Genomic DNA, 111,826 nt, shown 5'->3' with positions numbered 1-111,826 from the left:
GCGGTGTGGCAGAAGGACTGCATCACCATGTCGGCGCTGAAGCCCAGGCAGGCCAGGTCCTTCAGTTCGTCGCGCGTCATCGGGCCGGTGGTGTCCTGCGAGCCGACGGTGGTCATCTTGGGTTCGCAGTAGGTGCCGGGGCGCACGCCGAAGCCTTCGGGCAGGCCGACCGCGCGGCCCACCATCTTCTGCGCCAGGGTGAAGCCGGCCTTGGTTTCGGCGGGTGCCTGCGGCAGGCGGAACACCGTGCTGGCGGGCAGACCCAGGAACTCACGCGCCTTGGCGGTGAGCGAGCGGCCGATGATCAGGTTGATGCGGCCGCCGGCGCGCACTTCGTCGAACAGCACGTCGCTGCGCAGCTGGAATTCGACCAACGTGGCGCCACCCTTGGTGATCTTGCCGTCGTAGGGGTGGATGTCGATCACGTCGCCCATTTCGAGCTTGCTCACGTCCACTTCGATCGGCAGCGCGCCCGAGTCTTCCTGGGTGTTGAAGAAGATGGGAGCGATCTTGCCGCCCAGCGTGACGCCACCGAAGCGCTTGTTGGGCACGAAGGGGATGTCCTGGCCGGTGGCCCAGATCACGCTGTTGGTGGCCGACTTGCGGCTGGAGCCGGTGCCCACCACATCGCCCACGTAGGCCACGAGGTGGCCCTTCTTCTTCAGGTCGTCGATGAACTGCATCGGGCCGCGCTTGCCGTCTTCCTCGGGCTTGAAGGCCGCGCCTTCGCGCGTGTTCTTCAGCATGGCGAGGTAGTGCAGCGGGATGTCCGGGCGGCTCCAGGCGTCGGGTGCGGGCGAGAGGTCGTCGGTGTTGGTTTCGCCGGGCACCTTGAACACGGTCACGGTGATGGTCTTGTCGACTTCGGGGCGGCTGGTGAACCACTCGGCGTCGGCCCAGCTCTGCATCACCTGGCGGGCCTTGAGGTTGCCGGCCTTGGCCTTCTCGGCCACGTCGTTGAAGAAGTCGAACATCAGCAGCGTCTTCTTCAGGCCCTCGGCCGCCACGCTGGCCACTTCCTCGTCGTCCAGCAGTTCGATCAGCGGGTGCACGTTGTAGCCGCCCACCATGGTGCCCAGCAGCTCGGTGGCCTTGGACTTGGAGATCAGGCTCACCTTCACGTCGCCATGCGCCACGGCGGCCAGGAAGCTGGCCTTGACCTTGGCCGCGTCGTCCACGCCGGGCGGCACGCGGTGCGTGATGAGGTCCAGCAGGAAGGCGTCCTCACCGGCCGGCGGTGCCTTGATCAGCTCGATCAGGTCGGCAACCTGCTTGGCGTCCAGCGGCAGCGGAGGAATGCCCAGCGCGGCGCGTTCGGCGGCGTGGGCGCGGTAGTCGGTGAGGAAGGTGGACATGGGGTTCTCCAGTGGGGATGTGAAATTCGTGGGGCAGAAAACAGGTGGGGACGGTTGCCAAGCAAGCTCAATGCCGCAGGGCGGCGGGTTCGGCGAAGTGGGCTTGCACCGTGTCGGGCAATGGCAGGCCGGTCTGGTGCGCGCGCTCCAGCACCTGCCAGAAGTAGCGGTAGCTCGCCCGGTCGTGCAGGCGGCCTTCGAACTGCACCGGCGCCCAGTCGGCGGCCAGGGCGCGCTCGATGAGGGCGGCGGCGGTGTCAACCTCGCTCGCCTGGGGCGCGAACGCGGCCAGGATGGGGCGGATCTGATCAGGGTGGATGCTCCACATGCGCGTGTAACCGAGCTCGCGGGCGGCCTGGCGGGCGGCCTGCTGCAGGGCATCCAGGTGCTTGAACTCGGTCACCACGCAGTGCGAGGGCACCTTGCCGTGCGCATGGCAGGCCGAGGCGATCTCCAGCTTGGCGCGCAGCACCAGCGGGTGCGAGAACTGGCCGGCGGCGCTCATGCCGTCGGCCGGGATGGCGCCGCCGTGCGCCGAGACGAAGTCCATCAGGCCGAAGCTGATGCTCTGCACCCGGGGGTGGGCGGCGATGTCGAACGCGCGGTGCACCGCCGCGGGGGACTCGACGAGCACGTGCAGGGGCAAGGCCCGGGCGCCAGCGGCGTCGAGCGCGTCCGCTGCGCGCTGCACGTCGGCGACCGATTCGACCTTGGGCACCATGAGGTGCGCGAGGCGATGGCCGGCGCGCGCCGCGATGGTGGCCACGTCGGCGTCGAACGCCGGGTGGTCCACCGGGTGCACGCGCACCGCCACGCGCGCCTCGGGCGCCGCGGCCAGGGCCAGTTCGGTCACCAGCGCGGCGTGCTCGGCCTCGCCGCCCACGGGCGCGCCGTCCTCGCAATCCAGCGTGACGTCGAAGACGCAGGTGCCGAACTCCTCGGCCATCTCGGCCTGCAGCGCCAGGCTCTTGCGCATCCGGGCTTCCACCCCGCTGTAGTGGTCGCAGACCGGCAGCGCGAACGCGCCGGCCTGGGCACCGAGCAGGATGTGGCGAGGATGGATCGGAGCCAAGGCGCGGTTACCAGCCGATTACAGGAGGTGCTTGACGCCGTCCTGCTCACCCTTGAGCTCGTCCAGCGTCTTGTTGATGCGCTCTTGCGAGAAGGCGTCGATCTCCAGGCCTTCGATGATCTTGTACTTGCCGCCTTCGGTGGTGACCGGGAAGCCGAAGATCACGTCCTTGGGGATGCCGTATTCGCCATTGGAGGGCACGCCCATGGTGACCCACTTGCCGTTGGAGCCGAGGGCCCAGTCGCGCATGTGGTCGATGGCGGCGTTGGCGGCCGAAGCGGCCGACGACAGGCCGCGCGCCTCGATGATGGCGGCGCCGCGCTTGCCCACGGTGGGCAGGAAGGTGTCGGCGTTCCAGACCTGGTCGTTGATCGCGTCCTTCACGCTCTTGCCGCCGATGGTGGCGAAGCGGTAGTCGGCGTACATGGTGGGCGAGTGGTTGCCCCAGACGGTGAGCTTCTCGATCTCGCCGACCTTGCCACCGGTCTTGGCGGCGATCTGGCTGGCGGCGCGGTTGTGGTCCAGGCGCAGCATGGCGGTGAAGTTCTCGCGCGGCAGGCTGGGCGCGCTTTTCATGGCGATGTAGGCGTTGGTGTTGGCGGGGTTGCCGACCACCAGCACCTTGACGTCGCGGCTGGCGACCTTGTCCAGCGCCTTGCCCTGGGCGGTGAAGATCTGGGCGTTGGCGGCCAGCAGGTCGGCGCGCTCCATGCCGGGGCCGCGCGGACGGGCACCCACCAGCAGGGCGTAGTCGGTGTCCTTGAAGGCGGTCATGGGGTCGCTGTGGGCTTCCATGCCGGCCAGCAGCGGGAACGCGCAGTCTTCCAGCTCCATCATCACGCCCTTGAGCGCCTTCTGGGCCTTCTCGTCCGGAATTTCCAGCAGCTGCAGGATCACGGGCTGGTCCTTGCCCAGCATCTCGCCGGAGGCGATGCGAAACAGCAGGGCGTAACCGATCTGGCCAGCGGCGCCGGTGACGGCAACGCGAACGGGCTTCTTGTTCATGGTGAAAACTCCGGAAAAGGACGTTGGGGAAGAGAGAAATGACGAGGCGGGCGAACCCCCTGGACAGCCCGTGAGTGTACCCTCGCAAACCCTGATACGTCAATTTGTCTTATGTCTTATATAAGATATGATTGAAGCCATGAGCGCCCTCCCGATGGCGCCCGCAAACGCATGGCCACCTCACCCCAGAATCCCACCGACGCGGCACCTGCAGAGGCCGGCGCCCCCGTGTTCGAGAACACCGCGCCGGCCTTCAGCCCGCTGTACCAGCAGATCAAGACCCTGATCCTGCGCAGCCTGCAGGCGGGCGAGTGGAAGCCGGGCGACATGATCCCGAGCGAATTCGACCTGGCCGCGCGCTTTCGCGTGAGCCAGGGCACCGTGCGCAAGGCGATCGACGAACTCGCCACCGACAACCTGCTGGTGCGCCGCCAAGGCAAAGGCACCTTCGTGGCCACCCACGCCGAGCAACACATCCAGTACCGCTTCCTGCGCCTGCTGCCCGACACCGGCACGCTGGAAGACCAGGGGCCGGCCGAGCGCCGCATCGTCGAATGCCGCCGCCTGCGCGCGCCGGCCGAGGTGGCGCGCCAGCTGGCCCTGCGCACGGGCGACGCTGTGCTGCAGGTCAAGCGCGTGCTGGCGTTCGCCGGCATCCCCGCCATCGTGGAAGAACTCTGGCTGCCGGGCGGCCCCTTCAAAGGCCTGACGATCGAGGCGCTGTCGGAAGACAAGGGCCCGATGTACGCCCTGTTCGAAACGCAGTTCGGCGTGCGCATGGTGCGCGCGGTGGAAAAGATCAAGGCGGTCAGCGCCGACGAAGACACCGCCACCCTGCTGGACGTCGCGCCCGGGCACCCGCTGCTGAGCGTGGAACGCCTGGCTTACACCTACAACGACGAACCCATGGAGTTGCGCCGCGGCTACTACCGCACCGACGCACGCCATTACCACAACGAGCTGAGCTGATGGCGCACCCAGCCGGAGCCCCGGATATCGGGGAGCGTCCGAGTGCCGGACTGCGGTTTGGTGCATTGCAATAGAATTTGACGCGCCTTGGCAATAGTTACCAACGAGTTACCAAGCCGCGACGACCCCTCCCTCCCCGGAAGAAAGCCCCACCATGACCGAGTTGACCAAGAAGCGGCCCGAGTTCCGCAACATCAACGCCTTCAAGGATCTCACCACCTACCGCCTGCCTCCGGCAGGCTGGGTGTCGATCCTGCACCGCGCCAGCGGCGGCCTGATGTTCATCCTGCTCCCCCTGATCGTCTGGCTGTTCGACACCTCCGTGTCGTCCGAGCTGTCCTTCGAACGTTTCAGCTCGGCGTTTTCCGCCGGCATCGGCTTCGTGCCGGGCTGGTTCTTCAAGCTCGTGGTGCTGTCCATCATCTGGGCCTACCTGCACCATCTGATCGCCGGCGTCCGCCACCTGTACATGGACGCCTGCCATGCGGTGAGCAAGGAATTCGGCCGCTCTTCCGCCATCGTCACGCTGGTGCTGAGCATCGGCCTCACGCTGGTGCTGGGCGCCAAGCTGTTCGGCCTGTACTGATAGCGACGAGGAAACTGAACATGTCCGTCAACTACGGTTCCAAGCGCGTCGTCACCGGCGCCCACTACGGCCTGCGCGACTGGCTCGCCCAGCGCATCACCGCCGCCCTCATGGCGATCTTCACGCTGATCGTGCTGCTGCAGGTGCTGTTCATCAGCGGCCCCATCGGCTACGAGAGCTGGGCCGGCATCTTCGCCCAACAGTGGATGAAGGCGCTGACCTTCGCCGTCTTCCTGGCCCTGGCCTACCACGTGTGGGTCGGCATGCGCGACATCTGGATGGACTACGTCAAGCCCGCCGGCATCCGCCTCGTGCTGCACGTCTTCACCATCGTCTGGCTCCTGTCCTGCCTGGGCTGGGCCGTTCAAGTTCTCTGGAGGCTCTGAAGCCATGACCGCATCCGCATCCCTTCCCAAGCGTCAGTTCGACGTGGTCATCGTCGGCGCCGGCGGCTCCGGCATGCGCGCCTCGCTGCAGCTCGCGCGCGCCGGCCTCAAGGTGGCCGTGCTCTCCAAGGTGTTCCCCACGCGCTCGCACACCGTGGCGGCCCAGGGCGGCATCGGCGCCTCGCTCGGTAACATGAACGAGGACAACTGGCACTACCACTTCTACGACACCATCAAGGGCTCCGACTGGCTGGGCGACCAGGACGCCATCGAGTTCATGTGCCGTGAAGCCCCCAAGGTCGTCTACGAGCTCGAACACTTCGGCATGCCGTTCGACCGCAACCCCGACGGCACGATCTACCAGCGCCCGTTCGGCGGCCACACCGCCAACTACGGTGAGAAGCCGGTGCAGCGCGCCTGCGCCGCGGCCGACCGCACCGGCCACGCCATGCTGCACACCCTGTACCAGCAGAACGTGCAGGCCCGCACCACCTTCTTCGTCGAATGGATGGCGCTGGACCTGATCCGCGACGCCAGCGGCGACGTGGTCGGCGTGACCGCGCTGGAAATGGAAACCGGCGAGACCTACATCCTCGAAGCCAAGACCACGCTGCTGGCCACCGGCGGCGCCGGTCGCATCTTCGCGGCTTCCACCAACGCGTTCATCAACACCGGTGACGGCCTGGGCATGGCGGCGCGCGCCGGCATCCCGCTGCAGGACATGGAGTTCTGGCAGTTCCACCCCACCGGCGTGGCCGGCGCGGGCGTGCTGCTGACCGAAGGCTGCCGCGGCGAAGGCGCCATCCTGCGCAACGTCAACGGCGATCGTTTCATGGAGCGTTACGCGCCCACGCTGAAGGACCTGGCACCGCGCGACTTCGTCTCGCGCTGCATGGACCAGGAAATCAAGGAAGGACGCGGCTGCGGTCCGAACAAGGACTACATCCACCTCGACATGACGCACATCGGCGTCAACGACATCATGAAGCGCCTGCCCTCGGTCTACGAGATCGGGCACAACTTCGCCAACGTCGACATCACCAAGGACCCCATCCCCGTGGTGCCCACCATCCACTACCAGATGGGCGGCATCCCGACCAACATCCACGGTCAGGTGGTGACTCCGGACGGCCAGGGCAACCAGAAGGTGGTCAACGGCCTCTACGCCGTGGGCGAATGCTCCTGCGTGAGCGTGCACGGCGCCAACCGCCTGGGCACCAACTCGCTGCTCGACCTGCTCGTGTTCGGCAAGGCGGCTGGTGACCACATCGTCCAGTACAACAACAAGAACAAGATCCACAAGCCCCTGCCTGCCGACGCGGCGGACAAGACGCTGGCCCGCCTGGCCCGCCTGGACAACGCCACCGATGGCGAGTATTCGCAGGACGTGGCCAACGACCTGCGCACCGCCATGCAGCAGCACGCCGGCGTGTTCCGCACACAGGCCAGCATGGACGAAGGCGTGGTCAAGATCAACGCGATGCGCGCTCGCGTCGCCGCCATCACGCTCAAGGACAAGTCCAAGGTGTTCAACACCGCGCGCATCGAAGCGCTGGAAGTGGAGAACCTGATCGAATGCGCCCAGGCCACCATGACCTCGGCCGCCGCGCGCCGCGAGTGCCGCGGTGCCCACACGGTGAACGACTACGAGCGCCCGGCCGACGACGCGCAGTTCCCCCTGGGCCGCAACGACGCGGAGTGGATGAAGCACACGCTGTGGCACAGCGCCGACAACAGCCTGACTTACAAGCCTGTCAACCTCAAGCCCCTGACCGTGGAGTCGGTGCCCCCGAAGGTCCGCACCTTCTGAGCCCCTTCACCCAGCACCCACGACGCACGGAGAACAAACCATGGCAAAACGCACCTTCAAGATCTACCGCTACGACCCGGACAAGGACGCCAAGCCCTACATGCAGAGCATCGAAGTCGAACTCGATGGCCATGAGCGCATGCTGCTCGACGCCCTGATGAAGCTCAAGGCGGTGGATCCCTCCATCTCGTTCCGCCGCTCGTGCCGTGAAGGCGTGTGCGGCTCGGACGCCATGAACATCAACGGCAAGAACGGTCTGGCCTGCCTGACCAACATGAACACGCTCAAGGGCGACATCGTGCTCAAGCCGCTGCCCGGCCTGCCGGTGGTGCGCGACCTGATCGTGGACATGACGCTGTTCTTCAAGCAGTACAACAGCATCAAGCCCTACCTGATCAACGAAACCGTGGCGCCCGAGAAGGAGCGCCTGCAGAGCCCCGAAGAGCGCGAAGAGCTCAACGGCCTGTACGAGTGCATCCTGTGCGCCAGCTGCTCCACCAGCTGCCCGAGCTTCTGGTGGAACCCGGACAAGTTCGTCGGCCCCGCAGGCCTGCTGCAGGCCTACCGCTTCATCGCCGACAGCCGCGACCAAGCCACCAGCGAGCGCCTGGACAACCTGGAAGACCCGTACCGCCTGTTCCGCTGCCACACCATCATGAACTGCGTGGACGTCTGCCCCAAGGGCCTGAACCCCACGAAGGCCATCGGCAAGATCAAGGAAATGATGGTGCTGCGCTCTGTCTGAGCGCCCACCCCCGAACCCCATGACCGACACCCCCCTGCAGGATGCCTTGCTGGACGAGCGCGCGCTGAGCAAGCTGCGCTGGCGGTGTCGTCGTGGCCTGCTCGAGAACGATCTGTTCATCGAGCGATTCTTCGCCAGGCACGAATCTGGCTTAACCGTGCGCCAAGCCGATGCACTCGGGCTCTTGATGGACTTGTCCGACAACGACCTGCTGGATCTGCTGCTCGGTCGAAAGCCCCTCCAAGGCGATCTCGAACGCGCGGACGTGACGCAAGTGCTTGCACTGCTGCGCGGCCTGCGACCTCTCTCATCATCCGAGGAACCTGCATGAAACTCGTAGACAACAAAGCCACCCTGTCGTTCTCCAACGGCAGCCCCAGCGTCGACCTGCCGGTCTACGCCGGCAACATCGGTCCGGACGTGATCGACATCCGAAAGCTCTACGCGCAGACCGGCATGTTCACCTACGACCCGGGCTTCCTGTCCACGGCCTCGTGCCAGTCGGCCATCACCTACATCGATGGCGACAAGGGCGAGCTGCTGTACCGCGGCTACCCCATCGAACAGCTGGCCACGCAGTGCGACTACCTCGACACCTGCTACCTGCTGCTCAACGGCGAGCTGCCGAACGAATCGCAGCGGGGCGACTTCCACAAGCTCGTGACCAACCACACCATGGTCAACGAGCAGATGCAGTTCTTCCTGCGCGGCTTCCGCCGTGACGCCCACCCCATGGCCGTGCTCACCGGCCTGGTCGGCGGCCTGTCGGCCTTCTATCACGACAGCACGGACATCAACAACCCGAAGCACCGTGAGATCGCCGCGATCCGCCTGATCGCCAAGATGCCCACGCTGGTGGCCATGGCCTACAAGTACGGCATCGGCCAGCCCTACATGTACCCGAAGAACGACCTGAGCTACTCGGGCAACTTCCTGCGCATGATGTTCGGCACGCCCTGCGAGGAGTACCAGGTCAACCCGGTGCTCGAGCGCGCGCTGGACCGCATCTTCATCCTGCACGCCGACCACGAGCAGAACGCCTCCACCTCCACCGTGCGCCTGTGCGGCTCGTCGGGCACCAACCCGTTCGCCGCCATCGCGGCCGGCGTGGCCTGCCTGTGGGGCCCGGCCCACGGCGGCGCCAACGAGGCCTGCCTGAACATGCTGGAAGACATCCAGCGCAACGGCGGCGTCTCCAAGGTTGGCGAGTTCATGGAGAAGGTCAAGGACAAGAACTCCGGCGTCAAGCTCATGGGCTTCGGTCACCGCGTGTACAAGAACTACGACCCGCGCGCCAAGCTGATGCAGGAAACCTGCAACGAAGTGCTGCAGGAACTGGGCCTGGAAAACGACCCCCTGTTCAAGCTGGCCAAGGAACTCGAGAAGATCGCGCTGGAAGACGAGTACTTCGTCTCGCGCAAGCTCTACCCGAACGTGGACTTCTACTCCGGCATCGTGCAGCGCGCCATCGGCATCCCGGTCAACCTGTTCACCGGCATCTTCGCGCTGGCGCGCACCGTCGGCTGGATCGCCCAGCTCAACGAGATGATCAGCGACCCCGAGTACAAGATCGGCCGTCCGCGCCAGCTGTTCACCGGCTCGGTGCGCCGCGACGTCAAGCCGCTGGCCAACCGCTGATCGGCGTCCGCCCCCCCTGAAAGCCCGCCGCCCGGCGGGCTTTTTTTCGCCTCCGGCCTGCGCAGAGCGGCAAGCCAGCCATCGTCCTTGACGATGTCATAGACTCACTATCTGAGGGAAAATCCTTTCTCGGCCTCTCCAAACGAGAAGCCAACCCCCCATGCTCTCCGAACGCAATTTCGCCCGCCAGATCGACCTCACCTCGCTGCAGCTCTTCGTGGCCGTGTGCGAGCTGGGCAGCATCGGCCGCGCGGCGGAGCGGGAGTTCATCGCCGCCTCGGCGATCAGCAAGCGCCTGTCGGACCTGGAAAGCGCGCTGGGCACCACGCTGCTGCACCGCCATGCGCGGGGCGTGCGGCTCACGCCCGCGGGCGAGGGCCTGCTGCACCACGCGCGCACCGTGCTGTTCGGTCTGGAGAAGATGCAGATCGAACTGGCCGAGTACGCCGATGGCGTGCGCGGGCATGTGCGCGTGCACGCCAGCATCTCGGCCATCGTGCAGTTCCTGCCCGAAGACCTGGGCGCCTTCGCGCGCCAACACCCCCAGATCAAGATCGATCTGGAGGAGCACCTCAGCCCCGAGGTGTTGCGCGCGGTGAAGGAAGGCGCCACCGACCTCGGCCTGTGCAACGGCGCCATGGGCACCGTTGGCCTGCAAAGCCTGCCCTACCGGCGCGACAGCCTGGCGCTGGTGGTGCCGCGCGGGCACCCGCTGGCCAGCGGCGGACCCGTGCCCTTCGAAGCCACCCTGCCCTTCGATCATGTGGGCCTGCACGCCAACAGCTCCATCCACCTGGCCACGCACCAGGCCGCCACCCAGGCCGGCACCACCGTGCGCGTGCGCATCCGCGTGACCGGGCTGGACGCCATGTGCCGCATGATCGCCAACGGCCTGGGCGTGGGCGTGATGCCCGAGCGCGCCTTCCAGTTGCTGAGCACCGGCGATGCGCTGCAGGCCGTGCCCTTGACCGATCCCTGGGCCCAGCGCCAGCTGGTGCTGGTGGCCCGCGATTTCTCCAGCCTGCCCGCCAGCGCACGCCTGCTGGTGGATCACCTCAGTGCCGCCGATGTCCGTCAGGCGGCCTAAAATCCTTCCTCCACGACAAGACCCACGCCATGCCACGCACGCTCTACGACAAGATCTGGGACGAACACGTTGTCCACACCGAAGAGGACGGCACGTCCGTGCTCTACATCGACCGGCACCTGGTGCACGAAGTCACCAGCCCCCAGGCCTATGAAGGCCTGCGCCAGGCTGGCCGCAAGGTCTGGCGCGTGAGTTCGGTGGTGGCCACCGCCGACCACAACACGCCCACCAACGGCTGGGAACTCGGCTACGACGGCATCACCGACCCGGTCAGCAAGGAACAGATCACCACGCTGAACAGCAACATTGCCGAATTCGGCGCGGCCGCGTTCTTCCCCTTCATGTCCAAGCGCCAGGGCATCGTGCACGTGATCGGCCCGGAAAACGGCGCCACCTTGCCGGGCATGACCGTGGTCTGCGGCGACAGCCACACCTCCACCCACGGGGCGTTCGGCGCCCTGGCCCACGGCATCGGGACCAGCGAGGTCGAGCACGTGCTGGCCACGCAGACCCTGCTGGCCAAGAAAGCCAAGAACATGCTGGTGCGCGTGGACGGCCAGCTCGCCAAGGGCTGCACCGCCAAGGACATCGTGCTGGCCATCATCGGCAAGATCGGCACGGCCGGCGGCACGGGCTACACCATCGAGTTCGGCGGTTCGGCGATTCGCGCGCTCAGCATGGAAGGCCGCATGACGGTGTGCAACATGGCCATCGAAGGCGGCGCGCGCGCCGGCCTCGTGGCGGTGGACGACAAGACCATCGAATACGTCAAGGGCCGCCCGCTCTCGCCCACCGGCGTGGAATGGGACCAGGCCGTGGCCTACTGGAAGACCCTGCAGTCCGACGCCGACGCGACGTTCGACGCCGTGGTCGAACTCGACGCCTCGCAGATCGTGCCGCAGGTCACCTGGGGCACCTCGCCCGAGATGGTGCTCGGCATCGACGGTTCGGTGCCCGACCCCGACCGCGAAAAGGACGCCAACAAGCGCGGCGCCATCGAACGCGCGCTGACCTACATGGACCTGTCGCCCGGCAAGCCGCTCAACGACATCTTCGTCGACAAGGTCTTCATCGGTTCCTGCACCAACAGCCGCATCGAAGACATGCGCGAAGCCGCCGCCGTGGTGAAGAAGCTCGGCCAGAAGGTGGCCAAGAACGTCAAGCTGGCGCTGGTCGTGCCGGGTTCCGGCCTGGTGAAGGCCCAGGCCGAGCGCGAAGGCCTGCACGAGATTTTCAAGGCGGCGGGCTTCGAGTGGCGCGAGCCCGGTTGCTCGATGTGCCTGGCCATGAACGCCGACCGGCTGGAGCCGGGCGAGCGCTGCGCCTCCACCAGCAACCGCAACTTCGAAGGCCGCCAGGGCGCTGGTGGCCGCACCCACCTGGTGTCCCCCGCCATGGCCGCCGCGGCCGCGGTGCACGGCCACTTCGTGGACGTGCGCACCTTCGCTTGACCCTTCCTCCTTCCCCCGCAACCACCCTCAGGAGATTCACATGAAACGCATTGCATGGATCGCAGCCGCCTTCGCCCTCTCGCTGACGCTGGCCGCGTGCAACACCTGGACCGGCGTCAAGCAGGACGCCAAGCAAGCCGGCCAGGCGGCCGGCAAGGGCATTGAAAAAGCCGGCGAGAAGGTCCAGGACATCGCCAAATAACAGGCACACATCACCATGCAGAAATTCACCCTCCACAAGGGCCTCGTGGCCCCGATGGACCGCGAGAACGTCGACACCGACGCCATCATCCCCAAGCAGTTCCTGAAGTCGATCCGCAAGACCGGCTTCGGCGAGAACCTGTTCGACGAGTGGCGCTACCTCGACAAGGGCGAACCGGGCCAGGACCCGGCCAGCCGCAAGCCCAACCCCGACTTCGTGCTCAACCAGCCGCGCTACGCCGGTGCGTCCGTGCTGCTGGCGCGCAAGAACTTCGGCTGCGGCTCCAGCCGCGAGCACGCGCCCTGGGCCATCGACCAGTACGGTTTTCGCGCCATCATCGCGCCCAGCTACGCCGACATCTTCTTCAACAACTGCTTCAAGAACGGCCTGCTGCCCATCCAGTTGCCCGAGGCGCAGGTGGCCCAGCTGTTCGATGAAGTCGCGGCCTTCCCCGGCTACCAGCTCACCATCGACCTGGAGCGCCAGGTGATCGTCAAGCCGCAGGGCGAGGAAATCCCCTTCGACGTGCAGGCGTTCCGCAAGTACTGCCTGCTCAACGGGCTGGACGACATCGGCCTCACGCTGCGCTACAAGGACAAGATCGCGGCCTTCGAAGCCGAGCGCCTGGCGACCAAGCCCTGGCTCGCGCACACGATGGCGGCCTGAGCATTTCTCTCGACTCCAACTTCACATCACATGAAAATCGCAGTTCTTCCGGGTGACGGCATCGGCACCGAAATCGTGGCCGAAGCGGTCAGGGTCCTTCAGGCACTCGAGCTGCCGATCGAAATGGAGTCCGCCCTGGTGGGTGGCGCGGCCTACGAGGCCCACGGCCACCCGCTGCCCGAGTCCACCCTGAAACTGGCGATGGACGCCGACGCGGTGCTCTTCGGTGCCGTGGGCGACTGGAAGTACGACAAGCTGGACCGCCCGCTGCGCCCGGAACAAGCCATCCTGGGCCTGCGCAAGCACCTTGGCCTGTTTGCCAACTTCCGCCCGGCCATCTGCTATCCCGAGCTGGTGGGCGCCTCCAGCCTCAAGCCCGAACTGATCTCCGGCCTGGACATCCTCATCATCCGCGAGCTGACCGGCGACATCTACTTCGGCCAGCCCCGTGGCCGGCGCACCGCCACCGACGGGCACTTCCCCGGCGCGGAGGAAGCCTTCGACACCATGCGCTACAGCAAGCCCGAGATCGAGCGCATCGCCCACGTGGCCTTCCAGGCCGCACGCAAGCGCAACAAGAAGGTGACCAGCGTCGACAAGGCCAACGTGCTCGAAACCTTTCAGTTCTGGAAGGACGTGGTGACCGAGGTGCACGCCCAGTACCCCGACGTGGAGCTGGAGCACATGTACGTGGACAACGCCGCCATGCAGCTGGTGCGCGCGCCCAAGAAGTTCGACGTGGTCGTCACCGGCAACATGTTCGGTGACATCCTGTCCGACGAGGCGTCCATGCTCACCGGATCCATCGGCATGCTGCCCTCGGCCTCGCTCAACACGAAGAACCAGGGCCTGTACGAACCCAGCCACGGCAGCGCGCCGGACATCGCCGGCAAGAACCTGGCCAATCCTCTGGCTACAATACTGTCCGCTGCCATGATGCTCAGATTCACGTTCAACCAGACCGAAGCCGCCGACCGCATTGAAACTGCGGTCAGCAGCGTGCTCGCGTCCGGCCTGCGCACCACGGACATCTGGTCGGAGGGCACGACCAAGGTGAGCACCCGCGGCATGGGCGATGCCGTCGTGGCCGCCATCACCAAAACCATTACCAAGGGCTGATACAGCTCCGGTTCGTCACGCCCCTCCCCGGCCAGACGAGCCGGGGCAAAACGGTTTTTTTAACTGAAGGGCGTTGACATGAAACTCGTAGGACTCGTTGGCTGGCGCGGCATGGTCGGTTCCGTGCTGATGGACCGCATGGTCGCGGAGAGCGACTTTGACCTGATCGAACCGCTGTTTTTCTCCACCTCCAACGCGGGCGGCAAAGCCCCTGCGATGGCGAAAAACGAAACCCAGCTGCAGGACGCGCACGACATCGCGGCCCTCAAGCGCTGCGACATCGTCATCACCGCCCAGGGCGGCGACTACACCAGCGAGGTCTACCCCAAGCTGCGCGCCGCCGGCTGGAACGGCCATTGGATCGACGCCGCGTCCACGCTGCGCATGGACAAGAACGCCGTCATCGTCCTGGACCCGGTCAACCTGCCCGTCATCCAGAACGCCCTGGCCCAGGGCGGCAAGGACTGGATCGGTGGCAACTGCACCGTGAGCTGCATGCTCATGGGTGTGGGCGCGCTCTACAAGGCGGGCCTGGTGGAGTGGATGAGCACGCAAACCTACCAGGCGGCTTCCGGCGGTGGTGCCCAGCACATGCGCGAGTTGCTCACGCAGTACGGCACGCTCAACGCCGAGGTCAAGGCCCTGTTGGACGACCCCAAGAGCGCCATCCTGGAGATCGATCGCAAGGTGATCGCCAAGCAGCGCTCGCTCTCGGGCGCCGAGACCGCCAACTTCGGCGTGCCACTGGGCGGCTCGCTCATCCCCTGGATCGACAAGGACCTGGGCAATGGCATGTCCAAGGAAGAGTGGAAGGGCATGGCCGAGACCAACAAGATCCTCGGCATGGGGGAAGGCTTCAATATCCCGGCCATCCCGGTGGACGGCTTCTGCGTGCGCGTGGGCGCCATGCGCTGCCACAGCCAGGCCCTCACCTTCAAGCTCAAGAAGGACGTGCCCGTGGCCGATATCGAAGCCATGATCGCGGCCGACAACGCCTGGGTGAAAGTGGTGCCGAACACGCGCGAAGCGACGATCCAGGACCTGACCCCGGTGGCCGTGACGGGCACCATGACGATCCCGGTGGGCCGTGTTCGCAAGCTGGCCATGGGCCCGGAGTACGTGGGCGCCTTCACCATCGGCGATCAACTGCTCTGGGGCGCGGCAGAACCCCTGCGCCGCATGCTGCGCATCCTGCTCGAGGCCTGACCCATCCGGGGATGGCATCGATGGATGAAGGGTGTGGTTGTTCACGTTGCGCCACTGCAACGCAACAACCCGCCCCGCGACGACAGAGGGTCGACGAAGAAACTCAAGCGGATTCTCAGCTTGTCACTGTAATCCGTTGATGTTAAGGTCAATTCTCGGTTTTTTACGTCGAGGTCAAAGTGCCATCCATCTCCCGCCACACCCCATCCCAACAGACCCGCCCAGTGCCTCCCGGCACGGGTTTACGAGGTCTCGCGCGGTTGCATGCGGTCGCTGCGGCGGCGGTGCTGTGTGCGGGCCTCGTGCACCACAGCGATGCCGAGGCCTTGGCACTCGGTCGTGTGGTGGTGCAGTCAGCCCTGGGCGAACCGCTGCGGGCCGAGATCGACGTGCCGGACATCAATGCGGAAGAAGCCGCCAGCCTGCGGGTGGGCCTGGCTTCCGGCGATACCTTCCGGGCGGCGGGCGTGGACGTCAACGCCGCGCTGGCGACCCTGCAGATCAGCCTGCAACGGCGCGCCGATGGCCGTGCCTACCTGCGCCTGACCAGTTCGCGCCCGGTCACTGAGCCCTTTGTGGACCTCATCGTCGAGGCCAACTGGTCGTCCGGCCGCATGGTTCGCGACTACACCCTGCTCTTCGACCCACCGAATCTGCGCGCGGCCGCGCCTCAGCCGGTGCCCGTGGCGCCGGGCGTGTCTGCCGCCCCGGCCGCCTCAGCGCCACGCCCTGCGGCACCCGCGCCCAGCGTCGCCCAGCCTCAGGTGCAGCCACCCCGAGCCGCGACCCCGGCGCCGGCCGCTGCGGCACCCACACCTGCCCCGGCACCCGCACCGGTGGCGCGGCCCACGCCTGCGCCGGCCGCTCCCAGCAGCGCGGGTGGAGGCCAGGTCCGCGTCAAAGCCGGTGACACCGCCGGCGGCATCGCGGCCGCCAACAAGCCAGCGGACGTGTCCCTGGACCAGATGCTCGTGGCCATGCTGCGACAGAACCCCAACGCCTTCATCTCGGGCAACGTCAACCGCATGAAGGCCGGCGTTGTGCTTGACCTGCCCAGCGCAACGGAAGCCAGCGCCATCGCGCCGAGTGATGCACGCCAGACCATCACGGCCCAGAGCCGCGATTTCAATGAATTCCGCCGCCGCCTCGCGGGCAGCGCGCCCGAGGCGGGTGTCGCCGCCGCCGATCGGCAGGCCGCCGGCCAGGTGCAGACCGAAGTCAAGGAAGCCAAGCCCGCCGCACCGGCCGCCGACAAGCTGACGCTGTCCAAGGAAGCCGCACCAGGCCAGGCCGCCAACGAAGACAAGATCGCCAAGGAACGCCAGGCCAAGGAAGCTTCCTCGCGCGTGGCTGAGCTCTCGCGCAACATCGAGGAATTGTCCAAGCTGGGTGGCGGCAGCGCCCCTGCGCCCGCACCGGCGGCTCCTGCTGCCGCGCCGGCACCGGCAGCGCCTGCAGCGGCGGCCCCTGCGCCCGCTCCGGCACCGGCCCCCACGGTGACCGTGCCCACCGCACCCGCGCCGACCGAGGCAACTCCCGCACCCGCCGCGCCTGCGGCAGAAGCCCCGGCGCCGGCCGCACCGCCGGCCGAGGCCCCAGCGGCCGCCGCGCCTTCCACCACCCCAGCTCCGGTGAAGCCTCCGCTGCCGGTGCCCACGCCGCTGCCCGACGAACCTTCGTTCTTCGACCAGTTGCGCGACAACCCGCTGGCCCTGCCTGTGGCGGGCGGCCTGCTGGCCTTGCTGGCCGGCCTGGGCCTCTATCGCATCCGCCAGCGCAAGCACGGTTCGAGCGTCGACAGCTCCTTCCTGGAAAGCCGCCTGCAACCCGATTCGTTCTTCGGCTCCAGCGGTGGTCAGCGCATCGACACCGCGGAATCCGTGGCCTCCGGCTCGTCCATGGTGTACTCGCCCAGCCAGCTGGATGCGGCAGGTGATGTGGATCCGGTCGCCGAAGCCGACGTGTATCTCGCCTACGGTCGCGACCTGCAGGCCGAGGAAATCCTCAAGGAAGCGATGCGCAGCACGCCCACGCGCGTGGCCATCCACAACAAGCTGCTGGAAATCTACGCCAAGCGCCGCGATGCGCGCGCGTTCGAGGTGGTGGCTACGGAGGCCTACAACCTCACGCAAGGCCAGGGCCCGGAATGGGAACACGCCTGCGAACTTGGCAAGGAACTGGATCCCTCCAACCCCCTGTACCAACCCGGCGGCAGCCCGGCCGTGAAGGTCGCGGCCACGGCGGGCATCGCGGGTGCCGGCCTGAACACCATGCCCTTTGGCGCCAGCACGCTGAACGAGCCCGGCAAGCAAGCCCCGCCGTCCGGCCTGGGCGATCTCGACCTGGATCTGGACTTTTCGCTCGACGAACCCTCGGACGCCGCTCCGCTGGCCGCCCGGGAAGCGGGCATGTCCAGCATGGACGACCTCAAGATGACCGAGGCGCTGACCAATGCCCCTGCGGACGCGAAGGATGGCCCGCCGTCGTCCATGTCGATGGACTTCGACTTGGACTTCCCGTCCGGCCCCGCCCCGCTGCAGGAGCATGCGCCCGAGCCGGTGCAAGCCATGGACCGCACCCCGGCACCCGACATCGACTCGCTGTCGTTCGACGACGGCCCAATCCTCGACCTGGACACCTCGCATGCGGCGGACCACCGCCCCCAGACCCCGCCCCCGGCGGCGGCCGACATGCTGTCGTTCGACCTGAACCACCTCAACCTCGACCTGAGCGCGCCGCCCGTGGAAGACGACGCCACCTCGGCCGGCCGCCTGACGGAAGAAAATCCGCTGGAGACCAAGCTGTCGCTGGCGGAGGAATTCCGCGCCATTGGCGACTTCGAGGGTGCGCGTTCGCTGGCGGAGGAAGTGCTGGCCGAAGCCTCGGGTTCGCTCAAGGCCAAGGCAGGGACTTTCCTGGCCGATCTGGCCTGACGCGCCCTCGGTTTTCGCTTTTGCTCCCACCGCCCCAGGAGCCCAGCCGCACCCGCGTCGCACTGGGCGTGAGCTACAACGGTCGCGCCTACGACGGCTGGCAAAGCCAGCCGGGCGGACGCACCGTGCAAGACCATCTCGAGCAGGCGCTGACGCGCTTCAGCGCCCAGGACGACACGGTGAAAACGCTCTGCGCGGGCCGCACTGATGCGGGCGTGCACGGCCTGATGCAGGTGGTGCATTTCGACACCGCGCTCGACCGCCCCGAGAACGCCTGGGTCCGTGGCACCAACAGCTTTCTGCCCGACAACATCGCCGTGCAGTGGGCACGGCACGTGCCCCAGAGCTTCCACGCCCGGGCCAGCGCCCGCTCGCGCCGCTATGCCTATGTGTTGCTCGAATCGCCGGTGCGCCCGAGCGTGGACGCTGGCCAGGTCGGCTGGGTGTTTCGCCCGCTTGCGCTGGATCCCATGGTGCAGGCGGCGCAAGCCCTGCTGGGCGAGCACGATTTCACCTCGTTCCGAGCGGCACAGTGCCAGGCCCACTCGCCCGTCAAGGACCTGATGCGGGTGGACATCGCGCGCCGCGCAAGCTACTGGCGCTTCGAGTTCGAGGCCTCGGCCTTCCTGCACCACATGATCCGCAACATCATGGGTTGCCTGATCGCGATTGGCAGCGGCAACCGCCCTCCCTCCTGGATGGCCGAGGTGCTGCAGGCCCGCAGCCGCGACGCCGCCGCCCCGACCTTTTCCCCTGACGGCCTGTACTTTCTCGGACCGGTCTACGATGCCGGGCTGGGTCTGCCCGAGCGCACACCCGCTTTCGACTGGCTGCCATGACACCCCACCACCGCACGCGCATCAAGATTTGCGGCCTCACCCGCGAGGCGGACGTGGACACGGCCGTGCGCGCTGGCGCCGATGCCATTGGCTTCGTGCTGTACGCCCAGAGCCCTCGCCATGTGACGGCGCAGCGCGCCGGCGAACTCGCTCGCCGCCTGCCACCCTTCGTCACACCGGTGCTGCTGTTCGTCAACGCCACCCCGGACCAGATCCGCCAGGGCTGCGACGCCGTGCCCCAGGCCCTGCTGCAGTTTCACGGCGATGAGACGCCCGCCGAGTGCCACGCCGCCGGCCGGCCCTACCTGCGCGCGGCGCGCATTCCCACCGGCCCCGCCGGGGCGGGCTTCGATCTTCTAAAATACGCCTCGGACCACTCGGCCGCCCAGGCCATCCTGCTCGACGCGCTCGTCGAGGGCTATGGCGGCGGTGGTCAATCCTTCGACTGGACAGCCTTCCCTTGGTCACATCCACTTCTAAACGCCAGCTCTCGCCTCGTTTTGTCTGGTGGACTCACGCCTGCAAACGTGACCGATGGCATCACGCGCGTGCGGCCCTGGGCCGTTGACGTGAGCTCCGGGGTCGAAGCCGCCAAAGGCATCAAGGACCCCGACAAGATGCTCGCCTTCGTGGCCGCCGTGCGTGCGGCCGATGCGCAGACCCCCTGCCCGACCTGACCCCTTTCATGGGGTCAGGCTGGCAGTCCCACCGAGACACCCCATGCAGACGACCTACCAACAACCCGACGCCCGCGGCCATTTCGGCATCTACGGCGGCAGCTTCGTGAGCGAGACGCTCACCCACGCGATCAACGAACTCAAGGCCGCGTACGCGAAATACCAGCACGACCCCGAGTTCCTGGCCGAGTTCGAGAGCGAGCTGGCCCATTTCGTGGGCCGCCCCAGCCCGGTCTACCACGCCGCGCGCATGAGCCGCGAGGCCGGCGGCGCGCAGATCTTCCTCAAGCGCGAAGACCTCAACCACACCGGCGCGCACAAGGTGAACAACACCATCGGCCAGGCCATGCTGGCGCGCCGCATGGGCAAGCCGCGCGTCATCGCCGAAACCGGCGCCGGCCAGCACGGCGTGGCCACCGCGACCATCTGCGCGCGCTACGGCCTGGAGTGCGTGGTCTACATGGGCAGCGAAGACGTGAAGCGCCAGAGCCCCAACGTCTACCGCATGAAACTGCTGGGCGCCACCGTGGTGCCGGTGGAGTCGGGCAGCAAGACGCTCAAGGACGCGTTGAACGAAGCCATGCGCGACTGGGTCGCCAACGTCGACAACACCTTCTACATCATCGGCACCGTGGCCGGCCCGCACCCCTACCCGATGATGGTGCGCGACTTCCAGAGCGTGATCGGCAAGGAGTGTCTGGTGCAGGTGCCCGAGATGCTGGCCGCCGCCGGCTGCCGCGGCGAACAGCCCGACGCGGTGATCGCCTGCGTGGGCGGCGGCAGCAATGCCATGGGCATCTTCCACCCCTACATCCCCTACGAAGGCACCCGCCTGATCGGCGTGGAAGCCGCTGGCGAAGGCCTGGAGAGTGGCAAACATTCGGCCTCGCTGCAGAAAGGCAGCCCAGGTGTGCTGCACGGCAACCGCACCTACGTGCTGCAGGACGACAACGGCCAGGTGACCGAGACCCACAGCATCAGCGCGGGCCTGGACTACCCCGGCGTGGGGCCGGAGCACGCCTTCCTGAAGGACATCGGCCGCGCCGAGTACGTGGGCATCACCGACACCGAGGCGCTCGAAGCCTTCCACCACCTGTGCCGCACCGAGGGCATCATCCCCGCGCTAGAGTCCAGCCATGCCGTGGCCTACGCCCTCAAGCTGGCCAAGACCATGAAGCCCGACCAGTCCATCCTGGTCAACCTCTCGGGCCGGGGCGACAAGGACATCGGCACCGTGGCCGACCTCTCGGGCGTCGATTTTTACGACAGACCGTCCATGCGCGGGCTCACCGTGAAGGGGGGCAACGCCAAATGAGCCGCATCGAAAACACCCTCTCCCAGCTCAAATCCCAGGGCCGCAAGGCCTTGATTCCCTACGTCACGGCCGGTTTTCCGTTCGCCGACATCACGCCGGACCTGATGCACGGCATGGCCGAGGCCGGTGCCGACATCATCGAGCTCGGCGTGCCGTTCTCCGACCCGTCGGCCGACGGCCCCGTGATCCAGAAGGCGGGCGACCGCGCGCTGGCGCTGGGCATCGGCATGACCCAGGTGCTGGCCATGGTGCGCAGCTTCCGCGAGCGCAACAACACCACGCCGGTGGTGCTCATGGGCTACGCCAACCCGGTGGAGCGCTACGACCAGAAGCATGGCGCGGGCGCCTTCGTGCGCGATGCCAGCCAGGCGGGCGTGGACGGCGTGCTGATCGTCGACTACCCGCCCGAGGAATGCGAGGAATTCGCCGCCTCGCTGCGCGAGCACGGCATGGACTTGATCTTCCTGCTGGCCCCCACCTCCACCGACGAGCGCATGGCGCAGGTGGCGCGCGTGGCCAGCGGCTATGTGTACTACGTGTCGCTCAAGGGCGTCACCGGCGCCGGCACGCTGGACATCGGCCAGGTCGAGGCCATGCTGCCCCGCATCCGCGCGCACGTGAGCGTGCCGGTGGGCGTGGGCTTCGGCATCCGCGATGCCGAAACGGCGCGCGCCATCGGCCAGACGGCCGACGCAGTGGTCATCGGCAGCAAGATCATCCAGTTGCTGGAGAACGAACCCCACGAAAAGGTGGTGGCGGTGGCCATCCAGTTCCTTCGCACCATCCGGAAAGCGCTCGACGCATAACCAGGCCCCCACGCTCCACCGCCGCGCGGGTCGCTGCCCCCCAAGGGGGTTGGGCCTGCCTTGGGGGCGGCCCGGCGGCTGGCCCGCTCCCAGCCTCTCCCATGGTTTAATTCCCTTTGTCCCCCGCAAGGAGAGAAACATGTCCTGGCTCGAAAAACTGCTCCCCCCCAAGATCACCCCTACCGACCCGACCGAGCGCCGCAGCGTGCCCGAGGGCCTGTGGATCAAGTGCCCGAGCTGCGAAGCCGTGCTCTACAAGAACGATCTGGAAAAGAACCAGAACGTCTGCCCGCATTGCAGCCACCACCACCGCATCGGTGCGCGCGCGCGCCTCAATGCGTTCCTGGACGCTGAAGGCCGCTACGAAATCGCCCAGGAAGTGCTGCCGGTGGACGCGCTCAAGTTCAAGGACAGCCGCAAGTACCCGGAGCGCCTGAAAGACGCGCTGGAAACCACCGGCGAGACCGATGCGCTGGTGGTCATGGGCGGCGCGGTGCACGGTGTCAGCCTGGTGGTCGCGTGTTTCGAATTCGACTTCATGGGCGGCTCCATGGGCTCGGTGGTCGGCGAGCGCTTCGTGCGCGGCGTCGAAGAAGCCATCGCGCAGAAGGTGCCTTTCATCTGCTTCACCGCCACGGGCGGCGCGCGCATGCAGGAAGGCCTGCTCTCGCTCATGCAGATGGCCAAGACCAACGCGGCCCTGACGCGCCTGGCCAAGAAGGGCCTGCCCTACATCAGCGTGCTGACCGACCCGACCATGGGCGGGGTGAGCGCGGGCTTCGCCTTCGTGGGCGACGTGGTGATCGCCGAGCCCCGGGCGCTGATCGGCTTTGCCGGCCCGCGCGTGATCGAGAACACCGTGCGGGTGAAGCTGCCCGAAGGTTTCCAGCGCGCCGAGTTCCTGCAGACCAAGGGCGCGGTGGACTTCATCTGCGACCGGCGCGAACTGCGCGCCACCATCGCCAACACCCTGGCCATGCTGCAGCGCCAGAGCGCCGACGCGGTGGTCGACGATTGAGTCCCACCTCCGGGGTTGCCGAGGCGCTCACGCTGTCGCAGCTCCCGCTGTTCCCGTTGCAGACGGTTCTGTACCCCGGTGGCTGGCTTCCTCTGCGCATCTTCGAGGTGCGTTACCTCGACATGATCGGCCGCTGCCACAAGGCCGGCGCGCCCTTTGGCGTGGTCTGCCTGAGCGAGGGCAGCGAGGTGCGGCGCCTTGACCCCGAGGCGCCCCCCGGGGGCGACGGTTTTGCGAAAGAGGTGTTCCACCCCGTGGGCACGCTGGCGCAGATCGAAAGCCTGGAACGGCCACAACCCGGCCTGATGATGATCCGCTGCCGTGGCCTGCAGCGGTTCCACGTGCAGCGCCGCAGCCAGCTGCCCCATGGCCTGTGGGTGGCGGATGTGCGACTCGACGAGCCGGAGGTTGCGGTGCCCGTGCCGGAACACCTGGCCCACACCCGGGACGGCCTGCAGCACCTGCTGCAGAACCTGCAGGAGCGCGACCCGGACAGCCTGGAGCAGTTGCCGCTGCAGCCGCCCTACCAGTGGGATGACAGTGGCTGGGTGGCCAACCGCTGGGCCGAACTGCTGCCCGCGCCGGCCGAGCTCAAACAGCGCCTGATGGCGCTGGACAACCCTTTGTTGCGCCTGGAGCTGGTGTCGGACCTGCTGGACAAGCTGGGCCTGAACCGCTGATCAGCCCGGCAGCAGCGACAGCGCCTGCATGTAGCGCTCGCTGACCATCAGCGTGTCCCAATCGGGGGCGGCCATGCGGGGCAGCAACGCGAGCCGACGTTCTTCGCTCGCCGCGCTGGGCTGCCAGCGACTTTCCAGCACCGCCTGAGAGAGCGCGTCGATCGCCTCGTCGATCGGGGCGCCACCGTCCACCACCGACTGGTTGCAGAGCAGCACCATGTCCCCCCCGGCCGTGAGCGCGGCCAGCGCGGCTTCGGTGAAGCTCACTTCACGGCCACCGATCTGCCGCGCCGCGGCCATGCTGAGGTCGTCGCTGAAGATCGCACCGGTAAAGCCGAGGCGGCGCCGCAGGATGTCCTGCAGCCAGCGCGACGAGAAGCCGGCAGGGCGGTTGTCGACCTTGGGGTAGATCACGTGCGCGGGCATCACGGCCTGCAGGCTGGCCGAGAGCCAGCCGTAGGGCGCGGCGTCCTCGGCCAGGATGGCCTTGAGGCTGCGCCGGTCCACCGGGATCGCGAGGTGCGAGTCGGCCTTGACGAAACCATGGCCGGGGAAGTGTTTGCCGCAATGGCCCATGCCGCTCTGCAGCAGGCCGAGCATCAGGCCTTGCGCCAGCACCGTGACCAGGCGTGGATCGCGACCGAAGGCGCGGTCGCCAATCACCGAGCTCTCACCGTAATCCAGATCGAGCACCGGCGCAAAAGTAAGGTCCACGCCGCAGGCGCGCAGCTCGGCACCCAGCACAAAGCCGGCCGCGGTCGCGGCATTGCTCGCCTGCAGGGCCGCCGCGCCAGCGGGTTCGCCGGCCTTGGGGCCGCGCAGCCACATCTGGCCCAAGGTGGCCATGGCGGGCAGGTGGGTGAAACCGTCGGTGCAGAAGCGCTGCACACGGCCACCTTCATGGTCCACGGCGATCAGCAGGTCGTGCCGCACAGCCTTGATCTGGCGGCACAGCGCGGTGAGCTGGGCCCGATCCTGCCAGTTGCGGCCGAACAGGATGACGCCGCCGACCAGGGGATGGGCCAGGCGCTGGCGGTCCACCGTGGTCAGGCTGTGGCCGGCCACGTCGATGATGAGGGGAGCGTGAGGGTTCATGGAAACAGTTTCGGAAAAGTCAGTCCCGCTCCACCACCACGAAGCTGGCGGCGTAGTCGGTTTCGTCGGTCACGGTCACGTGCGCGCGCAGGCCTTGTGCCTCGAACCAGGTCTTCAGATCCCCGTGCAGGACGATGACGGGCTGGCCGCTGGGCAGGTTGTTGATCTCGCAGCGCCGCCAGGTCATGGGCAGGCGCATGCCCATGCCCACTGCCTTGGAAAACGCCTCCTTGGCGGAGAAGCGGGTGGCCAGGTAACGCAGACCGCGTTGCGGCCAACGCGCGCTGCGCTTTTGCCAGACGGTGAATTCGGCGTCGGTCAGCACCTTGCGCACGAAGCGCTCGCCCTGGCGCTGCAACACGGCCTCGATGCGCCGGATGTCGCAGATGTCAGTGCCGATGCCGTAGATCATGGCGCGAAGGCGTCGGCGATGCAGCGGTGGTAGTCGGCGATGGTGGCGCTGTAGCCCAGTTCCAGCGCGTCCGCGATAAGGGCATGGCCAATGGACACCTCGCTCACCCCCGGCACCGTGCGCAGGAAGGCCGTGAGGTTTTCGCGGTTCAGATCGTGCCCGGCGTTCACCCCCAAACCGGCGTCCAGCGCAGCCTGGGCGGCCGCCTGGAAACGCTGCAATTGCGCCTCGCGCTGCGGCGTGTGCCAGGCGGCCGCATAGGGCTCCGTGTAAAGCTCCACACGGTCGGCGCCCACCGCCTTGGCACCGACCATCTGGTCAGGCTCGGCGTCCATGAACAGGCTCACGCGCACCCCCAGCGCCCGGGCTTCGTCGATCAACGGGCGCAGGCGTTCGGCATCGGCCGGGAAGCCCCAGCCATGGTCGCTGGTGAACTGGCCTTCGCTGTCGGGCACGAAGGTGACCTGCTGCGGCCGCAGTTCGCGCACGAAGCCCATGAGGTTGTGGAACGGGTTGCCCTCGATGTTGAATTCGCGGTCGGGCCAGGCCTTGAGCAGCTCGGCGAGCTCGTGCACGTCGTGCGTGCGGATGTGGCGCTCGTCGGGCCGCGGGTGCACGGTGATGCCGTGCGCGCCGGCCTGCAGGCACAGCGTGGCCGCGCGCGTGACCGAGGGAATGCCCAGGTGGCGGGTGTTGCGCACCAGGGCCACCTTGTTGAGGTTCACCGACAAGGCGGTGGTCGGATGCGGGGATCGGGAGGCCACGGTCATGGTGAGGTCGCTGTGGGGAAGTTCTCTGGGGAGGCGCCCGAATCCAACGGCGTTCGTGGCCGGGTCATGGCTTGCACGTCGAGCATCAGCTGGCGGGTCTTGAACACGCGCACACCGCAATGGTAGTGCAGCAGGTTGCGCAGGGGCACGCGCACCGCCTGCAGGCAGGCCGCGCAGGCGCGCAAGGTGGGAATGAATGGCGCGGGTTCGTCCATGGCGGCCTGCAGGTCCAGCCACTGCTCGCCGGTGAGGGCCTGGCCATCATCGTCCTGCGCGGGCACCAACCCACTCTCGGGCACCAGCACATAGCGGCGCAAGGGGTCCAGGTCGGTCAGCGTGCTGCTCTCCTGGGCCAGGTCGGGCAACAGACCCACATCGCGCAACAACAGCAGTTCAAATGCCCGCAGGATCAGCGGTTGCGCATCGCTTTTCTCCGCCAGCAGTTGCACCGCAGTGGTGAAGTGGTCGAACAAGCGCTCGTGCGGGTCGTCGCGTGCGAGCAGGCGCATGAGCAGCTCGTTCAGATAGCTGCCCGAAATCAGCGCCTCGCCCGTGGGCATGACGTGCCCGCCCTGCCAGTGCGCTGCCTTGAGCGTGCGCACCTCGGCGTCGCCGCTCCAGGACACATGCAGGGGCTGCAACGGCAGCAGCACGGGGCGGAACTGGGAGGTGGGCCGCTTCACGCCCTTGGCCACCAGGGCGATGCGGCCATGGTGGCGCGTGAAGACCTCGAGCACCAGGCTGGTCTCGCTCCAGTCGTAGCGGTGCAGCACGAAAGCGGGTTCGTCGGAGAAGCGTTTCAGGGCCATGCCGTGTGGCCTCGTGTGCCGGTCGGGTGTCCAGCAGCCGCTGGCTTACTCGTAGCCGAACGAGCGCACGCGAGCGTCGTCGTCCGCCCAACCCGAGCGCACCTTCACCCAGAGCTCCAGGAACACCTTGCAGTCCCAGAGCTTCTCCAGTTCCTGCCGGGCCTCGGTGCCGATGCGCTTGAGCTTTTCGCCCTTCTCGCCGATCACCATGCCCTTGTGCCCCTCACGCTCGACCACGATGGTGGCGGCGATGCGCTTGAGCGTGCCCTCCTCCTCGAACTTGTCGATGATGACCGTGGAGGTGTAAGGCAACTCGTCGCCGGTCAGGCGGAACAGTTTTTCGCGCACCATCTCGCTCGCCATGAAGCGCTCGCTGCGGTCCGTCAAGTCGTCCGGATCGTGCATCCAGGGTTGCTGCGGCAGGTATTTTTCGCAGATCGAGAACAGGCGCTGGATGTCCTTGGGCGCCTTGGCCGACATGGGCACGAACTCGGCGAACGGATGGCGCTCCTGCATGGAGCGCAGCCAGGGCGCCAGATCACCGCGGCGGTGCACAAGGTCAAACTTGTTCGCCACCAGCATCACCGGCACGTTGGCGGGCAACAGCGAGAGCACCTTGGCATCGGCCAGGTTGAAATGCCCGGCTTCGACGACAAAGAGGATCAGGTCGACATCGTTCACCGCGCCCAGCACGGTCTTGTTCAAAGCGCGGTTGAGCGCGTTGCCGTGGCGGGTCTGGAAACCGGGTGTGTCCACGAACACGAACTGCGTGGGGCCGACGGTGCGCATGCCGGTGATGCGGTGGCGCGTGGTCTGCGCCTTGCGCGAAGTGATGCTCACCTTCTGGCCGACCAGCGCGTTGAGCAAGGTGGACTTGCCCACATTGGGCTTGCCGACGATGGCGACATAACCACAGCGTTGCTCCGCCGGGTCCACGGGTTCCGCCGCTGGTGGTTCATCCGCCGCCGGATCACCGGTTGGAGCGGCGGCGTCGGCCGTGTCTTTGCCCAGGACCCTGGCCAGCATGGCGTCCAGATCGGGGTTGGAGGAAGGGGGGGTGGCAGGGGCGGACATGGATCAGGAAGGCTGGGTGGTGCGGCTCACCACGGGGGACTCGGTGGACGCGGCGGCGGCGCCCGGGCTGGCGGTCAGGTGCTGCAACATGGCCGCGGCGGCGGCCTGCTCGCCCGCACGGCGGGAAGCGCCAATGCCGCGCTCGCTGCGACCAGTTTCCGTCACGGTGCACTCCACATCAAAGGTCTGCTTGTGCGCTTCGCCGAGCGTGGCCACGACGCGGTAGACCGGGAGTTTCATTTTGCGCGCCTGCAGCCACTCCTGCAATTCGGTTTTGGGGTCCTTGCCCATCGCACTCATCTGGGCGCTGAGCTCAACCCCGCTGTAGAGCCGGTGCACCAGCGCCGCGGCGACTTCGAAGCCCGCGTCGAGGTAGACGGCACCGATCACGGCCTCCAGGGCATCGGCCAGGATCGAGGGTCGCTTGTGCCCACCTGAGCGTTTTTCGCCATCGCCCAGGCGCAGGCAGGCCGAAAGCCCCAGGCTGGAAGCGATCTGGAACAGGGTGTCCTGCTTGACCAGGTTGGCGCGCACCCGGGACAGGTCGCCTTCGGGCAGCTGGTTGAGCTTCTCGAACAGCAGGCCGGAAATCGCCAGGCTCAGCACCGAGTCCCCCAGAAACTCCAGGCGTTCGTTGTGATCGGCGGTGAAGCTGCGGTGGGTCAGCGCGCGCTCGAGCAGGCGCGGGTTGGCAAACGGGTGTTGAAGGCGCTTCTGCAGCGCCAGCAGTTCGGGGCTCAATGGGACCAGCGCCCGCCGGGACGCTGCCGGTCCGTCATGTTCTTCACTTCGAGCGACCTTCGTATTTCATCACCAGGTGCGCCGGCCCCACCAGGGGGATTTCGCGCGCGTAAGCGAAGGAGACCACGACGCGATCCCCCTCCTTGCCCACCGTGAGGTCCTTGCCGGCCACGGCGCGGATGTCGTCGATCTGCGCCGCCTTGTCGAAGATGCTGCGCACCTCGGCCACCGTGCTGCCAGCGGCAGCCTTGTCCACCGCCTTCTTCACGGCGAGGTACTCGATGTAGGTGGGGGCCACCTGCGCGAGGATGACACCCGTGTACGCCAGCAAGACACCGACGATGAGCAGGCCGAAAAAGGTCAAACCCTGTTGTTGTCGCTTCAGCTTCATGTGTTCATCCCCTTGAAACCAACCAGCAGGCTCACTCGAACGACCCGATGCGGCCGAGGTCCCCGAAGTTCATCCAGACAAAAAAGGCCTTGCCCACGATGTTCGCGTCCGGCACGAAGCCCCAGTAGCGCGAGTCCAGGGAGTTGTCGCGATTGTCACCCATCATGAAATAGTGGCCCTGGGGCACCTTGCAGGTAACGCCCTCGACGGTGTACCTGCAGGCGTTGCTGAAGGGAAACTCCGTGGTGCCCTGGATGAAGGCCGGACGGTCGTCGTCGTTGAGGGTGTTGTAGCTGCGCGCGTCCAGGGTCTCGCGGAACTGGCGCGCATAGCGCATGGTCTCGCTGTCGAAGAACTCGGGCTGCGCCACGCGCGGCACCGGCTTGCCATTCACCGTGAGCTGCTTGTTCAGGTAGGCCACCTCGTCGCCCGGCACCCCGATCACCCGCTTGATGTAGTCCAGGCTGGGTTGCGGCGGATAACGGAACACCATCACATCGCCCCGTTGGGGGGTGTGGTTCTCCATGATCTTGGTGTTGAAGACCGGCAAGCGCACTCCGTAGTGGAATTTGTTCACCAGTATGAGATCGCCCACGCGCAAGGTGGGGATCATGGAGCCAGACGGTATCTTGAAGGGCTCGAACAGAAAGGAACGTAGGACGAAGACTGCCAGGATCACGGGGAACAGGCCGGCCGTCCAGTCCAGCCACCAGGGCTGGGCCAGCAGCTTCTGCCGCGCGTTGTCCACGTCGCCTTCGATGTGCGTGAAGCCTTGCTTGAGCAGCGCCTCCTTGCGCGTGTTGTGCTCGAGCAGCAATTGCTGCGCCGCACGGCGGCGGCGGGGCAGGAAAATCAGCTTTTCGGCGATCCAGTAGACCCCTGTCACCGCCGTTGCCAGCATCAGCAGCACGGCGAAGTTGCCCTCCACCACACCGGTGTACCAGGCGACCGCGTAAGCGGCGAACGCCGCCAGGATCACCGCGGTGATCGATGCCATGGCCGCCGGCATCAGTCCTGCACCTGCAAAATGGCGAGAAAGGCCTCTTGGGGCACTTCGACCGAGCCGATCTGTTTCATGCGCTTCTTGCCTGCTTTCTGTTTTTCGAGGAGTTTGCGTTTGCGGGTGATGTCACCGCCGTAGCATTTTGCCAGCACGTTCTTGCGCAGCGCCTTGATGGTTTCGCGGGCGATCACGTTGCCTCCGATGGCCGCCTGGATGGCCACGTCGAACATCTGGCGGCTGATGATCTCACGCATCTTCGCGGCCACCGCACGGCCCCGGTACTGGGCCTGGGTGCGGTGCACGATGATGGACAGCGCGTCGACCTTCTCGCCGTTGAGCAGGATGTCGACCTTCACCACGTCGGAGGCGCGGTACTCCTTGAATTCGTAGTCCATGGAGGCATAGCCCCGGCTGACCGACTTCAGCTTGTCGAAGAAGTCCAGCACGATCTCGCCCAAGGGCATGTCGTAGGTCAGCATGACCTGCTTGCCGTGGTAGGCCATGTTGATCTGCAAACCGCGCTTCTGGTTGGCCAGTGTCATGACCGCGCCCACGTACTCCTGGGGCATATAAAGATGCACCGTGACGATAGGCTCGCGGATTTCCTCGATCCGGCCCTGATCGGGCATCTTGGACGGGTTCTCCACCATCAGAACTTCGCCGTCGGGCTTGACCACCTGGTAGACCACGCTGGGCGCGGTGGTGATCAGGTCCTGGTCGAACTCGCGCTCCAGGCGCTCCTGCACGATCTCCATGTGCAGCAGGCCCAGGAAACCGCAGCGGAAGCCGAAGCCCAGCGCCTGCGACACTTCCGGCTCGTAGTGCAGCGACGCGTCGTTGAGCTTGAGCTTCTCCAACGCGTCGCGCAAGGCGTCGTACTGGTTGGCCTCGGTCGGGTACAGACCGGCGAACACCTGGGGCTGCACTTCCTTGAAGCCCGGCAAGGCTTCGGTGGCCGGGCCGGCGTTGTTGGGCAGCTTCTTCTCCAGCGTGATGGTGTCGCCCACCTTCGCCGCCTGCAGCTCCTTGATGCCGGCGATGATGTACCCCACCTCCCCCGCTTCCAGGGCCTCGCGCGGCTCGTTGGCCGGCGTGAACACACCGAGGTTGTCGGCGTTGTAGACGGTGTTGGTCGCCATCATCTTGAAGCGCTCGCCCTTCTGCAGGCGACCGTCGACCACGCGCACCAGCATCACCACGCCCACGTAGGCGTCGTACCAGCTGTCCACGATCATCGCGCGCAGCGGCGCATCGGGCCGCCCCTTGGGCGCCGGAATGCGCGCGACCACCGCTTCCAGAATGTCTTCCACGCCCATGCCGGTCTTGGCCGAACAGGGAATTGCATCGGTGGCATCGATGCCGATCACGTCCTCGATCTCGCTCTTGGCGTTCTCCGGGTCGGCGTTGGGCAGGTCCATCTTGTTGAGCACCGGCACCACCTCCACACCCAGGTCGAGCGCGGTGTAGCAATTGGCCACGGTCTGGGCCTCGACCCCCTGGCTGGCATCGACCACCAGCAACGCGCCTTCGCAAGCCGAGAGCGAACGAGACACCTCGTAGGAGAAGTCCACGTGGCCCGGGGTGTCGATCAAATTGAGGTTGTAGACCTGACCGTCGCGGGCCTTGTACTTGAGCGCGGCGGTCTGCGCCTTGATGGTGATGCCGCGCTCCTTCTCGATGTCCATCGAGTCGAGCACCTGCTCGCTCATCTCACGATCGGACAGCCCCCCGCACAGGGAAATGATGCGGTCAGCGAGCGTGGACTTGCCATGATCGATGTGCGCGATGATCGAAAAATTGCGGATGTGATTCATCAGGAAAGCGGCTCAGGCACGAGAAAAACCGCGGGTTCACACAGGAACGGGCGGCCATAAAAAAGGGCGCGTCAGCTGCTGACGCGCCCGTAACCAACAATCAATGGCAACTGCGATAGTTGGGGTTTCATTGTAGGCAAAAAGCCTGGAATGCACACCTCCGAACCACCGCCGTTACCCTGTTGCAGCGCAGCAACGTCAAAGTTATGCACAGCTCATTCACAGGAAAATGGGACAACGTGTGAGGCAGCTGTGGATGACTTGGGAACATCCTGCGGCACTTCCACATCGTGGATCGACGTGGCGCATGGGCACAGGAATCTGTTCAGAACAGGGGCTATTTTAGCGAATTCAGTCATGAGACCGACAAGTGTTGTAAGCGTTCACTAACAAAAAGATAATTTTGGGTGCTGCGTACTGTGGAAAACCCCGTGTGGCGAATCGGCCACCGAAAAAAATAACCCCCAATCCCAATCGGGACAGGGGGTTATTGGCCGGAGGACGCGGCTCAGCGTGCTGCGCGGATCACCGCATACTGGGCCCACTCCCCGCGGCGGAACAGCACGTTGATCGGCTTGCTCTTCTCGACCTTGCTCAGGGCAGCTTCGACTTCCTTGACGCTGGCGGTCTCGGTGTTGGCGATCGCCACGATCACGTCGCCTTCGCGCAGCCCCGCACGCGCAGCGGGGCCTTCGGCCGAGGCCACACGCACACCGCCCTTGAGAGTGAGTTCCTTCTTCTCGGCCGCAGTGAGTTCTGCCAGGCTCAGGCCCAGCGCCTGCAGGGCATTGCTGGACTGAGGCTTGGTCGGCTCCGGTGCTGCGGCCTTGGCCTCCGGGCGCTCCGGTTCGAGCTCGGCCACGATGATCGAGAGCTCGCGCTGGCTGCCCCGGCGAAACACCGTCATGCTGCTCTTGTTGCCCGGCTTGGTGTTGCCCACGAGGCGCGGCAAATCCACGGACTTGTCGATCTCCTTGCCGTCGAACTTGACGATGATGTCGCCCGGCTCCACGCCGGCCTTGGCCGCTGGCGAGTTCGGCTCCACCCCGCGCACCAGCGCCCCCTTGGGCTGGCCCAAGCCGATGGACTCGGCCACGTCCTTGCTCACCTGATCGATCTGCACGCCGATGCGGCCACGCGTCACGCGCCCGGTGGCCCGGAGCTGATCGGAGACGCGCACCGCCTCATCGATGGGGATCGCGAACGAGATGCCCTGGAAACCACCCGAGCGCGAGTAGATCTGGCTGTTGATGCCCACCACCTCGCCGCGCATGTTGATCAGCGGGCCGCCCGAGTTGCCCGGGTTGATGGCCACGTCGGTCTGGATGAACGGCAGGAAATCCCCCGTGTCGCGCTGCTTGGCACTCACGATGCCGGCGGTGACCGTGTTTTCCAGGCCGAAGGGGGAGCCGATGGCCATGACCCATTCACCGACGCGCAGGCGATTGATGTCGCCGATCTTGACGGCCGTCAACCCCGATGCCTCGATCTTCACCACGGCCACGTCGGTGCGTTTGTCCGCCCCCACGAGCTTGGCCTTGAACTCGCGCTTGTCGGGCAGGGTGACGATGAGTTCGTCGGCGCCATCGACCACGTGCGCGTTCGTCATGATGAGACCGTCCGCGCTCAGGATGAAACCCGAGCCCACGCCCCGGGGTTGCGCCTCTTCGGACGGTGGCCGCTCCTGGCGGGGGCCGCGCGGCGTCATGCCGGGAGGAATGGGAATGCCGAAGCGGCGGAAAAACTCCAGCATCTGCTCGTCCGGCGCCGAGCCGCCTGGGCCTTCCTTGCTGGCGCGCTCCAGGGTGCGGATGTTGACCACCGACGGCCCCACGAGGTCCACGAGGTCCGTGAAATCAGGCAGCCCACGCACGCTGGCCGCCGGTGGCACAGTGGGAACCTGGGCTGCCGCGGTGGACGAGGTCGCCAAGCCTGCAGCGCCGCTCACCACCAGCGCGGCCGTGGTCAGCATGCTCAGGAGCGGGATTCGCACGGTGTCGGAGCGCGTCATGGAAATCCTTTACAGGTACGCAAAAAAAGAGGATATGCCGAAAAACAAAAGGCCGCCGGGAACAAGGCCGGCCGCCGACGCGAAGCAGGCCATCTCCGGGCGGCCAGGCGACGCATCTACCGGGTTCGCTCCAAGGCGATGGCGAATCGGCGCAAGGTGGCCGCGGGCGCTTCCCCCATCACGGTCAACCAATGGTCGCCCACCCGGCGGTTGACCGAATTCGTGGCGCCCACCGTGGCGGAGGTCTCCTGCGTGTGGCGCTGCGCATCGAACGGCTCGACAAACAGGGACACCGACGCCAGGCCATCCGAGAACACCCATTGCATGGAGGCCTGGCCAGGACCTTGCGCCGCGGCTCCGGGCGTCTCGCGCGTGTGACAGCTCATGGCGGTGAAGCCAGGCACCGGCTCTTTCAGACGCCAGCCCTCCGCCTCCGCGGTGGTCTTTTTCAAGGTGGGCTTGTGGACCTCATAGCCTCGGGTGTCTTTCATGAGCTTTGAGAGCTTGTCCATGCTCACCGGGGCATCGAGCTGCAGCTCGGAGAAGGCCACCTGCTCCAGCACCGCGCCCTGCTCGCCCAGGGTCTGCAGCTTCACCACCAGCCCCGTCTGGCGCTCGGACCAGATGCGGTAGCCGAAGCGAAGGTCGTCGCGCGGCAGAATTTCCACCATGTCGGCCAGATGCCCGGCCACCCGCTGCACACCCACTTCCCGCGCGCTGTAGAACTGCGGGATCAGGTTGCTTGGCGTGCGCAGCAGCTCGGGGAACATGCCCAGCGAATCGCGTTTCTCGACGAACGCGGTTTTCGCCTCTGGCACAAAAGTGATGACCTCCTTGTTGCGGCGAATGGTCGTTCGCGGCGCGCCAGTCAGGGTATCGACCCGCTCCATCTGCTGCGCGCCATCGCACACATGCCAGATCTTCGAGGCCGACATGGCGCTTCCTGCGGACACCACCAGGGTACCGATGTAGGAGCGCTGGTTCGAGGCTTCGTGCATGCGCGTCAGCCATTCGTTGACGCTTCGCACATGGGCCGAGGCCGGTGCGTTCTGCGCATGCACCGGCGCCATGAAGCCCGAAACCAGGGCGACAAGCGCAGCCGCACCCCAGCGCCGGATGACGGGCCTTCCATGTTGAAACCGCATCACGCTCACATCACCACGAAAAGGCAGGGTCAGGACTAGCGCCATGGTGCCTCAGCGTCCTGCGGCGTCGTAAGTGGCATTGCGGATGAAGCCGGTGGGCATCTGTAGCGCCGACATGCCGCCATTCTGGCGGTGTTCGGCCAACAACTCTTCCAGACGCGCGTCGCGGATCAAGGGGCCTTGCCCGGTGTTCACCACCACCGCGTTGGACGGAGCAGCCGCCGCGCTGACCGCCACGGGAGCCGCGGCTTGTTGCGTTGGCACTGGAGCCGAGGCCAGTTGAGGGCCTGCTGCACCGCCCGGGCCCGAGGGCGCACCGCTCAACACCGTCCAGCTCACGGCCATGACGGCCGCCAGCGAGGCCAGCCCGGCCACCATCTTCCAGCGAAAAACCGCGTCATTGGCCGCAGGCACCTGCACCAGCGCTGCGGGCGGGTTTTGCACCAGCAACCGCCCCTCGCCCACGGGCGCCGACTCCGATCGCAGCCGTTCACGCACCCCGGCCAGAAAGTCGCCGGGTGCCTGGGCGGTGGCCACCACGCGGTTGCCACGCAACACATCGCCGATCACCTGGTAGGTGTGCCAACTCGCGAACACCTCCGCGCGGCCTTCATCGGCTGCGAGCAGCCCTTCGAGCAATGCGGCATCGAGCTCGCCATCCACCAGCGCGGACAAAGCCTGCTCCGGGGCAACGAGATCGATCTCTTTCTGAGGCCGAAGGTTCAAATTGACTTGTGCGGCATTCATGATGAATTTCCTGAAATTCCCTACTCGCGGGGCGATGGACAAGCTTTCAATGGCCTGCCCCGCCTCTTCTACCAGCGTTTGCCTGTCTGACGCTCCAGCATTGGCTTGATGCGCCCTGAAATGGCCTCGCGCGCCCGGAAAATCCGGGATCGCACTGTGCCGATGGGGCATTCCAGCGCTGCGGCAATCTCTTCATAGCTCATGCCCTCGATTTCCCGCAGGGTGATCGCCATGCGCAACTCTTCGGGCAGCGCGTCCATGGCGGCGTTGACCGCCTCGGCGATTTCCTTGCTGGCCAGCACTGCTTCGGGCGTTTCGGTGTCGGCCACTCCCGAATTTAGTTCGCGTTCCGGAGCGGAAGTTTCATCGTCTTCCCCGGATTTCATCTGAGACTGGAAGACCAGCGGATCGCGCTTGAGTTCCATGAGCTGTTTTTTGGCCGTATTGACCGCAATGCGGTACAGCCAGGTGTAGAACTGCGCGTCACCCCGAAACTGAGCGAGCGCGCGGTAAGCCCGGATGAAGGTCTCCTGGGCAATGTCCTGGACCAGGTCGGTGTCGCGGACCATGCGCCCGATCAGCCGCTCCACGCGGCGCTGGTACTTGATGACCAGCATCTCGAAGGCACGCTGCTCCCCCGCGAGCGTGCGCTGCACCAGCATGACGTCGCTGTCGGGTGGTGGTGGAGCGGTGTGGTCTTCGAGAGTCATGCGCGCGGAAATATAACCCAGGCCATTCGCCGGCTCATGCGCGGGCCGATATCAGCGCCCGGCGCAGGTCGTTCCAGAGCGCTGGATTGCGACCACGCTCCGCCCAGATCCAGCGCGCGGGCGCGTCTGCGGAACACAGGCGCAACAGCACAGCGCCCTGCCAGTCCATCACCCGCTCCACGCGCTGCAACGGCACGCCCTCGGGGCACGATTCGCTGTACCAGTGCCAGACACCTGCCGGCGTTTCGGGATCGCGCCTTTCCAGCGCACTCCATTTCAGCCGCCCCACGGGAGACCGTCGCCAGGTCCACAGGGCGCCCATCACCCATATGGACCACAGCGTGCCCCCCACCACGCCCGACCAGGAAGCACCGCGGGTCGGGTCGAGCCCATACCACAGGCCCAGGACAGCGGCACCCAGCACGGCCAGAAGCGCGAGCAGGACGCCATACAAACCACAACGCCCCACCGGAAACATCACCGATGGGGCGTTGTGCATGCGGATTCTTCGTGAAGATAGGCGCGATCAGAGCGTTCAGGCGCGCCGGAAAACCAGCGTTCCGTTGGTGCCGCCGAAACCGAAGTTGTTTTTCACGGCCACGTCGATCTTCACGTCCCGCGCCGTATTGGCGCAGTAGTCCAGGTCACACTCCGGGTCCTGGTTGAAGATGTTGATGGTCGGTGGCACCTTCTGGTGGTGCAGCGACAGCACGGTGAACACCGACTCGATGCCCCCGGCGCCCCCCAGCAGGTGGCCGGTCATGGACTTGGTCGAGCTGACCACCATGTTCTTGGCATGGTCACCCAGGGCCGCCTTGATGGCGTTCGTCTCGTTGATGTCACCCAGCGGCGTGGAGGTGCCGTGGGCATTCAGGTAATCCACCTGATCGGCGTTGACCCCCGCGTTGCGCAAGGCTCCCAGCATCGCACGGCGTGGGCCGTCCATGTTGGGCGCCGTCATGTGACCCGCATCGGCGCTCATGCCGAAACCGGCCAACTCGGCGTAGATCTTCGCGCCGCGTGCCTTGGCGTGCTCGTACTCTTCGAGCACCATCACGCCCGCGCCCTCGCCCAGCACAAAGCCATCGCGGTCCTTGTCCCAGGGACGGGACGCGGTCTTGGGATCGTCGTTGCGGGTCGACAGCGCGCGCATGGCGGCAAAACCGCCAATGCCCAGCGGCGACACGGTGGCTTCGGAACCACCGGCGATCATCACGTCGGCGTCGCCGTACTCGATCATGCGGCCGGCCTCACCGATGCAATGCAGGCCCGTGGTGCAGGCCGTGACGATGGCGATGTTCGGCCCCTTGAAGCCGAACTTCATCGACACGTGTCCCGAGATCATGTTGATGATCGAGGCCGGCACGAAGAAGGGAGTGATGCGCCGTGGACCGCGGTTGGTCAGCTCGGTGTGCGTGTCCTCGATCAGCGGCAAACCGCCGATGCCCGAGCCAATCACGCAACCGATGCGCGTGGCCTGCTCCTCACTGAGCTGGTCACCCGTCAGGAGGCCCGAATCCGCCACCGCCTGCATCGACGCAGCCACGCCGTAATGGATGAAGGTGTCCATCGTCCGCGCTTCCTTGGCGGTGATGTACTCATCCAGGTTGAACCCCTTGACCTCTCCTGCAAATTTGCAGGCGAAGTTCGACGCGTCGAACCTCGTGATGAAATCAATGCCGGATTGTCCGGCCAGGAGGTTGGCCCAGGAATCGGCCACCGTGTTGCCCACGGGGCTGATGCAACCCAGACCGGTCACGACGACGCGGCGACGGCTCATCTGTGCTTCAGGCCTTCTGGTTGGCCAACGCGTAGTCGATGGCTTTCTGAACCGTGGTGATCTTTTCGGCTTCTTCGTCGGGGATTTCGATACCGAACTCGTCTTCCAGCGCCATCACCAGTTCAACCGTGTCCAGAGAATCGGCGCCCAGGTCGGCCACGAAGGCCTTTTCGTTGGTGACCTGTCCCTCTTCCACACCGAGTTGTTCGGCAATGATTTTCTTAACACGTGCTTCGATATCGCTCATAGGTCCCTCTGAGGGTGGTTGAAATACAGTCCGCCATTTTAGCCGTGCCGGGAAAGTGATCCCGGGTGGCCCGCCGGGCGGCTGACGCGGCGAGGAAAAGGGGTGAATGCTCCGGACTCAGGACATGAACATGCCGCCGTTGACGTGCAATTCCTGTCCCGTGACATAGGCCGCCTGAGGGCTGCTCAGGTAAGCCACTGCGTGCGCGATGTCGGCGGGTTTGCCCAGATGCCCCAGAGGGATCTGGCCCAACAAGGCTTTTTGCTGTTCTTCGGGCAAGGACGCGGTCATGTCGGTCTCGATGAAACCCGGTGCCACACAGTTGACCGTGATGTTGCGGCTGCCCAGTTCGCGCGCCAGGGCGCGCGTCATGCCCGCCACGCCGGCCTTGGCAGCGGCGTAGTTGGCTTGGCCAGCGTTGCCCGACGCACCCACCACGCTGGTGATGCTGACGATACGGCCATAGCGCTGCTTCATCATCGGGCGGATGACGGCGCGGCTCATGCGGAAGACGGCCTTGAGGTTGGTGTCCAGCACCGCGTCCCAGTCGTCGTCCTTGAGGCGCATGGCCAGCATGTCGCGCGTGATGCCGGCGTTGTTCACCAGCACCTGCAGGCCGCCGTGGGCCTTGACGATCTCGTCGATCAAAGCCTCGGCCGCAGCCGCGTCATTCACATCCAGCTTCACGCCCCGGCAACCGGTGGCAGCGCCAGGCGCGGCCGACAGCGCCGCACCGATGCGCGCCGCGCCTTCGTCGCTGGTCGCGGTACCGATCACGATCAGGCCACGCGTCGCCAGTTCCTGCGCGATGGCCGCGCCAATGCCCCGCGAGGCGCCCGTGACCAGGGCCACCTGGCCCGCAAATTTGATTTCAGACATGGGGATTCTCCAGACTTCAGGCCAGCAAGGCCTTGACCTCGGCCAGCGTGGCGGGGTCGAACAGGGCCGCACCCGTCAAGGACGGATCCACGCGCTTGACCATCGCAGCCAGCACCTTGCGCGGCCCGCATTCGACCAGGGTGTCGATGCCGCGGGCCTTGATCGCACCCACGCACTCGACCCAGCGCACCGGCCCGAAAGCCTGCCGGTACAGGGCTTCGCGGATGCGATCGGGGTCGGACTCCACCGCAACATCGATGTTGTTGATCACGGGAATCTGCGGCGCCGCAAACGGCGTCGCGGCAAGCTTTTCCTTCAATTTCTCGGCGGCCGGCTTCATCAGGCTCGAGTGGAAAGGCGCGGACACCGGCAAGGGCAGCGTGCGCTTGGCACCATGTGCCTTGAGCACCTCACACGCCTTGTCGACGGCGGCCTTGCTGCCCGCGATGACGGTCTGCACCGGGTCGTTGTAGTTCACGGCCTCCACCACTTCGGCGCTGCCGGCACCAAAACTGGACTGTGCCTCCAGGCAACCCGCCACCACGGCCGCGGCGCTCAGGCCCAGCACGGCCGCCATGGCCCCCGTGCCCGGTGGCACCGCCTCCTGCATGGCCTGCGCACGAAAGCGCACCAGCGGAGCGGCCTGTGCGAGGGTCAAGGACCCCGCAGCCACCAGCGCGGAATACTCGCCCAGCGAATGCCCCGCGACCGCCATGGGCAAAGCGCCACCTTCGGCGCGCCAGACGCGCCAGGCCGCCACGCCCGCCACCAGCATCACAGGCTGGGTGTTCACGGTCATGGCCAGCACATCGGCCGGGCCTTCGTGGATCAGCTTGCCCAGGTCTTCACCCATGGCATCCGAAGCTTCCTTCAGCGTCTCCTGAACGGCGGGGTGATCGCCCCACGCATCGAGCATGCCCACGGCCTGAGAGCCCTGGCCCGGAAACACAAACGCAAAATTCTTCATGGAGATATTCAGTTCAGACGAAAGCAGAGAAGGCGGTGCTCAGAAATCGAGCAGCACCGAGCCCCAGGTGAATCCGCCGCCAACGCCTTCGAGCATCAGCGTGTCGCCTTTTTTGACTTGTCCCTGTCGCACCGCGTGGTCCAGCGCCAACGGGATGGAGGCCGCCGAGGTGTTGCCGTGCTGGTCGACGGTGACAACCACCTTGTCCAGCGGCAGTTTGAGCTTGCGCGCCGTGCTGTGCATGATGCGGATGTTCGCCTGGTGCGGAATCAGCCAGTCGATGTCCTCCGTGGTCTTGCCGGCCTTGGTCAGCGTGGCCCGCGCGGTGTCTTCCAGCACGCCCACCGCCAGCTTGAAGACCGCCTGGCCATCCATCTTGAGCAGCGGGTCACCAAGGATCTGCCCGCCGGAGACGTGGCCCGGCACACACAGAATGCCCGTGTGCTTGCCGTCTGCATGGATGTCGGTGGCCAGAATGCCCGGCGTGTCCGAGGCCTCCAGCACCACGGCACCGGCGCCATCGCCAAACAGCACGCAGGTGGTGCGGTCGCTGAAATCGAGCAGGCGGCTGAAGATCTCGGTACCGACCACCAGGGCCTTGCGCGAGGTGCCCGAGCGGATCAATGAATCCGCGACGGTCAGGGCGTAGATGAAACCCGTGCACACCGCCTGCACGTCGAAAGCCGGGCAACCGGCGATGCCCAGCTTGCGCTGCACGATGGTCGCGGTCGAAGGAAAGACCATGTCCGGCGTGGACGTGGCCACGATGATCAGGTCGATGTCGCCCGGCGCCACCTGGGCCGCGGCCAAGGCCTGTCGGCAGGCCTCGACGGCCAGATCACTGGCATAGACCCCGTCGGCCACGAAGTGACGCGCCCGGATGCCGGTGCGTTCGACGATCCAGTCGTCGCTCGTTTCCACGCCGCGCGGTGCCAGCAGCTCGACCATGTCGGCGTTGGTCAGGCGCTGGGGCGGCAGGCTGCTGCCAGTGCCGGTGATGCGGGCGTAGCGTGTCATGCGGGTGAGAGGCGAAATTTCAAAGGGTCGGAATGCTCTTGAGCTCGCTGGGCACGGACTCCGGAGCAATCAGCGGCTTGGCGTGGGCGATGCGCTCCCGCACGTTGTCCAGCAATTTGTTGTGGGCCGCATCATAAGCCCGGCTCAGCGCATGTTCGAACGCAAAGGCATCCGCCGATCCGTGGCTCTTGAACACCAGCCCTTTCAGGCCGAGCAGCGCCGCACCGTTGTACCGGCGGTGATCAACGCGATTTTTAAACGACTTTAAAACTGGATAGGCGACGATGGCCGCCATTTTTCGAAAAATGTTCTTCGAGAATTCTTCCCGGATGAAGCCACTGATCATCGAAGCCAGGCCCTCGCTGGCCTTGAGCGCCACGTTGCCGACGAAACCATCACAGACCACGATGTCCGTCGTGCCTTTGAAAACGTCGTCGCCCTCGATGTTTCCGAAGAAATTCAGATCGCCGGTGTTGGACGCATTTCGCAGCAGAACACCGGCTTGTTTGATGACTTCGCTGCCTTTGATGACTTCTTCACCCACGTTGAGCAGCCCCACCGTCGGCTCCTGCCGACCCGTGACCGCCGCCACCAGAGCCGAGCCCATCACGGCGAATTGCAGCAGGTGCTCGGCCGAACAATCGACGTTGGCGCCCAAGTCCAGCACCGTGGTCGCACCACCCCGGGCGTTGGGCATCTGGGTGGCGATGGCCGGGCGATCGATGCCATCCATGGTCTTCAACACATAGCGGGCGATGGCCATGAGCGCCCCGGTGTTGCCGGCCGAGACGGCCGCCTGCGCGGCACCGTCCTTGACCTGGTTGATGGCCACCCGCATCGAAGAGTCCTTCTTGCGGCGAAGCGCCACCTCCACCGGATCCTCCATGGTCACGACCTCGCTGGCCGGCACCACCTTGCAACGCACGTTGTTGAGCAGTTGGGGCCAGGCGCGAAACACCTCGGGCTTGCCCACGAGCAGAAGTTGCGCCTGGGGATGAGCAGCCAGAAAGGCCGTGCAGGCAGGCATGGTGACGGCCGGCCCGACATCCCCGCCCATGCAATCCACAGCGATGGTGATCATGACAACACCCCGGATCGAGCGCTTTGTGCACCCCAAGAACAAAAAAAGCCCGCATGCAGCATGCGGGCCTGTGCCTCACTGGCCAACCGGACCCCGTTCGCGACACCGCGGCGAGGCCCGTGGCGGCCCGCCATCAGGCTTCGGACTTGTTTTTCAGCACTTGGCGACCACGGTAGAAGCCGTTGGGGCTGATGTGGTGGCGCAGATGGGTTTCGCCGGTGGTGGGTTCCACGGCGATGCCGGGCACGTTCAGCGCATTGTGCGAACGGTGCATGCCGCGCTTGGAGGGGGACTTTTTGTTTTGCTGAACAGCCATGGTGGGCTCCTGAAATCGGTAGGGTCAAACGGAGTGGCACAAACGGAGACCTGAAATCGCTCCGTTCAACCGGTTGCGCGCCTGACCCGAGCACGTCAACGTGCGAATGGATACCAGCGCAAAGCCAAGCATTATAGCCCGAAGGCGGCAATGCCGCCAGCCCCGGGGCCATGGCGCGCCAGAGGCTCACTTTTTGAGCTTGGCCAGTTCGGCAAAGGGGTTCTTGCGGGGCGCCGCGGCCTCGGGAGCGTCCCCGGCCCCCGCCGTGCGCAGGGACACCGGCTCAGGGCAGGTGTCGTGCATGGGCACCAGGGGCAGTTCCATCAACAGCTCATCCTCCAGCACGTCGTGCAGATCGGGCCTGGGCTCCAGGGCCAGCAAGTCCTCTTCGCAGTCGTCATCCTGGGCTTCGGCCGTGGCCTCATCGGCCACGAAACGGAACCAGCGGTCCACGGTCAAGGGCGTGTCCACAGGCGCGAGGCAGCGCTGGCAAGTCAGCGGCACCCGGGCATCGGCCTGCAAATGCAGCCAGACATCGGGCGTGCCGCCGCTGGCCGCCGGCCGCATTTCGCCCTGCGCCCGCCAGCGCACGGGCGTGAGCGTCGCGCCATCGTCCAGGGCCGCTTCGGCCTGGACGCGGGGGAATGCCGAAAGCGGCTCTTCGTCCTGCAGGCTGGCGGCCGCCTGGGCGAAGGCACGCACGTCCAGGCGCCGAGGGTTCCAGGCCGTCTTGGGGGTGTCTTTCATCCGGGCAGTGTAAAAGAATGCGGGGAGAATACCGGGATGACCACCGCTTCCGATCCGTCATCCGACACCCCGTCCCGAGCCCTCATTCTGGGTTCCACATCGCGGTACCGCCATGAACTGCTGTCCCGGCTGGGCGTGCCCTTCGAAGCGATCGCCCCCAACGTGGACGAAACACCCCGGGCCGGGGAAAAGCCGGCGGATCTGGCACTTCGCCTGGCCATTGAAAAAGCCCGGAATGTCGCGCAACGACACCCCCAAGCCGTGGTGATCGGCAGCGACCAGGTCGCTGACCTGGCTGGCGAACCGCTTGGCAAGCCAGGCACCCATGAGCGGGCCGTGGCCCAGCTGAGGCGCATGCGCGGCCAGACCGTGGTGTTCCAGACCGCGCTGGCGGTGGTGTGCCAGGCCACGGGCTTCGAGCACAGCGACATCGCTGCGGTGCGGGTGGTGTTCCGTGACCTGAGCGACGGCGAAATCGAGCGTTACCTGCGCGCGGAGCAACCCTACGATTGCGCCGGCAGCGCCAAGAGCGAGGGCCTGGGCATCGCGCTGCTGGAGCGCATCGACAACGACGACCCGACGGCCCTGGTGGGTCTTCCGATGATCCGCACCTGCCGACTGATTCGCGCGGCGGGGGTGAAGTTGTTGTGAGCGCCCACTCCGAATCACGCGGCACGCTCTACCTCGTGCCCACCCCCCTGGATTTCGGCGTGGCGCAGGCCACGCCCGTGGCGCCCTCCGAGTGGCTCCCCGCCGAGACGCTGGGCACCGCCCGGCGCCTGACTCACTGGATCACCGAAAACGCCAAGAGCACCCGCGCCTTTCTCAAGCGGGTGGACGCCCTCGCCAGCCTGGCCGCCCCCTTGCAGGCGCAGCAGATCACTGAGCTGCCCAGAGCGGCCCACAAGAAGGGGGACCATGCCCCGCAGGCCGAAGGCGACGCACAGGCCCGTGAACTGCTGGCCCCCGCCCTGCTCGGGCACGACATCGGCCTCGTCAGCGAAGCCGGCATGCCCGCCATCGCGGATCCGGGAAGCTCCATCGTGCGCGCCGCGCACGCGATGGGCCTGCGCGTGGTGCCGCTCACCGGCCCCATCTCGCTCATGCTGGCGCTGGCCGCCAGTGGGCTGAATGGACAGAGCTTCGCGTTCGTCGGCTACGTGCCCCAGGACGCCACCGAGCGCGCCAAACGGTTGCGGGAACTGGAAGCCCTGGCCCTGAAGACCGGGCAGACGCAGATCCTCATCGAAACGCCCTACCGCAACACCGCCCTCTTGCAGGCGCTGCTGCAAACGCTGCATCCGCACACACGCCTGGCCGTGTGCGGGGCACTCACCTTGCCGCAGCAGGTCTGCCGCAGCGCGCTGGTGCAGGAGTGGAAGCGCAACCCCCAGACCCTGTCCGGCGAGTTGCCGCTGGACGCGCCCTGCGTCTTCCTGCTGGGCCGCTGAAGCCCGGGCTCAGACGCCCAGACGCTTCAGGTGCGCGCGCACCGAAGCGCTGAGTTCGGTGTTGGCCAAGGCCAGATCGATCGTGGCCTCCAGAAAGCCTTCCTTGCTGCCACAGTCGTAGCGCTTGCCGGCGTAGCGGAAGGCCTGCACCTTTTCCTTGCCGATCAGGGCCGCGATGCCGTCGGTGAGCTGGATTTCGCCCCCCGCGCCACGCGGTTGCTGACGGATGCTCTCGAACACCGCCGGCGTGAGGATGTAGCGACCGGCCACGGCCAGGGTCGAGGGGGCCACGTCGGGCGCCGGCTTCTCCACCATCGCGAACACCTCGGCCAGCGCCTGGTTGGCGCCGTGCACGTCGACGACGCCATAGCGGCGCGTCTCGGCGCGCGGCACGTCCTGCACCGCGAGCACCGTGCCCGGGCTGGACTCGTAGGCCTGCACCATCTGCTGCAGCACGGTGGCACCGCCCTGCGCCTGGTCCTGGCCCATCATCAGGTCGTCGGCCAGCAGCACCGCGAACGGCTCGTTGCCCACCAGGCGCTCGGCGCAGAGCACCGCATGGCCCAGACCCAGCGCGCGAGGCTGGCGCACATAGACGCAGTCCATGTCGTCGGGTTTGATGGAATGCACCAGCTGGAGCAGGGCGGACTTGCCCGCGGCCTCCAGCTCCATCTCCAGTTCGTAGGCGGTGTCGAAGTGGTCCTCGATGGCGCGCTTGTGGCGCCCGGTCACGAAGATCATTTCGCGGATGCCGGCGGCGTAGGCCTCCTCCACGGCGTACTGCATCAGCGGCTTGTCCACCACCGGCAGCATCTCCTTGGGGATCGCCTTGGTGGCCGGCAGGAAACGGGTGCCCAGGCCACCCACGGGAAATACGGCTTTGCGGATCGTCATCTTGGTTTGGCTCGCATGTTCGTGAAGAAAGGCTCACCATGTTAACGGCGCACACGCCGACGTCCATCGAAAGGCTACACTGCAGCGGATTGAAAGCGGGGTTCCCCCCACTGGTTCAACCCACTCCCATCCGGCATGAGCATCACCCCCGTCATCCTTTGCGGAGGCTCCGGCACCCGTCTGTGGCCTCTGAGCCGCCAGAGTTTTCCCAAGCAGTTCGTGCCTCTGGTGGGCGACAAGAGCCTGCTGCAGCTGACCCTGGACCGCTTGGCCTGGTGCGACAACCCGGTGATCTGCGTGGCCGCCGAAGACCACCGTTTCCTGGTGGCCGATGCGATCGAAGCGGAAAACGTGCCCGGGCAGGTGCTGCTCGAACCGGCGGCGCGCAACACCGCCGCGGCCATGGCGCTGGCCGCCCTGCTCGCCCGCTCGAAGGACAACGCCGATCCCCTGCTGCTGTTCTGCCCCTCCGACCACCACATTCCCGATGCTTCGGCCTTCGCCCAGACCATCCGCCAGGGTGTCCCGGCCGCCGAGGCCGGCGCCATCGTCACCTTCGGCGTGATGCCCAGCTTCCCGAGCAGCGCCTACGGCTACATCCAGCAGGGCGATGAGCGCGCCGATGGCAGCCGCAAGGTGGCCCGCTTCATCGAAAAACCCGCACCGGCCGCCGCCCAGGCCTTGCTGCTGCAAGGCAACGTGCTGTGGAACGCGGGCATCTTTCTCGCGCGCGCCAGCACGCTGCTGGCCGCGCTCGCCCAGCACGCCGCCGACATCCTGCAGGCCTGCGAAAAGGCCATGGCCAGGACGCGGCAGGACCGGGTGGGCCAGATCCAGTTCGTTCGCCCCGACGCCGAATCCTTCCTCGCCTGCCGCTCGCAGAGCATCGACTACGCGGTGATGGAGCCGCACGACGACGTGGCCGTCGTGCCCTTCCAGGGCCAGTGGAGCGATGTCGGCAGCTGGAACGCGGTGGCCGAACTGAGCGACGCCGATGGCGAAGGCAACCGCATCACCGGGCAGGGCCACGCGCTGAACGCGCGAAACACCTTCATCCACGCGCCGGGCCGCACCGTGGTGGCGCTGGGCACACAGGACCTGCTGATCATCGACACCCCCGACGCCTTGCTGGTGGCCCAGCGGGACCATGCCGAGCAGGTGAAGGACGTGGTGGCCCACCTCTCGCAGCGCAAGGTGCCGCAGGCCGCGATGCACCGCCGCGTGGCGCGCCCCTGGGGCTGGTACGACAGCGTCGACATGGGCGAGCGCTTCCAGGTCAAGCGCATCGGCGTGAAGCCGGGCGCCTCGCTCAGCCTGCAGAAACACCACCACCGCGCCGAACACTGGATCATCGTCAAGGGCACGGCCGAAGTCACGCGTGGGCAGGAGGTGTACCTGCTGTCGGAGAACCAGTCGACCTACATCCCCATTGGCGAAGTGCACCGGCTGCACAACCCCGGCAAGATGGTGCTGGAGATGATCGAGGTCCAGTCGGGCAGCTACCTCGGCGAGGACGACATCGTGCGGCTGGAAGACATCTACGGCCGCCAACCCGACCCCGCCACCAAGAAGTAAAAAAATGAAAGTTCTGCTCACCGGCGGCGCCGGCTACATCGGCAGCCACACCGCCGTGGCCCTCATCGAAGCCGGCTTTGAACCGGTGTTGCTGGACAACTTCGCCAACAGCCACCCCGTGGTGTTGGACCGCCTCGCGCGCATCACAGGGCAGACGATGCCGTTCGAAGAAGGCGATGTGCTGGACACGCCCTGGGTTGAAGAGGTGCTGCGCCGCCACCGTCCTGTGGGTGTGATCCATTTCGCGGGCGACAAGGCGGTGGGCGAAAGCGTGGCGCTGCCCCTGAAGTACTTCCACAACAACATCGGTGGTGCGGTCAGCCTGCTGCGCGCCATGGAGACCGTGCACGCGGAAGACCCTTCGATCGCGCCCACGCTGGTGTTCTCCAGCAGCGCGACGGTGTACGGCGATCCGGCCACCGTGCCGATCACCGAGGACTTCCCGCGCAGCCACACCAACCCCTATGGCCACAGCAAACTGGTCATCGAAGACATGCTCACCGCCCTGTGCGCGGCCCGTCCGGCCTGGCGCGTGGGCACGCTGCGCTATTTCAACCCGGTCGGTGCCCACCCCAGCGGCCTGATCGGCGAGGACCCGGCGGGCATTCCCAACAACCTGATGCCCTACGTGGCGCAGGTGGCCGTGGGCCAGCGCGAACACCTCAACGTGTATGGCAACGACTACCCCACGCCCGATGGCACGGGTGTGCGCGACTACATCCACGTGCAGGACCTGGCCGCCGGTCACGTCGCCGCCATCAAGGCCCTGCTGAGCCGGGGTGAGAGCTTCACGGTGAACCTGGGCACGGGCAGCGGCCACAGCGTGCTGGACGTGGTGCGCGCCTTCGAACAGGCCAGCGGCCGCCCGGTGCCCTACCAGATTGCCCCACGCCGCGTGGGTGACGTGGCCCAGTGCTGGGCCGACCCGGCGCTGGCCTTGCGCCTGCTGGGCTGGCAGGCGAAGCACACGCTGGACCAGATGTGCGCCGATGCCTGGCGCTGGCAGAGCGGCAACCCCAACGGCTACAAGGGCTGAACCCGCCCCGGGGCCCTCACTTCAGCTGCACGCCGGCCGCACGGGCCGCCAGGAACATCCCTTCGCCCATGCTGGCGCCAAAGCGCTTGGCCAGGCGCAGGCCCACGTTCTCGCGGCGCGTGTAGTCCACGATCTCCTCGGCCTTGACGATCTCGCGCGCCACGTAGTCGAGGTTGCCCAGGCCGTCGGCCAGGCCGAGCGCCACCGCCTGTTGGCCATTCCAGACCAGGCCGCTGAAGGTGTCGCCGTTCTCCTTCAGGCGATCGCCACGGCCCTTTTTCACCACCTCGATGAACTGGGCGTGGATCTGGCCCAGCATGGTCTGGATGTAGGCCTTCTGCGCCTCGTCCTGCGGGCTGAACGGGTCCAGCATGGCCTTGTTGGCCCCAGCGGTCATGAGACGGCGCTCGATGCCGAGCTTGTCCATCAGGCCGGTGAAACCGAAGCCGTCCATCAACACGCCGATGCTGCCGACCAGGCTGGCCTTGTCCACGTAGATGTCGTCCGCCGCCGCGGCGATGTAGTAGGCGGCCGAGGCACAGGTTTCTTCCACCACCGCATAGACCTTCTTGTCGTGCAGACCCTTGAGGCGGGTGATCTCGTCGTTGATGATGCCGGCCTGCACCGGGCTGCCGCCGGGTGAGTTGATCAGCAGCACCACGGCCTGCGCGCCCTCGTCCTCGAACGCGGAGCGCAGCGAGGCCACCACGTATTCGGCGCTGGCTTCGGCCCCGCTGGCGATCTCCCCCTTGATGTCCACCACCGCCGTGTGCGGGGTGCTCACCGTGGTGGTGGTGTTGCTGGTGTAGGCGAACCAGGCAATGGCGCCGAACACCGCCAGCCAGAGCAGCCGGCTGAACATCTTCCAGCGGCGCGCGGACTGCTGCTCGCGGATGGTCGCGAAAACCAGTTTTTCCAGGGTGGCGCGCTCCCAGGCCACGCCCGGCGTGCGGTCGCTGGAGGCGTTGGCGGACGGGCCGGGGAAATCGTCGTTCATGGTCGAAGGCTCTCAGAATTCAAGGGGTTTGAGGTGGTATTGTGACCGCCAGTGGACCACCCCGTCGTGCTCCACCAGTTCGATCTTGACCAGCCCGCCCCGGCATGGCCCACCCTGGCAGGCACCGGTGTCGGGCTCGTACACCGCGCCGTGCGTGGCGCAAAGCAACCAGCGGCCGCTGTCGTCGAAAAACCGATCGGGCTGCCAGTCCATTTCCATCGCCACGTGGGTGCAGCGGTTCAGGTAGGCGTGCGGCTGGCCGCGGTAGCGGATCGCGAACGCGCGGCAGGTCTGGCCCGCGTACACCACGTCGAACGACACGGCACGCCCCCCATCGACCAGATCCCGGCTGTTGCACAGCGCGTAGACCGGATCGTCGGAGGGGATGCTCATGGCCGGCTCAGGCGTGGGCGTTCAGCCAGTCGTGCAGTTCGCGCACCGAGTGCGCCACGTGCAAGGGGTTGAGCACCGCGAAGCTGGCCGGTTCGTGCGCGCCGTAGCTCACGCCCACGCTCGCGCAGCCGGCGTTGACGGCCATCTGCAGATCGTGCGTGGTGTCGCCGACCATCAGGGTGCGCTCGGGCGCCACGCCGAACTCGCGCATCAGCTCGTGCAGCATGCGGGGGTTGGGCTTGCCCGCGGTCTCGTCGGCGGTCCGTGAGCCATCGAACACGCCCTGCAGCTCCACCGTGTGCAGCACCTCGTTGAGACCCGCCCGGCTCTTGCCGGTGGCCACCGTCAGCCAGTGGTGGCGGCGCTTGAGCTCGGCCAGCAGCGGCAACACCCCTTCGAACAGGCTCAGCTCGTGCTGCGCCGCCATGTAGTGGTGGCGGTAGCGCTGCCCGAGCTCGGGGTAGCGGTCGGGTGGCACGTCGGGCGCGGCGTGGGCCAGGGCCTGCATGAGGCCCATGCCGATCACGTAGCTGGCCGCCTCGCGGGTGGGCGCCACACCCCCGACATCCACCACCGCCGACTGGATGCAACGGGTGATGAGCGCGGTGGAATCGAACAGGGTGCCGTCCCAGTCGAAGGCGATGAGATCGAATTGGCGCGGGCGCATGGGGTCAGGCACAAAGGGTTTGCGCATGGTGGCGCAAGTGGTCTTCGATGAAACTGGCGATGAAGTAATAACCGTGGTCATACCCCTCGTGCCGGCGCAGCGTGAGCGGCTGGCCGGCCTGCGCGCAGGCCGCCTCGAACAGGTGGGGGTGCAGCTGGGCGGCCAGGAAATTGTCCGCCAGCCCCTGGTCGATCAGCAAGGGCGGCGCCTTGCGCCCGGCCTTCACGAGTTCGGTGGCGTCGTGCGCGGCCCAGGTGGCGCGGTCGTCACCCAGGTAGCCACCGAAAGCCTTCTCGCCCCACGGGCACTGCGTGGGCGCGGCGATCGGCGCAAACGCCGACACGCTCTGGTACAGCCCGGGGTGGCGCAAGGCCAGCGTGAGCGCTCCGTGGCCACCCATGGAGTGGCCAAAGAGGCCGACGCGGTCGTCCCGCGCGGGAAACTGCGACAGCACGAGCCCGCGCAACTCTTTCGTGACCCAGCTTTCCATGCGGAAGTGCGTCGCCCAGGGCGCTTGCGTGGCATCGAGGTAGAAGCCCGCGCCGTGGCCGAAGTCCCAGGCCGCGCTCGCGCCCTCGATGCCGGTGTCGCGCGGGCTGGTGTCGGGCGAGACCAGCATCAGGCCCAGCTCGGCCGCCACGCGCTGCGCGCCGGCCTTGATGGCGAAAGTCTCCTCGGTGCAGGTCAGCCCCGCCAGGTAGAACAGCACCGGCACCGGGCCCTGCGCGGCCTGCGGCGGCACGAACACGCCGAACTTCATCGGCAGGCCGATCCCGGCCGAGGCGTGGCGGTAAAAGCCCTGCACGCCGCCGAAGCAGCGGTGCTCGCTCAAGGTCTCCAGCACCATCAGAACTCCACGACAGCGCGGATGGACTCGCCGCGCTTCATCAGCGCGAAGCCCTCGTTGATGTCGGCCAGCTTGAGCTTGTGGGTGATCAGGTCGTCGATGTTGATCTTGCCGTCCATGTACCAGTCCACGATCTTGGGCACATCGGTGCGGCCCCGCGCGCCGCCGAAGGCCGAGCCTTCCCATTTGCGGCCGGTGACGAGCTGGAACGGGCGCGTGCTGATCTCGGCACCGGCCTCGGCCACGCCGATGATGATGCTGCGGCCCCAGCCCTTGTGCGTGCACTCCAGCGCCTGTCGCATCACCTGCGTGTTGCCGATGCACTCGAAGCTGTAGTCGGCCCCACCGTCGGTCAGCTGCACGATGGCATCGACCACGTTCTCCACCTCCTTCGGGTTGATGAAGTGCGTCATGCCGAACTTGCGCGCCATCTCCTGGCGGGCGGGGTTGAGGTCCACACCGATGATCTTGTCCGCGCCCACCATCTTCGCGCCCTGGATCACGTTCAGGCCAATGCCACCCAGGCCGAACACCACCACGTTGGCGCCCGCCTCCACCTTGGCGGTGAAGATCACCGCGCCGATGCCGGTGGTCACGCCGCAGCCGATGTAGCAGACCTTGTCGAACGGGGCGTCCTCGCGGATCTTGGCCAGCGAGATCTCGGGCGCCACGGTGTAGTTGCTGAAGGTGCTGGTGCCCATGTAGTGGAAGATGGGCTTGCCGTCCAGGCTGAAGCGGCTGGTGGCATCGGGCATCAGGCCCTTGCCCTGCGTGCCGCGGATCAGCTGGCACAGGTTGGTCTTGCGGCTCAGGCAGAACTTGCACTGGCGGCATTCGGGCGTGTACAGCGGAATGACGTGGTCGCCCTTCTTGAGCGTGGTCACGCCCGGGCCCACGTCGACCACGATGCCCGCGCCTTCGTGGCCCAGGATGGCCGGGAAGATGCCTTCGGGGTCCGCGCCCGAGAGCGTGTAGTAGTCGGTGTGGCAGATGCCGGTGGCCTTGATCTCAACCAGCACCTCGCCGAATTTCGGCCCCTCCAGGTCCACGGTTTCAATGGTCAGGGGCTGGCCTGCTTTCCAGGCCACGGCGGCTTGCGTCTTCATGGTGTGCTCTGCTCGGAGGTTGTGAAATCGGTCACGAGGTTACCGCAGATCACACCCCCTCACCGGAGCGACATGACAAGACCCGAAACACCGCGGAACTGGCTTTGCCAGGCCGCAGGTGTTGCCCCCTGAGGGGGTAGCGCGAAGCGCTGCGGGGGTCACTCTGTCTTCGCGCCGCCCTTGAACCATTGGCCGATCAAGGCGCGCTCTTCCTCGGTGAGCCCGGTCGCGTTGTTCATCGGCATCAGCCGCGTGACCACCGCCTGCTGGTACACCGCCTGCGCGTGCTGCTTGAGCGCATCGGGCGTGTCCAGCCGCACGTTCTTGGACTGCAGCGCCTCGCCATGGCACATCACGCAGCGCTGGTCGATCACCGGCTTGACCTGCGCATAGCTCACGGTGGCGGGCACCGCCACCGCCTGCACCGGCGCCGGCTTGAGCCAGACGATCAGCGCAATCAGCGCCACCACGCCAGCTACCGCATACGGCCAGGGGTGCTTGTTGCGGCCCAGCTTGTAACCGTGGCGCATCACGAAGAACTGGCGGATCGCCGCGCCGGCGAACATCATGCCGATGAGGATCAGCCAGTTCTGCGGGTGCGTGTAGGTGAAGCTGTAGTGGTTGCTCAGCATCGCGAACACCACCGGCAGCGTGAAGTAGGTGTTGTGCACGCTGCGCTGCTTGCCGCGCTTGCCGTGGATGGGGTCGACCGGTCGGCCGGCCTTGAGGTCGGCCACCACCGTGCGCTGGCCCGGGATGATCCAGAAGAACACGTTGGCGCTCATGGCGGTGGCAATCATCGCGCCCACCAGCAGGAAGGCCGCGCGCCCGGCGAACAGCTGCGTGGCCAGCCAGGCCGCCACGCACACCAGCACCAGCACCAGCGCGCCCACCTTGGCGTCACCGTTCTCCTTCTGGCCCAGCGTGCGGCAGATCGCGTCGTACAGCAGCCAGAACACCACCAGGAAACCCAGTGCGGTGGCGATCGCCGCGGCCGGCGACCACTCGAACACCTTCGGGTCGATCAGGTAGACGCTCGGGCTCCAGAGGTAGGAGATGAGGAACAGCGCGAAGCCCGAGAGCCAGGTGGAGTAACTCTCCCAGTAGAACCAGTGCAGATGGTCGGGCAGCTTGGGCGGCGAGACCGCGAACTTCACCGGGTGGTAGAAGCCGCCGCCGTGCAGGGCCCAGAGTTCGCCACTGACACCGTCCTTCTTGAGCTGCTCGTCCTCCGGCGGGGTGAGGCTGCTGTCAAGAAAGACGAAATAGAAAGATGAGCCAATCCAGGCAATGGCCACGATGACGTGCAGCCAGCGAAGCAGCAGATTGGCCCAGTCGAGCAGGTAAGTTTCCATGGCACCTCAAGGCAAGGTCAGGGCTTGCGACTCACCACCGCGGGCGCTCTGAGTCGTCTGAGGGCCGCGTTTGAGTGTTGTGGGAACACCCGCTCCGCTGCGACCGGTCGGCCAAAGTGTATACACTTTTTGAGAACATTCAAGAGGTCATGCGCGCATCGGCCGTGGTTTCGCAGACAAGCAACAACTGCGCCACCACCGAGGCGGCGATCACGGCCGGCGCCTTGCCCTGGATGCCCGGCAGGCCGATGGGGCAGGCGATGCGCGCCAGCTCCGCCTCGCTGAAACCGCGCTGGCGCAGGCGGCGCTGGAAGGTCGCCCACTTGGTCTTGCTGCCGATCAGCCCCACGAAGCCCAGATCGTCATGTTGCCGTTGCCGTTGCAGGCAAGCCGCCACGATGTCGAGGTCTTCGGCGTGCGAGAAGCTCATGATCAGCACGCTGGAGCGCGGCGCCAGGTCGCGCACCGCGAGCTGCACCGGTTCGGAGTACTCGGTGCGCACCCCGATCGGCAGGTCGTGCGGAAACACCTCGTCCCGGCTGTCGATCCACGTCACATCGAACGGCAGCGGCGCCAGCGCCTGCACCAGGGCGCGGCCCACGTGGCCACCGCCGAACAGCGCCAGCGGCGCATGGCCAAAGGTCAGGCGCTGGCGCAGCGCCTCGCGGCAGGAGGCATCGACCAGTTCGAATTGCAGCACCAGGGCCCCGCCGCAGCACTGGCCCAGGCTGGGGCCCAGGGTGACCGCCTGCGACCAGGCGGCGGGCCGCTCGCTGGCCCCGCGCCCCAGCGCCTCGCGCGCATGCCGCATCGCGTCCCACTCCAGGTGCCCGCCACCGATGGTGCCGACCGCGCCACCCGCCGCGCCCGCGAACACCGCCATCCACGCACCGGTTTCGCGCGGCACGGATCCGCGCGTCGCGCCGACCGTCACCAGCACGGCGCGCTCCGTCGCCAGACGCAATAAAAAGGCTTCAAGGTCTGAGAGCATCTGTGGCGCCGCCGTCAAAAAAGAGGTATGGACACGCAATCGGAATCGAGGACACCCAGTATCCGCCCCTACTGTACCCACGCCCTACCGAAAACGCCCATACACTTCATCCGCCCCGCCATATGGTCCAGCCGAAGACCCCGCCCGACCCCCGATCCCTTTGCAGGTCAGCCACCATGAGAGACATCACCCCCGCTCCCCGTCCGGCCCCGCGCGCGGACGCCGCCGACCAGCCCCGCGCGCCCTGGGGCTGGCTCGGCCTGTGCACCGCCGCCCTGCTGGCCGCCTGTGCCGCGCCGCTGCCCCCACCGCCGCCACCGCCACCGCCCCCACCACCGGCTCCGGTGCCCGCACCGCCGCCGCCCGTGAGCGCCCTGCCCGCACCCGACTTCATTTCGCACGCCGCCTCGCCGCACGACTACCGCAAGGACGGCGCGCGCCACATCTACGAACGCAATGCCCACCGCATTTACAAGGGCCAGCTGCCGCCCCTGATGCATGCCGTGGGTGTGCTGCAGGTGCAGGTCGATGGCCGCGGCAATGTGCAGAACATCAACTGGATGCGCGCGCCCAGCCATGTGCCCGACGTGATGCGCGAGATCGAGCGCACCGTGCGCGCCGCCGCCCCCTTCCCCGCGCCCGTGCGCATGGGCAGCGTGACCTACACCGAGGTCTGGCTGTGGGACAAGAGCGGCAAATTCCAGCTCGACACGCTGACAGAAGGCCAGCGTGACAAGTAGGCCTCGATCCCTTCGAAAAAAAACCCGCCATCCGGCGGGTTTTTTTTATGCCCGCTCAGCTGCCCCGGTAGGTGGAGTAACTCCAGGGGCTCACCAGCAGCGGCACGTGGTAGTGCTGGTCGGTGTGCGCCACGCCGAAGTCCAGCGACACGCGGTTGAGGAAATTGGGCTCGGGCAGCTTCACGCCCTTGGCCGCGAAATACCCCGTCACGTCGAACACCAGCCGGTAGGTGCCCACCTTCAGGCTGGCGTTGTCGTACAGCGGCCCGTCCGGGTTGCGCCCGTCCGCGTTCAGCGTGAAGCGTTTGACGAGCGTGGCCTTGTCGCCCTCGGTGGTGTGCAGTTCCACCACCATGCCGGCGGCAGGGCAGCCGTGCATCGTGTCCAGAACGTGTGTGCTCAAGCCCATGGTGTGTTGTCCTTCCAGTGTTTGATGGTCGACCGAAAGTGTATACACTTTTTGTTTTTCTGGATATGATGCGCCGCATGGAAACCTCCAGCACCCTGCACATCGTCGAGTCGCTCACGCGGGCCATCGTGGAGCACCGGTTGCACCCGGGCACCAAGCTGGCCGAGCAGAAGCTGGCCGACCACTTCGGCGTCTCGCGCACCCTGGTGCGCCAGGCCTTGTTCCAGCTCTCGCAGAACCGGCTGATCCGGCTCGAACCGGCGCGCGGGGCCTTCGTGGCCACGCCCTCGGTGCAGGAGGCGCAGCAGGTGTTCGCCGTGCGCCGCATGCTCGAGGTGGAGATGACGCGCGCCTTCGTGAAGACCGTGACCAACGCCAAGATCAAGGCGCTGCGCGAACACGTGGCGCAGGAAAAGATGGCCGTCAACAACGAGGACGTGGCCGGTCGCACCGAGTTGCTGGGCGACTTCCACGTGCGCATGGCCGAGCTCATGGGCAACCAGGTGCTGGCCGAGCTGCTGCGCGAACTCATCTCGCGCTGCGCCCTGATCACCCTCATGTACCAGAGCAACCAGGCCGCCGAACACTCGAACGACGAACACGCCGACATCGTCAAGGCCCTGGCCGCGCGCGACGAGGAACTGGCGGTGCGCCTGATGAACGAACACCTGCTGCACGTGGAGGAAAACCTGACCTTCGACCGCAAGCTGCCGACCAACGACATCTCCATGGCCTTGTCATGACGCTTTACGACTCCACGCGCGATTACCCGCGCGATCTGGCCGGCCACGGCCGCGATGTGCCTCATGCCCGCTGGCCCAACGGCGCGCGCATCGCCGTGCAGTTCGTGCTGAACTACGAAGAAGGCGGCGAGAACAGCGTGCTGCATGGTGACGACGCGTCCGAGCAGTTCCTGTCCGAGATGTTCAATCCCGCGGCCTACACCGCGCGCCACATCAGCATGGAAGGCATCTACGAATACGGCTCGCGCGCCGGCGTCTGGCGCATCCTGCGCGAGTTCGAGCGGCGCGGCCTGCCGCTCACCGTGTTCGGCGTGGCCACCGCCCTGCAGCGCAGCCCGGACGTGACCGCCGCTTTCAAGGAGCTGGGTTACGACATCGCCTGCCACGGCCTCAAGTGGATCCACTACCAGAACGTGGACGAGGCTACCGAGCGCGCCCACATGGCGCAGGCCATGCAACTGATCGAACGCCTCACCGGCAGCCGGCCCCTGGGCTGGTACACCGGCCGCGACAGCCCCAACACGCGCCGCCTGGTGGCCGACTACGGCGGCTTCGAATACGACAGCGACTACTACGGCGACGACCTGCCGTTCTGGATGAAGGTGCGCAAGACCGACGGCAGCGACGCGCACCAGCTCATCGTGCCCTACACGCTGGACTGCAACGACATGCGCTTCGCGCTGCCCCAGGGCTACTCGCATGCCGACCCGTTCTTCCAGTACCTGAAGGACACCTTCGACGCGCTCTACGCCGAAGGCGACCCCGACGGCCTGGACCGGCCCAAGATGATGAGCATCGGCATGCACTGCCGCCTGCTCGGCCGGCCCGGCCGCATCACCGCGCTGCAGCGTTTCCTGGACCACATCCAGCAACACGACAAGGTCTGGGTCGCGCGGCGCCTGGACATCGCGCGCCACTGGACAGCCACCCACCCCTTGACGCCCCCTGAACATGCCGCCTGAGGCCGCCCCCATGCCCATCACCCTGGAACAACTCAACCGAGCGCCGCTGGCCGAAGCCACGCAGATGCTCGACGGCCTCTACGAACACTCGCCCTGGATCGCGGAACAGGCGCTGGCCCAACGCCCCTTCGCCTCGCTGGCCGCGCTCAAGCACGCCATGGTGACCGTGCTCAACCAGGCCGGCCGGGAGCCGCAGCTCGCGCTGATCCGCGCCCACCCGGAACTCGCGGGCAAGGCCATGGTGGCCAAGTCGCTCACCGCCGAGTCCACCAACGAGCAGACCAAGGCCGGCCTCACGAACTGCACGCCCGAGGAGTTCGCGCACATCCAGCAGCTCAACGCGCAATACAACGCGAAGTTCGGTTTCCCGTTCATCCTCGCGGTGCGCGGCCCGCGCGGCGTCGGCCTGAACAAGCGCGAGATCATCGCCACCTTCGAGCGCCGTCTGGGCCACCCGGTGGACTTCGAGCGCGCCGAGTGCCTGCGCAACATCCACCGCATCGCCGAGATCCGGCTGAACGACAAGTTCGGCTTCGAGCCCACCGTCGGCCACCGCGTGTGGGACTGGCACGAAGACCTCGCGCGCCACAGCGACCCCGGCTTCGCCGAACACGGCCAGCTCACCGTGACCTACCTGACCGACGCGCACCGCGCCTGCGCCGCCGACATCGCTGCCCGCATGCGCGACTGCGGTTTCGACGAGGTGCACATCGACGCCGTGGGCAACGTGGTCGGCCGCTACCACGGCAGCACGCCCGATGCCCCGGCCCTGCTCACGGGCAGCCACTACGACACCGTGCGCAACGGCGGCAAGTACGACGGCCGCCTGGGCATCTTCGTGCCCATGGCCTGCGTGCAGCAGCTGCACACTGCGGGCCGGCGCCTGCCGTTCGCCTTCGAGGTGATCGGCTTCGCCGAAGAGGAAGGCCAGCGCTACAAGGCCACCTTCCTGGGCTCGGGCGCGCTCACCGGCCACTTCAACCCCGCGTGGCTCGATCAGCTGGACGCCGATGGCGTGAGCATGCGCGACGCCATGCGGCACGCCGGCCTGCCCGCCACGCTGGAGGCCATCGGGGCGCTGGAGCGCGACCCCTCGAAGTACCTCGGCTTCGTGGAAGTGCACATCGAACAGGGCCCGGTGCTCAACGAGATGGATCTGCCGCTGGCCGTGGTCACCTCCATCAACGCCAGCGTGCGTTACCTGTGCGAAGCCGTCGGCATGGCCAGCCACGCCGGCACCACGCCCATGGACCGCCGGCGCGACGCCGCCAGCGCGGTGGCCGAACTCGCGCTCTACGCCGAGCAGCGTGCCGCCGCCGACGGCGACTCGGTCGCCACCATCGGCATGCTGCAGGTGCCCGGCGGATCGATCAACGTGGTGCCCGGCCGCTGCCTGTTCTCGCTCGATCTGCGCGCGCCCAGCAACGAACAGCGCGATGCGCTGGAGCGCGACATCCTCGCGCAGCTGCGCGGCATCTGCGAGCGCCGCGGCATCGGCCTGAAGACCGAAGAAACCATGCGCGCGGCGGCCGCGCCCAGCGCACCCGCCTGGCAGGCGCGCTGGGAAAAGGCCGTGGCCGCCCTGGGTGTGCCGCTGCACCGCATGCCCAGCGGTGCCGGCCACGACGCCATGAAACTGCACGAGGTCATGCCGCAGGCCATGCTCTTCGTGCGCGGCCTCAACAGCGGCATCAGCCACAACCCGCTGGAGTCCACCACCAGCGACGACATGGAACTGGGCGTGAACGCCTTCTCGCACCTGCTCGACCAACTCGCCACCGAACACCCGAACTGAACGCCATCATGACCACCGAACACCAACTGGATGCCTGGATCGACGCCCACTTCGACGAGGAGGTGCGCTTCCTGCAGGAACTCGTGCGCGTGCCCACCGACACGCCACCGGGCAACAACGCGCCGCACGCCGAGCGCACCGCCGAGCTGCTCGGCGCCATGGGCCTGAAGGCCGAACGGCACGCCGTGCCCGCCAACGAAGTGGAGGCCGCCGGCCTGCAGAGCATCACCAACCTGATCGTGCGCCGCCCCTACGGGCCGGGCAAGACCATCGCCCTCAACGCCCACGGCGACGTGGTGCCACCCGGCGAAGGCTGGACGCACGACCCCTACGGCGGCGAGGTGGTGGACGGCCGGATCTACGGCCGCGCCACGGCCGTGAGCAAGAGCGACATCGCCAGCTTCACCTTCGCGATCCGCGCGCTCGAATCGCTCAACGCGAAGCTGGCCGGCGGCGTGGAACTGCACGTGACCTACGACGAGGAATACGGCGGCGAGGTCGGCCCCGACTGGCTGCTGAACAAGGGCCTGACCAAGCCCGACCTGATGATCGCCGCCGGTTTCAGCTACCAGGTGGTGGTGGCCCACAACGGCTGCCTGCAGCTGGAGGTGACGGTGCATGGCGACATGGCGCACGCCGCCATTCCCGACAGCGGCACCGACGCGCTGCAAGGCGCCACCCACATCCTCAACGCGCTGTACGCGCTCAACGCCGACTACCTGAAGGTCACCTCCCAGGTCGAAGGCATCACCCACCCCTACCTCAACGTGGGCCAGATCAGCGGCGGCACCAACACCAACGTGATCCCCGGCAAGGTGGTGCTCAAGGTGGACCGCCGCATGATCCCCGAGGAAGACCCGGCCGAGGTGGAAGCATCGCTGCGCCGCACCATCGAACAGGCCGCGGCCAGCTTCCAGCCGCCGCGCGGCGGCCGTGAGCTCAAGGTGGACGTGCGCCGCATCCTGCTCGCGCGCGCCATGAAGCCGCTGCCCGGCAACCAGCCGCTGGTGCGGGCGATCCAGAAGCACGGCCAGGCCGTGTTCGGCGAAACCATCCCCGCCGTGGGCACGCCGCTCTACACCGACGTGCGCCTGTACGTGGAGCGCGGCATCCCCGGCGTGATCTACGGCGCGGGCCCGCGCACGGTGCGCGAATCGAACGCCAAGCGCGCCGACGAGCACCTGCAGCTCGACGACCTCAAGCGCGCCACCAAGGTGATCGCGCGCACCCTCTTCGAGCTGCTGCAACCCGCCTGAACCATCCATGAAACACCGCGCCCGGCGCGGTCTTGAGGGCTTGAACGCGTGACACAATGAACCCGCATTCAAGCTCTCTGGAGACAACATGACCCCTGCTGAACAAGCCCTGCGCGACGCCGCGTTCGAGTATCACCGCACGCCCTCGCGCGGCAAGATCGCCGTCACCCCCACCAAGCCCCTGTCCAACCAGCGCGACCTCTCGCTGGCCTACTCCCCCGGCGTGGCCTACCCCTGCCTGGCCATCGAGGCCGACCCCGCGATGGCGGCCGAGTACACCTCGCGCGGCAACCTCGTGGGCGTGGTCACCAACGGCACGGCCGTGCTCGGCCTGGGCGACATCGGCCCGCTGGCCGCCAAGCCCGTGATGGAAGGCAAGGGCTGCCTGTTCAAGAAGTTCGCCGGCATCGACGTGTTCGACATCGAGCTCGACGAGAAGGACCCGGACAAGCTGGTCGAGATCATCGCCTCGCTCGAACCCACGCTGGGCGGCATCAACCTCGAGGACATCAAGGCACCCGAGTGCTTCTACATCGAGAAGAAGCTGCGCGAGCGCATGGGCATCCCGGTGTTCCACGACGACCAGCACGGCACAGCCATCATCTCGGCCGCCGCCCTGATCAACGGCCTGGAGCTGGTGGGCAAGGACATCGGCTCGGTCAAGCTCGCCGTCAGCGGCGCGGGCGCCGCCGCCATCGCCTGCCTGGACGTGATGGTGGGCCTGGGCGTGGCGCGCGACAACATCTTCGTCTGCGACTCCAAGGGCGTGGTCTACGAAGGCCGGCCCGGTGGCTACGACGAGTCGAAAGCGCGCTACGCGCAGAAGACCGACAAGCGCACGCTGGCCGACGCGGTCGACGGCGCCGACGTCTTCCTGGGCTGCTCGGCTCCGGGGGTGCTCACGGCCGAGATGATGAAGACCATGGGCCCCAAGCCCATCGTGCTCGCCCTGGCCAACCCCGAGCCGGAGATCCGGCCCGAGCTGGCCAAGGCCGTGCGGCCGGACTGCATCATCGCCACCGGCCGCAGCGACTACCCGAACCAGGTCAACAACGTCTTGTGCTTCCCGTACATCTTCCGCGGCGCGCTCGACTGCGGCGCCACGCGCATCACCGAAGAAATGAAGCTGGCCTGCGTGCGCCAGATCGCCGAGCTCGTGAAGAGCGAGACCAGCGAAGAAGTGGCCAACGCCTACGCCGGCCAGGACCTGAGCTTCGGCCCGGACTACATCATCCCCAAGCCGTTCGATTCGCGCCTGATCCTGCGCATCGCGCCGGCCGTGGCGCAGGCCGCCGCCGATTCCGGCGTGGCCACGCGGCCCATCACCGACATGGACGCCTACCGCCAGCAGCTGGGCCGTTTCGTGTACCAGACCGGCATCCTGATGCAGCCGATCTTCAACGCGGCCAAGGCCTTGCCGAAGAAGCAGCGCGTGGCGTATGCCGACGGTGAGGACGAGCGCGCGCTGCGCGCGGCGCAGATGGCGATCGACGACCAGCTCGCGCTGCCGATCCTGATCGGGCGCCCGGCGGTGATCGAGGCGCGCATCGCCAAGGCCGGCCTGCGCATGAAGCTCGGGCAGGACGTGCAGAACGTCAACCCGGAAGACGATCCGCGCTTCCGCCAGTACTGGGAGCACTACCACCAGATCATGGGCCGCCACGGCGCGACACCCGAGGTGGCCAAGGCCGCCGTGCGCCGGTCCAACACCATCATCGGTTCGCTGATGCTGTCGCTGGGGGATGCGGATGCGCTCATCTGCGGCCTGGTCGGCGGCTTCATGACGCACCTGGAGCGCATCGACAACGTGCTGGGCCGCCGCCAGGGCGCGGGCCTGTACGCCTCGGTCAACGCGCTGATGACGAACCGGGGCCCGGTCTTCATCGCCGACACGTACGTCAACGAAACGCCGTCGGCCGAGGAGCTGGCCGAGATCGCGTGGATGGCGGCGCAGGAAGTGCAGCGTTTCGGGCTGCCGCCCAAGGTGGCTTTCCTGTCGCACTCCAGCTATGGGTCGAGCAAGCGCGCTTCCGCTCGCAAGATGGCCGATGCGCGCGACCTGTTCGTGGCGGCGCACCCCGAGATCGAGTGCGACGGCGAGCTGCACGGGGACGCCGCGCTGCAGCCCGAGATCCGCGCCGCCTACCTGGCCGAGACCACGCTGACGGGTTCGGCGAATCTGCTGATCTGCCCGAACCTGGATGCGGCCAACATCCTCTACAACGTGATGAAGACGACCACCAGCGGCGGCGTCACCGTCGGCCCCATCCTCATGGGCGCGGCCGGCACGGTGCACATCCTCACGCCGGCGGCCACGGTGCGGCGGGTGCTCAACATGACGGCGCTGGCGGCGGCCAGTGGTGTGGTGAAGAACTGAGTCTTCTCGCTTGTGTTTGGGAAGGGGCGCCTCGGGCGCCCCTTTTTTCGCCTGCACCTCGCGGGCCCAGGGACGCCCGGCACTCTGCTCCGCGGGTGTCCCCCGCCCCGGCTTCGCCGGGGCTCCTCCTTTACCCCGCTGCGCAGAGCGCCGGGCATCCCTGGGCCGAAGTGATGTAGGCACACCCACCCTCGGTCTTTCAATCGCGAGCGCCTGGAGGTCGTTGGTGACGAGGGGGTGTGGCGCAGCGACGTAAAGGAGGAGGAGGACCGGCGCAGCCGGTCCGGGGGACAGTCGCGGAGCCACGCCCCCTCGGCGCCGGCGACCGGTGCCACAGGAAAGCGAATCACCCGTGAAACAAGCCAGCCGCCGGTCCGAAACCGGGTTTCCCCTAGGCCGAGCCCAATTCGACAGTACACATAATCTGTATACAGTTTTGCATGCATTGAAGCCGAACCACGCCCCTCAAGGAGACCCCCATGTCCACCTCCGTCCACCCGGTTGATGAAGTCCTGCCCCCCGGCAAACTCACCGCGCTCGGCCTGCAACACGTGCTCGTGATGTACGCCGGTGCCGTCGCGGTCCCCCTCATCGTGGGCCGCGCGCTCAAGCTCAGCCCCGAGCAGGTGGCCATGCTCATCTCCGCCGACCTCTTCTGCTGCGGCCTCGTCACGCTGATCCAGGCCCTGGGCGCCACCCAATGGTTCGGCATCAAGCTGCCCGTGATGATGGGCGTCACCTTCGCCTCCGTCGCCCCCATGGTCGCCATGGCCAACACCAACCCCGGCATCCAGGGCGCGGGCCTCATCTTCGGCTCCATCATCGGCGCGGGCATCGTCTCCATCCTCATCGCGCCCATCGTCAGCCGCATGCTGCGCTTCTTCCCACCCGTGGTCACCGGCACCATCATCGCGGTCATCGGCATCAGCCTCATGCGCGTGGGCATCAACTGGATCTTCGGCAACCCCGTCGGCGCCACCAGCCCCTTCGTCCCCAACACCGAGCACATCACCTGGCTGCACACCGTGAACGAGGCCACCGCCAAAGGCCTGGTGCCCGACATGCCCAAAGGCCTGTCCATCGCCAGCAGCGTGCCCAACCCCGCCTACGCACAGCCCGCCCACATCGCCATCGCCGCCATCGTGCTGGCCGCCATCCTGCTCATCGCCAAATACGCGCGCGGCTTCATCGCCAACATCTCGGTGCTGCTGGGCATCGTCGTCGGCGCCGTGGTCGCCGCCGCCACCGGCCTCATGACCTTCGAGAAAGTCAAACACGCCAACTGGTTCGATGTGGTGCTGCCGTTCGAGATCGCCATGCCCATCTTCGACCCCATCCTCATCCTGACCATGAGCCTGGTCATGATCGTGGTGATGATCGAATCCACCGGCATGTTCCTCGCGCTGGGCGACATGACCGACCGCAAGATCGACCAGAAGGCCCTGACCGCGGGCCTGCGCACCGATGGCCTGGGCACGCTCATCGGCGGCATCTTCAACACCTTCCCCTACACCAGCTTCTCGCAGAACGTGGGCCTGGTCGGCGTCACCGGCGTCAAGAGCCGCTTCGTCTGCGTGGCCGGCGGCGTCATCCTCATCGTGCTGGGCCTGCTGCCCAAGATGGCGGCGCTGGTCGAGTCCCTGCCCACCTTCGTGCTGGGTGGCGCGGGCCTGGTGATGTTCGGCATGGTGGCCGCCACCGGCATCCGCATCCTGGCCGGCGTGGACTACAAGGGCAACCGCAACAACCTCTTCATCGTGGCGGTCTCGATCGGCTTCGGCATGATCCCGCTGGTCGCACCCAACTTCAAGATGTGGATGCCGCACGCCATCCACCCCCTGATCGAGTCCGGCATCCTGCTGGCCTCCATCAGCGCGGTCGCGCTCAACCTGTACTTCAATGGCAGCCGGGGCGACACCAGCGCCGCCATCGAAGCGGCCAAACACGCCGAGGCGCACTGAGCGCTTCGCCCGCGCCCTTTCGACAAGGCCCCTTCGGGGGCCTTTTTCATGCGCGCACCGCGCCCGGACATGGTGCAAGCCCCGATGTGGTGCGCACCATTCAGGGTTAGTCTCGATGACGCACCGAACGTCTCGAACAAGAATCTGTATACAAATTCTGTGCTCAAAAGGCGCCCCGGCGCCTTTTTGCCGCCCACGCTTTGCTGGCACCTTTATTGCTGATGACAAGGCATGCCCGGGTGACAGCTGAGCACCCCCCTGCAACCCCGCCCATCACAGGAGAACCCATGAACAAGCGCCACCTCATCAAGATCACCGCTGCCCTGGCCGCGGCCGCCGCCTTCGGCAGCAGCGCCCACGCGCAGACGCCGATCAAGTTCCAGCTCGACTGGCGTTTCGAGGGTCCTGCCGCGCTGTTCCTGCAACCCGCCGCCAAGGGCTACTTCAAGGCCGCCGGCCTGGACGTGACGATCGACTCCGGCAACGGCTCGGGCGGCACCGTCACCCGCGTGGCCTCGGGCAGCTACGACCTGGGCTTCGCCGACCTGGCCGCGCTGATGGAATTCCACGCCAACAACCCGGAAGCGCCGAACAAGCCGGTGGCCGTGATGATGGTCTACAACAACACGCCGGCCGCGGTGCTCGCGCTCAAGAAGAGCGGCATCACCAAGCCCGCCGACCTCAACGGCAAGAAACTTGGCGCCCCGGTGTTCGACGCCGGCCGCAAGGCCTACCCGATCTTCCAGAAGGCCAACAACCTCTCCAACGCGAACTGGACTTCGATGGACCCGCCGCTGCGCGAAACCATGCTGGTGCGCGGCGACATCGACGCCATCACGGGCTTCTCGTTCACCTCGCTGCTCAACCTCGAGGCGCGCGGCGTGAAGACCGAGGACGTGGTCATCATGCCCTTCGCCGATCACGGCGTGAAGCTGTACGGCAACGTGATCATTGCCTCGCCCAAGATCATCAAGGAGAACCCGGCTGCCGTGAAAGCCTTCCTGACCGCCTTCGCCAAGGGCGCCAAGGAAGTCATGGCCAACCCGGCCGCCAGCATCGATACCGTGAAGGCGCGCGACGGCATCATCAACGTGCCGCTGGAAACCCGCCGCCTGGTGCTGGCCATCGACTCCGTGGTCGCCAGCCCCGACGCGCGCAAGGAAGGCTTCGGCCAGGTCAACCCCGGCCGCCTCTCGCTGATGGCCTCCCAGGTGTCGGACGCCTACGGCACCAAGACCCGCATCGACCCGGCCACGATCTGGAACGGCTCCATGCTGCCCTCGGCCGCCGAACTCAACGTGCTGCCCCCCGCCAAGAAGTAAGAACGGCCACCGGCCGCCAGCCCGCGGCCCCGGCCAGCCACCCCACGGCGGCTGGCCTTTTTTTCAGGAAGACGACCCCATGCAAGACCCCTCCAGCGACCAGCCCTTCGTCGATTTCGACCAGGTCTGGCTGGCCTACAACGAAGACCTGCTGGCCCAGAACGTCTTCGCGGTGGAAGACATCAACCTCAAGGTCAAACGCGGCGAGTTCATCGCCATCGTCGGTCCCTCGGGTTGTGGCAAGTCCACCTTCATGAAGCTCACCACCGGGTTGAAGATGCCCAGCATGGGCAAGATCCGCATCGACGGCCAGCCCGTCACCGGCCCGCTGAAGATCTCGGGCATGGCCTTCCAGGCGCCCTCGCTGCTGCCCTGGCGCACCACGCTGGACAACGTGCTGCTGCCGCTCGAAATCGTCGAGCCCTACCGCAGCCAGTTCAAGGACCGGCGCAAGGAATACGAGGAACGCACGAAGAAGCTGCTGGCCAGCGTGGGCCTGGGCGGCATGGAGAAGAAGTTTCCCTGGGAGCTCTCGGGCGGCATGCAGCAGCGCGCCAGCATCTGCCGCGCGCTGATCCACGAGCCCAAGATGCTGCTGCTCGACGAGCCCTTCGGCGCGCTCGACGCCTTCACCCGCGAGGAACTCTGGTGCACGCTGCGCGACCTGTGGGAGGCGCAGCGTTTCAACGTGATCCTGGTCACGCACGACCTGCGCGAATCGGTCTTCCTGGCCGACACGGTGTACTGCATGAGCCGCAGCCCGGGCCGCTTCGTGGTGCAGCGTGAGATCCCGATCCCGCGCACGCGCGACCTGGAGGTGACCTACACCAAGGAGTTCTCCGACATCGTGCTCGAGCTGCGCGGCCACATTGGCGCCATGCGCAAGGCCGGCACCGTCATCAACCAATAAGGAAGCGGGAGTCAAAGAACATGCAACAAAAACACCTGGAACGATGGTCGCCGTTCCTGCTGCTGCTGGCCATCGTCATCCTCTGGGAAATCATCACCCGGGGTTTCGGCGTCTCGGAATTCATCTTTCCGAGCCCTTCACGCATCTGGGAGCAGACGCTGGAACACAAGGTCACCATCCTGGGCCACGCCTGGCGCACCTACTGGGTGACCATGGCCGGGTTCGGCATCGCCATCGTGGTCGGTGTGCTGCTGGGCTTCCTCATCGGCAGCTCGCGCCTGGCGTATGCGGCGGTCTATCCGCTGATGACGGCGTTCAACGCCCTGCCCAAGGCGGCCTTCGTGCCGATCCTGGTGGTGTGGTTCGGCATCGGCGTGGGCCCGGCGATTCTCACGGCCTTCCTGATCTCGTTCTTCCCCATCATGGTGAACATCGCCACCGGCCTGGCCACGCTGGAGCCTGAGCTGGAGGACGTGTTGCGCGTGCTGGGCGCCAAGCGCTGGGACGTGTTGACCAAGGTGGGCCTGCCGCGCTCGATGCCGTATTTCTTCGGTTCGCTGAAGGTGGCGATCACGCTGGCCTTCGTGGGCACGACGGTGTCGGAGATGACGGCGTCGAACGAGGGCATTGGTTATCTGCTGATCTCGGCGGGTTCGTCGATGCAGATGGGTCTGGCCTTCAGCGGTCTGCTGGTGGTGGGCGTGATGGCGATGGCCATGTACGAGCTGTTCAGTTTCATCGAGAAGCACACCACGGGTTGGGCGCACCGCGGCTCGCAGAGCGCATGAGTCCGGAACAGGTGGCGAAGCACCTGCGCCGCGCCAACGGGGTGGCACGGCGTGCGGCGGGCATGGGCCGGCATCCGTTCGGGGCCTTGCTGGTGGCGCCGGATGGGGAGACGGTGTTGGCCGAGCAGGGCAACATCGACACGGTGAACCACGCGGAGTCGACGCTGGCCCGCGTGGCGGCCGACAACTATCCCGGCGAGTACCTGGCGCGCTGCACGCTGGTGACGACGTTCGAGCCTTGTGCCATGTGCACGGGCACGCTGTATTGGGCCAACATCGGGCGCGTGGTCTATGGCGCGAGCGAGGAGGCCTTGTTGGCGTTGACGGGCAGCCACGAGGAGAACCCCACTCTGTCGCTGCCCTGCCGGGAGGTTCTTGCGCGGGGGCAGAAGGTCATCGAGGTCATCGGGCCTGTGCCCTCGCTGGAGGCCGAGATGCTGGAGCCCCATCTGGGGTTCTGGGCGTCTCGCTGAGTTTTTCTCCGGCCGACGGCGGCCATCGGCGAGAGGGGAATGGCTCCGCGGATGTCCCCCGGGTCGGCTGCGCCGCCCTCCTCCTTTACTCCGCTGCGCCATTCCCCCCTCGCCGATGGCCTAAGGGCGTTCGGTCTGTTTTCGCGCCAACGTCACGTCGGCCTCGTGAGCGGGTGGCGTTCTGCGCAGCGGGGTAAAGGAGGAGACCCGGCGAAGCCGGGTCGGGGGACACCCGCGGAGCAGAGCGCCGCCCGCTCACGAGGCCCGCGAGGCAGCAGCGAGAAAGACTACCGATGCACCTCCACCTCCCCAGCAGAGGAAAGCAGGGCCATCAACCGCCGGCGAATCAGAATCCCGGGCCGATCGGAGTCCATTGAAAACTCCACCCCACGCCGCCGCAGATCCACCACCGCGTCCGGGTCGGTGGACTCGAGAATGTCCTTGTCCTCCCGCGTGATCTCATCGTCGAAGTCGATCAGCATCTGCGCCGGACAATCCGCCTCCGTGTCGTTGCGAAACAGCCATTGGCACAACTGCATGCGCCCATCGTCGATCGGCGTGAACGCATTGATGATCACGTGGCGCACCCCACTCGGGTACTCGATGTCCAGCCGCCGCGAAAACGGCTGGTAGTAGGCGTTGCGCATGTGCCGCTGCGTGATCGCCTCCTTCACCCCGCTGATGCGCTGGAATTTCTCCGGGTTCACCGCGTCGATCACCGTCTCGGCATAAAACCCGGCCTCGTTCTCCACCAGCTCGTACTTGCTCGGCGCCGGCGACGCCGCCACACCGAAAGTCGCGCGGTGCACGAAACTGAAGTGCGAGTTGTCGAACGAATTCTCCAGCGCGCGCACCGGGCTCGTGTGCCAGGTCTCGTAGAACTGGAAGATCGTGCGCCAGCCCTCCGCCTCGAACTCCGGAATCGCGGGAATCTCCGCCACCGGATCCTCCAGCGCCACCCACGCATAGCCATGGCGCGCCGTGCAGTGGTAGGCCGTCGTGCCGTAGTCCTTGGGAATCTCGCGCTCCGGCGGGTACTGCGGAATGTTGATCACGCGGCCGTGCCGGTTGTAGACCCAGCCGTGGTAACCGCACTGGAGGTTGCCGTTCTTGCACCAGCCCTTGCTCAGCTTCGCGGTGCGGTGGCAGCAACGGTCCTTGAGCGCGGCCGGCTCGCCGTGTTCGTCGAGAAACAGAACGATGTGTTCGCCCAGCAGGGTAAAGGGCTTGGGGCCGTCGGCCAGCATCGACAGCGGCATGACGGCGTGCCAGTAACGGCGGAAGACGGGTTGTTGGGTGACCAGCATGGTGAAGGCGCTCCTGAAAGAAATGGCTTGAGGGTGGGGTCTCAAGAGCAATTTCCCGCCCCGCATTGCACGGGGTTGAACGCTTCTACTCTGGCCCTGCATGCTAGCAAAAGGCAGGCCACATCGGGTTGGCATGCCTCGTGCATACCCGCACCTCGCAGAGTAGAAGCGTTCAGCAGATGGTGCCCCCACACCGCCCGCCCGGAAATTGCTCTTGTACGTCTCCCGTGGCCACTCACATGGCCTGCGGGAGTGGAACAAGCCCACCGTCCGGAGCCTTGCCATGCAACGCCGTCACTTCCTCGCTTCCTCTTCCGCCGCCGCCGTCTCGGCCCTCGCCGCCCCCACCGTCTGGGGCCAGGCCTCACCCAAGCTCACGCCCGTCAAGTTCACGCTGGACTTCCGCATCACCGGCCAGACCTCGCCCTTCTTCCTCGCCCAGAGCAAGGGCTACTACAGGGACGAAGGCCTGGACGTGAGCATCGACGTGGGCTCCGGCTCGGTCGCCTCCATCACGCGCATCGCCAGTGGCGTCTACCAGATGGGCCTGGGCGACATCAGCTCGCTGATCGAGTTCCAGGCGACCCAGAGCGGCACGCCTTTGGTGCAGGCCGTGTACCAGTACTACAACCGCGCACCGTTCGCGATCATTGGCCGCAAGGACCGGGGCATCACCACCGACTTCCGCAGCCTCGAAGGCAAGAAGATCGCGGCCGCCGCCGTCGAGTCCACGCGCCGCGCCTGGCCCATGGTGGCGCGCAGGCTGCGCGTGAAGAACGACCTCTTCCAGTGGTCCACCACCGACTTCGCCTCGCGCGACAACGTCGTCGTGCGCGGCGACGTGGACGGCGCCACCTACTTCCACGACTCCGCCGTCTCGCTGTTCGCGCGCATGAAGCTCGACGAACTCTCCATCCTCGAATACACCAGCGCCGGCGTGAACCTGTACGGCAACGCCATCCTCGCGAGCAACGCCATGATCACGCAGAACCCCGCCGCCGTGGCCGGCTTCCTGCGCGCCACCAACCGCGCCATCCAGGAGAGCATGGCCGATCCGGTCGCCGCGATCGCCGCCACCAAGCTGCGCGAGCCCATCCTCAACGAAGCCGTCGAACTCGAGCGCTGGCGCATCACGCAGCGCTACATCGCCGCGGCCGACACGCGCAGCCACGGCCTGGGCGATGTCTTCAAGCGCACGCTGGAACAACAGGTGGACGAGGTCGTCGACGTGTTCGGCCTCAAGGCCCGCCCCAGCGTGGAAGGCGTGTTCAACCGCGCCATGCTGCCGGCCGCCGGCGACCGGGTGCTCAAGGCATGACGACGGCCACCCTGAACGAGCGCGACGGCGCCTACCTGCGCCAGGCCATCGGCTGGGCGCGCGTGGCGCGCGAGCGGGGCAACCGCCCTTTCGGCGCGGTGGTGATCGCCGGCGACGGCCGCGTGCTCGCCGAGGCCTGGTGCAACACCGGCGAGACCGGCGACTGCACCGGCCACGCCGAGACCAACGCGGTGCGCCAGCTCAGCCCGGTGGTGGACCGCGAGACGCTCTCGCGCGCCACGCTCTATTCCTCGGCCGAACCCTGCGTGATGTGCGCGGGCGCGATCTTCTGGAGCAACATCGGGCGCGTGGTGTTCGGCATCGACGCGGTGAGCCTGCGCGTGTTCCGCGGCGAGCGCGCCGAGCAGCGCGATGCCGAGCTGTCGTGCCGCGATGTGTTCGCGGCCTCGCCGCACCGCATCGAGTGCATCGGCCCCGCGCTGCTGGACGAGGCGAGCGAGCCGCACCAGGGCTTCTGGAAAACCTGAGCGCACCGGAGCGCCCCGTAAACTCCCCGCATGCCCTGGCACGCCCAACTCGACCTGAACTACCGCCGCGACGACGCCCAGCGCACCGTGCTGCAGCACGCCCACACCGGGCCGCTGCGCATCCTCAAGAGCCTGTACCCCGAAGGCGAGGGCATCTGCCACAACGTGGTGGTGCACCCGCCCGGCGGGCTGGTGGGCGGCGACGTGCTGGACCTGCGCGTGCGCGCGGGCGCCCAGGCGCACGGCCTGCTCTCCACACCGGGCGCCACGCGCTTCTACCGCTCGGACGGCCCGGCCGCCACGCAGCAGGTCACGCTCGCGCTGGAGGCCGGCGCGCGGCTCGAATGGCTGCCGCTCGAAGCCATCGCCTACCCGGGCTGCCTGGCGCACAACACCCTGCGCGCCACACTCGCCGAAGGCGCCGAGCTGATCGGCTGGGACGTGTGCGCCCTCGGCCTGCCCACCGCCGGCCAGCCCTTCGATCGCGGCCACCTCACCCAGCACCTGGAGATCCCGGGCCTGTGGCTGGAGCGTTCGCACATCGACGCGGCCGACACCCGCCTGCTCGAATCGCCCCTGGGCCTGGCCGGCCAGCGCTGCCTGGGCACGCTGTGGCTGGCCTGCGGCAGCCCGCTCGCGCGCGAGCGGCGCGAGCACCTGCTGGAGACCGTGCGCGCGCACCTGGACGGTGACCTCCAGGGCGTGCAGGCCGGCGCCACCTGCCCCAATCCGCAGATGCTGGTGCTGCGCGCGGTGGCGCCGCTGGTGGAGCCCTTGATGGCGCTGTTCCAGCGCGTCTGGGGCGGGCTGCGCACCGAGGCCTGGGGCCTGTCGGCGGTGCCGCCGCGCATCTGGCGCGTCTGACCCGCCCCAGGCTGGGGCGGCGACCGTTCGTCTGCTGCCCGAAAAGCACCGGAATCGCCACCCTCTTCTCCCCCTCATGGTGCGTGGCGCTGGGCAGAATCCTGACATTGCCCCTTTTGCGTCCGCTCATGCCTTCCGCACCCAACCAGCTCCACGACGCCCATGCGCTCGTGATCGAGGGCAACCTGCAATCGCGCTCCATCCTCGTCGCCCAGCTGCGCGACCTGGGCGTGGGCACGGTCGTGCAGTGCTCGCGCCTGACCGACGGGCGCCGCAAGCTCGAGATGGCGAGCTTCGACGTGGTCATCTGCGAACAGCGTTTCGAGCGCGAGTCCGGCTCCGGCCAGGACCTGCTGGACGACCTGCGGCGCAACCAGCTGCTGCCCTTTCACACCGTGTTCGTGATGCTCACGGCCGAGGCCTCCTACGCCAGCGTGGCCGAGGCCGCCGAGTCGGCGCTGGACGCCTACCTGCTCAAACCCCACACCGCCTCGCGCCTGGCCCACCGCATCGTGCAGGCGCGTGTGCGCAAGCAGTCGCTGCAGGACATCTTCAGCGCCATCGACGCGCAGGACTTCGAGCGCGCCGCCAACCTGTGCCAGACCCGGTTCGAAGCGCGCCAGTCCTACTGGCTGTACGCCGCGCGCATCGGCGCCGAGCTCATGCTGCGCGGCGGCCGCGTGGACGAGGCCCAGACCCTGTATCAGGCCGTGATCGAGGCCAAGACCCTGCCCTGGGCCCGCCTGGGCGTGGCGCGGGCCCAACTGGAAAACGGCCAGCCGGCCAAGGCCGTGACCACGCTGGAGAGCCTGATCCGCGACGACGACGCCTACGCGGACGCCTACGACGTGATGGGCCGCGCCCAGTTCGAGCTGGGCAACTTCCAGAGCGCGCTCACCACCTACGAGATGGCCACGCGCCTCACGCCCTCGTCCATCAGCCGCCTGCTCAAGCACGGCATGCTGGCCTACTACACCGGCGAGCGCAGCGAAGGCGTGGAGCTGCTCGACCGCGCCACGCGCCTGGGCCTGGACTCCAAGATGTACGACGCGCAGGCCCTGTTGCTGCTGGCCTTCGCCCGGCTCGACAACAACGACGCGCGCGGCCTGCAGCGCACGGTGGACCAGCTCACCCGGCTGCGCGACCGCAGCCACGCGCCCGCGCGGCCACACCGCCTGCTGGCCATGGCCGAGAGCCTGCTCGCGCTGCAGCAGCAGAACACCACGCGCGCCGTCGACGACGTGCGCCGCCTGACCGACAGCGTGCTCACGCCCGACTTCGATTTCGAATCCGCCTGCAACCTGCTCGCCCTGATGGGCCGGCTCGCGATGCGCTCCCTGCCCATGCAGGACGCCGAAGGCGCGGTGGACCGGCTCGCGCTGCGTTTCGGCACCAGCCGCGCCATGACCGAGCTGCTGGCCTGCGCGGCCGGCAGCGATGCGGGGCATGCCGAGCGCATCCGCGCCGCCCACGGCCAGGTGCTGCGCATCTCGCAGGACGCCATGGCCCTGAGCCTCAAGGGCGACCCGCAGGGCACGGTGCAACAGCTGCTCGAAGCCGGTGAACGCACCGGCAACGCCAAGCTGATCGAGTCCGCGCACCAGGTGCTGCAGCGCCACAGCGAGCGCATGGACAGCTACCCGGCGCTGCAGGAACGCGTGGAGGCGCTGCGCGCGCTCTACCGCACCACCGCGCCCATCACCCGCCTGGGCGAGCACACCAGCAGCGGCCAGACCCCGCCGGGCGGCGTCTCGCTGTCGGCCGGCTACAAGCCGCCCAGCCCCGAAAGCCTGACCGGCACCACCGCCCAGCCCGCCGCCTGAGCGCCTCAGAGCTCGCAGAACAGGCGCACCACCTGTTCGCGGAACCAGCGGTTGTCCGGGTCGCTCTCGAAGCGGTGGCTCCAGTGCAATGAGACGGTGAAGTTGCAGTCCACGAACGGCGGCTGCACCATCACGCAGCCACCCGAGGCGACAAAGCCGCGCGCGATGTTGCCCGGCATCACCACGCAGAGGTCGGTCGCGCTCACGATCGAGGGCAGCACCATGAAGTGCTCGGTGGTCAGGCGCAGGCGGTCCTGCAGGCCGGTCTGCTCCAGGATGCGCAGCGTGTCGCCGTGCGAACGCACACCCACGAACTCCAGCTTCTGCAAGGCCTTGAGCTGCGCCGCCCCCTTCAGGCGCTTCAAGGGTGCATGCATGGGATGGCCGGCGCGCATCAGCACCACATAGCGGTCGCGCAGCAGCTCGGTGCGCTGCGTGTCCTTCACCAGCGGCAGGAAACCGAAGGCGAAATCGATCACCCCGGTGTCCAGCGCATCGGCCAGCTGCGCGTGGGCCACCGGGCGGCTGGCCACGCGCACACCGGGCGCGAGCTGTTGCAGGCTGACCATGAGCTCGGGCAGGAAGCGGTTCTCGCCGATGTCGCTCATGTGCAGGCGGAACAGCCGGCGCGAACGCTGCGGGTCGAAGCCGGTGGACTCGTTGATCGCCTGCTCGACGATGGCCAGCGCGTTCTGCACCGCGCCCGCCAGGCGCTCGGCGCGCGGCGTCGGTTTCACGCCGCCGGGCGTGCGCACGAAGAGCGCGTCCTCCAGCAGCAGCCGCAGGCGGCCCAGTCCGTGGCTCGCGGCCGGCTGGGTCAGGCCCACCTGCTCGGCGGCGCGGCTCACGCTGCCGGCGCGGTAGATCGCCGCGAACAGGCGCAGCAGGTTCAGGTCGATGTCGTTGATATGCATGGCATTGATATTTGATATCCCCTTGATCTTATTGCCGAATATGTCACAGACCGTGAAACTCCGCGACTCAACAACAAAACCCACCGGAGACAAGATGAACAAGAGGACCACCCTGACCTGGCTGGCCGCGGCCGCCGGCCTGTGCGCCCTGGCCGCCCTGCCCGCCCACGCGGCAGACCCCACCGAGATCCGCATCGGTTACGCCATTTCCAAGACCGGTCCCTACGCGGGCGGCGCCAGCACCACCGTGCTGCCGAACTACCAGCTGTGGCAGCAGGACCTGGAAAAGTCGGGTGGCATGCTCATCAACGGCAAGCGCGTGCCGGTCAAGTTCGTCGAGTACGACGACCGCAGCAGCTCCGAAGAAGGCGTGCGCGCCGTCGAGCGCCTGGTCAACCAGGACAAGGTCGACTTCATCCTGCCGCCCTGGGGCACGGCGATGAACCTCGCGGTCGCGCCCATCCTGGACCGCCACGGCTACCCGCACCTGACCACCACCATGATCACGGACCGCATTCCGCAGCTGCGCGAACGCTGGCCCAACACCTTCTTCTTCACGCTCACCTCCACCGACTACGCCAACGGCGTCATCGACCTGCTCACGCGGCTGCGCAGCGAGGGCAAGATCAAGGGCGACGTGGCCATCGTCAACGTGGCCGACCAGTTCGGCGTGGAATTGTCCAAGGCGGCGCGCGACGGCCTGAAGAAGGGCAACTTCAACGTCGTCTACGACCAGAGCTACCCGCTGGGCTCGCAGGACCTGCAGTCCATCCTGAACGAAGTCAAGCGCCGCGACCCCGAGGTCTTCCTGGCCTTCAGCTACCCGCCCGACACGCTGGCGCTGACCGACCAGGCGCGCGCCGTGGGCTTCAACCCCAAGCTGTTCTACACCGCCATCGGCACCGTGTTCCCGGTCTTCAAGGACCGCTTCGGCGCCAACGCCGAAGGCGTGCTGGGCCTGGGCGGCGTGAGCCCCGAACTGCCGGTGACCAAGGCCTACCGCGCCCGCCACCTGGAAGTCTTCAAGAAGGAAGCCGACTACAACGGCAGCGCGGTGACCTACGCCACGCTGCAGGTGCTGCAGCAGGCGATCGAGCGCGCCAACAGCATCGAGCGCAAGGCCGTCTCGGCCGAAATCGGCAAAGGCGGCTTCAACACCGTGATCGGCCCGGTCACGCTGAAGAACCGCATCTGGAGCGAGGCCTCCTCGGTCGGCCAGTGGCAGAACGGCCAGTTCCAGCCGGTCTCGCCCGCCAATGCCATCGGCGTCAAGCCGGTCGCGCTGCCCAAGCCGGCCTGGAAACAGTAACGCGTCACACCGCCCGCACGGCACCGCCCGAACCACGCGCAGACGTGGCGGGCGGCTCGCCTTTTTTTCTTTCTCCCACGGTAACGCTCCATGGCATTGATCGACGCCCTGCTCAACGGGCTCACACTGGGCGGCGTGTACGCCCTGATCGCGATGGGCCTCACGCTGCAATACGGGGTGGCTCGTATCATGAACCTGGCCTACGGCCAGATGCTGATCGCCGCCGCCTTCGCCGCCTACGCCCTCTTCACCACCTTCGCGCTGAGCCCGCTGCTGGGCCTGCTGCTGATCGCGCCGGCCGCCTTCGCCCTGAACTGGCTGCTCTACCAGCTGCTGCTCACGCCGCTGGTGCGGCGCGCCAAGACCAGCGAAGCGCTGGAGGTGGACAGCATCCTGGCCACCTTCGGCCTGCTGTTCGTCATCGAAGGCATCGTGCTGGTGATCTTCGGCGGCAACTACTACAACTACGACTACCTGGGCCAGGTGATCACGCTGCTGGGCTCGCCGCTCAAGGCCAACCGGCTGCTGGCCCTGGGCTTCGCGGTGGTGATCGGCGTCGGCCTCTACCTCGTGCTGCACCACACACGCCGGGGCACGGCCCTGCGCGCGGTCGCGGTCTCGCCCACCTCGGCGCAGCTGGTCGCGATCGACGTGCGCAAGGCCGCCGCCTTCGCGTTCGCGCTGGGGGGTGGCCTGGTGGCCGCCAGCGGCACGCTGGTCAGCATGTTCTTCACCATCAACGCGTCCATGGGCGTGGTCTTCACCATGAAAGCCCTCATCGTCGTGATCATGGGCGGCGTGGGCAACCTCATGGGCTGCCTGGTGGCGGGCCTGCTGCTGGGCCTGACCGAAAGCCTGGTGGCCACCTTCGTGGCGCCCGGCCTCACGCTCGCGGTCACCTTCGGCCTGTTCCTGCTGGTCCTCATCATCCGCCCCACGGGCATGTTCGGAAAGGCCGGGGCATGAAGCGCGGCGACATCGTGTTCGTCACGCTCGGCGTGGCGGGGCTGGCGGCCTGCGCGCTGCTGCCCTTCTTTGGCAGCGGTTACGCCATGTCGATGGCGATCAACCTGCTGATCTTCACCGTGCTGGCCACGGCCTGGGCCCTGTTCTCGGGGCCCACGGGTTATGTCTCGCTGGCCACGGTGGCCTTCTTCGGCCTGGGCGTGTACGTGGCCGCGGTGTTCGGCGAGGCCTGGCCCTGGCCGGCGGTGCTGGCCACGGCCGCGCTCGCCGCGCTGGCGGTGGCGCTGCTGGTGGGCCTGGCCACGCTGCGGCTGCGCGGCGTGTACTTCGTGATCTTCACCTTCGGCCTGGCCGAGCTGATCCGCCAGGTCGTGACCTGGTACGAGGCCAACCACTCGGGCTCGGTCGGGCGCTACCTGTTCCTGGACATCGAGCAGAAGCACATCGTCTGGCAGCTCACCGCGCTGGCCGCGCTGGTCTACCTCGCGGGCTGGCTGGTGAAGCGCTCGCGCGTGGGCCTGGCGCTGCGCATGATCGGCGACGACGAGATGGTCGCGCGCCACTGCGGCGTGCACACCACCTTCGCCAAGCTGCTGGTGTTCGGCATCAGCGCCATGTTCATGGCCCTGGCCGGCGCCATCGTGGCGCCGCGCTGGACCTACATCGACCCGACGATCGCCTTCAACCCGGTGGTCTCGTTCCAGGTGCTGATCATGGCCCTGCTCGGTGGTGCCGCGCGCCTGCACGGCCCGGTGCTCGGCGTGATCCCGCTGGTGCTGCTGTTCGAGTTCCTCTCGGCCAACTTCCCGAACTACTTCAGCATCCTGCTGGGCTGCACCTTCCTCGTCATCGTGTACCTCGCGCCGCGCGGCATCGTGGGCCTGATGGACCGTCTGCAGGGAGGCAAGGCATGAGCACCCCCCTGTTGCAGGTGAACGGCCTGGTCAAGCGCTTCGGCGGCCTGGTCGCGGTCAATGGCGTGGACTTCTCGGTGGCCCAGGGCGAGATCGTCGGCCTGCTCGGGCCCAACGGCTCGGGCAAGACCACGGTGATCAACCTGATCTCGGGCGCGCTGCCGCCCACGGCGGGCTCGGTGACCCTGCACGGCCAGGAACTGACGGGATTGCCGGCCTTCCGCGTGGCGCGCGCCGGCGTGGCCCGCACCTTCCAGCTGGTGCGCGTGCTGGGCTCGATGGACTGCGTGGAGAACGTGCAGGCCGGCCTGGCCTTCGGCACGCAGAACCTGCCGCAGCGCGCCTCGCGCGCGCAGGCCCTGAAGCTGCTGGAGCGCGTGGGCATGGCGGACTTCGCCCACACCACCGCCAGCGAACTCACCTACATCAACCAGAAGCGGCTGGAGCTGGCGCGCGCGCTCGCGCTGCAACCGCGCCTGCTGCTGCTGGACGAATGGCTGTCCGGGCTGAACCCGTCCGAGCTGGTGGACGGCATCGCCCTGTTGCGCTCGCTGCGCGAGGAAGGCATCACCATGCTGATGGTCGAACACGTGATGGAGGCGATCCGCGCGCTGTGCGACCGCTGCGTGATCATGAACGCGGGCAGCCGCATCGCCGACGGCCCGCCGGCCGCCGCGCTGGCCGAACCGGCCGTGGTGCGCGCCTACCTGGGAGACGACGATGCTTGAAGTCAGCCAGGTCAGCGCGAGCTACGGCCACCACGTGGCGCTGCAGGGGGTGGACCTGCGCATCGGCGCGGGCGAGGTGGTGGTGATGCTGGGCGCCAACGGCGCCGGCAAGTCCACCCTGCTCAAGTGCATCGCGCGCCTCATTCCCTCCCTGCCGGGCAGCCGCATCGCGCTCGACGGCCAGGACCTGCTGGCCCTGCCCGCCCACGCGGTGGTGGAAGCCGGCATCGCCCTGGTGCCCGAGGGCCGGGGCATCTTCGGCGAGCTGAGCGTGCGCGAAAACCTGCAGCTCGGCGCCCACGCGAAGCGCGCGCGCGCCGGCGAGAAGGAGCAGCTGCAGCGCGTGCTGTCCATCTTCCCCAAACTGGAACAGCGCATGGGCCAGATGGCGCAGACCATGAGCGGTGGTGAACAGCAGATGGTGGCCATCGGCCGCGCGCTGATGTCGCAGCCGCGCGTGCTGCTGCTCGACGAGCCCTCGCTCGGGCTCTCGCCCATCATGACGGGCGAGCTGTTCCGTGCGCTGGCGCAGATCCGCACCCTGGGCGTGAGCGTGCTGCTGGTGGAGCAGAACGCCCGCCGCAGCCTGCGCATCGCCGACCGGGGCTACCTGCTGGAGAACGGCCGCATCGTCGGCCAGGGCTCGGCGCAGGACCTCGCGCAGGACCCGGCCGTGCAGCGCGCCTACCTGGGTGGCGCGGCCGCTGGAGCCACCGCATGAGCGCCACACCGCACCTGCGCTCGCGCCCCGAGACCGTGGTCTGGGGTTTCCTTGCCCCCGACGTGCCGCCGGTGCTGCGCATCGCCTCGGGCACCACGGTGGACATCGACACCGTCAACGCGCTGTGCGTGCCGCCCGACGCGCCCGAGGCCTTCTTCGAGCGGCACCGGCTCGAACTCACCGACGCCGCGCGGGACATCTGCGACATCGTGAAAACCGTGCCCAAGGGCGTGGGCCCGCACGTGCTCACCGGCCCCATCCACATCGAAGGCGCCGAACCGGGCGACGTGCTGGAGGTGCGCATCCACGAAGTCGAGCCGCGCGCACCGCACTACGGCGTCAACTTCACGCGACCCGGCGCCGGCAGCCTGCCCGATCTGCTGCCCGAACCACGCACCCAGGTGCTGCCGATCGACATGGCGCGCCGCACCGCCCGCTTCCGAGAGGGCCTGGACATCCCGCTGCGGCCCTTCATGGGCATCCTGGCGGTGGCGCCCACCTCGCGCGTGTCGTCGATCCCGCCGGGGCGCTTCGGCGGCAACATCGACCTCAAGCACCTGGTGCCCGGCGCGCGCCTGTACCTGCCGGTGCAGGTGCCGGGCGCGCTCTTCTTCACCGGCGACGGCCACGGCGCGCAGGGCAACGGCGAGGTCAACCTGACCGCGCTGGAAACCTCCATGACCACCCGGCTGGAGTTCGTGCTGCATCCCCGCCGCGCGCTCGCCTGGCCCATGGCCGAGACGCCCAGCCACTACATCGTGATGGGCCTCAACGAAGACCTCGACACCGCCGCCGCCGACGCGGTGCGGCGCGCGGTCGAGGTGCTGCAGGCCTTCGCGGGCGTGGACACGGGCGAGGCCTACGCGCTGGCCAGCCTGGTGGTGGACTTCGAGGTCACCCAGCTCGTGGACGGTGTCAAGGGCATCCACGGCTGCATCCCCAAATCGCTGCTCGCCCCCACGGCCGAGGCCTGGTGGGGACCCATGCCATGACAACCCCCGAACCCCGGACAGAAAGGACCCCCGTGTCGGACTTTGAAGGACAACATTGCGTGCTCACCGGCGGTGCCGGCAGCATCGGCCTGGCCGCCGCCCGCCAGCTGCTCGCGCGCGGCGCCTCGGTGCACCTGGTGGACCGCGACCCGGCCCTGCTGGAAGCCGCGCGCCAGGCGCTCGCGGCCGAAGGCCACGGCGAGCGCGTGGGCACCAGCGCCGCCGACGTGAGCGACAGCCGCCAGACGCAGGACTACCTGGCGCAGGCCGTGGCGCGCGCGGGCGCGATCGATTTCCTGTTCTGCAACGCCGGCCTCAACGGCGAGATCGTGCCCATCACCGCCTACCCCGAGGACGTGTTCGACACCGTGATGGCGGTCAACGTGCGCGGCACTTTCCTGGCGCTCAAGCACGGCCTGCCCCTGATGCGCGACGGCGGCAGCGTGCTGATCACCTCCAGCGTGATGGGCGTCACCGCCGACCCCGGCGTGAGCGCCTACGCCACCTCCAAGCACGCGCTGATCGGCCTGATGCGCGTGGCCGCCAAGGAAGTGGCGCCGCGCGGCATCCGCGTCAACGCCATCGCGCCCGGCCCCACGACCAACGGCTTCCAGAACGACATCGAGCGCCGCCTGAGCGACGTGGTGGGGCGCGACGCCACGCAGATGCTCAACGAGGCCATCCCGCTGCACCGCCACGCCCAGCCCGAGGAAATCGCGCGCATGGTGGTGTTCCTGGCCTCGGCTGGCAGCAGTTTCTCCACCGGCGGCGTGTTCATGGCCGACGGCGGCATGCACATCTGACCCCATGCAAAACGAAAGGACCCCACACCATGCCCGAACTCGCCACCCATGAATTCTGGAAAGACCTCAAGCCGATCGAGAAGGTCTTCCAGCCCGATGCCCTGCCCGAGGTCTACATCCCCAACGCGCCGACCGAGGACGAGCGCCTCTACGTGCCCTTCACCGAGACCGTGTCCTCGCGCCCGCTGTGGATCTCGCCGAGCCAGAACAAGTGGTGCGACATCCTGATGGCCAGGAAGGCCGGCCTGGTCAACCGCCACTACCACCCGCATCAGGTTTTCGCCTATACGATTTCCGGCAAATGGGGTTATCTTGAGCACGAATGGACCGCGACCGCGGGCGACTTCGTCTACGAGACCCCGGGCGAGGGCCACACGCTGGTGGCCTACGAGCACAAAGACCCGATGAAGGTGTTCTTCATCGTCGAAGGCCCGCTGATCTGGCTGGACGATCAGGGCGAGTCGAACGGCTACTTCGACGTGCACCAGTACATCGCCCTGTGCCGCGCCCATTACGAGAAGGTCGGCATCGGTGCCGCCTTCGTCGACACCCTGTTCCGCTGACCCTGGAGAGCCCGCACCGTGGAAGTTTCATTCAGCCAGGAAATCGAATCGCTGCGCCTGGGGGACGGCCAGACCTTCCACGGCGAAGGCATCCTCGCCATCACCAAGGCCTTGCTGCAGTCCGGCGTGGCCTACGTGGGCGGCTACCAGGGCGCGCCGGTCTCGCACCTGCTCGACGTGATGGTGCAGGCCAAGCCCTACATGGACGAGCTCGGCGTGCACGTGGAAGCCTGCTCCAACGAGGCCTCGGCCGCGGCCATGCTGGGCGCGTCCATCCACTACCCGCTGCGCGGCGCGGTCACCTGGAAGTCCATCGTGGGCACCAACGTGGCGGCCGACGCGCTCTCCAACCTGGCCTCGCCCGGCGTCACCGGCGGCGTGCTGGTGGTGGTGGGCGAGGACTACGGCGAAGGCGCCAGCGTGATCCAGGAGCGCACGCACGCCTACGCGCTCAAGTCGAGCATGGTGCTGCTGGACCCGCGGCCCGACCTGGAGCGCATGGTGCACATGGTCGAGCAGGGTTTCCGCCTGTCCGAGGCCTCGAACATGCCGGCGCTGATGGAGCTGCGCATCCGCGCCTGCCACGTGCGCGGCAGCTTCACGGCCAAGGACAACGTCAAGCCCGCGCTCTCGCGCCACAACCTGATCGAGGAGCCGGCGAGCTTCGACTACAACCGCCTGGCCCACCCGCCCGTGACCTTCCGCCACGAGAAGCTCAAGAGCGACGAGCGCATTCCGGCCGCGCGGCGCTACATCGTCGAGCACGGTCTGAACGAGCACTTCGACGGCGCGCACCAGGACCTGGGCCTGATCGTGCAGGGCGGCCTGTACAACACCCTGATCCGCGCGCTGCAGCAGTTCGGCCTGGCCGATGCCTTCGGGCGCAGCGCCATCCCCATGCTGGTGCTCAACGTCACCTGCCCGCTGGTGCCGCAGCAGCTCACCGACTTCTGCGTCGGCAAGCGCGCGGTGCTGATGCTGGAAGAGGGCCAGCCCGAGTACATCGAACAGGAGCTCGCCACCCTGCTGCGGCGCGGCGACATCCAGACGCCTCTGCACGGCAAGGACATGCTGCCCAACGCGGGCGAGTACACCGCCGAAGTCATGGCCAACGGCCTGGCGCACTTCATCGGGCGCTACCTGCAGGACCCGGCCACCCAGGCCGTGACCGACGCCGCGCGCGCCTGGCTGCAGGGCAACCAGACGCGCCGCCAGGAAGCCGCGCAGCAGCTGCAGGCGCCGCTGCCCGCGCGCCCGCCCGGCATGTGCGTGGGCTGCCCCGAGCGGCCGGTGTTCTCGGCCCTCAAGCTCGCGCAGCAGGACGTGGGGCCGGTGCACATCGCAGGCGACATCGGCTGCCACGCGCTGGCCACCTTCGAGCCCTTCTCGTTCGGCCACTCCATCCTGGGCTACGGCATGAGCCTGGCCAGCCGCGCCGGCGTGTCGCCGGTGATGAAGCGGCGCGTGCTCTCCGTCATGGGCGACGGCGGCTTCTGGCACAACGGCCTGCTCACCGGCGTGCAGTCGGCCCTGTTCAACGGCGACGACGCGGTGCTGCTGATCTTCAAGAACGGCTACACCTCGGCCACCGGCACGCAGGACATCATCTCGACCCCCGGCGACGAGGCCAAGGAAGCCGCCGCCGACAAGCTGCAAAGCCTGGCCCACACCAACCAGACCATCGAGACCACGCTCAAGGGCCTGGGCGTGCAATGGATGCGCACCGTGCACACCTACGAGGTGGACACGGTGCGCGCCACGCTCACCGAGGCCTTCACCACCGAGTTCCAGGGCCTGAAGGTGATCGTGGCCGAGGGCGAATGCCAGCTGGAGCGCCAGCGCCGCATCAAGCCCTGGATCGCCAGCCTGCTCAAGAAGGGCCGGCGCGTGGTGCGCGTGAAGTACGGCGTGGACGAGGACGTGTGCAACGGCGACCACGCCTGCATCCGCCTCTCGGGCTGCCCCACGCTCACGCTCAAGGACAACCCCGACCCGCTCAAGGTGGACCCGGTGGCCACCGTCATCGACGGTTGCGTGGGCTGCGGCCTGTGCGGCGCCAACGCGCACGCGGCGACGCTGTGCCCGTCCTTCTACCGCGCCGAGGTGATCCAGAACCCGCGCTGGCACGAGCGCCTGATCCATTCCCTGCGCGGCAGCGTCGTGCGTCTGCTCCAACCGGCCTGAACATGCCTACGTCCCAACAACCCATCTCCCTGCTGCTCTGCGCCCTCGGTGGCGAGGGCGGCGGCATCCTCACCGACTGGCTGGTGGACACCGCGCGCCACGCGGGCTACCCGGCGCAGGCCACCTCCATCCCCGGCGTGGCGCAGCGCACCGGCGCCACCACCTACTACCTGGAGGTCTTCCCGGTGCCCACGGCCGACCTGGGCGGGCGCCGGCCGGTGTTCGGCCTCAACCCCCTGCCCGGCCGGCTCGACGCGCTGGTGTCCTCCGAGCTGCTCGAAACCGGCCGCCAGATCACCAACGGCCTGGCCTCCAGCACGCACACGCTGGTGATCAGCTCGTCCGCGCGCGCCCTGACCACGGGCGAGAAGATGGTGATGGGCGACGGCCGGCGCGACAACGCCGAACTGCTGGCTCTGGTGAACAAGCACAGCCTCGCGCGCCACGTGCTCGACATGGCCGCGCTCACCAGACAGGCCGGCACCGTGGTCAGCGCGGTGATGCTGGGCGCGATCGCGGGCAGCGGCCTGCTGCCCTTCGCACGGCGCGACTACGAGGCGGTGATCGCCGAGAGCGGCGGCGGCGCCAAGGCCAGCCTGCGCGGCTTCGCGCTCGCCTTCGACGCGGTGAACGCGCAGCGCACCCAGGCCGCCTACGTGGAACAGGTGCTGGCGACCGAAGGCGCCGCCGCGCCCGCGCCGCCGCAGGCCGCCCTGCCCGAGGCGCTGCGCCGCGAATTCCCGCTGGAGGCGCACGGCATCATGGCCCTGGGCCATGCGCGCGTCTGCGAGTACCAGAACGCGGCCTACGGCGAGCGTTATGCCCAGCGCCTGCGCCGCGTGCTGGCCGCCGAGACGCTCGGCGACCCGAAGAACCTGCACGGCCACCGCACCACGGTGGAGATGGCGCGCTGGGTCGCGCTGTGGATGGCGTTCGACGACATCGTGCTGGTGGCCGACCTCAAGAGCCGCGCGAGCCGCCAGGCGCGCGTGCGCGGCGAGGCCAAGGCCGGCCAGGACGACCTGCTGCGCGTGTACGACCACTTCAAGCCCGGCGCGCCCGAGTTCGCCGCGATGCTGCCCGAGGGCCTGGCGCGGCGCGTGCTGGCCTGGGACCGCCGGCGCGTGGCCGCCGGCCAGGCGCCCTGGGCGCTGCCGCTGAAGATCGGCACGCACTCGGTGCTGGGCATGCTCGCGCTGCGCGGCCTGGCCGCGTGCAAGCGCCTGCGCCCGCTGGGCAGCCGCTTCCACACCGAGCAGGCGCTGATCGACCGCTGGGTCGACGCCGTGGTGCAGCTTGCCGCCATGCACGCCCCGCTCGCGCACGAGGTGGCGCTGTGCGGCCGCCTCATCAAGGGCTACGGCAGCACCAACGAGCGCGGCAAGGACAACCTGCTGCACATCATCGACCACCTCGCCCTGCCCGCGCTGGCCGACCCGGCCAGCGCCACCCAGCGCGGCCAGGCCGTGGCCGCCGCGCGCAACGCCGCGCTGAGCGACGAGGCCGGCAAGGCGCTGGACCAGGCGCTGCGGCAACACGGCGCGCCCGCGCGCCCCGTCAAGGCACAGCCGATCCGCTGGCAGCACAATCCCCGGCTCAAGGCCAAACCGGCCTCGACGCCCTGACTTTCCGTTTTTCACAACAAAGGAGACCCGCATGAAGCACCACCCCACCCCCCTGTCTTCGCTGCCCTGGCGCCGCGCGGCGGCCACCGCCCTGCTCACCCTGGGCACCGTGACGGGCGCGCTCGCGCAGGCCTTCCCGGACAAGCCGCTCAAGGTCATCGTGGGTTTCCCGCCCGGTGGCGCGGCCGATCAGATCGCGCGCCTGGTGTCCACGCCGCTGGCCACCGCGCTGGGCCAGCCGGTGATCGTGGAGAACCGGGCCGGTGCCAACGGCAACATCGCGGGCGAGGCGGTGGCGAAATCGCCCGCCGACGGCTACACCCTGCTGCTGAGTTCGGGCGGCATGGTCTCGGTCAACCCGCACCTCTCGCGCATGAGCTTCGACCCGGTGAAAGACCTCACCCCGGTGGCTTCCGCGGCGCGCGTGCTGGTCTACCTGATGGCGCGGCCCACGCTGGAGGTGAAGAACGTGCAGGAACTGGTGGCCATGGCCAAGGCCAACCCTGGCCGCATGAGCTACGGCTCGGCCGGCAACGGCAGCTCGCCCCACCTCGCGGGCGAGATGCTCAAGGCCCAGACCGGCATGTTCACCGTGCACGTGCCCTACCGGGGCGCCGCGCCCGCGCTCAACGACCTGATGGGCGGGCAGATCGACTACTACTTCGACCCCGGCATCGGCCTGGCCCACGCCAAGGCCGGGCGCACCAAGCTGCTCGCCGTGGGCAGCCTCAAGCGCTCGCCGCTGTTCCCCGACGTGCCCACGCTGGACGAAGCCGGCCTCAGGGGCTTCGACGCCGACACCGTGTTCGGCTTCTACGCCCCGGCCGGCACGCCGCCGGCCGTGATCACACGCATCAACACCGAGGTCAACAAGATCCTGGCCACCGCCAGCGTGAAGGAACGCATCACCGCGCTGGGTGGCGAAGCCCTGCCGCTCACGCCCGCCGAATTCGGCAAGCGCGGCATGGACGACTCGCAGCGCTTCGGCGCGATCATCCGCGACCGCAAGATCACGGCCGACTGAACGCGCGGCGGGCCTTCATCACGCCATGTAGACGGCGATGAAGGCCAGCATGAAGATCTGCAGCACGCCCATGGCGGGCAGCATGAGGGGCATGTAGTGCACGACGGAGTCGAAGATGTCCTCGGCCTCCTCGTCGGTGTAGACCCTCAATTCCGGGTCCGAGTAGTCCTTCGGATGCTCGGCCAGGGCCTGGTCGGGGGCGGGCTGGGTGTGCGGGGTGTGCATGGCGGTCCTCTCGCAGTGAGTGATGCGCCTGGGCGGGCAAACGGTGTTCCCGCGCCCTCCGCCTCACTGTCCGGGGGGCGTGGACGGATCATCCCCCTTTTCGGCAAATCCTTCCACCCACCCTGACCTTGCGGCTCAGATCGCCACCAGCTGCCGGATGCCCTTGGCCTGCATCTCGCTGCCCGGCCCGCTGGCGATCACCTCGCCGCGCTCCATCACGAGGTAGTGGTCGGCCAGGGCCTCGGCGAAGTCGTAGTACTGCTCCACCAGCACGATGGCCATGTTGCCCCGGTCCGCCAGCATGCGGATCACCTTGCCGATGTCCTTGATGATGTTGGGCTGGATGCCTTCGGTGGGCTCGTCCAGGATCAGCAGCTTGGGGCCGGCGGCCAATGCCCGCGCGATCGCGAGCTGCTGCTGCTGACCACCCGAGAGGTCACCGCCCCGGCGGCCCAGCATCTGCTGGAGCACCGGGAACAACTCGAACAGCTCGGCCGGGATGGGCGTGCTGCCCTTCTTCGTCGCCAGGCCCATGAGCAGGTTCTCGTGCACCGTGAGGCGGCCGAAGATCTCGCGGCCCTGCGGCACGAAACCCACGCCCAGGCGCGCGCGCTCGTAGGGCGTGGCCTTGTGGATCGGCACCCCGTCGAGTTCGATGCTGCCGCTCTTGATGGGCACCAGGCCCATCAGCGACTTGAGCAGCGTGGTCTTGCCCACGCCGTTGCGCCCCAGCACCACGGTCACCTTGCCGAGTTCGGCTTGCAGGCTGACGTTGCGCAGGATGTGGCTGCCGCCGTAGTACTGGTTGACATCTTTGACGTTCAGCATGGATCTCACCTTCCGAGGTACACCTCGATCACCCGTTCATCCGCCTGGACCTGATCCAGCGTGCCTTCGGCCAGCACAGACCCATCGCACAACACCGTCACCTTCTCCGAGATCGTGCGGATGAAGCTCATGTCGTGCTCCACCACCATCAGCGAATGTTTCCCCTTGAGAGACTGAAACAGCTGCGCCGTGCGCTCCGTTTCCTCATCCGTCATGCCCGCCACCGGCTCGTCGAGCAGCAGCAGCTTGGGGTCCTGCATCAGCAGCATGCCGATCTCCAGCCACTGCTTCTGCCCATGGCTCAGGTTGCCGGCCAGGCGCGAAGCGCTGTCGGCCAGGTGGATCGTGTGCAGCACCTCCCCCAGCCGGTCCTTCTCCTCGCCGGTGAGCACAAACAGCATGGAATGGCGCACCCGCTTGTCGGTGGCCAGCGCCAGCTCCAGGTTCTCGAACACGCTGAGGTGCTCGAACACCGTGGGCTTCTGGAACTTGCGCCCGATGCCCATGGCGGCGATCTCGGCCTCGCGGTAACGCAGCAGGTCGATCGTGCTGCCGAAGAAGACCTGGCCCGCGTCGGGCCGGGTCTTGCCGGTGATGATGTCCATCATCGTGGTCTTGCCCGCGCCGTTGGGGCCGATGATGCAGCGCAGCTCGCCGGGCGCGATGTCCAGGCTCAGGCCGTTGATGGCCTTGAAGCCGTCGAAGCTCACGTGCACGTCTTCCAGGTACAGGATGCGACCGTGCGTGGTGTCCACCTCGCCGCGCACCAGCGGGCGCGAGAAACCGGCCTGGCGGCCGCCGGATTCGGTGGCGCCGCCCAGGGCGAGCGCGGCCACGCGTTCGGCGCGCTTCGCGCCCTCTTCCATCAGGTCGGGCGTCATGCCGGGTCTCCCTTTTTGTTCGGGCGCAGTTTCTTCATCAGGCCCACCACGCCCTGCGGCAGGTAGAGCGTGACGACGATGAACAGCGCGCCCAGCACGTAGAGCCAGTATTCGGGAAAGGTCACGGTGAGCCAGCTCTTGGCGCCGTTGACGATGAAGGCGCCGAGGATGGGGCCGATCAGCGTGGCGCGGCCGCCCACCGCGGCCCAGATCGCGATCTCGATGCTGTTGGCCGTGCTCATCTCGCCCGGGTTGATGATGCCGACCTGCGGCACGTAGAGCGCGCCGGCCACGCCGCACATCACGGCCGAGATGGTCCAGATGGTGAGCTTGTAGGGCAACGGGTTGTAGCCGCAGAACATCACGCGGCTCTCGGCGTCGCGCACCGCCTGCAGCACGCGGCCGAACTTGCTCTTCACCAGCCAGCGCGCGAACAGGTAGAAGCCCAGCAGCGTGAGGCCGGTGAGCACGAACAGCGCCATGCGCATGTTCTGCGTGGCCAGCGGCAGATCGAGGATGCGCTTGAAGTCCGTGAAGCCGTTGTTGCCGCCGAAGCCGGTCTCGTTGCGGAAGAACAGCAGCAGCGCGGCGAAGGTGAGCGCCTGCGTGATGATGGAGAAGTACACGCCCTTGATGCGCGAGCGGAACGCGAAGTAGCCGAACACGAAGGCCACCAGACCCGGCACCAGCACGATCAGCAACAGCGTGGCGATGAAGCTGTCGGACAGCGCCCAGTGCCAGGGCAGCTCCTTCCAGTCCAGGAACACCATGAAATCGGGCAGCTCGCTCTTGTAGTTGCCGTCGGTGCCGATCTGGCGCATGAGGTACATGCCCATCACGTAGCCGCCGAGCGCGAAGAACAGGCCGTGGCCCAGGCTCAGGATGCCGGTGTAGCCCCAGATCAGGTCCATGGCCAGCGCGCAGATGGCGTAGCACATGATCTTGCCCAGCAGGCCGACCATGTAGTCGCTCAGGTGGAAGGCGCTGCCCTCGGGCACGAACAGGTTGAGCAGCGGCGCCACGGCGCACACCACCAGCAGCGCGACCACGAAAGCGCTCCAGCCGGCGCGCGTGAGCAGCGGGCCGTGCGAGGGCAGGACGACGGGGGCGCTCATGCCTCCCTCCCTTTCATGGCGAAGATGCCCTGAGGTCTCTTTTGAATGAACACGATGATGAAGACCAGCACCGCGATCTTGGCGAGCACGGCGCCGGCCCAGCCTTCGATGAACTTGTTCAGCATGCCCAGGCCGAGCGCGGCGTACACCGTGCCCGCGAGCTGGCCCACGCCACCGAGCACCACCACCATGAACGAGTCCACGATGTAGTTCTGCCCGAGGTCGGGGCCCACGTTGCCGATCTGGCTCAGCGCGCAGCCGGCCAGGCCGGCGATGCCCGAGCCCAGCGCGAAGGCGTAGGTGTCGATGCGCGCGGTGTTCACGCCCATGCACGAGGCGATGGGGCGGTTCTGCGTCACGCCGCGCACGAACAGGCCCAGGCGCGTCTTGCCGATCAGCAGCGTGACGCCCAGCAGCACCGCGAGCGCGAAGCCGATGATGATGATGCGGTTCCAGGGCAGGTTGAGGTTGCCCAGCAGGGTGATGCCACCACTCATCCACGAGGGGTTTTCCACGCCCACGTTCTGCGCGCCGAACAGGCTGCGCACGGCCTGCATCAGCACCAGGCTGATGCCCCAGGTGGCCAGCAGCGTCTCGAGCGGCCGGCCGTAGAGGAAGCGGATCACCGTGCGCTCCATCGCCGCGCCGACCAGGCCCGAGGCCAGGAAGGCCACCGGCAGGGCGACCAGCAGGTACCAGTCGAAGTACTCGGGCAACGAGGCCCGGAAGAAGCTCTGCACCAGCCAGGTGGCGTAGGCGCCGATCATGATCAGCTCGCCGTGCGCCATGTTGATCACGCCCATGAGGCCGTAGGTGATCGCCAGCCCCAGCGCGGCCAGCAGCAGGATGCTGCCCAGGCTGATGCCGGTGAAGGCCTGGCCCAGCGCGCTGCCGATGGCCAGCGTGGTGTCCAGGCTGGAGAGGGATTCCTTCAGCGCCGCCTTGACCTGGGCGTCTTCTTCCTTTTCCATCTGCGCCGTCAGCAGCGGGCGCACGATGGGTTGTTGGGCCTCGCCGAGTTTCCGCGCGGCCGAGAGGCGCTGCGCCGGGTCCTCGCTGGCCAGCAGCACGGCGGCGCGCGCGAGCGCCAGGCTCTGGCGCGCGCGCGGGTCCAGGTCACCGGCCAGGGCCTTGTCGATCAAGGCGAGCTGGCTGGTGTCGGGCTCTTCGAAGGCGGTGCGCTGCAGGGTGCTCGCCGCTTCGCGCTGGCGCTCGGGCGGCGCGCCCACCAGCTCCATGCCGGCCAGCGCGTTCTCCATCGCGCTGCGCAGGCGGTTGTTGACCATGATGTCGCCGGCGTCCTCGGGCAGCGCCGCGAGTTTCTCGCCGGTCACGGCGTCGATGGCGCCCTCGCCTTCGGCGATGAGCACCCGCTCGCCCTGCACGCGCACGGCCTCGTCGGCCATGGCCTTGATCAGTGCGGTGGCACGTTCGTCCGGCTCGGCGGCCAGGCGGTTGAGCGTGTCGATGCGGGTGTCGGTGTCGCCGTCCACCAGCGCGAGCGCGTCGGCCGGGGTGAGCGCATGCGAAACACTCAATGACAACCACACCGCGAGCCCCAACCAGCGGAGCCATTGAAACTTCATATCCATCCCCAAAAGCAGGATCCGATGGCGCGCCAACACGCCAGAACCAGGGGCATCGAGGGTCCGGCTCCGCCGGCCCAAGATGCCGTCCCCCCTCCCAGCGCCGAAGGCGCGCCAGAGAGGGGGGAAGCCGCGTCAGCGGCGCAGGGGGGTGTTACTTCTTGTCCGGCACGTTCTTCTTGCCCTTGTTCTCGGCGATGTAGTCGCTCCACGGATCGGCGACCACCGGGCCCGGCGTCTTCCACACCACGTTGAACTGGCCGTCGGCCTTCACCTCGCCGATGAACACCGGCTTGTGCAGGTGGTGGTTTTCCTTGTCCATGGTGCTGGTGAAGCCACCCGGCGCCTTGAAGGTCTGGCCGGCCATGGCGGCGATGACCTTGTCGGTGTCGGTGGACTTGGCCTTGGCCACGGCCTGGGCCCACATGTTGATGCCGATGTAGGTCGCTTCCATGGGGTCGTTGGTCAGAGGCTTGTCCTTGTGGCCGGGGATGTTCTTCGCCTTGGCGTAGGCGCTCCACTTCTTCACGAACTCGGTGTTGGCCGGGCTCTTGATGCTCATGAAGTAGTTCCAGGCGGCCAGGTGGCCGACCAGCGGCTTGGTGTCCACGCCGCGCAGCTCTTCCTCACCCACCGAGAAGGCCACCACCGGCACGTCCTTCGCCGAGAGGCCGGCGTTGCCCAGTTCCTTGTAGAACGGCACGTTGGAGTCGCCGTTGATGGTGGAGACCACGGCCGTCTTCTTGCCGGCGGACGCGAACTTCTTGATGTTGGCGATGATGGTCTGGTAGTCCGAATGGCCGAAGGGGGTGTACTCCTCCATGATGTCGGCATCGGCCACCCCCTTGCTCTTGAGGAAAGCGCGCAGGATCTTGTTGGTGGTGCGCGGGTACACATAGTCGGTGCCCAGCAGCACCCAGCGCTTGGCCGAGCCGCCGTCCTTGCTCATCAGGTATTCCACGGCGGGAATGGCCTGCTGGTTGGGCGCGGCACCGGTGTAGAACACGTTCTTGCTCAGCTCTTCGCCTTCGTACTGCACCGGGTAGAACAGCAGGCCGTTGGCCTCTTCCACCACCGGCAGCACCGACTTGCGCGACACCGAAGTCCAGCAGCCGAAGATCACGGCGACCTTGTCCTGCGTGAGCAGCTGCTTGGTCTTCTCGGCGAACAGCGGCCAGTTGGAGGCCGGGTCCACCACCACGGGTTCGAGCTTCTTGCCGAGCACGCCGCCCTTGGCGTTGATCTCGTCGATGGCCATCAGCACCGTGTCCTTGAGCACGGTTTCCGAAATGGCCATGGTGCCCGAGAGGCTGTGCAGCACGCCGACCTTGATGGTCTCCTGGGCGTGGGCGCTCAGACCGGTGAAGCCGAGCGTGGCGACTGTGGCCGCGGCGGCCAGGGTCTTGAGGGTGAATCGGCGGGCGTTTTGGGGGGTCTTCGACATGGCGCTTCTCCAGTGTTCCAGGGGTCCCTTGGAAGGGGTGTTGGGCGCCGCCGGCCCGCCTTCTTCAGGCGGTGCTCGACGGACAACTGGATGCTAGGGAAGACCCTGGATGGCGTATGTACGCCACGTGGCGTACGCCGCTGGCGCCGATGTCAGCAGCAGCGCCCGGTGGCGGAGCCGTAGCGCGCGGCCTGGCGTTCGCGGAAGAACGCCTCGTAGTTCATCGGCTCCTGGTCCGGGTGCGTGGCCCGCATGTGCTTCACGTAGCTGCCGTAGTCCGGCACACCGACCATGAGGCGCAAGCTCTGCGTGAGGTAGCGCCCGGCCCGCCCGAGGTCGTCGAGCAGGCCGCCCGCGCCGGTGGCGGAGGGATCAGCCACCGACGCTGGCGCCGGCCGGCAGCGCTTCGTAGGGGGTTTCGGCCACGCTCGGCTTGCGCTCGGCGCGGGCCTTGAGCACGCTCTTCACGCTGTAGAACAGCACGCTGAGCACCACGAACATGAACAGCGCGCACAACACGGCGTCCAGGCGGTTGTTGAAGACGATGCGCGACATGGCCTCGGGCGTCTTGGCCGGCGCCAGCAGCACGCCGTTCTGCAGCGCCTCGGCGTAGCGGCTGGCGTTGGAGAGGAAGCCCACCTTCACGTCGGCCGAGAAGATCTTGAGCCAGCCCGCGGTGAGCGTGCAGACCAGCAGCACGATCGCCGGCACGATGGTGACCCAGGCGTAGCGGTCCTTCTTCATCTTGAACAGCACCACGGTGCCCAACATCAGCGCCACGGCGGCGAGCATCTGGTTGGCGATGCCGAACAGCGGCCACAGCGTGTTGATGCCGCCCAGCGGATCGACCACGCCCTGGTACAGGAAGTAGCCCCAGGCCGCCACGCACAGGCCGGTGGCGATCAGGTTGGCGGGCAGCGAGTCGGTGCGCTTGAGCGCGGGCACGAAGCTGCCCATCAGGTCCTGCAGCATGAAGCGGCCGGCGCGCGTGCCGGCGTCCACGGCGGTCAGGATGAACAGGGCTTCGAACAGGATGGCGAAGTGGTACCAGAAAGCCATCATGGTCTGGCCGCCCACCACCTGGTGCAGGATGTGCGCCATGCCCACGGCCAGCGTGGGCGCGCCACCGGCGCGCGCCAGGATGGTGTTCTCACCCACGTCCTTGGCGGTCTGCACCAGCATCTCGGGCGTGATCACGAAGCCCCAGGTGGAGAGCGTCTGCGCCACCGCTTCGGGCGTGCTGCCCACCAGGGCGGCCGGGCTGTTCATCGCGAAGTAGATGCCGGGCTCGATGCACGAGGCTGCCACCAGCGCCATCACGGCGACGAAGGATTCGGCCAGCATGCCGCCGTAGCCGATGAAGCGCGCGTTGACTTCGTTGTCCAGCATCTTGGGCGTGGTGCCCGAGGAGATCAGCGCGTGGAAGCCCGAGACCGCGCCGCAGGCGATGGTGATGAACAGGAAGGGGAACAGGTTGCCCGACCAGACCGGGCCGTCGCCGGCCGCGAACTGCGTGACCGCCGGCATCTGCAGCGGCGGCGCGACGACGACGATGCCGATGGCCAGCGCGACGATGGTGCCGATCTTGAGGAAGGTGGAGAGGTAGTCGCGCGGCGCCAGCAGCAGCCACACGGGAATGGAAGCGGCGACGAAGCCGTAGCCGATCAGCATCCAGGTCAGGGCCTTGCCGTCGTAGGTGAACAGCGGCGCCCAGGTCGGGCTCTCGTGCACCCACTGGCCGCCCACGATGGCCAGCATCAGCAGCACGAAGCCGATGATGGAGACTTCGCCGATGCGACCGGGCCGGATGAAGCGCAGGTACACGCCCATGAACAGCGCCACCGGAATGGTGGCCGCCACGGTGAAGGTGCCCCAGGGCGATTCGGCCAGGGCCTTCACCACGATCAGCGCCAGCACCGCGAGGATGATGATCATGATCATGAAGGCGCCGAACAGCGCGATCAGGCCCGGCACGGTGCCCATTTCCTGCTTGATCAGGTCGCCCAGCGAGCGGCCGTCGCGGCGCGTGGAGATGAACAGCACGATGAAGTCCTGCACCGCGCCGGCGAAGACCACGCCGGCCAGGATCCACAGCAGGCCGGGCAGGTAGCCCATCTGCGCGGCCAGCACCGGGCCCACCAGCGGGCCGGCGCCGGCGATGGCGGCGAAGTGGTGGCCGTACAGCACGTACTTGTGCGTGGGCACGTAGTCCAGGCCATCGTTGTGGCGCCAGGCTGGCGTCATGCGCGTGGCGTCCAGGCCGAGCACCTTGGTGGCCAGAAACAGGCTGTAGTAGCGGTAGGCGATCAGGTAGACGCAGACCGAAGCGACCACCACCCAGAGGGCGCTGACGGCTTCACCCCGTCCCAGCGCCACGGCCGCGAGCGCGAAAGCGCCCAGCACGGCCACGAAAAACCACCCCAGGTGGCGACCCAGTCCAGACATGCTTGTCTCCTCTTGTGCCGCGACCTCGCCGATTCGGGCCGCCGTGCGACGGGCAGTATCGGCAACCGGGCGCACGCGCACATCCGTTGCACCGCGCGCCGGACCGCGTGGCACCACTTAGGTGGAAACCCGTATCAGGGGATTTCGCGGGCGTGCTCGACGGCGTACTTGATCAGTTCCGCCTGGCCCTCCAGGCCCAGCTTGCGCTTGATGCTCTGGCGGTGCGTTTCCACCGTGCGCACGCTCAGGTCCAGCGCCTTGGCGATCTGTTTGCTCGACTCGCCCCGGCCCAGCGCGCTCAGGATCTGGCTCTCGCGCGGCGTGAGCAGCGGGCGCGGCGCGGGCTGGCGGAACAGCCGGCTCGAGACCCCGGGGCTGAGAAAGGTGCCACCGGCCACCACGGCCTCGATGGCGGCCACGATTTCGCCGGCCGGCGCGTCCTTGAGCACGTAACCCCGCGCGCCGGCCTGCAGCGCGCGCTGCACGTACTCGGGGTTGTCGTACATGCTGAACATCAGCACGCGCAGGCCGGGCCAACGCGCCAGCATGGCCTGCGCCAGGTCGATGCCGTTGCCGTCCTTCAGGCCCACGTCCTGCAGCACCACGTCCACCGCCAGGCCGTCGAGCAGGCGCATGGCCTCGGCGGCATGGCCGGCCTCGCCCACCACCACCAGTTGCGCCACGCTCGAGAGGCGCGCGCGCAGGCCCTCGCGCACCATGGGGTGGTCGTCGACCAGAAGGATGCGGATGGTGTCGTTCATGTCGATGCTTCTATCTGGGTGCCGTGGCCGGGCTCGGCCTGGATGCTCAGCCGCCCGCCGATCGCGGCCAGGCGCTCGCGCATGTTGCGCAAGCCAATGCCTCGCTCGGGGTGCAGGTGCACGGCCGCGCTGTCGAAGCCCCGGCCGTCGTCGGTGACGCTCATGCGCACGGTGCCGCCCGGTCCGAAGGCCAGCACCAGCTCCACCTGCCTGGCCTGCGCGTGTTTGGCCACGTTGGTCAGGCTCTCCTGCGCCACGCGGAAGAGCGCGGTCTTCACCTCGTCGGGCAGTTCGCGCTCGGCGCCTTCGATGCGCACCGCCACCGGCAAGCCGCTGGCGTCCTCGAACTCCTGGCCCAGGTGCTGCAGCGCGGCGGGCAGGCCGAGGGTGTCGAGCAGCGCCGGGCGCAGGCGGTGCGAGAGGCGGCGCACCTCCACCAGGGTGTGGTTGAGCCCCTGCAGCGCCTTGGCCAATGGCGCGGGATCGCGCGTGTCGGCCCCGGCTTCCACCAGCAGCTTGGTGGACACCAGGGTCTGGCTGATGCCGTCGTGCAACTCGCGCGCGAGGTGGGCGCGTTCGTCCTCCTGCGACTGCTGCACCTGCCGCGCCAGCAGGCGCAGCTTGTTCTCGGCCACGCGGTGCTCGCTCAGGTTCAGCGCCAGGCCGCTGGCGCTGATGAGCGCGATGCCGAACACCGCGATGCCGGCGATCCACAGCAGCGTGGTGGCGATGTTGCGGTTGGCCTCGCCCTCGATGCGCGTGAGCGTGGCCTGGATGCCGTCCAGGTACAGGCCGGTGCCCAGCATCCAGCCCCAGCGCTCGTAGGCGATCACATAACCGAGCTTGGGCGTGTCCTGCCCGCTGGAAGGCTGGCGCCACAGGTAGTCCACGAAGCCGCCACCGGCGCGCGCCTGGGCGATCAGGCGCTGGATGGTGGGCCGGCCCTGCGGGTCGCGCAGCTCCCACAGGTTCTGCCCCACCAGCTCGGGCTGGCGCGAGTGCATGAGCACGCGGCCCTGCAGGTCGTAGACGAAGAAATAACCGTCGCGGCCGTAGTCCAGCGAGGCCAGCAGGCGCAGCGCCTGCTCGCGGTCCGCCGCCTCGTTGCCGCCCCGGTCGTACAGCGGCTGCACGGTGCTGGCCGCCAGGGCCACGTAGTTGCGCAGCTCGGCGCGCCGCGCCTCCAGGTAGGTGCGCTCCACCAGGGCGTATTCGCGCCTGGCCAGATCGCGCTCCTGGTGCTGCACGGCCAGCGCGATGAGCACGAGCGAGGCCAGCAGCGGCAGGATGGCCAGCAGGAGGATCTTGGTTCGCAGTCGCATCGGGAAGGAAGGGACGCCGTGGCGCCATTCTGCGCCGAACCAGCGGGCGGGCTCAGCCGCCGTGTTGGGGTTGCAATTGCGGCACGCGGTTGATCGCCATGGCGGCGGCGGCCGTGCGCGTCTCCACCCCCAGCTTGGCGTGTATGCGCTCCAGGTGTTTCTTCACCGTGGCCGGGCTGGCACCCAGGATGTCGCCGATGTCGCGGTTGATCTTGCCCTTGACCACCCAGTACAGCACCTCGGCCTCGCGCGCGGTGAGGCCGAAGGCGGCGGCCAGGCCGGAGAGCACGCTGGCGTCCGAGGTTTCCTGCATCACGATGAGCCAGTCGCCGCCCTCGCCGTTGACCTCATCGCCCACGCACTGGTGCAGGCGGAAGGTGAGGCGGCGCGGGCCGTTCTCCAGCGTGAGGCGCGGCGGCTCGCGCTGCGCCAGCGCCTCGCCGAGGTGGCGGCGCAGCCACTGCAGCACGGCCGGTGGCGTGGTCGGCGCCTCGGTGCCGCAGTGGTGGCGCAGCAGGTCGCGCGCCAGCGGCGTCTGCCACATCAGGCGGCCGTCGCGCTCGCGCACGGTGATGGTGGCGTAGCCGAAGGCGTCGAGCGCGTTGCGCGCCTGGCTGCGCTCCACCGCGCCCTGGCGCGCGTGGCGCGCGCTGCGCAGGTGCACGCCCATGCGCGCCATCACCTCGCGCGGCTTGATCGGTTTGGTCACGTAGTCGGCGCCGCCCGCGTCGAGCGCGGCCACCAGGTGCTCGGTGTCGGTCAGGCCCGTCATGAAAATGATGGGGATGTGCGCCGTGGCCGGCTGCGCCTTGAGCCGGCGCGCGACCTCGAAGCCGTCCAGCCCGGGCATCACGGCGTCGAGCAGCACCACGTCGGGCAGGGCCTGGGTGGCGCGGCGGATGGCGCTTTCGCCATCCAGCGCCACGAGCACGGTGTAGCCCGCCTCGTCCAGCGCGTCGTGCAGGGGCGCCACGTTGTCGGGCACGTCGTCGACGATGAGCACCACCAGCGCGTCCGTGAGCGGCCGCGCGGTCGATGGCGCCAGGGTTTCAACCGGGTGCGACATGGTGTTGCAGCAGTTGCTGTTCGATGGTTTCAAAACGGAATTCGCGCGCCAGCGTGCGCAGGCCCTGCGCGAACGCGGCCTGCTCGGGGCGGCGCTGCACCCACTCGTCCAGCCATTGCACGATGCCCTTGTAGTAGCCCAGGCGCACCAGTTCCAGCAGGGGTTCGAGTTCGTCCCTCGTCGCGGGCGCCGCGGCGGCCACCGGCGCCCCGGCGCGCTCGGGCGAGGCTTCGGTGATCCAGGCCAGCGACAGGCGCTGGCCGAGCCAGCCCAGCAGGTCCTCGCGCCGCACCGGCTTGACGAAGAAGTCCTGCGGGCGGTGGCCGAGGTCGTTCTCCAGTCCCTTGTCGAAGGCGTTGGCCGAGACGATGGCCATCGGCACCGCACCCCAGCCGCGCGCGCGCAGGCGGCGCAGCGTCTCCCAGCCGTCGATGCCGGGCATCGCCAGGTCCATGAAGACCGCGTGCGGCGCACCGGGCTCGCCGGGCTGCAGGCCGTCGAGCAGGGCCAGCGCGTCGTGGCCGCTGGTGGCGAGCATCACCTCGAAACCCAGGGGCGCGAGCCAGCGCGCGAGCAGTTCGCGGTCGGCCTCTTCGTTGTCCACCACCAGCACGCGGCGGCGCGCGCCCTGGTAGCCGGCGTGTTGCGGCACCGCGGTGGGCGCGGGCAGCTGCACGCCGTGCAGCTCGGGCAGGAACAGGCGCACGGTGAACACCGAGCCCTGGCCCGGGGTGCTGCGCACCGTCATCTCGCCGCCCATGAGGTCGGCGAGCATCTTGGCGATGGTCAGGCCCAGGCCGGTGCCGGTGGCCGTGCCGTGCACACCGGCCTCTCCCTGCCCGCGCGCGAAGGGCTCGAACACGCGGTCCAGGTCCTGCGGGTTCATGCCGGGCCCGGTGTCGTGCACCTCGAACTGCGCCATCTCGCGCGCGTGCGCCACCCGCAGCCGCACCTCGCCGCTGCGGGTGAACTTCACCGCGTTGCCCAGCAGGTTGATGAGGATCTGGCGCAGGCGTTTCTCGTCGGCGCGCACGGTGTCGGGCAGGCGGCTGCCGGTGTCGAACGAGAAGCGCAGGCCCTTGGCCGCCGCCTGCAGCTCGAACATGCTGGCGACCTCGCGCATGGCGTCGGCAAACGCCATGGGCCGCACGTCGAGCGCGAGCTTGCCGGACTCGATGCGCGCGATGTCCAGCGTGCCTTCGATCAGCGAGAGCAGGTGCTCGCCGCCGCGGTGGATCACGCGGATGGCCTGCGCGCGGTGCGGCGCCACGCCGGTGTCTTCCTGCAGCAGCTGCGCGTAACCCAGGATGCTGTTGAGCGGCGTGCGCAGCTCGTGGCTGATGGTGGAGATGTAGCGCGTCTTGGCCTGGTTGGCCTGCTCGGCCGCGCGGCGCGCCTGCTGCAGCGCCTCGTCGGTGCGCTGGTGCGACTCGATCTCCTGCATCAGCAGGCGCGTCTGCCGGTTGGACTCTTCCTGCGCCACCTCGCGGCTCTTGTGCGCGAGCACCAGCCACCAGGCCACGGTGGCGGCGATGAGCAGCAGCACCGCGTACACGCGCACGAAGCCCGAGCGCAGCGCGGCGTCGAGCAGCGAGGTGTTGGCCGCCACGCCCAGGCCCTGGGCCAGGCCTTCCACCTCCTGCCGGTAGAGCAGGCCCAGCACGGCCGCGAGCACCGGCGCCACGATCATCATGAGCAGCAGGTAGTGCGCCAGGCCCGCTTCCAGGTAAGGCCACACGCGGCGCGGCAGCACGCGGCGCAAAGCGCCCATCCACTGCTCGGAGAGGCGCGCGTGCGGTTTGCAGAGGTCGCCGCAGCGCGCGTCGAGCGTGCAGCACAGCGAACAGATGTGGCCCTGGTACGCAGGACAGTGCGCCATGTCAGGCGCCTCGTACTCGCGTTCACAGATGACGCACGTTTGGACAACACCCCCCGCGCCGCCTGCGGCGTCACCCCCCTGAAGGGGGGCCGCACTGGCGGCCTGGCGGAGCCAGATCCGCGGTGCGCCTGGCGGCACCTCTCCACCGCTTCTGGCGATGTAGTAACGCCCCTGGGTCAACCACGCGATCACCGGTGCGGTGATGAGCGCCGTCACCATCGCGATCACCGCCGAGAACGCCTGCGCCGTCGGCCCCAGCAGGCCCATGTGGGCCACGATGGACAGCGCCGAGGCCAGGCCCATGGCGCCCACACCGACAGGGTTGATGTCGTACAGGTAGGCGCGCTTGAACTCGATGCCCTTGGGCGACCAGCCCAGCGGCTTGTTGATCACGAGATCGGCCACCACCGCCATGATCCAGGCGATGGCGATGTTGGAGTACAGGCCCAGCACCTCGCCCAGCGCCTGGAACACGTTCATCTCCATCAGCATGAAGGCGATCAGCGTGTTGAACACCACCCACACCACGCGGCCCGGGTGGCTGTGCGTGATGCGCGAGAAAAAATTGCTCCAGGCCAGCGAGCCCGCGTAGGCGTTGGTGACGTTGATCTTGAGCTGCGAGACCACCACGAACAGCGCCGTGGCCGCCACCGCCCAGCCGTAGTCGGCGAACACGAACTCGTAGGCCGCGAGGTACATCTGGTTGGGGTCCACCGCGCGCTCGGGCGGCACCATGTGGCTGATGGCCAGGTAGGCCAGCAGCGCGCCGCCCAGCATCTTGACCACGCCCAGCACCACCCAGCCCGGCCCGCCGGCGAGCACGCCCAGCCACCAGCGCAGCGCGTGGCCGGGCTCCTTCGCGGGCATGAAGCGCAGGTAGTCGGCCTGCTCGCCCATCTGCGTGATGAGCGCGATGCCCACCGTGAGCGCCGCACCAAACAGGTGCCAGTCGAACACCGCGCCCGCACCAGATTCGCCCCCGTAACGCACCACGTTGGTGAAGGTCTCGGGCGCCATCCAGGCCACCGCCCCAAAAGGCACCACCATCATCACGACCCACAGCGGCTGGGTCCAGACCTGGAAGCGGCTGATGACCGAGACACCGTGCGTCACGAGGGGGATGACCACCAGCGCGCAGATCAGGTAGCCCCAGGCGGGCGGGATGTCGAGCGCGAGTTCGAGCGCGTAGGCCATCACCGCCGCTTCGAGCGCGAAGAAGATGAAGGTGAAGGACGCGTAGATCAGCGAGGTGATGGTCGAGCCGATGTAGCCGAAGCCCGCGCCGCGCGTGAGCAGGTCCATGTCCACCCCGTGGCGCGCGGCGTAGACGCTGATGGGCAGGCCGCCCAGGAAGATGATGAGGCCGGTGCAGAGGATGGCCAGCGCGGCGTTGACGAAGCCGTACTGCACCAGCAGCGTGGCACCCACGGCCTCGAGGATCAGGAAGGAGGCGGCACCGAACGCGGTGTTGGCCACCCGCCATTCGCTCCACTTGCGGAAACGCTGCGGCGTGTAGCGCAGCGCGTAGTCTTCCATGGTCTCGCTGCCGACCCAGCTGTTGTAGTCGCGGCGCACCTTGATGATGCGCTGCGGCGCGTCCTGCCCGGCCGGCGGCGGGGCGCTGGCGGGCGGGGAAGGCGGTGGGGGCACGGCGGGGTTCACACGGGGATTTCGCAGCTTTCATGCCACGCCGGGCCTGGGGCACGGGAATTGCTGATTCCAGGGCAACTTGTATGCTCAGGCTCCCTTGACGATCGCGCACCACCATGGAACTCACGCCCCGAGAGAAAGACAAGCTGCTGATCTTCACCGCCGCCTTGCTGGCCGAGCGGCGCAAGGCGCGCGGCCTCAAGCTCAACTACCCCGAATCGGTGGCGCTGATCAGCGCGGCCGTGATGGAGGGCGCGCGCGACGGCAAGACCGTGGCGCAGCTGATGAGCGAAGGCCGCAGCGTGCTCACCCGCGCCGATGTGATGGACGGCATCGCCGAGATGATCCCGGACATCCAGGTGGAAGCCACCTTCCCCGACGGCACGAAACTCGTCACGGTGCACCAGCCGATCGTGTGACCCCATTCAGGATTCAGGAGACCCCATGACTTTCGCCTTCTTCCTCAAGCGCGCCCTGCCCGCCCTCACCCTCGCCGCCCTGTCGTTCTCCGCCGCCGCCCATGTGGGCGATGCGCACGACCACGGTGGCCTGCTCACCGGCTTCCTGCACCCCATCACCGGGCTGGACCACCTCGCCGCCATGCTGGCCGTGGGCGTGTGGAGCGCCATGACCACGAAACGCCTGTGGGTCGCACCGGTGTCGTTCGCCGCCCTGCTGCTGGCCGGCGCGCTGATGGCGCAGGCGGGCGTGGCCTTCCCCGCCATCGAGCCGATGATCGCGGCCTCCATGCTGGTGGTGGGCCTGCTGCTGGCCGCGCAGGTGAAACTGCCCGAGGCGGCGGGCGCGGTGCTGGTGGGGGCCTTCGCGCTGTTCCACGGCGCGGCGCACGGACAGGAGCTGGCCGATGGCGCGGCCCTGGCCGGCATGGTGCTGGGCACGGCCGTGCTGCACGCGGTGGGCATCGGCATGGGCCTGGGCCTGAAGCGCGCCGACCACTGGCTGCCGCGCGTGGCCGGCGGCGTGGTGGCGCTGATGGGCCTGAACATGGGCTGGTCCCTGCTGGCGGGCTGAAGCCATGATCCCCGGCGAACTCTTCACCGACGCGGGCGAGCACCCGCTCAACCCCGGCCGGCGCACGATCACCCTGGTGGTGAAGAACGGCGCCGACCGCCCGATCCAGGTCGGCTCGCACTACCACTTCGCCGAAACCAATGGCGCGCTCGACTTCGACCGCGCCGCCGCGCGCGGCATGCGGCTGAACATCGCCAGCGGCACCGCCGTGCGGTTCGAGCCCGGCCAGCAGCGCACCGTCGAGCTGGTGGACTACGCGGGCGACCGCATCGTGTACGGCTTTCGTGGCCTGACCCAAAGCGCCCTCTGAAAGACAGCCCATGGCAAGCATCCCCCGCAGCGCCTATGCCGACATGTTCGGCCCCACCGTCGGCGACCGCCTGCGCCTGGCCGACACCGGCCTGGTGATCGAGATCGAGAAGGACTACACCCTGGCCGCCGGTGGTTACGGGGAGGAAGTGAAGTTCGGCGGCGGCAAGACCATCCGCGACGGCATGGCGCAAAGCCAGCGCACCCGCGCCGAAGGGTCGGTGGACACGGTGATGACCAACGCGGTGATCATCGACCACTGGGGCATCGTCAAGGCCGACATCGGCTTGAAGGGCGGGCGCATCGTCGCCATCGGCAAGGCCGGCAACCCCGACACCCAGCCCGGCGTGGACATCGTCATCGGCCCGGGCACCGAGGTCATCAGCTGCGAAGGCCACATCGTCACGGCCGGTGGCATCGACAGCCACATCCACTTCATCTGCCCGCAACAGGTGGACGAGGCCCTGACCTCGGGCGTGACCACCATGCTCGGCGGCGGCACCGGCCCGGCCACCGGCACCTTCGCCACCACCTGCACGCCCGGCCCCTGGCACATCGAGCGCATGCTGCAGGCCGCCGACGGCCTGCCCATGAACCTGGGCTTCCTGGGCAAGGGCAACGCCAGCCTGCCCGCCGCGCTGCACGAGCAGATCGACGCCGGCGTGATCGGACTGAAGCTGCACGAAGACTGGGGCACCACGCCCGCGGCCATCGACAACTGCCTGAGCGTGGCCGAAGAGGCCGACGTGCAGGTCGCGATCCACAGCGACACGCTCAACGAATCGGGCTTCGTGGAAAACACCATCGCGGCCACCAAGGGCCGCAGCCTGTGCGCCTTCCACACCGAAGGCGCCGGCGGCGGCCACGCGCCCGACATCCTGCGCGTGGTCGGCGAGGCCAACTTCCTGCCCTCGTCCACCAACCCGACCATGCCCTACACCGTCAACACGCTGGACGAGCACGTGGACATGCTCATGGTCTGCCACCACCTGGACGCGGGCATCGCCGAGGACCTGGCCTTCGCCGAGAGCCGCATCCGCCGCGAGACCATCGCGGCCGAGGACATCCTGCACGACCTGGGCGCCATCAGCATGATGAGCAGCGACAGCCAGGCCATGGGCCGCGTGGGCGAGGTCATCATCCGCACCTGGCAGACGGCCGACAAGATGAAGAGCCAGCGCGGCACGCTGCCCGAGGACAGCTCGCGCCATGACAACTTCCGCGTCAAGCGCTACATCGCCAAGTACACGATCAACCCGGCCATCGCGCACGGCATCGCGCACATCGTCGGCTCGCTGGAAGTGGGCAAGTGGGCCGACCTGGTGCTGTGGAAGCCCGCCTTCTTCGGCGTGAAGCCGGCGCTGGTGCTCAAGGGCGGCAGCATCGCGCTGGCCGCCATGGGCGACCCCAACGCCTCCATCCCCACGCCGCAGCCGGTGCACTACCGGCCCATGTTCGGCAGCTTCGGCGGTGCCACCGCGAAGAGCAGCCTGACCTTCGTCTCGCAGGCCGGCCTCAAGGCCGGCGTCGGCGAACGCTACGGCCTGCAGAAAACCCTGTCGGCCGTGCACGGCGTGCGGGGCGTGACCAAGGCCCACATGGTGCACAACGCCCTGCTGCCGAAGATGGAGATCGACCCGCAGACCTACGCGGTGCGCGCCGACGGCGTGCTGCTCACCTGCGAACCCGCCACGCGCCTGCCGATGGCGCAGCGCTATTTCCTGTTCTGAGCGCCGCGATGCTGCAAGTCTCCAAGCTCATCCCCCAAGGCCAGGGCCTCGCCAAGCCGCTGGTGCAGCGCGCGGCACAGCTGGTGCTGGACTGGGACATCCGCCAGAAAAGCCGTTTCGACGCCACCACGACCGACGAGCGCCACGTGGGCGTGTTCCTGCCGCGCGGCACCGTGGTGCGCGGCGGCGACGTGCTGCTCACGCAGGACGGTTCGCTGCTGCGCGTGGTCGCCGCGCCGCAGCCGGTGCTGCGCATCACCGCCTGCCCCGACCACCCCGCGCAGGACCAGGCCTTCGACCTGATGCGCGCGGCCTACCACCTGGGCAACCGGCACGTGCCGATCGAGCTGCGGCCCGACCACCTCAAGATCGAACCCGACCACGTGCTGGCCGACATGCTGCGCGCCATGCACCTCACCGTGGTGGAGGCGCGCGAGCCCTTCGAACCCGAGGGCGGTGCCTATGGCGCCCAGGGCGCGGGCCACGGCGGCCATGCCCACGGGCACGGCCATCACCACAGCCACGGCCACGATCACCACCACGGACATGACCAAGGCTGACGCGGGCCACCCCGTGCCCGAGCGCTCCGCCGCCAGCCTGCTGCAGATCCTGTGGCTGGCCTCGCCCGCGCTGCCCGTGGGCGGCTTCTCCTATTCCGAGGGCCTGGAGGCCGCCGTGGACGCGGGCCTGGTGCACGACGAAGCCAGCGCGGCCGCCTGGCTCACCGACCAGCTGCACCTGGGCCTGGCGCGCAGCGACCTCGCGGTGGCGGCCCAGGCCATCCCCGCCTGGCGCAAGCAGGATCTGCCTCGCGTGCGCGCGCTGAATCACTGGGTGCTGCAGACCCGCGAAACGCTGGAGTTCCGCCTGCAGACCGAGCAGATGGGGCGCTCGCTGCTCGAGTGGGCGCGACAGCTCGGCGAGCTGGGCGCGGGCGTGTTCGAGCAGTTGCAAGCCGCCGACCTGAACCCACCCACCTACCCGGTGGCCTGCGCCTGTGCCGCCGCGAGCGCGCAGGCCAGCGTGCGCGACAGCCTGGTGGGCTATGCCTTCGGCTGGGCCGAGAACCTGGTGCAGGCCGCCATCAAATCGGTGCCGCTCGGCCAGAGCTCGGGCCAGCGCATGCTCGCGCGGCTGGCGCAACAGGTCCCCGATGCGGTGGACCACGCCATGGCCCTGAGCGACGACGCCCGACAGGCCTTCAGCCCCATGCTCGCGATTCTTTCCGCGCGCCACGAAACGCAATACTCTCGCCTCTTCCGCTCCTGAGCACGCGCCCCCCTACAAGGAGACCGCCATGACCACCGCCCTGCACCACATCCCCCGCCGCACCAAGACCCTGCCCCCCTTGCGCGTGGGCATCGGCGGCCCCGTCGGTTCGGGCAAGACCACGCTGCTGGAAATGCTCTGCAAGGCCATGCGCGGGCGCTACGACCTGATCGCTATCACCAACGACATCTACACCAAGGAAGACCAGCGCCTGCTCACCGTGAGCGGCGCGCTGCCGGCCGAACGCATCATGGGCGTGGAAACCGGGGGCTGCCCGCACACCGCGATCCGGGAAGATGCCTCGATCAACCTCGAAGCCATCGACCGCATGCTGGACCAGTTCCCGAACGCCGACGTGGTGTTCATCGAAAGCGGCGGCGACAACCTGGCCGCCACCTTCAGCCCCGAACTCAGCGACCTCACGATCTACGTGATCGACGTGGCCGCGGGCGAGAAGATCCCGCGCAAGGGCGGCCCCGGCATCACCAAGAGCGACCTCTTCGTCATCAACAAGACCGACCTGGCGCCCCACGTGGGCGCCGACCTGGAGGTGATGAAGGCGGACACCGCGCGCATGCGCCCCGATGCCGCGCGCCGCCCCTGGGTGATGACCAACCTCAAGACCCTGACGGGTGTGGACGAGGTGGTGCGCTTCATCGAAACCCGGGGCATGCTGCGCAGCGAATCCCGGGAGCCCGTGCCGGCCTGAAGCGGCGGGCAGGCTAAAATCTCGCCCTTGTCATCGCTCCCGGAGACGTGGGTGAGCGGTTTAAACCAGCAGTCTTGAAAACTGCCGACCCGCAAGGGTCCGTGAGTTCGAATCTCACCGTCTCCGCCAGAACCAGAAACAGCAACGGGCCCATGGGGCCCGTTGCTGTTTCTGGTGCGGACAACGCGGTTCGCATCGGCATCACTCCTGTTGCATGGTGAAAAACAACCCTGACAAGGTGCTCCGGCAGGTCAGTTTGGGGCAGCCGGATCACCTCGCCATGCGGGCTGCCTTCACTGGCCCAGGCTGACGCTGGTGCCGGCGACGGCGCGCAGACCGGCCTGACGCACTTGCTCGGCCTGTTGCGCGGTGGCGATCACCGGGTACGCGGCGTCATTCTCATTCACCAGGCCCAGGCGCTGGGCTTCTTTCAGCTCGGCCACCACTTGGGCGCGGGTCTTCTCGAAACCGGCGGGCACCTCGAACTTCACGATGTCGGTGTCGGCCAGGCGGCCGGCGTCGCGGGCGGCGATGGCTTGGGCACGGACTTCGTTGCGGCTCAGGCTGGAGCCCGTGGCAACTTCGAATTTCACGATGTCGGTGTCGGGCAGCTGGCCGGCGTCGCGGGCGGCGATGGCCTGGGCTTGCACTTCAGCGCGGGTCAGCGGCGCGCTCTGGGCCATGGCGGCACCGGCAACAGCCGTCAGCATGAGGGGGATGAGGACACGGGTCGAGAGTTTCATGATGCTTCCTTGAACGGTAGGTTGAATGGATGGATGGAGGTTTGGATGGAGGTTTGTGCCGCCTTGGTTTCGGCACAGGAGAGACTGTAAAAACCGGGTCTGTCATTTTCAGAACGCGAGAATTACGGATTCGTAATGCAGCAAAACGGGCAATTCCGTGACAATTCGGTGTCGTGCAAGGCCTTTTGCCGCCTTGTTGTCCCTCCATCCGGTCACTAAGCCCCACTCCCATGCGCGTGCTGGTCATTGAAGACGAATCCAAGCTGGCGGACTACGTCAAGCGGGGTCTCTCCGAGGCCGGTTACACCGTGGACGTCGCCCGCGACGGCATCGAGGGCCGCTACCTCGCGCTCGAAGGCGACTACCAGTTGCTGGTGCTGGACATCATGCTGCCCGGCATCGATGGCTTCGGCGTGCTCGCGGCGCTGCGCGAGAAGCGCAACACGCCGGTGTTGATGCTCACCGCGCGCGACCGCGTGGAAGACCGGGTGCAAGGCCTGCAGGCCGGCGCGGACGACTACCTCGTCAAGCCCTTCGCCTTTTCCGAACTGCTGGCCCGCGTGGCCGCGCTGCTGCGCCGGGGCCCCGCCGCCGTCGCCGAGGCGGCCAACACCCGCATGGCGGTGTGCGACCTGGAGATGGACCTGATCAGCCGCAAGGCCTGGCGCGCCGGCCAGCGGCTGGACCTCACGGCCAAGGAGTTTTCGCTGCTGGCGCTGCTGGCGCGCCGCAAGGGGCAGATCCTCTCGCGCACCACCATCGCCGAGCAGGTGTGGGACATGAATTTCGACTCCGACACCAACGTGGTGGAAGTGGCGGTGCGCCGCCTGCGCTCCAAGATGGACGATCCCTTCAAACCCAAGCTGCTGCACAACGTGCGCGGCATGGGCTACGTGCTGGAGGAACGCACATGAACACCTCGACGACCGTGCTGGACGCGGCCCCGGTCCTGGGCGGCGACAAGCCCGCCGAGGCGCCCTGCACCTATTCCATCGGCCGGCGCCTCTCGCTGCTGCTGGCCGTGCAGACGGTGATCGGGCTGGGCGTGCTGCTGGCCTTCATCTATGGCGCCACCTCCATGCTCTTCATCGCCAAGCACGAGGAAGAGCTGCGCAGCTACAGCACCGTGCTGGTGGACGTGTCGCGCGAGGCCTACGCCCAGGGTGGCGAGGCCGAAGTCAAGGCCAAGATGGCCTGGCTGGCCGAACGCCGCCCGGGCACCTTCGTGCAGATGAACCGCGCCGACGGCAGCGAGTTCTACCGCGACGCGGCACCCACCTTCGACGTGAACCAATCCACCGCCCGCGGCATGGATTTCGCGGTGCCGACGGCGACCGGCGGCCTGCTGCAGGGCAAGGTGGTGCTGGATTGTTCGCAGGACGCGAAGACCGCCCGCCGCATGGCCCTGTTGCTGGTCGGTGCCGTGCTGGCCGGGGGCGCCCTGGTCGGCTGGGGCACTTTCTGGCGCGTGCGCTGCAGCCTGCGCCCCCTGCTCGACCTGGCCGCCCAGACCAAGGCCATCGACGCGCGGCGCCTGGGCCAGCGCATCTCACTGGCCGAACCGGCCGAAGAACTGCAACCGGTGATCGACCAGTTCAACGGCCTGATGCACCGCGTCGAGCGCACCTATGTACAGCTCGAGGGTTTCAACGCCGACGTGGCGCACGAGCTGCGCACCCCGCTGGCCAACCTGATCGGCCAGACCGAGGTGGCGCTCAGCCGCGAGCGCAGCGTGGCCGAACTGGAGGAAACGCTGCACTCCAACCTGGAAGAGCTGCAGCGCATGGCGGCCATCGTCAACGACATGCTGTTCCTGGCCCAGGCCGATCGGGGCGTGAAGGCCCGCCGCAGCGCACCGGTGAGCCTGGCCGAGCTGGTGCAACAGGTGGTGGAGTTCCACGAAGCCCCCATGGACGAGCGCGGGCTGCGCGTGACCATCGAGGGCGATGCCCACCTGTCGGTGGATGCGCCTTTGATCAAGCGCGCGATCTCCAACCTGCTGGGCAATGCGATCCGCTACGCCGACCAGGGCTCCGCGCTGTGCGTGCGCATCGCGCCCGAGTCGGAAAGTGGCGCGCGCCTGTGGGTGGAAAACACCGGGCCGTCGATCGAAGCCTCGCACCTGCCGCGCCTCTTCGACCGCTTCTTCCGCGCCGACGCCGCGCGCTGCGAGATGGAAAAACCACACCATGGCCTGGGCCTGTCCATCGTGGCGGCCATCGCGCGCATGCACGACGGTTTCCCGGCGGCCGAATCCAGCGGTGGCACCACGCGCGTGGGCTTCAGCCTGCAGACCACCGCGGCCAGCGCCTGAGCGCGCCCGGCGGTTCAGTCCGCCAGGAACAGTTCCTGCAGGTCGCTCAGGAAATCGAAGCCGCGTTCGGTCGGCCACACCCGGGTGGCATCGCGCGCGATCAGCCCCTTCTGCTCTGCCTGCGCCAGGGCCGGCGCGATGCTGGAGAGCGGCAGGCCCGTGCGCTCCATGAACTGCAGCAGCGTGAACCCGTTCTTGAGCCGCAAGGCGTTGAGCATGAACTCGAAGGGCAAGGCCTTGCGCGAGACTTCGTCGGCGCTCACCACGGCGTTGCCCGCCAGCGCGCGCTCCATGTACAGGCGCGGCTCGCGCACACGCACCGGCCGTGCCACACGGTGCGCAAAGCTGAGCTTGCTGTGCGCGCCGGCGCCGATGCCCAGGTAGTCGCCGAACTGCCAGTAGTTGAGGTTGTGCCAGCACTGGTGCCCCTCGCGCGCATAGGCCGAGACCTCGTAGCGCTGCATGCCCGCTTCGTCGGTGAGCTCGGTGATGCGGTCCAGCATGTCCCAGGCCTCGTCCTCCGGCGGCAGCGCGGGCGGGTACTTGGCGAAGTAGGTGTTGGGTTCGAGCGTGAGGTGGTAGATCGAGATGTGCGGCGGCGCGAACGACAGCGCGGTGCGCACGTCGGCCTCGCAATCGGCCAGCGTCTGCCCTGGCAGCGCGTACATGAGGTCGAGGTTGAAGGTGTCGAAGGCCTGCGCGGCCTCTTCCACCGCGGCCAGGGCCTGATCGCGGTCGTGCACCCGGCCCAGCGCCTTGAGGTGGGCGTCGTTGAAACTCTGCACGCCGATCGACAGGCGCGTCACGCCCGCGTCGCGGAAGGCGCGGAAGCGGTCTTTCTCGAAGGTGCCGGGGTTGGCCTCCAGCGTGATCTCCGCATCGGCCTCCAGCCGCAGCATCGCGCGCACGTCGCCCAACAGGCGGTCGATGGCCGCAGGCGAGAACAGGCTGGGTGTGCCGCCGCCGATGAACACGCTGTGCACCGTGCGGCCCCAGATCAGCGGCAGCGAGGCCGCGAGATCGGCGCGCAGGGCCTCGAGGTAGGCGGTTTCGGGCAGCGCCTTGCCGGGCGCGGCGGTGGCCGTCCATTCGTGCGAGTTGAAATCGCAGTAGGGACACTTCTTCAGGCACCAGGGCAGGTGGATGTAGAGCGACAGCGGGGGCAGGCTCTGCAGCTGCAGCGTGCCCGGGCGCATCCAGTGGCGCACGTCGTTCCAGGCCGGGTCGGCCTGGCCCGCGGCGGCCGGCTGGCCGCCGGGCCAGGACATCGGCACGCCGGTGGGTTCGCTCATGGTGTGTCCGAGGGCGCGGGCGAGAACCAGCGCTCACGCATCAGTTCGAGCATCTGCCGCGCCGCGCGGCCCCGGTGGCTGTTCGCGTTTTTCACCTCGGTGGGCAATTGCGCGAAGGTCTGGCCGAACTCGGGCAGGTACATCACGGGATCGAAACCGAAACCCTTGTCGCCGACCGGCTGCTGCGTGATCAGCCCGGGCGCGCGGCCGGTGGCCACGAGCGGCTCGGGGTCGTCGGCGCTGCGCCGCCACCAGATCGGCGATGCCTTTTTCGGCCAGGGCCAGCAGCGTGTTCATCTCGTCGCGCGTGAAGG

At 67.6% G+C, this 111,826-nt stretch carries 109 protein-coding genes, 1 tRNA gene and 1 pseudogene (1 of these 111 cut by a window edge); 60 read left to right on the top strand and 51 right to left on the bottom strand.

The genetic code is table 11. The annotated features are described in order from the left end of the window. The 3 genes from acnB to AC1Q9M_RS22160 all read right to left on the bottom strand — a co-directional run. On the bottom strand, positions 1-1,355 hold the 5' portion of the coding sequence (gene acnB, locus AC1Q9M_RS22170) for a bifunctional aconitate hydratase 2/2-methylisocitrate dehydratase (protein WP_492435786.1). 1,246 nt of this gene lie to the left of the window's left edge; only the first 1,355 of its 2,601 coding nucleotides appear in the window; its start codon is at positions 1,353-1,355; its stop codon lies off the left edge, out of view. Positions 1,356-1,422: 67 nt separating this feature from the next. Beyond that, on the bottom strand, positions 1,423-2,427 hold the full coding sequence (locus AC1Q9M_RS22165) for an HpcH/HpaI aldolase/citrate lyase family protein (protein WP_492435784.1): 1,005 nt from the start codon (positions 2,425-2,427) through the stop codon (positions 1,423-1,425). A gap of 18 nt (positions 2,428-2,445) precedes the next feature. After that, complete coding sequence (locus tag AC1Q9M_RS22160) at positions 2,446-3,432, bottom strand: malate dehydrogenase (protein WP_297403047.1); 987 nt, start codon at positions 3,430-3,432, stop codon at positions 2,446-2,448. A gap of 171 nt (positions 3,433-3,603) precedes the next feature. On the opposite strand from AC1Q9M_RS22160, the gene AC1Q9M_RS22155 reads away from it, so the two are divergent. The 20 genes from AC1Q9M_RS22155 to AC1Q9M_RS22060 all read left to right on the top strand — a co-directional run bounded on the left by AC1Q9M_RS22155 (position 3,604) and on the right by AC1Q9M_RS22060 (position 23,565). After that, positions 3,604-4,401: a GntR family transcriptional regulator gene (locus AC1Q9M_RS22155; protein ID WP_444687173.1), complete on the top strand. Its 798-nt coding sequence runs from the start codon at positions 3,604-3,606 to the stop codon at positions 4,399-4,401. A 154-nt stretch (positions 4,402-4,555) separates the two neighbouring features. Next, a complete protein-coding gene (sdhC, locus tag AC1Q9M_RS22150) occupies positions 4,556-4,987 on the top strand; it encodes a succinate dehydrogenase, cytochrome b556 subunit (protein ID WP_382321192.1) in 432 nt (143 codons plus the stop codon). Between the two features lie 20 nt (positions 4,988-5,007). Further along, positions 5,008-5,373, top strand: a complete 366-nt coding sequence (gene sdhD, locus AC1Q9M_RS22145; RefSeq protein ID WP_291119976.1) for a succinate dehydrogenase, hydrophobic membrane anchor protein — start codon at positions 5,008-5,010, stop codon at positions 5,371-5,373. A 4-nt stretch (positions 5,374-5,377) separates the two neighbouring features. Further along, a complete protein-coding gene (gene sdhA, locus AC1Q9M_RS22140) occupies positions 5,378-7,183 on the top strand; it encodes a succinate dehydrogenase flavoprotein subunit (RefSeq protein ID WP_382321193.1) in 1,806 nt (601 codons plus the stop codon). 40 nt (positions 7,184-7,223) lie between these two features. Continuing rightward, positions 7,224-7,928 (top strand): succinate dehydrogenase iron-sulfur subunit, encoded by a 705-nt coding sequence (locus tag AC1Q9M_RS22135; protein WP_291119971.1) that lies wholly within the window; start codon positions 7,224-7,226, stop codon positions 7,926-7,928. A 19-nt stretch (positions 7,929-7,947) separates the two neighbouring features. After that, on the top strand, positions 7,948-8,259 hold the full coding sequence (locus AC1Q9M_RS22130) for an FAD assembly factor SdhE (RefSeq protein WP_291119968.1): 312 nt from the start codon (positions 7,948-7,950) through the stop codon (positions 8,257-8,259). Further along, the gene (locus AC1Q9M_RS22125) at positions 8,256-9,566 is read left to right on the top strand and encodes a citrate synthase (RefSeq protein ID WP_382328418.1); all 1,311 of its coding nucleotides are present in this window, start codon (positions 8,256-8,258) and stop codon (positions 9,564-9,566) included. The genes AC1Q9M_RS22130 and AC1Q9M_RS22125 overlap by 4 nt, the downstream gene beginning before the upstream one ends. Positions 9,567-9,726: 160 nt before the next feature. Further along, on the top strand, positions 9,727-10,653 hold the full coding sequence (locus tag AC1Q9M_RS22120) for a LysR family transcriptional regulator (RefSeq protein ID WP_444687174.1): 927 nt from the start codon (positions 9,727-9,729) through the stop codon (positions 10,651-10,653). 29 nt (positions 10,654-10,682) lie between these two features. Beyond that, positions 10,683-12,104 carry a 3-isopropylmalate dehydratase large subunit gene (gene leuC / locus AC1Q9M_RS22115; RefSeq protein WP_492435780.1) on the top strand — a complete coding sequence of 474 codons (1,422 nt, stop codon included), beginning with the start codon at positions 10,683-10,685 and terminating at the stop codon, positions 12,102-12,104. Positions 12,105-12,144: 40 nt separating this feature from the next. Continuing rightward, entirely contained in the window at positions 12,145-12,306 is a 162-nt protein-coding gene (locus AC1Q9M_RS22110) for an entericidin EcnAB (protein WP_291114172.1), read from the top strand. Positions 12,307-12,321: 15 nt separating this feature from the next. Next, positions 12,322-12,972: a 3-isopropylmalate dehydratase small subunit gene (gene leuD / locus AC1Q9M_RS22105; RefSeq protein WP_382321201.1), complete on the top strand. Its 651-nt coding sequence runs from the start codon at positions 12,322-12,324 to the stop codon at positions 12,970-12,972. Positions 12,973-13,002: 30 nt separating this feature from the next. Then, positions 13,003-14,091, top strand: a complete 1,089-nt coding sequence (leuB, locus tag AC1Q9M_RS22100; protein ID WP_382155946.1) for a 3-isopropylmalate dehydrogenase — start codon at positions 13,003-13,005, stop codon at positions 14,089-14,091. Positions 14,092-14,169: 78 nt separating this feature from the next. Then, positions 14,170-15,297, top strand: a complete 1,128-nt coding sequence (gene asd, locus AC1Q9M_RS22095; protein ID WP_444687176.1) for an aspartate-semialdehyde dehydrogenase — start codon at positions 14,170-14,172, stop codon at positions 15,295-15,297. A 260-nt stretch (positions 15,298-15,557) separates the two neighbouring features. Beyond that, positions 15,558-18,230 (top strand): FimV/HubP family polar landmark protein, encoded by a 2,673-nt coding sequence (locus tag AC1Q9M_RS22090; protein ID WP_492435776.1) that lies wholly within the window; start codon positions 15,558-15,560, stop codon positions 18,228-18,230. A 20-nt stretch (positions 18,231-18,250) separates the two neighbouring features. Beyond that, positions 18,251-19,069, top strand: coding sequence for a tRNA pseudouridine(38-40) synthase TruA (truA, locus tag AC1Q9M_RS22085; protein WP_492435774.1), 819 nt, complete (start codon positions 18,251-18,253; stop codon positions 19,067-19,069). Further along, positions 19,066-19,746: a phosphoribosylanthranilate isomerase gene (locus tag AC1Q9M_RS22080; RefSeq protein WP_492435772.1), complete on the top strand. Its 681-nt coding sequence runs from the start codon at positions 19,066-19,068 to the stop codon at positions 19,744-19,746. The genes truA and AC1Q9M_RS22080 overlap by 4 nt, the downstream gene beginning before the upstream one ends. Before the next feature lie 43 nt (positions 19,747-19,789). Beyond that, the gene (trpB, locus tag AC1Q9M_RS22075; RefSeq protein ID WP_492435770.1) at positions 19,790-21,061 is read left to right on the top strand and encodes a tryptophan synthase subunit beta; all 1,272 of its coding nucleotides are present in this window, start codon (positions 19,790-19,792) and stop codon (positions 21,059-21,061) included. Further along, positions 21,058-21,867, top strand: a complete 810-nt coding sequence (gene trpA / locus AC1Q9M_RS22070) for a tryptophan synthase subunit alpha (RefSeq protein WP_492435768.1) — start codon at positions 21,058-21,060, stop codon at positions 21,865-21,867. The genes trpB and trpA overlap by 4 nt, the downstream gene beginning before the upstream one ends. A 139-nt stretch (positions 21,868-22,006) precedes the next feature. Continuing rightward, positions 22,007-22,885, top strand: coding sequence for an acetyl-CoA carboxylase, carboxyltransferase subunit beta (gene accD / locus AC1Q9M_RS22065; protein ID WP_291114198.1), 879 nt, complete (start codon positions 22,007-22,009; stop codon positions 22,883-22,885). Next, positions 22,882-23,565 carry an LON peptidase substrate-binding domain-containing protein gene (locus AC1Q9M_RS22060; protein ID WP_444687179.1) on the top strand — a complete coding sequence of 228 codons (684 nt, stop codon included), beginning with the start codon at positions 22,882-22,884 and terminating at the stop codon, positions 23,563-23,565. Before accD ends, AC1Q9M_RS22060 begins: the two co-directional genes overlap by 4 nt. On the opposite strand, the gene nagZ is transcribed toward AC1Q9M_RS22060, so the two are convergent. From nagZ to AC1Q9M_RS21950, 22 genes are all read right to left on the bottom strand, one after another. Next, the gene (gene nagZ / locus AC1Q9M_RS22055) at positions 23,566-24,660 is read right to left on the bottom strand and encodes a beta-N-acetylhexosaminidase (RefSeq protein ID WP_444687180.1); all 1,095 of its coding nucleotides are present in this window, start codon (positions 24,658-24,660) and stop codon (positions 23,566-23,568) included. It lies immediately after the preceding gene. A gap of 19 nt (positions 24,661-24,679) precedes the next feature. Then, positions 24,680-25,072: a holo-ACP synthase gene (gene acpS / locus AC1Q9M_RS22050; RefSeq protein ID WP_382321211.1), complete on the bottom strand. Its 393-nt coding sequence runs from the start codon at positions 25,070-25,072 to the stop codon at positions 24,680-24,682. Beyond that, positions 25,069-25,842: a pyridoxine 5'-phosphate synthase gene (locus tag AC1Q9M_RS22045; RefSeq protein ID WP_492435765.1), complete on the bottom strand. Its 774-nt coding sequence runs from the start codon at positions 25,840-25,842 to the stop codon at positions 25,069-25,071. Before AC1Q9M_RS22045 ends, acpS begins: the two co-directional genes overlap by 4 nt. Further along, a complete protein-coding gene (gene recO / locus AC1Q9M_RS22040) occupies positions 25,839-26,651 on the bottom strand; it encodes a DNA repair protein RecO (RefSeq protein ID WP_492435763.1) in 813 nt (270 codons plus the stop codon). Before recO ends, AC1Q9M_RS22045 begins: the two co-directional genes overlap by 4 nt. Before the next feature lie 45 nt (positions 26,652-26,696). Then, on the bottom strand, positions 26,697-27,725 hold the full coding sequence (gene era, locus AC1Q9M_RS22035) for a GTPase Era (RefSeq protein ID WP_382321214.1): 1,029 nt from the start codon (positions 27,723-27,725) through the stop codon (positions 26,697-26,699). Positions 27,726-27,728: 3 nt separating this feature from the next. Next, positions 27,729-28,466 (bottom strand): ribonuclease III, encoded by a 738-nt coding sequence (gene rnc / locus AC1Q9M_RS22030; protein ID WP_382155905.1) that lies wholly within the window; start codon positions 28,464-28,466, stop codon positions 27,729-27,731. 43 nt (positions 28,467-28,509) lie between these two features. Then, positions 28,510-28,857, bottom strand: coding sequence for a DUF4845 domain-containing protein (locus AC1Q9M_RS22025; protein WP_382155902.1), 348 nt, complete (start codon positions 28,855-28,857; stop codon positions 28,510-28,512). Between the two features lie 31 nt (positions 28,858-28,888). Then, positions 28,889-29,854, bottom strand: a complete 966-nt coding sequence (lepB, locus tag AC1Q9M_RS22020) for a signal peptidase I (RefSeq protein WP_382155899.1) — start codon at positions 29,852-29,854, stop codon at positions 28,889-28,891. An 11-nt stretch (positions 29,855-29,865) separates the two neighbouring features. Beyond that, on the bottom strand, positions 29,866-31,674 hold the full coding sequence (gene lepA, locus AC1Q9M_RS22015) for a translation elongation factor 4 (protein ID WP_444687181.1): 1,809 nt from the start codon (positions 31,672-31,674) through the stop codon (positions 29,866-29,868). Positions 31,675-32,182: 508 nt separating this feature from the next. Continuing rightward, positions 32,183-33,646: a DegQ family serine endoprotease gene (locus AC1Q9M_RS22010; protein WP_444687497.1), complete on the bottom strand. Its 1,464-nt coding sequence runs from the start codon at positions 33,644-33,646 to the stop codon at positions 32,183-32,185. A 155-nt stretch (positions 33,647-33,801) separates the two neighbouring features. Continuing rightward, positions 33,802-34,875 carry a MucB/RseB C-terminal domain-containing protein gene (locus tag AC1Q9M_RS22005; RefSeq protein WP_492435760.1) on the bottom strand — a complete coding sequence of 358 codons (1,074 nt, stop codon included), beginning with the start codon at positions 34,873-34,875 and terminating at the stop codon, positions 33,802-33,804. A 6-nt stretch (positions 34,876-34,881) separates the two neighbouring features. Beyond that, positions 34,882-35,577, bottom strand: coding sequence for a sigma-E factor negative regulatory protein (locus tag AC1Q9M_RS22000; RefSeq protein ID WP_492435758.1), 696 nt, complete (start codon positions 35,575-35,577; stop codon positions 34,882-34,884). A gap of 68 nt (positions 35,578-35,645) precedes the next feature. Then, the gene (rpoE, locus tag AC1Q9M_RS21995; RefSeq protein ID WP_382155888.1) at positions 35,646-36,287 is read right to left on the bottom strand and encodes an RNA polymerase sigma factor RpoE; all 642 of its coding nucleotides are present in this window, start codon (positions 36,285-36,287) and stop codon (positions 35,646-35,648) included. A 34-nt stretch (positions 36,288-36,321) separates the two neighbouring features. Beyond that, on the bottom strand, positions 36,322-36,786 hold the full coding sequence (locus tag AC1Q9M_RS21990) for a hypothetical protein (protein ID WP_382321222.1): 465 nt from the start codon (positions 36,784-36,786) through the stop codon (positions 36,322-36,324). Positions 36,787-36,822: 36 nt separating this feature from the next. Beyond that, entirely contained in the window at positions 36,823-38,067 is a 1,245-nt protein-coding gene (gene fabF / locus AC1Q9M_RS21985) for a beta-ketoacyl-ACP synthase II (RefSeq protein ID WP_382155882.1), read from the bottom strand. Positions 38,068-38,074: 7 nt separating this feature from the next. After that, positions 38,075-38,314: an acyl carrier protein gene (gene acpP / locus AC1Q9M_RS21980; RefSeq protein WP_066269448.1), complete on the bottom strand. Its 240-nt coding sequence runs from the start codon at positions 38,312-38,314 to the stop codon at positions 38,075-38,077. 117 nt (positions 38,315-38,431) lie between these two features. Further along, a complete protein-coding gene (fabG, locus tag AC1Q9M_RS21975) occupies positions 38,432-39,193 on the bottom strand; it encodes a 3-oxoacyl-ACP reductase FabG (RefSeq protein WP_492435755.1) in 762 nt (253 codons plus the stop codon). A 16-nt stretch (positions 39,194-39,209) separates the two neighbouring features. Continuing rightward, a complete protein-coding gene (gene fabD / locus AC1Q9M_RS21970) occupies positions 39,210-40,160 on the bottom strand; it encodes an ACP S-malonyltransferase (protein ID WP_382321227.1) in 951 nt (316 codons plus the stop codon). A gap of 39 nt (positions 40,161-40,199) precedes the next feature. Then, positions 40,200-41,177, bottom strand: a complete 978-nt coding sequence (locus tag AC1Q9M_RS21965; RefSeq protein WP_492435753.1) for a beta-ketoacyl-ACP synthase III — start codon at positions 41,175-41,177, stop codon at positions 40,200-40,202. A gap of 19 nt (positions 41,178-41,196) precedes the next feature. Continuing rightward, positions 41,197-42,258: a phosphate acyltransferase PlsX gene (plsX, locus tag AC1Q9M_RS21960; protein WP_291114260.1), complete on the bottom strand. Its 1,062-nt coding sequence runs from the start codon at positions 42,256-42,258 to the stop codon at positions 41,197-41,199. A gap of 133 nt (positions 42,259-42,391) precedes the next feature. Beyond that, positions 42,392-42,574, bottom strand: coding sequence for a 50S ribosomal protein L32 (gene rpmF / locus AC1Q9M_RS21955; protein WP_005794249.1), 183 nt, complete (start codon positions 42,572-42,574; stop codon positions 42,392-42,394). A gap of 186 nt (positions 42,575-42,760) precedes the next feature. Then, positions 42,761-43,321 (bottom strand): YceD family protein, encoded by a 561-nt coding sequence (locus tag AC1Q9M_RS21950; protein ID WP_382321229.1) that lies wholly within the window; start codon positions 43,319-43,321, stop codon positions 42,761-42,763. Between the two features lie 36 nt (positions 43,322-43,357). On the opposite strand from AC1Q9M_RS21950, the gene AC1Q9M_RS21945 reads away from it, so the two are divergent. Beyond that, positions 43,358-43,972: a Maf family protein gene (locus AC1Q9M_RS21945; RefSeq protein WP_382321231.1), complete on the top strand. Its 615-nt coding sequence runs from the start codon at positions 43,358-43,360 to the stop codon at positions 43,970-43,972. Next, positions 43,969-44,772, top strand: coding sequence for an SAM-dependent methyltransferase (locus AC1Q9M_RS21940; protein ID WP_382321233.1), 804 nt, complete (start codon positions 43,969-43,971; stop codon positions 44,770-44,772). Before AC1Q9M_RS21945 ends, AC1Q9M_RS21940 begins: the two co-directional genes overlap by 4 nt. Before the next feature lie 9 nt (positions 44,773-44,781). Here the strand turns inward: AC1Q9M_RS21940 and galU are convergent, their stop codons facing one another. Further along, positions 44,782-45,666 carry a UTP--glucose-1-phosphate uridylyltransferase GalU gene (gene galU, locus AC1Q9M_RS21935; RefSeq protein WP_382321235.1) on the bottom strand — a complete coding sequence of 295 codons (885 nt, stop codon included), beginning with the start codon at positions 45,664-45,666 and terminating at the stop codon, positions 44,782-44,784. 135 nt (positions 45,667-45,801) lie between these two features. On the opposite strand from galU, the gene AC1Q9M_RS21930 reads away from it, so the two are divergent. Continuing rightward, a complete protein-coding gene (locus AC1Q9M_RS21930; protein ID WP_444687188.1) occupies positions 45,802-47,241 on the top strand; it encodes a mannose-1-phosphate guanylyltransferase/mannose-6-phosphate isomerase in 1,440 nt (479 codons plus the stop codon). A gap of 4 nt (positions 47,242-47,245) precedes the next feature. Then, positions 47,246-48,277 (top strand): UDP-glucose 4-epimerase GalE, encoded by a 1,032-nt coding sequence (gene galE / locus AC1Q9M_RS21925; protein WP_492435749.1) that lies wholly within the window; start codon positions 47,246-47,248, stop codon positions 48,275-48,277. A 16-nt stretch (positions 48,278-48,293) separates the two neighbouring features. Here the strand turns inward: galE and AC1Q9M_RS21920 are convergent, their stop codons facing one another. The 7 genes from AC1Q9M_RS21920 to xdhC all read right to left on the bottom strand — a co-directional run bounded on the left by AC1Q9M_RS21920 (position 48,294) and on the right by xdhC (position 54,633). Next, positions 48,294-49,274: a S49 family peptidase gene (locus AC1Q9M_RS21920; RefSeq protein ID WP_444687189.1), complete on the bottom strand. Its 981-nt coding sequence runs from the start codon at positions 49,272-49,274 to the stop codon at positions 48,294-48,296. A 12-nt stretch (positions 49,275-49,286) separates the two neighbouring features. Next, on the bottom strand, positions 49,287-49,667 hold the full coding sequence (locus tag AC1Q9M_RS21915) for a Rieske (2Fe-2S) protein (RefSeq protein WP_291114379.1): 381 nt from the start codon (positions 49,665-49,667) through the stop codon (positions 49,287-49,289). 7 nt (positions 49,668-49,674) lie between these two features. Continuing rightward, positions 49,675-50,334 (bottom strand): HAD family hydrolase, encoded by a 660-nt coding sequence (locus AC1Q9M_RS21910; protein ID WP_444691480.1) that lies wholly within the window; start codon positions 50,332-50,334, stop codon positions 49,675-49,677. Positions 50,335-50,338: 4 nt separating this feature from the next. Further along, complete coding sequence (gene fghA / locus AC1Q9M_RS21905; protein WP_492435865.1) at positions 50,339-51,178, bottom strand: S-formylglutathione hydrolase; 840 nt, start codon at positions 51,176-51,178, stop codon at positions 50,339-50,341. A gap of 2 nt (positions 51,179-51,180) precedes the next feature. After that, positions 51,181-52,287, bottom strand: a complete 1,107-nt coding sequence (locus AC1Q9M_RS21900; RefSeq protein ID WP_382321241.1) for an S-(hydroxymethyl)glutathione dehydrogenase/class III alcohol dehydrogenase — start codon at positions 52,285-52,287, stop codon at positions 51,181-51,183. 158 nt (positions 52,288-52,445) lie between these two features. After that, positions 52,446-53,642, bottom strand: coding sequence for a urate hydroxylase PuuD (locus AC1Q9M_RS21895; protein ID WP_291121978.1), 1,197 nt, complete (start codon positions 53,640-53,642; stop codon positions 52,446-52,448). A 139-nt stretch (positions 53,643-53,781) separates the two neighbouring features. Further along, on the bottom strand, positions 53,782-54,633 hold the full coding sequence (gene xdhC, locus AC1Q9M_RS21890) for a xanthine dehydrogenase accessory protein XdhC (RefSeq protein WP_492435745.1): 852 nt from the start codon (positions 54,631-54,633) through the stop codon (positions 53,782-53,784). A gap of 176 nt (positions 54,634-54,809) precedes the next feature. Between xdhC and AC1Q9M_RS21885 the strand changes: the two genes are divergently transcribed. Beyond that, a complete protein-coding gene (locus tag AC1Q9M_RS21885; protein ID WP_382155830.1) occupies positions 54,810-55,373 on the top strand; it encodes an energy transducer TonB in 564 nt (187 codons plus the stop codon). A gap of 55 nt (positions 55,374-55,428) precedes the next feature. Here the strand turns inward: AC1Q9M_RS21885 and uraH are convergent, their stop codons facing one another. Next, positions 55,429-55,782, bottom strand: a complete 354-nt coding sequence (gene uraH, locus AC1Q9M_RS21880; protein WP_291121102.1) for a hydroxyisourate hydrolase — start codon at positions 55,780-55,782, stop codon at positions 55,429-55,431. A 68-nt stretch (positions 55,783-55,850) separates the two neighbouring features. On the opposite strand from uraH, the gene AC1Q9M_RS21875 reads away from it, so the two are divergent. The 10 genes from AC1Q9M_RS21875 (at position 55,851) to AC1Q9M_RS21830 (ending at position 68,369) form a co-directional block, all read left to right on the top strand. Beyond that, entirely contained in the window at positions 55,851-56,525 is a 675-nt protein-coding gene (locus AC1Q9M_RS21875) for a GntR family transcriptional regulator (protein ID WP_291121100.1), read from the top strand. Beyond that, complete coding sequence (gene puuE / locus AC1Q9M_RS21870) at positions 56,522-57,487, top strand: allantoinase PuuE (RefSeq protein WP_444687194.1); 966 nt, start codon at positions 56,522-56,524, stop codon at positions 57,485-57,487. Before AC1Q9M_RS21875 ends, puuE begins: the two co-directional genes overlap by 4 nt. A gap of 10 nt (positions 57,488-57,497) precedes the next feature. Then, on the top strand, positions 57,498-59,282 hold the full coding sequence (gene uraD / locus AC1Q9M_RS21865; protein WP_382321250.1) for a 2-oxo-4-hydroxy-4-carboxy-5-ureidoimidazoline decarboxylase: 1,785 nt from the start codon (positions 57,498-57,500) through the stop codon (positions 59,280-59,282). Positions 59,283-59,290: 8 nt separating this feature from the next. Beyond that, on the top strand, positions 59,291-60,538 hold the full coding sequence (locus AC1Q9M_RS21860) for a M20/M25/M40 family metallo-hydrolase (protein WP_382321252.1): 1,248 nt from the start codon (positions 59,291-59,293) through the stop codon (positions 60,536-60,538). 88 nt (positions 60,539-60,626) lie between these two features. Next, a complete protein-coding gene (locus AC1Q9M_RS21855) occupies positions 60,627-62,915 on the top strand; it encodes an NADP-dependent malic enzyme (RefSeq protein ID WP_492435742.1) in 2,289 nt (762 codons plus the stop codon). Positions 62,916-63,394: 479 nt separating this feature from the next. After that, entirely contained in the window at positions 63,395-64,876 is a 1,482-nt protein-coding gene (locus AC1Q9M_RS21850) for a nucleobase:cation symporter-2 family protein (protein ID WP_382155812.1), read from the top strand. A 287-nt stretch (positions 64,877-65,163) separates the two neighbouring features. Then, the gene (locus tag AC1Q9M_RS21845; protein ID WP_382321257.1) at positions 65,164-66,198 is read left to right on the top strand and encodes an ABC transporter substrate-binding protein; all 1,035 of its coding nucleotides are present in this window, start codon (positions 65,164-65,166) and stop codon (positions 66,196-66,198) included. A gap of 79 nt (positions 66,199-66,277) precedes the next feature. Further along, positions 66,278-67,108, top strand: a complete 831-nt coding sequence (locus AC1Q9M_RS21840) for an ABC transporter ATP-binding protein (RefSeq protein WP_492435739.1) — start codon at positions 66,278-66,280, stop codon at positions 67,106-67,108. Positions 67,109-67,128: 20 nt separating this feature from the next. Continuing rightward, positions 67,129-67,896 carry an ABC transporter permease gene (locus AC1Q9M_RS21835; protein WP_291120841.1) on the top strand — a complete coding sequence of 256 codons (768 nt, stop codon included), beginning with the start codon at positions 67,129-67,131 and terminating at the stop codon, positions 67,894-67,896. Beyond that, on the top strand, positions 67,893-68,369 hold the full coding sequence (locus AC1Q9M_RS21830) for a nucleoside deaminase (RefSeq protein ID WP_382321258.1): 477 nt from the start codon (positions 67,893-67,895) through the stop codon (positions 68,367-68,369). Before AC1Q9M_RS21835 ends, AC1Q9M_RS21830 begins: the two co-directional genes overlap by 4 nt. 287 nt (positions 68,370-68,656) lie before the next feature. Here the strand turns inward: AC1Q9M_RS21830 and AC1Q9M_RS21825 are convergent, their stop codons facing one another. Continuing rightward, positions 68,657-69,676, bottom strand: coding sequence for an aromatic ring-hydroxylating dioxygenase subunit alpha (locus tag AC1Q9M_RS21825; RefSeq protein WP_382321260.1), 1,020 nt, complete (start codon positions 69,674-69,676; stop codon positions 68,657-68,659). A 283-nt stretch (positions 69,677-69,959) separates the two neighbouring features. Between AC1Q9M_RS21825 and AC1Q9M_RS21820 the strand changes: the two genes are divergently transcribed. The 4 genes from AC1Q9M_RS21820 (at position 69,960) to AC1Q9M_RS21805 (ending at position 74,169) form a co-directional block, all read left to right on the top strand. Next, the gene (locus AC1Q9M_RS21820; protein WP_382321262.1) at positions 69,960-70,994 is read left to right on the top strand and encodes an ABC transporter substrate-binding protein; all 1,035 of its coding nucleotides are present in this window, start codon (positions 69,960-69,962) and stop codon (positions 70,992-70,994) included. Beyond that, complete coding sequence (locus AC1Q9M_RS21815) at positions 70,991-71,482, top strand: nucleoside deaminase (protein ID WP_382321264.1); 492 nt, start codon at positions 70,991-70,993, stop codon at positions 71,480-71,482. Before AC1Q9M_RS21820 ends, AC1Q9M_RS21815 begins: the two co-directional genes overlap by 4 nt. Before the next feature lie 30 nt (positions 71,483-71,512). After that, entirely contained in the window at positions 71,513-72,346 is an 834-nt protein-coding gene (locus tag AC1Q9M_RS21810) for an urease accessory protein UreD (RefSeq protein WP_382321267.1), read from the top strand. A gap of 128 nt (positions 72,347-72,474) precedes the next feature. Continuing rightward, positions 72,475-74,169: a tetratricopeptide repeat protein gene (locus tag AC1Q9M_RS21805; RefSeq protein WP_444687200.1), complete on the top strand. Its 1,695-nt coding sequence runs from the start codon at positions 72,475-72,477 to the stop codon at positions 74,167-74,169. 5 nt (positions 74,170-74,174) lie between these two features. On the opposite strand, the gene AC1Q9M_RS21800 is transcribed toward AC1Q9M_RS21805, so the two are convergent. Next, positions 74,175-75,083: a LysR family transcriptional regulator gene (locus AC1Q9M_RS21800; RefSeq protein WP_382155780.1), complete on the bottom strand. Its 909-nt coding sequence runs from the start codon at positions 75,081-75,083 to the stop codon at positions 74,175-74,177. A 94-nt stretch (positions 75,084-75,177) separates the two neighbouring features. On the opposite strand from AC1Q9M_RS21800, the gene AC1Q9M_RS21795 reads away from it, so the two are divergent. The 11 genes from AC1Q9M_RS21795 to AC1Q9M_RS21745 all read left to right on the top strand — a co-directional run bounded on the left by AC1Q9M_RS21795 (position 75,178) and on the right by AC1Q9M_RS21745 (position 86,912). After that, positions 75,178-76,392 (top strand): amino acid ABC transporter substrate-binding protein, encoded by a 1,215-nt coding sequence (locus AC1Q9M_RS21795; protein WP_382155778.1) that lies wholly within the window; start codon positions 75,178-75,180, stop codon positions 76,390-76,392. Between the two features lie 90 nt (positions 76,393-76,482). Further along, on the top strand, positions 76,483-77,358 hold the full coding sequence (locus tag AC1Q9M_RS21790; protein ID WP_492435735.1) for a branched-chain amino acid ABC transporter permease: 876 nt from the start codon (positions 76,483-76,485) through the stop codon (positions 77,356-77,358). Next, the gene (locus AC1Q9M_RS21785) at positions 77,355-78,272 is read left to right on the top strand and encodes a branched-chain amino acid ABC transporter permease (RefSeq protein ID WP_492435733.1); all 918 of its coding nucleotides are present in this window, start codon (positions 77,355-77,357) and stop codon (positions 78,270-78,272) included. Before AC1Q9M_RS21790 ends, AC1Q9M_RS21785 begins: the two co-directional genes overlap by 4 nt. After that, complete coding sequence (locus AC1Q9M_RS21780) at positions 78,269-79,000, top strand: ABC transporter ATP-binding protein (protein WP_382321276.1); 732 nt, start codon at positions 78,269-78,271, stop codon at positions 78,998-79,000. Before AC1Q9M_RS21785 ends, AC1Q9M_RS21780 begins: the two co-directional genes overlap by 4 nt. Then, positions 78,993-79,721, top strand: a complete 729-nt coding sequence (locus AC1Q9M_RS21775) for an ABC transporter ATP-binding protein (RefSeq protein WP_382321279.1) — start codon at positions 78,993-78,995, stop codon at positions 79,719-79,721. The genes AC1Q9M_RS21780 and AC1Q9M_RS21775 overlap by 8 nt, the downstream gene beginning before the upstream one ends. Continuing rightward, entirely contained in the window at positions 79,718-80,713 is a 996-nt protein-coding gene (locus AC1Q9M_RS21770; protein ID WP_382321281.1) for an acetamidase/formamidase family protein, read from the top strand. Before AC1Q9M_RS21775 ends, AC1Q9M_RS21770 begins: the two co-directional genes overlap by 4 nt. Before the next feature lie 32 nt (positions 80,714-80,745). Then, a complete protein-coding gene (locus tag AC1Q9M_RS21765) occupies positions 80,746-81,516 on the top strand; it encodes an SDR family NAD(P)-dependent oxidoreductase (protein WP_382321283.1) in 771 nt (256 codons plus the stop codon). 29 nt (positions 81,517-81,545) lie between these two features. Continuing rightward, on the top strand, positions 81,546-82,079 hold the full coding sequence (locus tag AC1Q9M_RS21760) for a 2,4'-dihydroxyacetophenone dioxygenase family protein (protein ID WP_382155761.1): 534 nt from the start codon (positions 81,546-81,548) through the stop codon (positions 82,077-82,079). A gap of 18 nt (positions 82,080-82,097) precedes the next feature. Next, positions 82,098-84,263 (top strand): thiamine pyrophosphate-dependent enzyme, encoded by a 2,166-nt coding sequence (locus AC1Q9M_RS21755; protein ID WP_382155758.1) that lies wholly within the window; start codon positions 82,098-82,100, stop codon positions 84,261-84,263. A 2-nt stretch (positions 84,264-84,265) separates the two neighbouring features. Next, positions 84,266-85,888 carry an indolepyruvate oxidoreductase subunit beta family protein gene (locus AC1Q9M_RS21750; RefSeq protein WP_382321286.1) on the top strand — a complete coding sequence of 541 codons (1,623 nt, stop codon included), beginning with the start codon at positions 84,266-84,268 and terminating at the stop codon, positions 85,886-85,888. 31 nt (positions 85,889-85,919) lie between these two features. Next, the gene (locus AC1Q9M_RS21745; protein ID WP_444687205.1) at positions 85,920-86,912 is read left to right on the top strand and encodes a Bug family tripartite tricarboxylate transporter substrate binding protein; all 993 of its coding nucleotides are present in this window, start codon (positions 85,920-85,922) and stop codon (positions 86,910-86,912) included. Positions 86,913-86,930: 18 nt separating this feature from the next. Here the strand turns inward: AC1Q9M_RS21745 and AC1Q9M_RS21740 are convergent, their stop codons facing one another. The 12 genes from AC1Q9M_RS21740 to AC1Q9M_RS21685 form a co-directional block, all read right to left on the bottom strand. Next, the gene (locus AC1Q9M_RS21740) at positions 86,931-87,137 is read right to left on the bottom strand and encodes a hypothetical protein (protein WP_291121965.1); all 207 of its coding nucleotides are present in this window, start codon (positions 87,135-87,137) and stop codon (positions 86,931-86,933) included. Between the two features lie 135 nt (positions 87,138-87,272). Beyond that, positions 87,273-87,965 carry an urea ABC transporter ATP-binding subunit UrtE gene (urtE, locus tag AC1Q9M_RS21735; RefSeq protein ID WP_444687498.1) on the bottom strand — a complete coding sequence of 231 codons (693 nt, stop codon included), beginning with the start codon at positions 87,963-87,965 and terminating at the stop codon, positions 87,273-87,275. A gap of 5 nt (positions 87,966-87,970) precedes the next feature. Then, entirely contained in the window at positions 87,971-88,846 is an 876-nt protein-coding gene (gene urtD, locus AC1Q9M_RS21730; protein ID WP_492435728.1) for an urea ABC transporter ATP-binding protein UrtD, read from the bottom strand. Continuing rightward, on the bottom strand, positions 88,843-89,961 hold the full coding sequence (gene urtC / locus AC1Q9M_RS21725) for an urea ABC transporter permease subunit UrtC (protein ID WP_444687206.1): 1,119 nt from the start codon (positions 89,959-89,961) through the stop codon (positions 88,843-88,845). The genes urtD and urtC overlap by 4 nt, the downstream gene beginning before the upstream one ends. Further along, the gene (urtB, locus tag AC1Q9M_RS21720) at positions 89,958-91,553 is read right to left on the bottom strand and encodes an urea ABC transporter permease subunit UrtB (RefSeq protein ID WP_492435726.1); all 1,596 of its coding nucleotides are present in this window, start codon (positions 91,551-91,553) and stop codon (positions 89,958-89,960) included. The genes urtC and urtB overlap by 4 nt, the downstream gene beginning before the upstream one ends. A 148-nt stretch (positions 91,554-91,701) precedes the next feature. Continuing rightward, positions 91,702-92,991: an urea ABC transporter substrate-binding protein gene (urtA, locus tag AC1Q9M_RS21715; protein WP_382155737.1), complete on the bottom strand. Its 1,290-nt coding sequence runs from the start codon at positions 92,989-92,991 to the stop codon at positions 91,702-91,704. 152 nt (positions 92,992-93,143) lie between these two features. Then, positions 93,144-93,338 carry a YbdD/YjiX family protein gene (locus AC1Q9M_RS21710; RefSeq protein ID WP_382163902.1) on the bottom strand — a complete coding sequence of 65 codons (195 nt, stop codon included), beginning with the start codon at positions 93,336-93,338 and terminating at the stop codon, positions 93,144-93,146. 25 nt (positions 93,339-93,363) lie between these two features. After that, entirely contained in the window at positions 93,364-95,436 is a 2,073-nt protein-coding gene (locus AC1Q9M_RS21705) for a carbon starvation CstA family protein (RefSeq protein ID WP_382321297.1), read from the bottom strand. Positions 95,437-95,570: 134 nt separating this feature from the next. After that, positions 95,571-96,197 (bottom strand): response regulator transcription factor, encoded by a 627-nt coding sequence (locus AC1Q9M_RS21700; protein ID WP_382321299.1) that lies wholly within the window; start codon positions 96,195-96,197, stop codon positions 95,571-95,573. Further along, entirely contained in the window at positions 96,194-97,519 is a 1,326-nt protein-coding gene (locus AC1Q9M_RS21695; RefSeq protein WP_492435723.1) for a cache domain-containing protein, read from the bottom strand. Before AC1Q9M_RS21695 ends, AC1Q9M_RS21700 begins: the two co-directional genes overlap by 4 nt. 52 nt (positions 97,520-97,571) lie before the next feature. Beyond that, complete coding sequence (locus AC1Q9M_RS21690; protein WP_382321301.1) at positions 97,572-98,585, bottom strand: response regulator; 1,014 nt, start codon at positions 98,583-98,585, stop codon at positions 97,572-97,574. Continuing rightward, complete coding sequence (locus AC1Q9M_RS21685) at positions 98,569-102,114, bottom strand: hybrid sensor histidine kinase/response regulator (RefSeq protein ID WP_492435721.1); 3,546 nt, start codon at positions 102,112-102,114, stop codon at positions 98,569-98,571. Before AC1Q9M_RS21685 ends, AC1Q9M_RS21690 begins: the two co-directional genes overlap by 17 nt. A gap of 116 nt (positions 102,115-102,230) precedes the next feature. Here AC1Q9M_RS21685 and AC1Q9M_RS21680 point away from each other — a divergent pair, with 116 nt between their 5' ends. From AC1Q9M_RS21680 to AC1Q9M_RS21645, 8 genes are all read left to right on the top strand, one after another. Further along, positions 102,231-102,533, top strand: coding sequence for an urease subunit gamma (locus tag AC1Q9M_RS21680; RefSeq protein WP_382155722.1), 303 nt, complete (start codon positions 102,231-102,233; stop codon positions 102,531-102,533). Positions 102,534-102,558: 25 nt separating this feature from the next. Beyond that, positions 102,559-103,146 (top strand): HupE/UreJ family protein, encoded by a 588-nt coding sequence (locus AC1Q9M_RS21675; RefSeq protein ID WP_444687212.1) that lies wholly within the window; start codon positions 102,559-102,561, stop codon positions 103,144-103,146. A 4-nt stretch (positions 103,147-103,150) separates the two neighbouring features. Then, positions 103,151-103,456 carry an urease subunit beta gene (locus AC1Q9M_RS21670; RefSeq protein WP_297399432.1) on the top strand — a complete coding sequence of 102 codons (306 nt, stop codon included), beginning with the start codon at positions 103,151-103,153 and terminating at the stop codon, positions 103,454-103,456. 10 nt (positions 103,457-103,466) lie between these two features. Then, entirely contained in the window at positions 103,467-105,185 is a 1,719-nt protein-coding gene (gene ureC, locus AC1Q9M_RS21665) for an urease subunit alpha (protein ID WP_492435718.1), read from the top strand. Between the two features lie 8 nt (positions 105,186-105,193). After that, positions 105,194-105,745 (top strand): urease accessory protein UreE, encoded by a 552-nt coding sequence (gene ureE / locus AC1Q9M_RS21660; protein WP_444687214.1) that lies wholly within the window; start codon positions 105,194-105,196, stop codon positions 105,743-105,745. Then, positions 105,732-106,454, top strand: a complete 723-nt coding sequence (locus AC1Q9M_RS21655; RefSeq protein ID WP_492435716.1) for an urease accessory protein UreF — start codon at positions 105,732-105,734, stop codon at positions 106,452-106,454. Before ureE ends, AC1Q9M_RS21655 begins: the two co-directional genes overlap by 14 nt. A 28-nt stretch (positions 106,455-106,482) precedes the next feature. Then, the gene (ureG, locus tag AC1Q9M_RS21650) at positions 106,483-107,163 is read left to right on the top strand and encodes an urease accessory protein UreG (RefSeq protein WP_492435714.1); all 681 of its coding nucleotides are present in this window, start codon (positions 106,483-106,485) and stop codon (positions 107,161-107,163) included. Between the two features lie 41 nt (positions 107,164-107,204). Further along, positions 107,205-107,292, top strand: a tRNA-Ser gene (locus AC1Q9M_RS21645). Positions 107,293-107,456: 164 nt separating this feature from the next. Here AC1Q9M_RS21645 and AC1Q9M_RS21640 read toward each other — a convergent pair. Continuing rightward, the gene (locus tag AC1Q9M_RS21640) at positions 107,457-107,906 is read right to left on the bottom strand and encodes a DUF4148 domain-containing protein (RefSeq protein ID WP_382321368.1); all 450 of its coding nucleotides are present in this window, start codon (positions 107,904-107,906) and stop codon (positions 107,457-107,459) included. 230 nt (positions 107,907-108,136) lie between these two features. Between AC1Q9M_RS21640 and AC1Q9M_RS21635 the strand changes: the two genes are divergently transcribed. Continuing rightward, positions 108,137-108,820 carry a heavy metal response regulator transcription factor gene (locus AC1Q9M_RS21635; RefSeq protein ID WP_291113937.1) on the top strand — a complete coding sequence of 228 codons (684 nt, stop codon included), beginning with the start codon at positions 108,137-108,139 and terminating at the stop codon, positions 108,818-108,820. Further along, positions 108,817-110,220, top strand: coding sequence for a heavy metal sensor histidine kinase (locus AC1Q9M_RS21630; protein ID WP_492435711.1), 1,404 nt, complete (start codon positions 108,817-108,819; stop codon positions 110,218-110,220). Before AC1Q9M_RS21635 ends, AC1Q9M_RS21630 begins: the two co-directional genes overlap by 4 nt. A gap of 14 nt (positions 110,221-110,234) precedes the next feature. Here the strand turns inward: AC1Q9M_RS21630 and hemW are convergent, their stop codons facing one another. Together hemW and AC1Q9M_RS21620 are read right to left on the bottom strand one after the other, a co-directional pair. Further along, a complete protein-coding gene (gene hemW / locus AC1Q9M_RS21625) occupies positions 110,235-111,488 on the bottom strand; it encodes a radical SAM family heme chaperone HemW (RefSeq protein ID WP_492435863.1) in 1,254 nt (417 codons plus the stop codon). Between the two features lie 20 nt (positions 111,489-111,508). Then, positions 111,509-111,757 (bottom strand): annotated as a pseudogene (locus AC1Q9M_RS21620) (non-canonical purine NTP pyrophosphatase); the annotation flags it as partial. Positions 111,758-111,826: the final 69 nt, after the last annotated feature.

Source organism: Hydrogenophaga sp. GW823-FHT04C09 (assembly GCF_058796355.1).
The sequence above is the reverse complement of the archived record's forward strand: the minus strand, read 5'-3'. Positions and strand labels throughout refer to the sequence as shown.

What these genes read in the sequence shown, in the direction of transcription:
- AC1Q9M_RS22160 (WP_297403047.1), bottom strand. Translation starts at nt 3,432, where the DNA reads ATGAACAAGAAGCCCGTTCGCGTTGCCGTCACCGGCGCCGCTGGCCAG.
- AC1Q9M_RS22155 (WP_444687173.1), top strand. Translation starts at nt 3,604, where the DNA reads ATGGCCACCTCACCCCAGAATCCCACCGACGCGGCACCTGCAGAGGCC.
- sdhC (WP_382321192.1), top strand. Translation starts at nt 4,556, where the DNA reads ATGACCGAGTTGACCAAGAAGCGGCCCGAGTTCCGCAACATCAACGCC.
- sdhD (WP_291119976.1), top strand. Translation starts at nt 5,008, where the DNA reads ATGTCCGTCAACTACGGTTCCAAGCGCGTCGTCACCGGCGCCCACTAC.
- sdhA (WP_382321193.1), top strand. Translation starts at nt 5,378, where the DNA reads ATGACCGCATCCGCATCCCTTCCCAAGCGTCAGTTCGACGTGGTCATC.
- AC1Q9M_RS22135 (WP_291119971.1), top strand. Translation starts at nt 7,224, where the DNA reads ATGGCAAAACGCACCTTCAAGATCTACCGCTACGACCCGGACAAGGAC.
- AC1Q9M_RS22130 (WP_291119968.1), top strand. Translation starts at nt 7,948, where the DNA reads ATGACCGACACCCCCCTGCAGGATGCCTTGCTGGACGAGCGCGCGCTG.
- AC1Q9M_RS22125 (WP_382328418.1), top strand. Translation starts at nt 8,256, where the DNA reads ATGAAACTCGTAGACAACAAAGCCACCCTGTCGTTCTCCAACGGCAGC.
- AC1Q9M_RS22120 (WP_444687174.1), top strand. Translation starts at nt 9,727, where the DNA reads ATGCTCTCCGAACGCAATTTCGCCCGCCAGATCGACCTCACCTCGCTG.
- leuC (WP_492435780.1), top strand. Translation starts at nt 10,683, where the DNA reads ATGCCACGCACGCTCTACGACAAGATCTGGGACGAACACGTTGTCCAC.
- AC1Q9M_RS22110 (WP_291114172.1), top strand. Translation starts at nt 12,145, where the DNA reads ATGAAACGCATTGCATGGATCGCAGCCGCCTTCGCCCTCTCGCTGACG.
- leuD (WP_382321201.1), top strand. Translation starts at nt 12,322, where the DNA reads ATGCAGAAATTCACCCTCCACAAGGGCCTCGTGGCCCCGATGGACCGC.
- leuB (WP_382155946.1), top strand. Translation starts at nt 13,003, where the DNA reads ATGAAAATCGCAGTTCTTCCGGGTGACGGCATCGGCACCGAAATCGTG.
- asd (WP_444687176.1), top strand. Translation starts at nt 14,170, where the DNA reads ATGAAACTCGTAGGACTCGTTGGCTGGCGCGGCATGGTCGGTTCCGTG.
- AC1Q9M_RS22080 (WP_492435772.1), top strand. Translation starts at nt 19,066, where the DNA reads ATGACACCCCACCACCGCACGCGCATCAAGATTTGCGGCCTCACCCGC.
- trpB (WP_492435770.1), top strand. Translation starts at nt 19,790, where the DNA reads ATGCAGACGACCTACCAACAACCCGACGCCCGCGGCCATTTCGGCATC.
- trpA (WP_492435768.1), top strand. Translation starts at nt 21,058, where the DNA reads ATGAGCCGCATCGAAAACACCCTCTCCCAGCTCAAATCCCAGGGCCGC.
- accD (WP_291114198.1), top strand. Translation starts at nt 22,007, where the DNA reads ATGTCCTGGCTCGAAAAACTGCTCCCCCCCAAGATCACCCCTACCGAC.
- nagZ (WP_444687180.1), bottom strand. Translation starts at nt 24,660, where the DNA reads ATGAACCCTCACGCTCCCCTCATCATCGACGTGGCCGGCCACAGCCTG.
- acpS (WP_382321211.1), bottom strand. Translation starts at nt 25,072, where the DNA reads ATGATCTACGGCATCGGCACTGACATCTGCGACATCCGGCGCATCGAG.
- AC1Q9M_RS22045 (WP_492435765.1), bottom strand. Translation starts at nt 25,842, where the DNA reads ATGACCGTGGCCTCCCGATCCCCGCATCCGACCACCGCCTTGTCGGTG.
- recO (WP_492435763.1), bottom strand. Translation starts at nt 26,651, where the DNA reads ATGGCCCTGAAACGCTTCTCCGACGAACCCGCTTTCGTGCTGCACCGC.
- era (WP_382321214.1), bottom strand. Translation starts at nt 27,725, where the DNA reads ATGTCCGCCCCTGCCACCCCCCCTTCCTCCAACCCCGATCTGGACGCC.
- AC1Q9M_RS22025 (WP_382155902.1), bottom strand. Translation starts at nt 28,857, where the DNA reads ATGAAGCTGAAGCGACAACAACAGGGTTTGACCTTTTTCGGCCTGCTC.
- lepB (WP_382155899.1), bottom strand. Translation starts at nt 29,854, where the DNA reads ATGGCATCGATCACCGCGGTGATCCTGGCGGCGTTCGCCGCTTACGCG.
- lepA (WP_444687181.1), bottom strand. Translation starts at nt 31,674, where the DNA reads ATGAATCACATCCGCAATTTTTCGATCATCGCGCACATCGATCATGGC.
- AC1Q9M_RS22010 (WP_444687497.1), bottom strand. Translation starts at nt 33,646, where the DNA reads ATGCTGACCACGGCCGCGCTGGTGGTGAGCGGCGCTGCAGGCTTGGCG.
- AC1Q9M_RS22005 (WP_492435760.1), bottom strand. Translation starts at nt 34,875, where the DNA reads ATGGCGCTAGTCCTGACCCTGCCTTTTCGTGGTGATGTGAGCGTGATG.
- AC1Q9M_RS22000 (WP_492435758.1), bottom strand. Translation starts at nt 35,577, where the DNA reads ATGAATGCCGCACAAGTCAATTTGAACCTTCGGCCTCAGAAAGAGATC.
- rpoE (WP_382155888.1), bottom strand. Translation starts at nt 36,287, where the DNA reads ATGACTCTCGAAGACCACACCGCTCCACCACCACCCGACAGCGACGTC.
- AC1Q9M_RS21990 (WP_382321222.1), bottom strand. Translation starts at nt 36,786, where the DNA reads ATGCACAACGCCCCATCGGTGATGTTTCCGGTGGGGCGTTGTGGTTTG.
- fabF (WP_382155882.1), bottom strand. Translation starts at nt 38,067, where the DNA reads ATGAGCCGTCGCCGCGTCGTCGTGACCGGTCTGGGTTGCATCAGCCCC.
- acpP (WP_066269448.1), bottom strand. Translation starts at nt 38,314, where the DNA reads ATGAGCGATATCGAAGCACGTGTTAAGAAAATCATTGCCGAACAACTC.
- fabG (WP_492435755.1), bottom strand. Translation starts at nt 39,193, where the DNA reads ATGTCTGAAATCAAATTTGCGGGCCAGGTGGCCCTGGTCACGGGCGCC.
- fabD (WP_382321227.1), bottom strand. Translation starts at nt 40,160, where the DNA reads ATGAAGAATTTTGCGTTTGTGTTTCCGGGCCAGGGCTCTCAGGCCGTG.
- AC1Q9M_RS21965 (WP_492435753.1), bottom strand. Translation starts at nt 41,177, where the DNA reads ATGACACGCTACGCCCGCATCACCGGCACTGGCAGCAGCCTGCCGCCC.
- plsX (WP_291114260.1), bottom strand. Translation starts at nt 42,258, where the DNA reads ATGATCACCATCGCTGTGGATTGCATGGGCGGGGATGTCGGGCCGGCC.
- rpmF (WP_005794249.1), bottom strand. Translation starts at nt 42,574, where the DNA reads ATGGCTGTTCAGCAAAACAAAAAGTCCCCCTCCAAGCGCGGCATGCAC.
- AC1Q9M_RS21950 (WP_382321229.1), bottom strand. Translation starts at nt 43,321, where the DNA reads ATGAAAGACACCCCCAAGACGGCCTGGAACCCTCGGCGCCTGGACGTG.
- AC1Q9M_RS21945 (WP_382321231.1), top strand. Translation starts at nt 43,358, where the DNA reads ATGACCACCGCTTCCGATCCGTCATCCGACACCCCGTCCCGAGCCCTC.
- galU (WP_382321235.1), bottom strand. Translation starts at nt 45,666, where the DNA reads ATGACGATCCGCAAAGCCGTATTTCCCGTGGGTGGCCTGGGCACCCGT.
- AC1Q9M_RS21930 (WP_444687188.1), top strand. Translation starts at nt 45,802, where the DNA reads ATGAGCATCACCCCCGTCATCCTTTGCGGAGGCTCCGGCACCCGTCTG.
- galE (WP_492435749.1), top strand. Translation starts at nt 47,246, where the DNA reads ATGAAAGTTCTGCTCACCGGCGGCGCCGGCTACATCGGCAGCCACACC.
- AC1Q9M_RS21920 (WP_444687189.1), bottom strand. Translation starts at nt 49,274, where the DNA reads ATGAACGACGATTTCCCCGGCCCGTCCGCCAACGCCTCCAGCGACCGC.
- AC1Q9M_RS21915 (WP_291114379.1), bottom strand. Translation starts at nt 49,667, where the DNA reads ATGAGCATCCCCTCCGACGATCCGGTCTACGCGCTGTGCAACAGCCGG.
- AC1Q9M_RS21910 (WP_444691480.1), bottom strand. Translation starts at nt 50,334, where the DNA reads ATGCGCCCGCGCCAATTCGATCTCATCGCCTTCGACTGGGACGGCACC.
- AC1Q9M_RS21900 (WP_382321241.1), bottom strand. Translation starts at nt 52,287, where the DNA reads ATGAAGACGCAAGCCGCCGTGGCCTGGAAAGCAGGCCAGCCCCTGACC.
- AC1Q9M_RS21895 (WP_291121978.1), bottom strand. Translation starts at nt 53,642, where the DNA reads ATGGAAACTTACCTGCTCGACTGGGCCAATCTGCTGCTTCGCTGGCTG.
- xdhC (WP_492435745.1), bottom strand. Translation starts at nt 54,633, where the DNA reads ATGCTCTCAGACCTTGAAGCCTTTTTATTGCGTCTGGCGACGGAGCGC.
- AC1Q9M_RS21885 (WP_382155830.1), top strand. Translation starts at nt 54,810, where the DNA reads ATGAGAGACATCACCCCCGCTCCCCGTCCGGCCCCGCGCGCGGACGCC.
- uraH (WP_291121102.1), bottom strand. Translation starts at nt 55,782, where the DNA reads ATGGGCTTGAGCACACACGTTCTGGACACGATGCACGGCTGCCCTGCC.
- AC1Q9M_RS21875 (WP_291121100.1), top strand. Translation starts at nt 55,851, where the DNA reads ATGCGCCGCATGGAAACCTCCAGCACCCTGCACATCGTCGAGTCGCTC.
- puuE (WP_444687194.1), top strand. Translation starts at nt 56,522, where the DNA reads ATGACGCTTTACGACTCCACGCGCGATTACCCGCGCGATCTGGCCGGC.
- uraD (WP_382321250.1), top strand. Translation starts at nt 57,498, where the DNA reads ATGCCCATCACCCTGGAACAACTCAACCGAGCGCCGCTGGCCGAAGCC.
- AC1Q9M_RS21860 (WP_382321252.1), top strand. Translation starts at nt 59,291, where the DNA reads ATGACCACCGAACACCAACTGGATGCCTGGATCGACGCCCACTTCGAC.
- AC1Q9M_RS21855 (WP_492435742.1), top strand. Translation starts at nt 60,627, where the DNA reads ATGACCCCTGCTGAACAAGCCCTGCGCGACGCCGCGTTCGAGTATCAC.
- AC1Q9M_RS21850 (WP_382155812.1), top strand. Translation starts at nt 63,395, where the DNA reads ATGTCCACCTCCGTCCACCCGGTTGATGAAGTCCTGCCCCCCGGCAAA.
- AC1Q9M_RS21845 (WP_382321257.1), top strand. Translation starts at nt 65,164, where the DNA reads ATGAACAAGCGCCACCTCATCAAGATCACCGCTGCCCTGGCCGCGGCC.
- AC1Q9M_RS21840 (WP_492435739.1), top strand. Translation starts at nt 66,278, where the DNA reads ATGCAAGACCCCTCCAGCGACCAGCCCTTCGTCGATTTCGACCAGGTC.
- AC1Q9M_RS21835 (WP_291120841.1), top strand. Translation starts at nt 67,129, where the DNA reads ATGCAACAAAAACACCTGGAACGATGGTCGCCGTTCCTGCTGCTGCTG.
- AC1Q9M_RS21830 (WP_382321258.1), top strand. Translation starts at nt 67,893, where the DNA reads ATGAGTCCGGAACAGGTGGCGAAGCACCTGCGCCGCGCCAACGGGGTG.
- AC1Q9M_RS21825 (WP_382321260.1), bottom strand. Translation starts at nt 69,676, where the DNA reads ATGCTGGTCACCCAACAACCCGTCTTCCGCCGTTACTGGCACGCCGTC.
- AC1Q9M_RS21820 (WP_382321262.1), top strand. Translation starts at nt 69,960, where the DNA reads ATGCAACGCCGTCACTTCCTCGCTTCCTCTTCCGCCGCCGCCGTCTCG.
- AC1Q9M_RS21815 (WP_382321264.1), top strand. Translation starts at nt 70,991, where the DNA reads ATGACGACGGCCACCCTGAACGAGCGCGACGGCGCCTACCTGCGCCAG.
- AC1Q9M_RS21810 (WP_382321267.1), top strand. Translation starts at nt 71,513, where the DNA reads ATGCCCTGGCACGCCCAACTCGACCTGAACTACCGCCGCGACGACGCC.
- AC1Q9M_RS21805 (WP_444687200.1), top strand. Translation starts at nt 72,475, where the DNA reads ATGCCTTCCGCACCCAACCAGCTCCACGACGCCCATGCGCTCGTGATC.
- AC1Q9M_RS21800 (WP_382155780.1), bottom strand. Translation starts at nt 75,083, where the DNA reads ATGCATATCAACGACATCGACCTGAACCTGCTGCGCCTGTTCGCGGCG.
- AC1Q9M_RS21795 (WP_382155778.1), top strand. Translation starts at nt 75,178, where the DNA reads ATGAACAAGAGGACCACCCTGACCTGGCTGGCCGCGGCCGCCGGCCTG.
- AC1Q9M_RS21790 (WP_492435735.1), top strand. Translation starts at nt 76,483, where the DNA reads ATGGCATTGATCGACGCCCTGCTCAACGGGCTCACACTGGGCGGCGTG.
- AC1Q9M_RS21785 (WP_492435733.1), top strand. Translation starts at nt 77,355, where the DNA reads ATGAAGCGCGGCGACATCGTGTTCGTCACGCTCGGCGTGGCGGGGCTG.
- AC1Q9M_RS21780 (WP_382321276.1), top strand. Translation starts at nt 78,269, where the DNA reads ATGAGCACCCCCCTGTTGCAGGTGAACGGCCTGGTCAAGCGCTTCGGC.
- AC1Q9M_RS21775 (WP_382321279.1), top strand. Translation starts at nt 78,993, where the DNA reads ATGCTTGAAGTCAGCCAGGTCAGCGCGAGCTACGGCCACCACGTGGCG.
- AC1Q9M_RS21770 (WP_382321281.1), top strand. Translation starts at nt 79,718, where the DNA reads ATGAGCGCCACACCGCACCTGCGCTCGCGCCCCGAGACCGTGGTCTGG.
- AC1Q9M_RS21760 (WP_382155761.1), top strand. Translation starts at nt 81,546, where the DNA reads ATGCCCGAACTCGCCACCCATGAATTCTGGAAAGACCTCAAGCCGATC.
- AC1Q9M_RS21750 (WP_382321286.1), top strand. Translation starts at nt 84,266, where the DNA reads ATGCCTACGTCCCAACAACCCATCTCCCTGCTGCTCTGCGCCCTCGGT.
- AC1Q9M_RS21745 (WP_444687205.1), top strand. Translation starts at nt 85,920, where the DNA reads ATGAAGCACCACCCCACCCCCCTGTCTTCGCTGCCCTGGCGCCGCGCG.
- AC1Q9M_RS21740 (WP_291121965.1), bottom strand. Translation starts at nt 87,137, where the DNA reads ATGCACACCCCGCACACCCAGCCCGCCCCCGACCAGGCCCTGGCCGAG.
- urtE (WP_444687498.1), bottom strand. Translation starts at nt 87,965, where the DNA reads ATGCTGAACGTCAAAGATGTCAACCAGTACTACGGCGGCAGCCACATC.
- urtD (WP_492435728.1), bottom strand. Translation starts at nt 88,846, where the DNA reads ATGACGCCCGACCTGATGGAAGAGGGCGCGAAGCGCGCCGAACGCGTG.
- urtC (WP_444687206.1), bottom strand. Translation starts at nt 89,961, where the DNA reads ATGAGCGCCCCCGTCGTCCTGCCCTCGCACGGCCCGCTGCTCACGCGC.
- urtB (WP_492435726.1), bottom strand. Translation starts at nt 91,553, where the DNA reads ATGGATATGAAGTTTCAATGGCTCCGCTGGTTGGGGCTCGCGGTGTGG.
- urtA (WP_382155737.1), bottom strand. Translation starts at nt 92,991, where the DNA reads ATGTCGAAGACCCCCCAAAACGCCCGCCGATTCACCCTCAAGACCCTG.
- AC1Q9M_RS21705 (WP_382321297.1), bottom strand. Translation starts at nt 95,436, where the DNA reads ATGTCTGGACTGGGTCGCCACCTGGGGTGGTTTTTCGTGGCCGTGCTG.
- AC1Q9M_RS21700 (WP_382321299.1), bottom strand. Translation starts at nt 96,197, where the DNA reads ATGAACGACACCATCCGCATCCTTCTGGTCGACGACCACCCCATGGTG.
- AC1Q9M_RS21695 (WP_492435723.1), bottom strand. Translation starts at nt 97,519, where the DNA reads ATGCGACTGCGAACCAAGATCCTCCTGCTGGCCATCCTGCCGCTGCTG.
- AC1Q9M_RS21690 (WP_382321301.1), bottom strand. Translation starts at nt 98,585, where the DNA reads ATGTCGCACCCGGTTGAAACCCTGGCGCCATCGACCGCGCGGCCGCTC.
- AC1Q9M_RS21680 (WP_382155722.1), top strand. Translation starts at nt 102,231, where the DNA reads ATGGAACTCACGCCCCGAGAGAAAGACAAGCTGCTGATCTTCACCGCC.
- AC1Q9M_RS21675 (WP_444687212.1), top strand. Translation starts at nt 102,559, where the DNA reads ATGACTTTCGCCTTCTTCCTCAAGCGCGCCCTGCCCGCCCTCACCCTC.
- AC1Q9M_RS21670 (WP_297399432.1), top strand. Translation starts at nt 103,151, where the DNA reads ATGATCCCCGGCGAACTCTTCACCGACGCGGGCGAGCACCCGCTCAAC.
- ureC (WP_492435718.1), top strand. Translation starts at nt 103,467, where the DNA reads ATGGCAAGCATCCCCCGCAGCGCCTATGCCGACATGTTCGGCCCCACC.
- ureE (WP_444687214.1), top strand. Translation starts at nt 105,194, where the DNA reads ATGCTGCAAGTCTCCAAGCTCATCCCCCAAGGCCAGGGCCTCGCCAAG.
- AC1Q9M_RS21655 (WP_492435716.1), top strand. Translation starts at nt 105,732, where the DNA reads ATGACCAAGGCTGACGCGGGCCACCCCGTGCCCGAGCGCTCCGCCGCC.
- ureG (WP_492435714.1), top strand. Translation starts at nt 106,483, where the DNA reads ATGACCACCGCCCTGCACCACATCCCCCGCCGCACCAAGACCCTGCCC.
- AC1Q9M_RS21640 (WP_382321368.1), bottom strand. Translation starts at nt 107,906, where the DNA reads ATGAAACTCTCGACCCGTGTCCTCATCCCCCTCATGCTGACGGCTGTT.
- AC1Q9M_RS21635 (WP_291113937.1), top strand. Translation starts at nt 108,137, where the DNA reads ATGCGCGTGCTGGTCATTGAAGACGAATCCAAGCTGGCGGACTACGTC.
- AC1Q9M_RS21630 (WP_492435711.1), top strand. Translation starts at nt 108,817, where the DNA reads ATGAACACCTCGACGACCGTGCTGGACGCGGCCCCGGTCCTGGGCGGC.
- hemW (WP_492435863.1), bottom strand. Translation starts at nt 111,488, where the DNA reads ATGTCCTGGCCCGGCGGCCAGCCGGCCGCCGCGGGCCAGGCCGACCCG.